The 80,886-nt window shown below is 71.1% G+C and carries 78 protein-coding genes and 1 riboswitch; of the genes, 31 read left to right on the forward strand and 47 right to left on the reverse strand.

Annotated elements, in window-relative coordinates; all coding sequences use genetic code 11:
• On the reverse strand, positions 1-357 hold a 357-nt coding region (locus AB0J64_RS34240; protein WP_364036339.1), incomplete at its 3' end, for an endo-1,4-beta-xylanase.
• A 689-nt stretch (positions 358-1,046) separates the two neighbouring features.
• The gene (locus tag AB0J64_RS34245) at positions 1,047-1,169 is read right to left on the reverse strand and encodes a hypothetical protein (RefSeq protein ID WP_364036342.1); all 123 of its coding nucleotides are present in this window, start codon (positions 1,167-1,169) and stop codon (positions 1,047-1,049) included.
• 254 nt (positions 1,170-1,423) lie between these two features.
• On the opposite strand from AB0J64_RS34245, the gene AB0J64_RS34250 reads away from it, so the two are divergent.
• The gene (locus tag AB0J64_RS34250) at positions 1,424-2,146 is read left to right on the forward strand and encodes a VIT1/CCC1 transporter family protein (protein ID WP_364036345.1); all 723 of its coding nucleotides are present in this window, start codon (positions 1,424-1,426) and stop codon (positions 2,144-2,146) included.
• A gap of 58 nt (positions 2,147-2,204) precedes the next feature.
• Here the strand turns inward: AB0J64_RS34250 and AB0J64_RS34255 are convergent, their stop codons facing one another.
• The 6 genes from AB0J64_RS34255 to AB0J64_RS34280 all read right to left on the reverse strand — a co-directional run bounded on the left by AB0J64_RS34255 (position 2,205) and on the right by AB0J64_RS34280 (position 8,600).
• Entirely contained in the window at positions 2,205-2,840 is a 636-nt protein-coding gene (locus AB0J64_RS34255) for a LysE family translocator (RefSeq protein ID WP_364036348.1), read from the reverse strand.
• Positions 2,837-3,373, reverse strand: a complete 537-nt coding sequence (locus AB0J64_RS34260) for a hypothetical protein (RefSeq protein WP_364036351.1) — start codon at positions 3,371-3,373, stop codon at positions 2,837-2,839. The genes AB0J64_RS34255 and AB0J64_RS34260 overlap by 4 nt, the downstream gene beginning before the upstream one ends.
• 1 nt (position 3,374) lies before the next feature.
• Positions 3,375-3,731: a spore germination protein GerW family protein gene (locus AB0J64_RS34265; RefSeq protein WP_344984190.1), complete on the reverse strand. Its 357-nt coding sequence runs from the start codon at positions 3,729-3,731 to the stop codon at positions 3,375-3,377.
• Positions 3,732-3,768: 37 nt separating this feature from the next.
• Positions 3,769-5,160: a glucose-6-phosphate dehydrogenase gene (zwf, locus tag AB0J64_RS34270; RefSeq protein ID WP_364036354.1), complete on the reverse strand. Its 1,392-nt coding sequence runs from the start codon at positions 5,158-5,160 to the stop codon at positions 3,769-3,771.
• Between the two features lies 1 nt (position 5,161).
• Positions 5,162-6,793, reverse strand: coding sequence for a glucose-6-phosphate isomerase (gene pgi, locus AB0J64_RS34275; protein WP_364036357.1), 1,632 nt, complete (start codon positions 6,791-6,793; stop codon positions 5,162-5,164).
• A gap of 100 nt (positions 6,794-6,893) precedes the next feature.
• Complete coding sequence (locus AB0J64_RS34280; protein WP_364036360.1) at positions 6,894-8,600, reverse strand: IlvD/Edd family dehydratase; 1,707 nt, start codon at positions 8,598-8,600, stop codon at positions 6,894-6,896.
• Positions 8,601-8,662: 62 nt separating this feature from the next.
• On the opposite strand from AB0J64_RS34280, the gene AB0J64_RS34285 reads away from it, so the two are divergent.
• Together AB0J64_RS34285 and AB0J64_RS34290 are read left to right on the forward strand one after the other, a co-directional pair.
• The gene (locus tag AB0J64_RS34285) at positions 8,663-10,966 is read left to right on the forward strand and encodes a phosphoketolase family protein (protein WP_364036363.1); all 2,304 of its coding nucleotides are present in this window, start codon (positions 8,663-8,665) and stop codon (positions 10,964-10,966) included.
• Positions 10,942-12,120: an acetate kinase gene (locus tag AB0J64_RS34290; protein ID WP_364036366.1), complete on the forward strand. Its 1,179-nt coding sequence runs from the start codon at positions 10,942-10,944 to the stop codon at positions 12,118-12,120. The genes AB0J64_RS34285 and AB0J64_RS34290 overlap by 25 nt, the downstream gene beginning before the upstream one ends.
• Positions 12,121-12,212: 92 nt before the next feature.
• Here the strand turns inward: AB0J64_RS34290 and AB0J64_RS34295 are convergent, their stop codons facing one another.
• The 4 genes from AB0J64_RS34295 to AB0J64_RS34310 form a co-directional block, all read right to left on the reverse strand.
• The gene (locus AB0J64_RS34295; RefSeq protein ID WP_364036369.1) at positions 12,213-13,244 is read right to left on the reverse strand and encodes a PAS domain S-box protein; all 1,032 of its coding nucleotides are present in this window, start codon (positions 13,242-13,244) and stop codon (positions 12,213-12,215) included.
• 90 nt (positions 13,245-13,334) lie between these two features.
• A complete protein-coding gene (locus AB0J64_RS34300; RefSeq protein WP_364036372.1) occupies positions 13,335-13,754 on the reverse strand; it encodes an ATP-binding protein in 420 nt (139 codons plus the stop codon).
• 93 nt (positions 13,755-13,847) lie between these two features.
• Positions 13,848-14,492, reverse strand: coding sequence for a response regulator transcription factor (locus AB0J64_RS34305; protein WP_364036375.1), 645 nt, complete (start codon positions 14,490-14,492; stop codon positions 13,848-13,850).
• Positions 14,493-14,646: 154 nt separating this feature from the next.
• Positions 14,647-15,213 (reverse strand): hypothetical protein, encoded by a 567-nt coding sequence (locus AB0J64_RS34310; RefSeq protein ID WP_364036378.1) that lies wholly within the window; start codon positions 15,211-15,213, stop codon positions 14,647-14,649.
• Here AB0J64_RS34310 and AB0J64_RS34315 point away from each other — a divergent pair.
• The 4 genes from AB0J64_RS34315 to AB0J64_RS34330 all read left to right on the forward strand — a co-directional run bounded on the left by AB0J64_RS34315 (position 15,185) and on the right by AB0J64_RS34330 (position 18,081).
• A complete protein-coding gene (locus tag AB0J64_RS34315; protein ID WP_364036381.1) occupies positions 15,185-15,463 on the forward strand; it encodes a hypothetical protein in 279 nt (92 codons plus the stop codon). The two genes, AB0J64_RS34310 and AB0J64_RS34315, sit on opposite strands and share 29 nt — an antisense overlap.
• 389 nt (positions 15,464-15,852) lie before the next feature.
• A complete protein-coding gene (locus AB0J64_RS34320; RefSeq protein ID WP_364036384.1) occupies positions 15,853-16,404 on the forward strand; it encodes a hypothetical protein in 552 nt (183 codons plus the stop codon).
• A 110-nt stretch (positions 16,405-16,514) separates the two neighbouring features.
• Complete coding sequence (locus AB0J64_RS34325; protein WP_364036387.1) at positions 16,515-17,102, forward strand: copper resistance protein CopC; 588 nt, start codon at positions 16,515-16,517, stop codon at positions 17,100-17,102.
• Positions 17,092-18,081, forward strand: coding sequence for a hypothetical protein (locus tag AB0J64_RS34330; RefSeq protein ID WP_364036390.1), 990 nt, complete (start codon positions 17,092-17,094; stop codon positions 18,079-18,081). Before AB0J64_RS34325 ends, AB0J64_RS34330 begins: the two co-directional genes overlap by 11 nt.
• A 12-nt stretch (positions 18,082-18,093) precedes the next feature.
• On the opposite strand, the gene AB0J64_RS34335 is transcribed toward AB0J64_RS34330, so the two are convergent.
• The 9 genes from AB0J64_RS34335 to AB0J64_RS34375 all read right to left on the reverse strand — a co-directional run bounded on the left by AB0J64_RS34335 (position 18,094) and on the right by AB0J64_RS34375 (position 27,126).
• Complete coding sequence (locus AB0J64_RS34335; RefSeq protein ID WP_364036393.1) at positions 18,094-18,687, reverse strand: pentapeptide repeat-containing protein; 594 nt, start codon at positions 18,685-18,687, stop codon at positions 18,094-18,096.
• A gap of 17 nt (positions 18,688-18,704) precedes the next feature.
• The gene (locus AB0J64_RS34340) at positions 18,705-19,865 is read right to left on the reverse strand and encodes a cation:proton antiporter (RefSeq protein ID WP_364036396.1); all 1,161 of its coding nucleotides are present in this window, start codon (positions 19,863-19,865) and stop codon (positions 18,705-18,707) included.
• Between the two features lie 8 nt (positions 19,866-19,873).
• On the reverse strand, positions 19,874-20,356 hold the full coding sequence (locus AB0J64_RS34345; RefSeq protein ID WP_364036399.1) for a cation:proton antiporter regulatory subunit: 483 nt from the start codon (positions 20,354-20,356) through the stop codon (positions 19,874-19,876).
• A 55-nt stretch (positions 20,357-20,411) separates the two neighbouring features.
• Positions 20,412-21,482 carry an acyl-CoA desaturase gene (locus tag AB0J64_RS34350; RefSeq protein ID WP_364036402.1) on the reverse strand — a complete coding sequence of 357 codons (1,071 nt, stop codon included), beginning with the start codon at positions 21,480-21,482 and terminating at the stop codon, positions 20,412-20,414.
• A 136-nt stretch (positions 21,483-21,618) separates the two neighbouring features.
• Positions 21,619-22,767 carry an FAD-dependent oxidoreductase gene (locus AB0J64_RS34355; protein WP_364036405.1) on the reverse strand — a complete coding sequence of 383 codons (1,149 nt, stop codon included), beginning with the start codon at positions 22,765-22,767 and terminating at the stop codon, positions 21,619-21,621.
• Positions 22,768-22,793: 26 nt separating this feature from the next.
• The gene (locus AB0J64_RS34360) at positions 22,794-24,374 is read right to left on the reverse strand and encodes an MFS transporter (protein WP_364036408.1); all 1,581 of its coding nucleotides are present in this window, start codon (positions 24,372-24,374) and stop codon (positions 22,794-22,796) included.
• Positions 24,375-24,493: 119 nt separating this feature from the next.
• Positions 24,494-25,894, reverse strand: coding sequence for an FAD-binding oxidoreductase (locus tag AB0J64_RS34365; protein WP_364036411.1), 1,401 nt, complete (start codon positions 25,892-25,894; stop codon positions 24,494-24,496).
• Between the two features lie 17 nt (positions 25,895-25,911).
• Positions 25,912-26,160, reverse strand: a complete 249-nt coding sequence (locus AB0J64_RS34370) for a hypothetical protein (RefSeq protein WP_364036414.1) — start codon at positions 26,158-26,160, stop codon at positions 25,912-25,914.
• 69 nt (positions 26,161-26,229) lie between these two features.
• On the reverse strand, positions 26,230-27,126 hold the full coding sequence (locus AB0J64_RS34375; protein WP_364036417.1) for a hypothetical protein: 897 nt from the start codon (positions 27,124-27,126) through the stop codon (positions 26,230-26,232).
• 252 nt (positions 27,127-27,378) lie between these two features.
• Here AB0J64_RS34375 and AB0J64_RS34380 point away from each other — a divergent pair, with 252 nt between their 5' ends.
• Positions 27,379-29,067 (forward strand): exo-alpha-sialidase, encoded by a 1,689-nt coding sequence (locus AB0J64_RS34380; RefSeq protein WP_364036557.1) that lies wholly within the window; start codon positions 27,379-27,381, stop codon positions 29,065-29,067.
• Here AB0J64_RS34380 and AB0J64_RS34385 read toward each other — a convergent pair.
• On the reverse strand, positions 29,058-29,657 hold the full coding sequence (locus AB0J64_RS34385) for a DUF4142 domain-containing protein (protein ID WP_364036420.1): 600 nt from the start codon (positions 29,655-29,657) through the stop codon (positions 29,058-29,060). The genes AB0J64_RS34380 and AB0J64_RS34385 overlap by 10 nt on opposite strands.
• 239 nt (positions 29,658-29,896) lie before the next feature.
• Between AB0J64_RS34385 and AB0J64_RS34390 the strand changes: the two genes are divergently transcribed.
• Entirely contained in the window at positions 29,897-30,184 is a 288-nt protein-coding gene (locus AB0J64_RS34390) for an iron-sulfur cluster biosynthesis family protein (protein WP_364036422.1), read from the forward strand.
• Positions 30,185-30,229: 45 nt separating this feature from the next.
• Here AB0J64_RS34390 and AB0J64_RS34395 read toward each other — a convergent pair whose 3' ends face one another.
• Positions 30,230-31,210, reverse strand: coding sequence for an acetylxylan esterase (locus AB0J64_RS34395; RefSeq protein WP_364036425.1), 981 nt, complete (start codon positions 31,208-31,210; stop codon positions 30,230-30,232).
• A gap of 113 nt (positions 31,211-31,323) precedes the next feature.
• Between AB0J64_RS34395 and AB0J64_RS34400 the strand changes: the two genes are divergently transcribed.
• Both AB0J64_RS34400 and AB0J64_RS34405 read left to right on the forward strand, forming a co-directional pair.
• The gene (locus AB0J64_RS34400; protein WP_364036428.1) at positions 31,324-31,596 is read left to right on the forward strand and encodes a hypothetical protein; all 273 of its coding nucleotides are present in this window, start codon (positions 31,324-31,326) and stop codon (positions 31,594-31,596) included.
• Between the two features lie 25 nt (positions 31,597-31,621).
• On the forward strand, positions 31,622-32,845 hold the full coding sequence (locus tag AB0J64_RS34405; protein ID WP_364036431.1) for an alpha/beta hydrolase: 1,224 nt from the start codon (positions 31,622-31,624) through the stop codon (positions 32,843-32,845).
• A gap of 13 nt (positions 32,846-32,858) precedes the next feature.
• Here AB0J64_RS34405 and AB0J64_RS34410 read toward each other — a convergent pair whose 3' ends face one another.
• Positions 32,859-36,863 (reverse strand): hypothetical protein, encoded by a 4,005-nt coding sequence (locus tag AB0J64_RS34410; protein WP_364036434.1) that lies wholly within the window; start codon positions 36,861-36,863, stop codon positions 32,859-32,861.
• Positions 36,864-37,033: 170 nt separating this feature from the next.
• On the opposite strand from AB0J64_RS34410, the gene AB0J64_RS34415 reads away from it, so the two are divergent.
• Together AB0J64_RS34415 and AB0J64_RS34420 are read left to right on the forward strand one after the other, a co-directional pair.
• Positions 37,034-37,990, forward strand: a complete 957-nt coding sequence (locus AB0J64_RS34415; RefSeq protein WP_364036437.1) for a MerR family transcriptional regulator — start codon at positions 37,034-37,036, stop codon at positions 37,988-37,990.
• 52 nt (positions 37,991-38,042) lie between these two features.
• A complete protein-coding gene (locus AB0J64_RS34420; protein ID WP_364036440.1) occupies positions 38,043-38,582 on the forward strand; it encodes a type II toxin-antitoxin system prevent-host-death family antitoxin in 540 nt (179 codons plus the stop codon).
• Here the strand turns inward: AB0J64_RS34420 and AB0J64_RS34425 are convergent.
• Positions 38,564-38,752, reverse strand: a complete 189-nt coding sequence (locus AB0J64_RS34425) for a DUF1918 domain-containing protein (protein WP_364036443.1) — start codon at positions 38,750-38,752, stop codon at positions 38,564-38,566. The genes AB0J64_RS34420 and AB0J64_RS34425 overlap by 19 nt on opposite strands.
• Positions 38,753-38,863: 111 nt before the next feature.
• On the opposite strand from AB0J64_RS34425, the gene AB0J64_RS34430 reads away from it, so the two are divergent.
• On the forward strand, positions 38,864-39,877 hold the full coding sequence (locus tag AB0J64_RS34430; RefSeq protein WP_364036446.1) for an alcohol dehydrogenase catalytic domain-containing protein: 1,014 nt from the start codon (positions 38,864-38,866) through the stop codon (positions 39,875-39,877).
• Between the two features lie 73 nt (positions 39,878-39,950).
• Here AB0J64_RS34430 and AB0J64_RS34435 read toward each other — a convergent pair whose 3' ends face one another.
• A complete protein-coding gene (locus tag AB0J64_RS34435; RefSeq protein ID WP_364036449.1) occupies positions 39,951-40,784 on the reverse strand; it encodes an aldo/keto reductase in 834 nt (277 codons plus the stop codon).
• Between the two features lie 10 nt (positions 40,785-40,794).
• The gene (locus AB0J64_RS34440) at positions 40,795-41,619 is read right to left on the reverse strand and encodes a MurR/RpiR family transcriptional regulator (protein ID WP_364036452.1); all 825 of its coding nucleotides are present in this window, start codon (positions 41,617-41,619) and stop codon (positions 40,795-40,797) included.
• Positions 41,620-41,702: 83 nt separating this feature from the next.
• Here AB0J64_RS34440 and AB0J64_RS34445 point away from each other — a divergent pair, with 83 nt between their 5' ends.
• From AB0J64_RS34445 to AB0J64_RS34460, 4 genes are all read left to right on the forward strand, one after another.
• Positions 41,703-42,239, forward strand: a complete 537-nt coding sequence (locus AB0J64_RS34445) for a GNAT family N-acetyltransferase (RefSeq protein ID WP_364036455.1) — start codon at positions 41,703-41,705, stop codon at positions 42,237-42,239.
• A 60-nt stretch (positions 42,240-42,299) separates the two neighbouring features.
• Positions 42,300-43,061, forward strand: coding sequence for an SDR family oxidoreductase (locus AB0J64_RS34450; RefSeq protein ID WP_344984228.1), 762 nt, complete (start codon positions 42,300-42,302; stop codon positions 43,059-43,061).
• Between the two features lie 122 nt (positions 43,062-43,183).
• On the forward strand, positions 43,184-45,778 hold the full coding sequence (locus AB0J64_RS34455; protein ID WP_364036458.1) for a LamG-like jellyroll fold domain-containing protein: 2,595 nt from the start codon (positions 43,184-43,186) through the stop codon (positions 45,776-45,778).
• 278 nt (positions 45,779-46,056) lie between these two features.
• Positions 46,057-46,539, forward strand: coding sequence for a hypothetical protein (locus tag AB0J64_RS34460; protein ID WP_364036461.1), 483 nt, complete (start codon positions 46,057-46,059; stop codon positions 46,537-46,539).
• An 806-nt stretch (positions 46,540-47,345) separates the two neighbouring features.
• On the opposite strand, the gene AB0J64_RS34465 is transcribed toward AB0J64_RS34460, so the two are convergent.
• The 8 genes from AB0J64_RS34465 to AB0J64_RS34500 are packed head-to-tail and all read right to left on the reverse strand — an operon-like array spanning position 47,346 to position 56,132.
• Entirely contained in the window at positions 47,346-48,806 is a 1,461-nt protein-coding gene (locus tag AB0J64_RS34465) for an aldehyde dehydrogenase family protein (protein ID WP_364036464.1), read from the reverse strand.
• On the reverse strand, positions 48,803-50,002 hold the full coding sequence (locus AB0J64_RS34470; protein WP_364036560.1) for a P1 family peptidase: 1,200 nt from the start codon (positions 50,000-50,002) through the stop codon (positions 48,803-48,805). Before AB0J64_RS34470 ends, AB0J64_RS34465 begins: the two co-directional genes overlap by 4 nt.
• A 29-nt stretch (positions 50,003-50,031) precedes the next feature.
• Positions 50,032-51,204, reverse strand: a complete 1,173-nt coding sequence (locus AB0J64_RS34475; RefSeq protein ID WP_364036467.1) for a M20 family metallopeptidase — start codon at positions 51,202-51,204, stop codon at positions 50,032-50,034.
• Positions 51,201-52,001 (reverse strand): ATP-binding cassette domain-containing protein, encoded by an 801-nt coding sequence (locus tag AB0J64_RS34480; RefSeq protein WP_364036470.1) that lies wholly within the window; start codon positions 51,999-52,001, stop codon positions 51,201-51,203. Before AB0J64_RS34480 ends, AB0J64_RS34475 begins: the two co-directional genes overlap by 4 nt.
• Entirely contained in the window at positions 51,970-52,884 is a 915-nt protein-coding gene (locus tag AB0J64_RS34485; RefSeq protein ID WP_364036473.1) for an ABC transporter ATP-binding protein, read from the reverse strand. Before AB0J64_RS34485 ends, AB0J64_RS34480 begins: the two co-directional genes overlap by 32 nt.
• Complete coding sequence (locus AB0J64_RS34490; RefSeq protein WP_364036476.1) at positions 52,871-53,692, reverse strand: ABC transporter permease; 822 nt, start codon at positions 53,690-53,692, stop codon at positions 52,871-52,873. The genes AB0J64_RS34485 and AB0J64_RS34490 overlap by 14 nt, the downstream gene beginning before the upstream one ends.
• 8 nt (positions 53,693-53,700) lie before the next feature.
• Entirely contained in the window at positions 53,701-54,639 is a 939-nt protein-coding gene (locus AB0J64_RS34495) for an ABC transporter permease (RefSeq protein WP_364036479.1), read from the reverse strand.
• Positions 54,636-56,132, reverse strand: a complete 1,497-nt coding sequence (locus AB0J64_RS34500) for an ABC transporter substrate-binding protein (RefSeq protein WP_364036482.1) — start codon at positions 56,130-56,132, stop codon at positions 54,636-54,638. Before AB0J64_RS34500 ends, AB0J64_RS34495 begins: the two co-directional genes overlap by 4 nt.
• Before the next feature lie 88 nt (positions 56,133-56,220).
• On the opposite strand from AB0J64_RS34500, the gene AB0J64_RS34505 reads away from it, so the two are divergent.
• The 6 genes from AB0J64_RS34505 to AB0J64_RS34530 all read left to right on the forward strand — a co-directional run bounded on the left by AB0J64_RS34505 (position 56,221) and on the right by AB0J64_RS34530 (position 61,925).
• Positions 56,221-56,973 (forward strand): FadR/GntR family transcriptional regulator, encoded by a 753-nt coding sequence (locus AB0J64_RS34505; RefSeq protein ID WP_364036485.1) that lies wholly within the window; start codon positions 56,221-56,223, stop codon positions 56,971-56,973.
• A gap of 63 nt (positions 56,974-57,036) precedes the next feature.
• On the forward strand, positions 57,037-58,002 hold the full coding sequence (locus AB0J64_RS34510; protein WP_364036488.1) for an adenylate/guanylate cyclase domain-containing protein: 966 nt from the start codon (positions 57,037-57,039) through the stop codon (positions 58,000-58,002).
• A gap of 87 nt (positions 58,003-58,089) precedes the next feature.
• Entirely contained in the window at positions 58,090-58,572 is a 483-nt protein-coding gene (locus AB0J64_RS34515) for a SigE family RNA polymerase sigma factor (protein WP_364036491.1), read from the forward strand.
• On the forward strand, positions 58,569-59,591 hold the full coding sequence (locus AB0J64_RS34520) for a hypothetical protein (protein WP_364036493.1): 1,023 nt from the start codon (positions 58,569-58,571) through the stop codon (positions 59,589-59,591). Before AB0J64_RS34515 ends, AB0J64_RS34520 begins: the two co-directional genes overlap by 4 nt.
• Positions 59,592-59,596: 5 nt before the next feature.
• Complete coding sequence (locus AB0J64_RS34525) at positions 59,597-60,352, forward strand: aminotransferase class IV (RefSeq protein ID WP_364036496.1); 756 nt, start codon at positions 59,597-59,599, stop codon at positions 60,350-60,352.
• Positions 60,353-60,407: 55 nt separating this feature from the next.
• Positions 60,408-61,925: an acyl-CoA synthetase gene (locus AB0J64_RS34530; protein WP_364036499.1), complete on the forward strand. Its 1,518-nt coding sequence runs from the start codon at positions 60,408-60,410 to the stop codon at positions 61,923-61,925.
• Between the two features lie 18 nt (positions 61,926-61,943).
• Here AB0J64_RS34530 and AB0J64_RS34535 read toward each other — a convergent pair whose 3' ends face one another.
• The 3 genes from AB0J64_RS34535 to AB0J64_RS34545 form a co-directional block, all read right to left on the reverse strand.
• Entirely contained in the window at positions 61,944-62,807 is an 864-nt protein-coding gene (locus AB0J64_RS34535; RefSeq protein ID WP_364036502.1) for an NUDIX domain-containing protein, read from the reverse strand.
• Between the two features lie 23 nt (positions 62,808-62,830).
• Complete coding sequence (locus AB0J64_RS34540) at positions 62,831-63,460, reverse strand: GNAT family protein (RefSeq protein WP_364036505.1); 630 nt, start codon at positions 63,458-63,460, stop codon at positions 62,831-62,833.
• A 7-nt stretch (positions 63,461-63,467) separates the two neighbouring features.
• Positions 63,468-63,567, reverse strand: a riboswitch (SAM riboswitch).
• 53 nt (positions 63,568-63,620) lie between these two features.
• Complete coding sequence (locus tag AB0J64_RS34545) at positions 63,621-64,550, reverse strand: LysR substrate-binding domain-containing protein (protein WP_364036508.1); 930 nt, start codon at positions 64,548-64,550, stop codon at positions 63,621-63,623.
• 54 nt (positions 64,551-64,604) lie between these two features.
• On the opposite strand from AB0J64_RS34545, the gene AB0J64_RS34550 reads away from it, so the two are divergent.
• Complete coding sequence (locus AB0J64_RS34550) at positions 64,605-65,843, forward strand: MFS transporter (protein ID WP_364036511.1); 1,239 nt, start codon at positions 64,605-64,607, stop codon at positions 65,841-65,843.
• A gap of 19 nt (positions 65,844-65,862) precedes the next feature.
• Here AB0J64_RS34550 and AB0J64_RS34555 read toward each other — a convergent pair whose 3' ends face one another.
• Positions 65,863-66,849: a MerR family transcriptional regulator gene (locus tag AB0J64_RS34555; RefSeq protein ID WP_364036514.1), complete on the reverse strand. Its 987-nt coding sequence runs from the start codon at positions 66,847-66,849 to the stop codon at positions 65,863-65,865.
• Positions 66,850-66,912: 63 nt separating this feature from the next.
• On the opposite strand from AB0J64_RS34555, the gene AB0J64_RS34560 reads away from it, so the two are divergent.
• The gene (locus AB0J64_RS34560; protein ID WP_364036517.1) at positions 66,913-67,683 is read left to right on the forward strand and encodes a maleylpyruvate isomerase family mycothiol-dependent enzyme; all 771 of its coding nucleotides are present in this window, start codon (positions 66,913-66,915) and stop codon (positions 67,681-67,683) included.
• Positions 67,684-67,825: 142 nt separating this feature from the next.
• Positions 67,826-68,524, forward strand: a complete 699-nt coding sequence (locus AB0J64_RS34565) for a sulfotransferase family protein (RefSeq protein ID WP_364036563.1) — start codon at positions 67,826-67,828, stop codon at positions 68,522-68,524.
• 22 nt (positions 68,525-68,546) lie between these two features.
• On the opposite strand, the gene AB0J64_RS34570 is transcribed toward AB0J64_RS34565, so the two are convergent.
• Genes AB0J64_RS34570 through AB0J64_RS34585 form a run of 4 tightly spaced genes read right to left on the reverse strand, consistent with a single transcriptional unit; the run spans position 68,547 to position 72,194 of the window.
• A complete protein-coding gene (locus AB0J64_RS34570) occupies positions 68,547-69,191 on the reverse strand; it encodes a response regulator transcription factor (RefSeq protein ID WP_364036520.1) in 645 nt (214 codons plus the stop codon).
• On the reverse strand, positions 69,182-70,459 hold the full coding sequence (locus AB0J64_RS34575; protein ID WP_364036523.1) for a histidine kinase: 1,278 nt from the start codon (positions 70,457-70,459) through the stop codon (positions 69,182-69,184). The genes AB0J64_RS34570 and AB0J64_RS34575 overlap by 10 nt, the downstream gene beginning before the upstream one ends.
• Positions 70,460-70,500: 41 nt before the next feature.
• Positions 70,501-71,292 (reverse strand): ABC transporter permease, encoded by a 792-nt coding sequence (locus tag AB0J64_RS34580; protein ID WP_364036526.1) that lies wholly within the window; start codon positions 71,290-71,292, stop codon positions 70,501-70,503.
• Positions 71,289-72,194 (reverse strand): ATP-binding cassette domain-containing protein, encoded by a 906-nt coding sequence (locus AB0J64_RS34585; RefSeq protein ID WP_364036529.1) that lies wholly within the window; start codon positions 72,192-72,194, stop codon positions 71,289-71,291. Before AB0J64_RS34585 ends, AB0J64_RS34580 begins: the two co-directional genes overlap by 4 nt.
• Before the next feature lie 109 nt (positions 72,195-72,303).
• On the opposite strand from AB0J64_RS34585, the gene AB0J64_RS34590 reads away from it, so the two are divergent.
• Positions 72,304-73,380: a DUF5685 family protein gene (locus AB0J64_RS34590; protein WP_364036532.1), complete on the forward strand. Its 1,077-nt coding sequence runs from the start codon at positions 72,304-72,306 to the stop codon at positions 73,378-73,380.
• Positions 73,381-73,756: 376 nt separating this feature from the next.
• On the opposite strand, the gene AB0J64_RS34595 is transcribed toward AB0J64_RS34590, so the two are convergent.
• The 4 genes from AB0J64_RS34595 to AB0J64_RS34610 form a co-directional block, all read right to left on the reverse strand.
• Positions 73,757-74,065, reverse strand: a complete 309-nt coding sequence (locus tag AB0J64_RS34595) for a YbaB/EbfC family nucleoid-associated protein (protein ID WP_364036535.1) — start codon at positions 74,063-74,065, stop codon at positions 73,757-73,759.
• A 21-nt stretch (positions 74,066-74,086) separates the two neighbouring features.
• A complete protein-coding gene (locus tag AB0J64_RS34600) occupies positions 74,087-74,965 on the reverse strand; it encodes a hypothetical protein (RefSeq protein ID WP_364036538.1) in 879 nt (292 codons plus the stop codon).
• A complete protein-coding gene (locus AB0J64_RS34605; RefSeq protein ID WP_364036541.1) occupies positions 74,965-75,675 on the reverse strand; it encodes a hypothetical protein in 711 nt (236 codons plus the stop codon). Before AB0J64_RS34605 ends, AB0J64_RS34600 begins: the two co-directional genes overlap by 1 nt.
• Positions 75,676-75,758: 83 nt before the next feature.
• Positions 75,759-78,596, reverse strand: a complete 2,838-nt coding sequence (locus tag AB0J64_RS34610; protein ID WP_364036544.1) for a response regulator — start codon at positions 78,594-78,596, stop codon at positions 75,759-75,761.
• A gap of 163 nt (positions 78,597-78,759) precedes the next feature.
• Between AB0J64_RS34610 and AB0J64_RS34615 the strand changes: the two genes are divergently transcribed.
• From AB0J64_RS34615 to AB0J64_RS34625, 3 genes are all read left to right on the forward strand, one after another.
• Positions 78,760-79,446: a response regulator gene (locus AB0J64_RS34615; protein WP_364036547.1), complete on the forward strand. Its 687-nt coding sequence runs from the start codon at positions 78,760-78,762 to the stop codon at positions 79,444-79,446.
• Positions 79,443-80,270 (forward strand): glutamate ABC transporter substrate-binding protein, encoded by an 828-nt coding sequence (locus AB0J64_RS34620; RefSeq protein ID WP_364036551.1) that lies wholly within the window; start codon positions 79,443-79,445, stop codon positions 80,268-80,270. The genes AB0J64_RS34615 and AB0J64_RS34620 overlap by 4 nt, the downstream gene beginning before the upstream one ends.
• A gap of 81 nt (positions 80,271-80,351) precedes the next feature.
• Positions 80,352-80,886, forward strand: a 535-nt coding sequence (locus tag AB0J64_RS34625) for an amino acid ABC transporter ATP-binding protein (protein ID WP_364036554.1), incomplete at its 3' end; no start/stop codon positions are given.

Raw genomic sequence — 80,886 nt, forward strand, 5'->3', positions numbered from 1 at the left:
GATGTGGTCGATCATCGCCTGGCGCAGGCTGCTGCCGGACAGGGACTGCATCCAGCCGGGCTGCTGGGAGTGCCAGGCCAGCGTGTGCCCGCGCACCTGCTTGCCGTTCTGCACGGCCCAGTTGTAGATGCGGTCGGCGTTGCCGAAGCTGAACTGGCCCCGGTTCGGCTCGGTGGCGTCGATCTTCATCTCGTTCTCGGCCGTCACCATGTTGAACTCGCGGCTCGCGATCGTGGTGTACTGCGAGTCGCCGAGCCGGCCCGCGCTGATGGCGGCGCCGAAGTACCGCCCGCTCTGCGCGGCCGCCGCACCGAGCGTACTCGCCGCCGCACCAGCCGGCGTGGTCGGTACGGTCACCGCGGTGACCACGCCGAGAACGCCGATGGCAGCGGCGATCAGAACCCGCGGACTCCTGAGAGGCCGCGACGGAATTATGGCTTTGGGGCCCATGGCTGAGTGCTCCAGACTGAATCGCGGAAAAGCGGACACACGGGGGTCACCCCACGCAATCGACGCCGCGTCCCGTGATCAGGGAACACACACCACCAGGGCATCGCGAACGGCGGTCCTCACCGCGCACCACCACATGGCAGGAGGAAGCCGCCTCTGGGACCAGAGTTTGGAAACCGGGCCGAAAGTTGTCAAGTTCTAAAGAAAGTTTCAGAGCGACGCTCCCGCCGTCACGGGCGGCGATCCCTGATAACGCCTGATGAGCCGCACGCCCGTTCGCCGCCCCTCCGTGGGCGCGAGCTGCCGTCCTTGACCTCGCCTCTACGTCTCGTATTGGCTTGACCTGCCACCACAGCCATCCGACAGAGAAGGAACCGCGACAGGCAAGAAGGCGTGTGAGCGCTAACAGCCGACCTGGGGCGACCACCCGGCGGCCATGGTGCGGGGCGGTCCGGCGGGCAGACACCACGTCCCTGGAGCCGCCCTCTCGGGAGGGTCACCGATGAGGAGGTTCACGACGGCAAAGACGAACGTAGCCGGCCAAGACACCGGATGAGCAGGTCGAGGCCTTCGAGCCCGCTTTTGGGCGCCGGCCCCTACACCTTCGCCTGACTGGACGCGCTGCCCCAGAAGGTGCACGAGGGCGGCCGCATGTTGACCGGCGCCACCACCAGATCGGACTTCGCCGCCTTGGCCGCCGCGGCGAGAATGGTCCGCAAGTGGGCGGCACAGCTGATGCAGGCTTGTGGGCATAGGGCTCACCACGAAACTCCCGTCGATCAACTCGATGCGCGACCAGCCAACCTTCCACCGGCAGAGCGCTCGTGTCTTCGCCACTTTCCATGCGTGGAGCCTCGCATGCCGCAGCCACGAACGAGGGCTTTTCGCAGCTCAGGGAAGCCTGGCCTTCGTTGCGGATCTTGGTGATGTGTGCCTACATTTCCGATGAAATATCGGAAAGTGGAGGCATTTCATGACGATTGAGCTGACTCGGCCGTATTCGCCGGAGAAGCATCACAGACACCGGGACGTCACCGGCGGGTGGTTGCGGCCCGCGGTGTTCGGGGCGATGGACGGGCTGGTGTCCAATCTCGCGTTGATCGCCGGAGTCGTGGGTGCCGCAGGGGCGGGGCGAGGGGCCGTGCTGGCCGGGTGCGCGGGGCTGATCGCGGGTGCTTGTTCCATGGCGGCCGGTGAGTACACCTCCGTCAAGTCGCAGACTGAGCTGATGCGGGCCGAGATCGCCGTCGAGCGGCGGGAGCTGGCCCGCAACCCCGAGGGTGAGCAGGCGGAACTGGCGGCGCTGTACCGGGCGCGGGGGCTCGACGACGACCTCGCCCGGCGGGTGGCCGCGGGGCTGTCGGTCGATCCCGAGCAGGCGTTGCGGGTGCACGTGCGGGAGGAGCTGGGTGTGGACCCCGACGACCTGCCCTCGCCGTACGTGGCCGCCGTCTCGTCGTTCTGCGCGTTCGCGACCGGGGCGCTGGTGCCGCTGGTGCCGTTCCTGTTCGGGGCGTCCGGGCTGGTGCTCGCCGTGGTGGTGAGCGTGCTGGCGCTGTTCGGGTTCGGGGCTGCGGTGGCGCTGATGACCGCGCGGCCGTGGTGGCTGGGCGGGCTGCGCCAGCTTGCGCTGGGCGCGGCAGCCGCCGCCGTGACGTTCGGGCTCGGGCACCTGCTGGGCGTCGCCGTCTCATGACGCCCCATGGCCTGTGGGCACCTGCCGGGCCGTCACCGTCTCATGACGCCCCGTGCGTTCATGGGCCGGTGGCGGCGGCCAGCTTGACGCCGAGGGCGATGAGGGCGGCGCCGGTCAGGCCGTCCACTGCCCGGCGTACGGCGGGCCGGGCGAAGACCTTGCGCAGCGTGCCCACCACGTTCGCCACCACCAGGAACCACGCGACCGTCCCCGCCAGCGCGATCACCGACAGCACGAGGGTCTCCCCCACCGTGGCCCTCGTGCTGGTGAACTGCGGCACCAGCGCCACGAAGAACAGCGCCGCCTTCGGGTTGAGCACGTTCGTGAACAGGCCCTCCGCGAACGCCGCCCACACGCTGCGCCGCCCAGGAACGGGCAGGTCCAGCTTGAGCCCGCCGCCCGAGCGCAGGGCGGAGCGCAGCGCCCTGGCCCCCAGGTACAGCAGGTAGGCGGCCCCGACCACCTTCACCACGGTGAACGCCATCGCCGAGAGGGCCAGCAGGGCCGCGATGCCGGTGGCCGCGGCCACCACCCACACGAACACGCCCACGGCGATGCCCGCGGCCGCCGCCATGCCGTGCAAGCGCCCGGAGACGGCGGAGCGGCGTACGACGACCGCGAAGTCGGGACCGGGCGACATCGCCCCGAGTAACACGATTGCGCCGAAACCCGCGATCTGCACCAGAGAGGTCATGCCGCCCACCTTACGAGCACCCGGCCCTCCGGGATCAGGGTGGACCGCTCCCATGTCCAGGTCGGCACGGTGATCATCTCGGCAGGGCGATCGAGGTGGACGGGCGTGTCGAGGAGCGCGGAGCGCGGGGTGAGCGGCAGGCCGCCCTCGGGGATGACGACGGTCTCGAGCGGCGTGCGCAGGGTCGGGCCGTCCGGCTCGTCGAGCTCGCTGCGTACCCAGGTGTCGTCCCCGTCGAAGGCCGTGAACGCCAGCGCGCCGCCGGGGGCCGAACCGGAGTGGCGCAGCGTCCCGGCGGGCAGCCAGCCGTGATGCCCGGCCCGGTAGGTGATGCCGGAGACGCACAGCTCGCCCTCCAGCAGCACGAACTCCTCCCCCGCCAGGTAGTGCCCGTGTTCGGCGCGGGCCCAGCCCGGCGGGAAGCGCACGAGCGAGGCCGAGCCGTCCAGCGGGGCCTGCCGCACCGGAAGGTTGGAGCCGGGCATCAGGAAGTCGCGGAAGGCCAACTCCGCGTCGAGCAGGTCGATCAGCACGTCACCGCCTGCGCCGCCACTTCTTGAAGATGGAGCGGATGGTCAGCGCCACCACGACGAGCACGATCTGCCCGCCGATCACGATGCGGTTGACGTCGACGGCGGGCCGCCACTGGACGTCGCCGTCCTTGATCAGGAACACACCCGCGGGCGTGGCGCTGAGGCCGAAGCCGCCGCCGCTGCCGCTGCCGCTCTCGTCGCCCTTCTCGTCCTTGCCCTGTCCCTGCCCTCCGCCACCGCCGTGGAGGACCCTGGCGACCGGGATGACGATGAGGTCGCCCTGCTGGATCGGCTCGCCGAAGACGCGTCTGACGGTCGCGGTGTCCTGCGCCTGCTCGACCACCTTCATGATGTCCATTCCCCCATCGTTACCACGGATCGCCCGTCTGGCCACCTCAGTCGAACGTGGTGGAGATCTCGTGCCAGCCGCCAGGCGCGATCTTCTCGGCCGGCTCGGGCCCCCAGGACCCCTTCTCGTACGGCAGCGGCGCATCCGGCAGGTCGAGCACCCGCTGGACGATCCGCCACGACTCGTCCACCAGGTCGAACCTGGCGAAACGCCGCGGGTCGCCGCTGATGGCGTCGGTCAGGACGCGCTCGTAGGCTGCCTCCATCGGCCCGAGCACCTTGGTGAAGTCGACGCTGACCGGCACCGGCCTGGTGTGCTGCTTGCCCGGCTCCTTGGCCAGCAGGTCGAAGGTGACCCCGGCGTCCGGCTGGAGCCGGAACCTGATGAGGTTGGGGGTGACGGACGCGTCGCCGCCGCGGAACATCGTCACCGGCGGCCTGCGCAGCTCGGCGACGATCTCCAGGTCGGTGGTCGGCAGCGCCTTGCCCGAGCGGAAGCACCACGGCACGCCGGCCCAGCGCCAGTTGTCGACGTAGGCGCGCAGGGCGACGAACGTCTCGGTCGTGGAGCCGGGGCGCACGCCGTCGGTGTCGAGGTAGCCCGCGTACTGGCCGCGTACGACGTCGGACGGGTCGATGGCCTGGACGGCGCGGAGCACCCGCCACTTCTCGTCGAGCTGGGCGCGGGCGTCGGTGGACGGCGGCGGGTCCATGGCGAGGATGGCGAGCAACTGGAGCAGGTGGTTCTGGACCACGTCGCGGATGGTGCCGTTGGCGTCGTAGAAGGCGCCGCGGTCGCGCACGTCGAAGTCCTCGGCCATGGTGATCTGGACGCTGCGGACGTGGTTGCGGTTCCAGATGGGCTCGAGCAGGGTGTTGGCGAACCTGAAGACCATGAGGTCCTCGACCGGCTCCTTGCCCAGGAAGTGGTCGACGCGCCGCAGGTGGTCCTCGTCGAAGTGCTTCAGCAGCTCGTCGTTGAGCGCGCGGGCGGAGTCGAGGTCGTGGCCGAACGGCTTCTCCACGACGAGCCGGGCGTTCTGGTTGAGCCCCACCCCGGCCAGCCCCTCGGCGACCGCGGCGAACAGCGCCGGCGGGACGGCGAGGTAGTGGACGAGGAAGCCCTTGCCCCCCACCTCCTCGCGCAGCCTGGCGAACGTCTCGGGGTCGCGGTAGTCGCCCGTGACCAGCCGCAGGTTGCCGGCCAGCTTGTCGAAGGCCGCGTCGTGCACGCCGCCGACGGCCTCGCGGGCGTGCTCGCGCAGCCCGTCGAGGTCGAGGTCGGTCTTGGCCACGGCGATGATGGGCAGGTCGAGGCGGCTGTCGGCGGTGAGGCGGTAGAGGGCGGGCAGGATCATCTTGCGCGCGAGGTCGCCGGTGACGCCGAACAGCACCAGCGCCCCTGCCCGCTCCGTGCCATGCGCGCGCGTGTGCCCCATGTCAGACGCGCCTTCCGCGCAGCTCGCGGTATTTCCGGACGAGCCGCTCGGTGGAGGCGTCGGGGAACGTGGTGGGCGCCTCCTCGGAGGTGAGCACGGGCGCCAGGTCGAGCGCCATCTTCTTGCCCAGCTCGACGCCCCACTGGTCGAAGGAGTCGACCCCCCAGATGGTGCCCTCCACGAACACGATGTGCTCGTAGAGCGCGACGAGCTGGCCGAGCGTCGCGGGGGTCAGCTTGGGCGCGAGGATCGTGGAGGTGGGCCGGTTTCCCGGCATCACCTTGTGCGGCACGATGTCGGGCGGGGTGCCTTCGCCGGCGATCTCCTCGGCCGTCTTGCCGAACGCCAGCGCCGAGGTCTGGGCGAGGAGGTTGGCGGTGAGCTGGTCGTGCATGCCCTCGCGGTCCTCGAACGGCTCGGCGAAGCCGATGAAGTCGGCAGGAACGAGCCGGGTGCCCTGGTGGAGGAGCTGGTAGAAGGCGTGCTGCCCGTTGGTGCCCGGCTCGCCCCAGAAGATCTCGCCGGTGGCGGCCGTCACGGGGCTGCCGTCGGCGCGCACGGACTTGCCGTTGGACTCCATGGTGAGCTGCTGCAGGTAGGCGGGGAAGCGGTGCAGCCGCTGGCTGTACGGGAGCACGGCGCGGGTCTCGGCGCCGAAGAAGTCGGTGTACCAGATGCCGAGCATGGCCATCAGCACCGGCATGTTGGCCTCGAACGGCGCGGTGCGGAAGTGCTCGTCGATGGTGTGGAAGCCGGCCAGCATCTCGCGGAAGCGCTCGGGCCCGATCGCGATCATCAGGGACAGGCCGATGGCGCCGTCGTAGGAGTAGCGGCCGCCGACCCAGTCCCAGAAGCCGAACATGTTGTCGGTGTCGATGCCGAACTCGGCGACCTTCGCGGCGTTGGTGGAGACGGCCACGAAGTGCTTGGAGACGGCGTCCTCGCCCAGGGCCTCGACCAGCCAGCGGCGGGCGACCCTGGCGTTGGTGAGCGTCTCGAGCGTGGTGAACGTCTTGGAGCTGACCACGAACAGCGTGGTCGCCGGGTCGAGGCCGGCGAGGTTACCGGTGATGTCCGCGGGGTCGATGTTGGAGACGAACCGGGCCGCGATGCCGGCGTCGGCGTAGTCGCGCAGCGCCTCGTAGGCCATGGCGGGGCCCAGGTCGGAGCCGCCGATGCCGATGTTGACGACGGTCTCGATCGGCTTGCCCGTGGCGCCCTTCCACTCCTTGGACCTGACCCGGTCGGAGAACGCGCTCATCTTGTCGAGCACGGCGTGCACGTCGGCGATCACGTCCTGCCCGTCGACGACCAGCTCGGCGTCGCGGGGCATGCGCAGCGCGGTGTGGAGGACGGCGCGGTCCTCGCTGACGTTGATGTGCTCGCCGCCGAACATGGCGGAGATCCTGTCGCGCAGCCCCGCCCGCTCGGCCAGGGCCACCAGCAGGTCGATCGTCTCGCCGGTCGCGCGGTGCTTGGCGTAGTCGAGGTAGAGGTCGCCGGCGGTCACGGTCATGCGCTCGGCCCGGCCCGGGTCCTCGGCGAACAGCTCGCGCAGATGTCTGCCCGCCAGCTCCTCGTGGTGCTTGCCGAGAGCCCCCCACTCCTGGCTCTGGGTGATGTCGCCGTTCACGCTTCCTCCTCGTGTCGCCAAAACCGGATCATCATTGTCCCTGCCAACCCGTACCCAACGAGGTTGATTCCTCGCACGGCGGAGGGGAGTCTTTAAACGCTCAGTGGGATTCGCGGCCCACGTGGTCGCCGCTGGAGCCGACGAGGAAGTCGAGGTCGGCGCCGCGGTCGGCCTGGGTGACGTGCTCGACGTAGAGGCGCTCCCACCCGCGTACGGGCCTGGCGTGCCCCTGCATGACGGGCTCCCTGGCGGCCAGCTCGGCGTCGGGGATGTCCACGTCGAGCCGCCTGGCGGCCACGTCGAGCACGATGGGGTCGCCGGTGCGCACCTTCGCCAGCGGGCCGCCGGCCGCCGCCTCGGGCGCGGTGTGCAGGACGACCGTGCCGTAGGCGGTGCCGCTCATGCGGGCGTCGCTGATGCGCACCATGTCGCGCACGCCCTTCTCCAGCAGCTTGGCGGGCAGCGGGAGGTTGCCGACCTCGGGCATGCCGGGGTAGCCCTTGGGGCCGCAGCCGCGCAGCACGAGCACCGAGGTCTCGTCGATGTCCAGGTCGGGCGAGTCCAGCCGGGCGTACACGTCCTCGATGCTGTCGAAGACGACGGCCCGGCCGCGGTGCCGCAGCAGCTCGGGCGAGGCGGCGGCGGGCTTGATCACCGCCCCGCCGGGGGCGAGGTTGCCGCGCAGGACGGCGATGCCGGCGTCGGGCAGCAGCGGGGTCGCGCGGCGCCTGATGACGCTCTCGTCCCAGATCTCCGCGCCCGCGAGGTGCTCGACGAGGGGCCGCCCGGTGACGGTGATCGCCTCCGGGTCGAGCAGGTCCTCGACCTCCTTCAGCACGGCCGCGAGGCCGCCCGCCCTGAACAGGTCGTCCATCAGGTGCCGCCCGGCCGGCTGGAGGTCCACGAGCAGCGGCACCCCTGAGCCCGTGCGGTCGAAGTCGTCGAGGGCGAGGTCCACGCCGAGGCGGCCGGCGACGGCCAGCAGGTGGACGACGGCGTTGGTAGAGCCGCCGACGGCGGCCAGGGTCACGATGGCGTTGAGGAACGAGCCCCTGGTCATCACCTGGCTCGGCCTGCGGTCCTCCTTGACCAGGTCCACGGCGAGGCGGCCGGTCTCGTGGGAGCGCTCGAGCAGGCGGCTGTCGGGCGCGGGGGTGCCGGCGGTGCCGGGCAGCGTCATGCCGAGCGCCTCGGCCATGCAGGCCATGGTGGAGGCGGTGCCCATCGTGTTGCAGTGGCCGCGGCTGCGGATCATGGACGACTCGGACTCCAGGAACGCCTCGCGGGAGAGCGTGCCCGCGCGTACCTCCTCACTCAGGCGCCACACGTCGGTGCCGCAGCCGAGCGGCGCGCCCCGGAAGTGGCCGGTCAGCATGGGGCCGCCGGGCATCACGACGGCGGGCAGGTCGACCGAGGAGGCCGCCATGAGCAGCGACGGGATGGTCTTGTCGCAGCCGCCGAGCAGCACCACGCCGTCGATGGGGTTGGCGCGCAGCATCTCCTCGGTGGCCATGGCGGCCAGGTTGCGCCAGAGCATGGCCGTCGGGCGCACGTTGGTCTCACCGAGCGAGACGACCGGCAGGTTGAGCGGGACGCCGCCGGCCTCCCAGACGCCGTGCGCGACGCTCTCGGCCACCTCGTTCAGGTGGGAGTTGCACGGGGTGAGGTCGGAGGCGGTGTTGGCGATGGCGATGTGCGGCTTGCCGCCCTCGAACGCCTCACGGGGCAGGCCGCGCCGCATCCATGCCCGATGGATGTAGGAGTTGCGGTCGTTACCCGAATACCAGAGCGAACTCCTCAGAGCCATATCCGTCACCCTATCGGGCTCACTGGTGATTCAGCACGTCCTGTGGAGGAAGCTCCAGAGGCATGGACCATATCGACGCGTACTGGCGGGCGGCGAACTACCTGTCCGTCGGACAGATCTATCTGCTGGACAATCCGCTGCTCAGCGAGCCGCTGCGGCCCGAGCACGTCAAGCCGCGCCTGCTCGGCCACTGGGGCACGACGCCCGGGCTGAACTTCTGCTTCGCCCACCTCAACCGCGTGATCATGGAGCGGGACCAGGACATGATCTACATCGCCGGTCCCGGGCACGGCGGGCCCGCCGCGGTGGCGCACTCGTGGCTGGAGGGCTCGTACTCGGAGCGCTATCCGGACATCTCGCAGGACGTGGAGGGCATGCGCCGGCTGTTCCGCCAGTTCTCCTTCCCCGGCGGGATCCCGAGCCACGTCGCCCCCGAGACGCCCGGCTCGATCCACGAGGGCGGGGAGCTGGGTTATTCGCTCGCGCACGCGTACGGAGCCGCGTTCGACAACCCGGACCTGGTCGTGGCGTGCGTCATCGGCGACGGCGAGGCCGAGACGGGCCCGCTCGCGGCGAGCTGGCACTCCAACAAGTTCCTCGACCGCGACCGCGACGGCATCGTGCTGCCCATACTCCACCTGAACGGCTACAAGATCGCCAACCCGACCGTGCTCGCCCGCGTCCCCGAGGCGGAGCTGCTCAAGCTCATGGAGGGGTACGGCTACCGCCCTCACGTGGTGGGCCCCGACCACGGGGAGATGGCCCGGGCGCTGGACACCGCGTTCGACCAGATGGCCGCCTACAAGCGGGGTGCAGCCGACCGGCTGCCGATGATCGTGCTTCGCACGCCGAAGGGGTGGACGGGGCCGCGGGAGGTGGACGGCAAGCAGGTCGAGGGCACGTGGCGGGCGCACCAGGTGCCGCTGTCCAAGGTCCGCGAGAACCCGGCCCACCTGGCCATGCTCGAGGAGTGGATGCGCTCGTACCGGCCGGAGGAGCTGTTCGACTCCGGCGGCAGGCCCGTGCAGGGGATCCTGGACACCGTGCCGCGCGGCCCGCGCAGGATGAGCGCGAACCCGCACGCCAACGGCGGCGAGCTGCTCGCGCCGCTGCGGCTGCCCGACTTCCGCAGGCTGGCGGTCGAGGTCAAGTCGCCCGCCACGCAGTCGAGCGAGCCGACGCGGGTGCTGGGCGGCTTCCTGCGCGACGTGATCGCCGCGAACCCCCGGACGTTCCGGCTGATGGGCCCCGACGAGACCGAGTCGAACCGGCTGTCGGAGGTGTTCGAGGTCACGGACCGGGCGTGGAACGCCGAGGTCCTGCCGACGGACGAGAACCTGGCCCCCGGCGGGCGCGTGATGGAGGTGCTGAGCGAGCACCTGTGCCAGGGCTGGCTGGAAGGCTATCTGCTGACCGGCCGCCACGGGCTGTTCAACTGCTATGAGGCGTTCATCCACATCATCGATGCCATGTTCAACCAGCACGCCAAATGGCTGGAGTCGTCGCAGAAGATCCCGTGGCGGCGGCCGGTGGCGTCGCTGACGTACCTGCTGTCGTCGCACGTGTGGCGGCAGGACCACAACGGGTTCAGCCATCAGGACCCGGGCTTCCTCGACGTGGTGCTGAACAAGAAGGCGTCGGTGGTGCGGGTCTACCTGCCGCCGGACGCGAACACGCTGCTGTCGGTCGCCGACCACTGCCTGCGCTCGCTCGACTACGTCAACGTGATCGTGGCGGGCAAGCAGCCGGTGCTGGACCTGTTCACGATGGAGGAGGCCGTCGCGCACAACACGCGCGGCCTGGGCATCCTGCCGTGGGCCTCCACCGACGACGGGGCCGCGCCGGACGTGGTGCTGGCCTGCGCGGGCGATGTGCCCACGCTGGAGACGCTGGCCGCCGCCGCGATCCTGCGCGAGCACGTCCCCGACCTGAGGGTACGGGTCATCAACGTCGTGGACCTCATGCGGCTCCAGCCGCCGTCGGAGCATCCGCACGGCATGTCGGACGCCGAGTTCGACACCCTCTTCACCCTCGACAAACCGGTCATCTTCGACTTCCATGGCTATCCCTCGCTCATCCACCAGCTCACCTACCGCCGCCACAACCACGCCAACATCCACGTGCGCGGCTACAAGGAGGAGGGGACCACGACGACGCCCTTCGACATGGCCATGCTCAACGACATCGACCGCTACCACCTGGTCATGGACGTCATCGACCGCGTGCCGGGGCTCGGCTCCACCCAGGCGCATCTGCGCCAGCGCATGAGCGACGCCCGGCTGCGGGCCCGCGCCCACACGCGCGACCACGGCGAGGACACCCCCGAGATCAGGTCGTGGACGTGGCCGGACGCATCCTCGTACTGAACACGGGCTCGTCGTCCATCAAGTACGAGCTCGTGGACGTGCGCACCCGCGAACGCCCGGCCAGGGGGCTGGTCGAGCGCATCGGCGAGGAGCGGGGGCGGCTCACGCACCACGCCGGGGACAAGCCGCCGTACGTGCGCGAGGGCCACTTCCCTGGGCACGGCGAGGGCCTGGACGCGGTCATGGAGGCATTCGGGGCGGCGGGGCCGGAGCTGGACCCCGTCGCGGTCGGGCACCGCGTCGTGCACGGCGGGGCCAGGTTCACCGAGGCGGTGCTCATCGACGACGAGGTGATCGGGGCCATCGAGGAGCTGGCGCCGCTCGCTCCCCTGCACAACCCGGTCAACCTCACCGGCGTCCGGGTGGCGCGCACGGCCTTTCCCGGGGTGCCGCAGGTGGCGGTGTTCGACACCGCGTTCCAGCTCACGCTGCCGGCCGAGGCGTACACGTACGCGGTGCCGCGGGACTGGCGCGAGCGGCTCGGCGTGCGGCGCTTCGGCTTCCACGGCACCTCCTGCGCGTACGTCTCCCGCCGCGCCGCCGCCTTCCTCGGCCGCGACCCGGCAGGGCTGAACCTGATCGTGCTGCACCTGGGCAACGGCGCCAGCGCCACCGCGATCTCCGGCGGGCGCAGCGTCGACACCTCGATGGGCATGACGCCCCTGGAGGGGCTGGTCATGGGCACGCGTTCGGGCGACGTGGACCCCGCGCTCGGGGGCTACCTGGCGCGGGTGGACGGGATGGACGCGCGGCGGGCGGAGAGCGCGCTCGACCGCCACGGCGGCCTGCTGGCCCTTGCCGGGACGGGTGACATGCGTGAGGTGCGCGCCCGCGACGACGCCGAGGCCCGGCTGGCCCTCGCGGTCTACACGCGCCGCATCCGCAAGTACGTCGGGGCGTACTACGCGCTGCTCGGGCGGGTGGACGCGATCGTGTTCACCGGCGGGATCGGCGAGCACGACGCCGCCACGCGCGCCGAGTCCCTGAGCGGCCTCGAACGCCTCGGCATCGCCGTGGACCCGGCGCTCAACCTGGCCGCGTCGTCCGGCGAGCGGGCGGTGTCGCCGCCGGACGCGGAGGTGGCCGTGCTGGTCATCCCCACGGACGAGGAGTGGGAGATCGCCCGCCAGACCCTCGCCCTGCTCGGGTCATGACGTGCCGCCTCCGTGGTGGCGGGCGGTCCCGGTCATGACAGGGCGGCCCCAGTCATGACAGGGCGGCCCCAGTCGTGACAGGGCGGCCCCCGTCAGGCCGGGGCGGTCCCGGTCAGGCCGAGCTCGCCCGGTCCTGAGGTTGCCCGTGAGACGGCGGGCACCCAGAACTCCACGGTCGTGCCCTCGCCGGGCGTGCCGCGGATGTCCCACCACCCGCCCGCCGTCTCCGCCCGTTCGCGCATCTCCATCAGCCCGAAGTGCCCGTCCCGGCTCTCCCGGTTCGCGAGCCCGGTCCCGTCGTCGCGCACGCGCACGTGGATGCCGCCGTCGAGCGAGGCCAGCCGCACGCTGACGGTGTTCGCCCCGGCGTGCTTGCGCACGTTCGTCAGTGCCTCCTGGCAGATGCGGAACAGGGTGATCGCGGCCTCAGGGGGCGGTTCGCCGTCCAGGTCGAGCACCAGCTCGTACGCCATGCCCGCCATCTCCCGCTCCAGGTACGCGGCCAGCCCCTCCGCCAGGCCGTCGCCCGGCGGCCGTAAGCGGAAGGCCAGGTCGCGCAGGCGATCCACGGCGGACTCGACGGCGTCGTCCAGCGGGGCGATGGCGGCGGCGTACTCCGCGGGCAGCCGCTCCCCCAGGGCCCGCAGCCGCATCCCGACCGCCACCATGGACTGGATGGTGTCGTCGTGCACGTCGGAGGCGATGCGGCGACGCTCCCGCTCCTGGGCCTGGACGAGATGGGTGAGCAGCAGGCCGCGCTCGTCCAGCGCCCTGGCCATGCTGCGCCGCTCGGTCAGGTCGCGCGTCACCTTGCCGAACCCGCGCAGGTCGCCGCGCTCGTCGAACAGGGCGGTGATGACCACGCTCGCCCAGAACCGCGTGCCGTCCTTGCGTACCCGCCACCCCTCCTCCTCCCACCGGCCGTCGGCGGCGGCCGCCTCCAGCTCCATGGGAGGCTTGCCGGCCGCGACGTCCTCGGGCGGGTAGAACACGGAGAAGTGGGTGCCGATGATCTCCTCGGCGGTGTACCCCTTGATGCGCTGAGCTCCGGAGTTCCAGCTCACGATCCTGCCGCGCGGGTCCAGCATGAAAATGGCGTAATCGCGGATGCTCTGCACGAGCAATCTCAAATCTTCTTGCGGGAGGTCATCCACGGCCATACTGCAGCTTTTCATGACACAGCGTAAGGACCCAAACTCAGGTCCCTCATATGCTCAGAATTCCAGCCGACTGCCCTGAATCGGAGCAAGGCGGGGCTCCAGCTCGCACCACACCACTTTGCCGCCGTCGCGGGGCGAGATCCCCCAGCCGGTGGAGAGCAGACCGACGACGTGCAGCCCCCAGCCGTCCGCCGGACCGGGCTCGCGCGGCTCGGGCAGCCGCTCGCCGTCGTCGCCCACCTCGATGCGCACCCGCGACGCGTCGCCCGTCATCCGGAGGGACGGCGGGCCGTCGCCGTGCACGAGCGCGTTCGTCACGAGCTCGGACACCACCAGCAGGACATCCTCGCGATGGCCCTGGTAGCCGAACTCGGCCAGGGCCTGTCGGGCGATCCGGCGCGCCGCCGTGATGCTGCCCATCTCCTTCGGCAGGGGCGTGTCCACCTGGTACGACCCCACCTCCTCGCTGCCCACCCCTCTACTCTCGGGGAACGCGGCACTCGATCACGAGACGCAAGCGCTCCATAACGCCTGATGCACCTGGGGACGGGACATGGTGCAGATGCATCAGTCGAGCAGCCCGTCCCTGCGGGCGATCGCCACCGCTTCCAGCTTGGAGCCGGCCCCGAGCTTCTCCAGGACGTGCTGTACGTGGTTGCGTGCCGTGTTGCGGGCCACGCCGAGGCGTTCGCTGATCTCGGCCGTGCCGGCGCCCTCGGCCAGGAGCAGCAGCGTCTCCCGCTCGCGAGCCGTCAACGCGGATCCCAGCAGTCCCGCCCGCCCGGTCAGCCGGTCGAGCATCCCCGGCAGCAGCCCGGGCGCGAGCACCACCCCGCCGGACGCCACCTCCCGTACGGCAGACTCCAGCTCTCCCAGCCGGGACGACTTCACCATCAGCCCGGCGCCCCCGGCCGACACCACCCTGGCCGCCACGGAGGCGGTCGCCTCGCCGGTCAGCACCAGCACCCGCGCTTTGGGCGCCGCAGCGGAGAGTCGTTCGATGGCCGTGATCCCGTCGCCGTCGGGCAGGCGGCGGTCGAGCACGACGACGTCGGGCTGGAACCTCCGGGTCTCAGCCACGGCTCCGGCGATGGTCCCGGTCTGGGCCACCACCTCGAAGTCGGGCGCCTTGCCTAACGCCAGCCCGATCGCCTCGGCGACCATGGCATGGTCCTCGACGAGAATCACCCGGATCGTGGGGGGAGTCGCCATCCTTCGTCGTGCCTCTGTCCGTGGGGGTCCTGCTCCCGCTCGGGCCGCCTCGGGAACGGCCTGCGCCACGAGAAGTCTGCCACGATCCACCGCCCGCCCGCACGACCCCCATGGCGCACCTGCTCGTGGCGCGGCGTCCTCCTGGCCCGGCCGTCTACTTCCTGGATATCGGGTGCCCCTTGAACATCGGGTGCTTGGTCTCCCAGTATCGCCAGCCCTCCACCCGGGCCGGCACGTTGGCGATTCCGCTGGCGACCTTGAACTCGCGGCACGTCCCGATCTGCGACCACGCCGACCAGCCGATGCGGTAACCGAAGACCCGATACCACATATTGCCGTACATTCCCTTGGTGATCTCCCGCGTATATTCGTGGCCGGTGAAGACCATGTGCCGCTCTTCGAGGTGCGGGAGTCCCATCAGGCGGAATTGGCGTACCAGGTCCTTCGTGGTGAACTTCTCGGTGACCGACCATTGCCTCTCTTGCTCGGTCTCCAGGAACGCGCGGATTTCGTGCTCCCTCGTCACCGTCACCGTCATCGTGCCTCCGGGGCCGTCGATGAAGCGGGTGCGGGGCAGGAAGAAGTTCCGCGGCGAGAGGCGGTGGACCTTGAAGAACAGATGCGGGTCGCACCTGCCGCGGCCGAGGACGTCGTGGGGGAAGAGACGGGCGTCGGTCGCGGTGGTCGTGGCCGTGGCCGTCTCGGTGGCCGTCTCCGTCACCGTCGGAGTCGGGGTCGGGGTCGGAGTCGGGGTCGGAGTCGGGGTCGGAGTCGGGGTCGGGGTCGGGGTCGGTGTCGGGGTCGGTGTCGGAGTGGGGCTCGGGGTCGGCGTCGGGGTCCGGTTCGGCCTCGGGGTCGGGGTCGCGACACCGATGCGGATGTCGATGCCGCCGTCCGCGTCCGCCGCCGGGGTCGAGGTCGCGAGCAGAGCCATCGAAAGGGAGCCGCATATCGCCCTCTTCATCGCGTGACGTGCCGTAAGCCGGGCAGGCGTGGCTGTGGCTTTTGTCCGGAGATTGGGCGTGAACATGTACCGTTCCTTTCGGAATGTGTCGCAAATTGACCCGCGAGCCGGAATGCGGCCCATAAAGCCGCCGAGCGGCCCGAACAAGATCGGTACGATGTTTGCAGTTGCCATCGGCCATGCCGCCGCGCCACGCCGGAGGCGAATTCCCCGTGCCTGGAAAGAGCCGGTGAAGAAGTGTCATCATCGGGTCGCGTCTTTGACAAAGAGGCGCCATGGCCACCCGGCGCCGCGACGGCCGGCCGCCTGGCGCGCGACGCCCTTCGGACCTCGGCGGAGTTCGGCCGCGCGTGAAATCTGAGACTTCCTCGCTGATTTTCGAGGAGAATATCGGTTGTGTCCTCCGCGTCGTCAGTGCTGCGTCTTGCGCGGGCCGTCGTTTTCGCGACGGTCTGCGGTGCCGTGTCGGCGGGCGGGCACGCGCTGGCGGGCGGCGGGGCCGTGCCGTTCGAGGTCTACCTGGCCGGGGTGCTGGCGGCGCTCGGGCTGGCGTACCTGATCGACGGGCGCGAGCGCGGGCCGGCGGCCGTGCTGGCCGCGACCGTCGGCACGCAGACGCTGCTGCACCAGCTCTTCGAGCGGCTCGCGCCGGCCACGGGGGCGGGCGCGGCACACGGGCATCCCGCGCCGGGCATGGCCCTGGTGCACCTCACGGTGGCGGCGCTGACGGCGTGGTGGCTGCACCGCGGCGAGCGCGCGCTGTGGCTCATGATCCGCCTCTACGCCGGGCCACCGCCGCTCATCCGGCTGCTGACCGCCGCCCCGGCCGAGCCCCCCACCCCCTCGTGGCGGCCGGTCACCTCCGATCTCCCCGTGTACGCCGGCAGGACCGTCTCCGGCGCGATCCACAGGCGAGGCCCGCCCTGCGGGCCAGGGCACGTGGGCTGACGTCCATGCCCCTCGGCTCGCCCCCATGTGGGCGTACCCTTGCCCATGTCCGGACGGCGCCCGCCGGCCAACAGCGCGCGCGGCCCGGAAGATCGTTCTGGAGACCCATCATGGCATTCCTGCCACGTCATATCCTCGGGGCGGCACTCGCGGGTGCCCTCGCCCTCATGTTCACCGCCTCTCCGGCGCTCGCCCACGACTCGCTCAAGAGCAGCTCGCCCGCCAAGGGCGCGCAGGTCGACTCGGTCAAGGAGATCGAGCTCGAATACAGCGCCGGCGTCAAGTTCCCGTTCGTCGTGCTGCACGACGCCGCCGGCAAGGCGGTCCCGCTCGGCGAGCCGCGGCTCGCCGGTCCCAAGGTGCTCACCGACGTGTCCCAGCCGCTCGCCCCGGGCGCGTACGTCATCGCCTGGCGGGTCGTTTCGACCGACGGGCATCCCATTGAGGGCGAAATCCCCTTCAGCGTGAAAGGATCAGCTTCTTCATCGGCCTCGTCCTCGCCCACCGGCGGGCAACCGACGACGAACCCGCCGCCCCAGGCCGCAGCGAGTGCTGCGGCCGGTGAGCAGTCCGCGGCGTCGGCGGGCATTCCCGGATGGATCTGGGGCGGGCTGGCGGTGCTTGTCGTGCTGGGTGCGTTCGTCCTGATCCGGACCGCGCGCCGCGGCCCAGATCGGGAGGAAGTGGATGCTGATTGAGGAAGCCAGACAGATCGCTCGGCAGTGGGTGCAGGAAGAGGGCGCCGCGCTGCCGGGCTTCGACGGTGCGTTCCTGACCGGGTCGGCCCTGTGGGCCGGCCCTGCCGAGGAGCTGGCCCCGACCTCCGACGTGGACGTCATCGTGGTCACGAGCCGGCCCGCCCACCTCGGGAAGTTCGCCTACAAGGGGATCCTGCTCGAGGTCTCCTCCGTTCCCGCGCTCGGCTCCGCCCACGACGTGCTGAGCGACTACCACCTGGCCGGCAGCTTCCACCTCCCGTGCGTGCTGGCCGACCCGTCGGGACGGCTGAGCGAGCTCCAGCGGGTGGTCTCGCGCGACTTCGCCCAGCGGCCGTGGATCCTGGCCCGCTGCACCAACGCCATGGACCGGGTGCGCGGGTTCATCAACGGCATCGACGAGCGCGCGTCCCTGCCCGACCAGGTCAACTCGTGGCTGTTCGGCACCGGGGTGACCACGCATGTGCTGCTGGTGGCGGCCCTGCGCAACCCCACGATCCGCCGCCGGTACGTCGACGTCCGCGACCTGCTCGCCGAGCACGGGCGGCTGCACTTCCACGAGAGCCTGCTCGGCCTGCTCGGCTGCGCCGACCTCAGCGCGGAGCGGGTCGGGCGGCATCTGACCGCGCTGGAGAAGGTGTTCGACGCGACGGCCACCCTGCGGGCGCCCTCGTACCGGTTCGACTCCGACATCTCCCCGGCGGCGCGGCCCGTCGCCATCGACGGCACCCGTGACCTGATCCGGCGCGGGCTGCATCGGGAGGCGGTCTTCTGGCTGGTGGCCACCTACTCGCGCTGCCTGTCGAAGCGGTCGGCGGCCGGCGGGTCCGGCTACGAGGACGGCTTCCGCGAGCTGCTGGCCGACCTGGGGGCCGAGACGCGCAAGGACCGCCGCCGCCGGGGAGACCTCGTCCTGGCGGCGCTGCCGGGAGTGTGGCAGACCGCGATGGCCCTGTGCTGACGTGGAGGGGCGTCAGTCCCGTACGTCCAGCCCCAGGGCCGTGGCCACGACCGTCGCCTGGAACGGGTCGATGATCGCGCCCTTGAGCGTGACGGTGTGCGGGTCGAGCGTGCTCAGGTCGCTGCCGCGCAGGTCGCACCGCGTCAGGTCGGCGCCGCGCAGGGAGACCCCGGACAGATCGGCCCGGCGCAGCTCGGCGCGCTCCAGCCGGGCTCCCGCCAGGTCGGCCTCCCGCAGCCGGGTGCCGCGGAAGACGCTCCCCCGCAGATCGGCGTCGATCAGGCTGACGTAGGACCAGTCGCCGCCCTCGACCTTGAGCAGCCCGTACGTGCAGCCGTCGAACACGCTGCCCGTCAGCTTGCACCCGTCGAACGTGGCGTCGAAGAAGGAGCACCGCGTGAACGTGCAGTTGAGGAAGCGGGCGTCGTCGTGCGCCGACACGTTGAAGCGCACGTTGCTGAAGTGGCACTCCTCGAAGGAGGAGCCGTGGTCGATGAGCTCGGTCATGTCCACGTCCTGGAACAGCACCCGGCGGTAGCTCTCGCCGGAGATCTCGAGGCTGTCCCAGTCGGTGGACCAGATCGTCTTCTCAGTGGGCAGGGCCATGCGAACAAACTAGCGGATCAGGCCCGTTTGGCGATGGCGGTGATCAGGGGTTGCACCAGCTTGGCCGCCAGCGGGCCGAAGGCCGCCAGGATGAGGACGTACGCCGCCGCCAGCGCTCCGAGGTCGGGGTGCGCGCCCGCGCCCACCGCGAGGCCCGCGATCACGATGTTGAACTCTCCGCGCGGGATGAGCGCGATGCCCGCCCGGGCCTGGCCGGCCTTGCCGATGCCCGCCCTCCTGGCCGCGTACGCGCCGGTCAGCAGCTTGGTGACCATGCTGATCAGGGCGAGCAGCGCGGCCAGCCCCGCCACCGGCAGGATCTTCGCGGGGTCGGTCTGGAAGCCGAAGAACACGAAGAACACCGCCGCGAACAGGTCGCGCAGGGGCGCGAGCAGCGCGTGCGCGTCCTCGGCGAGCTGGCCGGACAGCGCGATCCCGACCAGGAACGCGCCCACCGCCGCCGACACCTGCAGCTGCTGGGCGAGCCCGGCCACGAGCAGGGCCAGCCCGACCACCTTGAGCAGCAGCACCTCGGAGTTCGGGCTGGACACGAACGCCTCGATGAACCGCCCGAACTTCAGGGCCACGACCAGCACCACGCTCACGGTCAGCAGCGCGATACCCACTGAGACGGCCCCGCTGACCAGGCTCAGCCCGGCCAGCATGGTCGTCAGGACCGGCAGGTAGACGGCCATCGTCAGATCTTCGAACACCAGCAGCGACAGCACCGTCGGCGTCTCACGGTTACCGAGCCACCCGAGGTCGGACAGGACCTTGGCGGTGATCCCGGAGGAGGTGGCGTAGGTGACGCCCGCCATGGCCACGGCCGCCACCGGACCCCAGCCGAGCAGTAACGCGCAGACAGCGCCCGGGGCGGCGTTGAGCACCAGGTCGACGATGCCCGCGCGGGCGTTGCCCGTCAGGCTGGTCACCAGCTCGTCGGCGTTGTACTCCAGACCGAGCGTCAGCAGCAGCAGGACGACGCCCAGCTCCGCGCCGACGGAGATGAACTCCTGGCTGGTCGCCAGCGGCACCAGCCCGCCGGTCCCGAAGGCCAGGCCGGCGATCAGATAGAGCGGGATGGGAGAGATGCCGACGCGCAGCGCGAGCGCTCCCAGAACTCCCAGGCCAAGCAGTACAGCACCGAACTCGAGAAAGAGAACCGCGGTTTCGTGCACCCGCGGCTCTACCCGTCCGCCAGGATGCCGGCCACCTCGGCGGTGCTGTCCTCGCTGCCGACGACGACCACGACGTCGGCCGCTCTGAGCACGAACTCGGGTCCGGGGCTGGCGAACACCTGCCCCGCGCGCACGATCGCGACGATGGAGGCGCTGGTACGGGTCCGCACGCGCGCGTCGCCCATGGGGCGCCCGGCGTAGGGCGAGCCGTCGGGGATGGGCAGCTGCACGCTGACCAGGCCCTCGACCTCCCGGTGCAGCTGGTTGAGCCGCTGCACGATGCGGGGGGCGCCGAGCAGCTCGGCCAGGGCGTCGGCCTCCTCGTCGTTGAGCTTGACCACGTGGCACACGGCGTCGGGATCGTCCTGGTCGTAGATCACCAGGTCCCGGCGGCCGGTGCGGTGGGACACGACACCGACCCGCTGGCCTTTACGGGTGGTGAAATCGTGACGTAGCCCGATTCCCGGCAGCGCTGTTTGCTCGACCTCCACCTATCCCACCCGTCTAGATCTGCCTAATTCCTCGTAAACCCTATCCAACTTGTACTCATGGCCTCACGCCGTGAGGCGGCTCGGTCGCCGGCGAGCGGTCGCGGAGCGGACGGCCCACCTCGTGCAGGTGGCGCATGGCCTGCGCCCAGGACTCGACCAGGCCGCACTCGACGTAGTCGACGCCGATCGACTCGCAGTACTCGCGGACGATGGGCTGCGCCTTGCGCAGGTTCGCCGTGGGCATGCTGGGGAACAGGTGGTGCTCGATCTGGTAGTTGAGGCCGCCCAGCGCTGTGTTGACCAGGCGCCCGCCGCGCACGTTCCTGGAGGTCAGCACCTGGCGGCGGAGGAAGTCCAGCTCGTCCTCCGCGGTGAGCACGGGCATGCCCTTGTGGTTGGGCGCGAACGTGCAGCCCAGGTAGACGCCGTAGCACGCCTGGTGCACGACCAGGAACACCAGCGCCTTGCCGGGGGACAGCACCAGGAACACCGCGCCCAGGTACGCCAGCACGTGCGCGGTCAGCAGCAGCCCCTCGACCTTCCTGCTCTTGAGCGACGGGCGGCGCAGCGCGCGGAAGCTCGACACCTTGAGGTTGATCCCTTCAAGGGTGAGCAGCGGGAAGAACAGGAACGCCTGCCGGGGCCCGATGAACCGGGCGATTCCCTGCGCCGCCTCGGCCTGCCGCTCCGACCAGACCAGGAAGTCGGGCGTGACGTCGGGGTCGTGCTCCTCGTGGTTGGGGTTGGCGTGGTGGCGCGTGTGCTTGTCCATCCACCAGCCGTAGCTGAGCCCGATGGCCAGGTTGCCCACCAGCAGCCCGGCCATCCTGGAGGTGCGCCGCGACCGGGAGATCTGCCCGTGCGCCAGATCATGGGCGAGCAGCGTGACCTGGGCGAACGCCACGGCGAGCAGCACCGCCACGAGCACTTGCCACCAGGAGTCGCCGACTGCGGTGAACAGCGCCCAGCTACCGGCGAAAAGACCCCCGACAAGGCTCATCCTGGCCGTGTAGTAGCCTGGCCGCTTGTCGAGCAGCCCCACCTCGGCTATGCGGCGCGACAGCTTGGCGAAGTCACTGCCCCGCTCACCCGGTGCCCGGCCACGGGGAGTTTCGACCACAGTCACAGTTTGGCTCCGATGCTGGTGAGTTCGAACGCGAATACCCATCAGCATCGCTTGCGGCGGAGTCTATGCGAACTCCCGCAGTCACCCATTCCTGTGGTAGGGCTGGCCCTACCACAGGAATGCCCCCGCCGCCGGCTCAGATCGGCTGCAGGGCGGGGGTTTCCACCGGTCCCGGTGCCGGCAGGGCTGCCTCACCGAAGACGTGCAGGTCCCGGCTGAAGGCCGCGAGATAGGCGTCCCGGTCGGGGAAGGTGGCGACCAGGGCGTCGCCGTAGTCGATGAGCTGCGCGTGGGCGTGTTTGCGGGGCTCGTAGTGGGCGGACAGCAGCCGGTCGAGCAGTTCCGCGTCACCGCCGGCGGCGCAGATGACGTCGGCCAGGATCTCCGCGTCGTGGAGGGTGTAGCTCATGCCCATCCCGGTCATGGGGTGGCAGGCGAACGCGGCCGAGCCCAGCAGCGCCGCGTTGCCCTTGTGGTACGCCCCCAGCCGCAGCGTGGAGACCTTGATCCGCTGCCAGGTCGCGGGCAGGAGCGAGTCGAAGGCGTCCGAGCTTTCGGTGACGAACTTCTTCAGCTCGTCGGTCAGCGCGGGGATGCCGTCCTGGAAGATCGCCTCTTCGTCCTCCGGGGGGAGGCCGACGAACACCCTGGCCTGGTCCCTGTTGAGCGGATAGAGGTAGGCGAACCAGCCTTCCGAGCTGAAGTACAGCCGGTTGAGCCGGGCGATGCTGGCGGTCAGCGGCACGGTGGCCACCCGCATCAGCAGCCGCTCGTACGGCATCGTGCGCGGCTCGATGTCGAGCGCCTGGCGTACGGCGGATCTGGTGCCGTCGGCGCCGATCACGACGCCGGGCCGCAGCCGCCGCCCGTTCGACAGCGCCAGCTCCTCGACGCGGCCCTCGTCCATCGTGATGTCGTCGATGCTGGCGTCGAACCAGAAGTCGACGCCCTCCATGGCGCAGCACGTGTAGATGAGTTCGACGAGCTCCCGGTAGGGACGGATGAGGAAACCGTCCGGGTAGTGGCACTCCTGGATGGGGTCGCCGTCGTGGTAGTAGCGGACGACGTCGCGCCTGAGGCCATGGCGTCCGGCGAGGTCGGCCAGCCCGTGCCGGGCGAGCACCTGCAGTCCTGGGGGCTTGAGGAAGTCGGCGCCCGCGCTGGGGACGGAGGGTCCCTGCTCGATGACGACGACGCGCTGGCCGCGGCGGCTCAGCATGAGGGCGAGGAAGCAGCCGCCGAGACCGGCGCCGACTATGGCTACGTCGCACGATGTGGTTGCCATGACGAGAGCCCTTTCGAATGGTTGAACTAGTTCGTGTGCCCGCGGGTGGAGGCGAGCGGGCCCGGCTCGGCCGCCCGCTGCCGCGGAACACTCTCCGCAGCGGTGTCCATGGGGGGTGTGCGGGTCTCGACAGGCAGCAGCGCGTCGGCCTCCGCCGCCACGGTGGCGAGGGTCATGCGCAACTCCAGCAGCAGCCGGCGCGGCACTTTGATCATGACGTCGCCAGGGTCGGTCCGCAGCCGGGTGATCTTGGTGAGGGCCAGCGCGCCGATCAGCACCGAGATGCCGACGCACATGGCGAGCGCGCCCGCCAGTCCGGCGAAGGGGCCGGTCATGAACGGGTGGTCGATGACGACCGACACGACGGCGACGCCCACGGCACCGCCGACCATGCGTGCCATGGTGGCCGCGCCGACGGCGGAGGCGTACTGGTGGGGGCGGGCCGCCAGGGTGGTGGCGACGGAGGTGCCGGGCGCGAGCGCGCCGACGCCCATGCCGACCACGACGCTGGCGATCAGGCCCCACACGGTGGGCCCGGCCTGGGTCAGCACGAGCACGCAGGCGCCGCCGCAGAGCAGCGAGCCGGCGTAGATCAGGCCGTACGCGCCGACGCGCTTGACGAGGCGTCCGGCCAGGAAGCTCGTCACGACGACGGCCACCGAGGTGGGCGTCAGCCACATGGCCACTTCCAGCATGGGGTAGCCCAGGTGGAGCAGGTACAGCGGCTGCACGGTCAGCAGCCCGTACGACAGGGCGCCGAACCCCCAGGTCGCCAGCCAGCCCCAGACGAACCTGGGACGCCGCCACAGGGCCAGGTCGATCGCCGGCAGGCGGTGGTGCTTGGCCTGCGCGAGCGCGCCGCCCAGCAGGGCCAGCGCGGCCAGCGCCAGCCACAGCACGTCCATGCCCCAGGCCATGGCCTTGGAGATGGCCAGCACGATGACCGCGATGCCCGCGGCGAGCAGCCACGCGCCCAGCATGTCCGGCAGGCCCTTGGCCCCGGCGCGCTTACCCGGCGGAAGCCCGACGCAGGCGATCAGGAGCGCGACGCCGATCACGACGTCGGGGATGAACAGCGATCGCCAGCCGACGGTGGCGGCCAGCCAGCCGCCGCCCGCCTGCATGAGCAGGCAGCCCAGCCCGGAGGCCGAGCTCCACAGCGCGATCGCGCCGCGCCGCTGCGACTCCGGCAGCTCACCGAGCAGCAGCCCGAGGCTGGCCGGGATCATCGCCGCGGCGCCGGCGCCCTGGACGGCCCGCGCCGCCAGGACGTACGACCAGGAGTCCACCAGGACGGTGGCGATCCCGCCCAGCACGAACACCACGAGGCCGACGACCAGCACCCGTCGCCGGCCGGCCAGGTCCGCCCAGCGGCCCGCGGTGGCGAGCAGCGCCGCGATCGGGATGAACGCCGCGCTGGTCAGCCAGACCAGGTCGCCCAGCGGCATGCCGGCGCCGGCGGGTGTGTACCGCAGCACTCCGACTGCCAGGGTGGTGGCCGTGGTGTCGGCCATCACCGTCAACATGACACCCGCGCCGACCAGCCGCAGCATCACGGCGTGACGGCGGTCAACGGTGCTCGTCCCCCGCGCTGGTGACGGACGCACGTGGTCACCTCCAAGCTATGTAGGGTCTCCGCCGACCGGCACTCTCCGGCTGTGCGACCGGCGGAGCTATGACAGGTCTTTCAGGCCCAGTAATCAGGCCCAGTAATCAGGCCCAGTAGTCAGGCGCCGTAACGGCCGGGAGAGAGCAGGCCGTCCGGGTCGAGAGCGGTCTTGAGCCGGTGCAGCATGCCGAGGCCGGCGGTGCTGGTCTCCGACCACACGTCGGCCGCGGCGTGGTCGATGTCGGAGCGGTAGATGGCGCATCCGTTGCCGCGCAGCAGGCAGTTGCCGTCGTTGCGGAGCTGGTGGGCGCGGTAGGGGGCGTCCGGCGCGTTCCGGTCGAAGAAGATCTGGATGACGCCGTTGGCCATGTGCTTGCTGACGAGGTTCCACTCGACCATGAGGGCGGTGCTGTGCGCGTCCACGGCCGTCTGGAGGGCGGCCATGAGGTGGTCGGTCCTTCGCGCGTGCATGGGCATGAGCGGCAGCAGCGCCAGGAAGCCCATGTCGCCGTCGTCGATCTGGTCGCAGGAGGTGACGCCGAGCGCGTTGCGCACGCCCTGGCAGGTGGGGATGCCCTGCGCCATGAGCGCCCTCGGGTAGAGCGGGTCGTCGGCGGCCACCTCGGCCGCGTCCACCACGCGCAGCGCCTCGGCGCCCTCGACCTCGATGAGCGCCTTGCGGAGCAGTTCCTCGGCCAGCTCCACGGTGGCGTCGCTCCCCATGAGCGGCCCCATGATGGTGAACAGGCTCGGGTCGACCCCCTTGGGCAGCGTCCAGTCGCCACCGGCGGGCGTGAGCGACAGCTCGCGCACGCGCATGAGCCCGTCGGCGGGGTTGCCGCGGCGCAGGAAGCCGGTCATCGCGCCGACCGCCGTCCCGACCTGGTCGCGCGGGAAGCGGCCGTGCACGAAGGCGATGGTCTGCGGGCGCGGCACCAGGGCGACGGCCATGGCGGTGACGATGCCCAGGTTGTGCTGGACGAACGCGGGCGTCAGGTCGGGCCCGGCGACCCGGCCGTGGTAGCGCCCGGCCGGGTCGAGCCCGCCGGTGGTGACCACGCTGCCGTCGGCGAGCACGGCCTCGATCCCGGCCGTGTCGTGGACACGCGAGCGGATGCAGCCGTCGCCGCGGTCGAGCGCGTTGCCGACGACGGAGGTGTCGGCGCAGGAGGCGGTGACGTTCAGCATCCATGGGGTGTCACGCAGCACCTCGGCGAGCTGCGCCTGGGTGACTCCCGGCTCGATGACCGCGTAGCCGGCCTCGAGGTCCAGGCTGCGGATGCGGTTCATGCCGCTCAGATTGACGACCACGTTGTCGTCGGTGACCGGCATGGCCGAGCCCATGCCCCAGTTCCTGCCGGTGCTGATCGGGTAGAGGCGGCGCCCGGACGCCGTGGCCTGCCGTACGAGCGCGCGTACCTCGTCGAGGTTGCGCGGCGTGTCGATGCCCGCGACGGCCCGCGGGTGGTGCCCCCCGACGTCGTGCGACCTCAGCTCCAGTCGCTCTAATTCCTGCATGACTCTCCTCTTTCGGCTCACGCGGTGTGCTGGAGCAGGTCGTCGATGGAACCGATGGCCTGGTTGGACATCTCCCTGATGCCGAGCAGCCGCTGCTCGACGAACACGTCGGGCTCATCAGTGGCGTCGGGCATGTCGAGGGTTCCGCGCGGCGCCGCCTGCACGGGGACCTCGTGCAGGCCGTAGGGGTGCCGTCGGGCTCTGGCTGTGTCGGTGTCTCGGGTGTCACGCCTGGTTCTTGCGGGCAGGTGCGGGGGGGTTCGCATGGCGGGGGCTCTCCTACCGGACTCGGACGGGGTTTTCCGGGCGACCGCTCGCCGTTGAGCGGATCTGGTTCAGCGCGCGCCCTCCGTGTGGTCGAGGTGCTCGACCAGTGGAGTGACGGCCGCGGGGGTGGCCCGCGGCACGCCGTGGTTGATGACGCTCGCGGCGATGCGGCGCTCCGCCAGCCCCATGTGGGGACGGCCGGCGGGGCCACCGGAGCTCGGCCGGGCGCCGGCCGAGCCACGGATCATGGAGCTGGCATGCACCCATCGGCGGGACTCTGCCAGCACGTCCCGCTGCGCGCGGGACAGGTCTGAGTGCCGGGCGTACTGCTCGCACACGGCCCCCGCCAGCACCCGTGCCATGACGAGGTGCTCCTCGCAGGCGGCCGCGACCTTCGACTCCAGGCCGATGACCTGGGCGAGGAGCAGCTGCAGGTGGGGCAGGCCCGAGCTGCGCTCGAACCCGTCGAGCTCGGCCAGCCGCTCGGGCCAGCGCAGCCGCCGCTCGATCGAGGCGCGCACGGCCGCCACGACCTGCATGGCGGGCTGGTCCGGGGACTGGCCGTCGAGCTGCACGGCCCGCTGCGCGGTCGCTTCGAAGTCGGTCAGCCTGCGCAGCCCGCTCTGGAGCAGGCGTACGCGGTTGTGCAGGCAGGCGGCGCTCCATCCGAGGACCAGCAGGCGGTCCGCGTCGGCCTCGCAGTGCCAGCCGACCAGGGCCACCTCGCGGGCCATGCGGTGGTGGAGCACCCAGGACTCCTGCGCGCCCACCGGCACCGGGGTGTCGATCCATACCTGCAGGCCGCCCGGTGGCACCTCATCGACGCCGACGTCCATGCCGTCGGGCGCGACCCGGGCGCAGATCCGCTGGACCACCCGCTGCTGGGCGGCTGTCTCCGGCGCCAGGGGCACCGGGCCCGGCAGCACTCGCTCTGGGGCCACTCTCGCCCTCGGCTCGATGCTCATCTGGGGCCACCTCCTGACCCGCGGCCTTCGGCGGGTCTACGTAAATTGACACTTAATAGTGCCGTCCCGATAGTCGTCACAGGGCGGTTTTCTGTCAACTGGTACTTAACCAAGACGGCATGGGTCCCCGGGCGGCCGCGGGCAGGGCCTGGTGGACCAGCGACTTCCCGCCGATGAATACCGAGTTACGGAGCGTCGATCATCTAGAGTCCCGTTAGCGCCTCAAGACGGGGGAGGAACGGGACCGTGCCAATGGCAAGATCCATGGTCGTGGCCCTGTCGGTGGCCGCGACGACGCCCACGTGGCCGGGCGTGGCGCGGACCGAGGCCGGTTACTGCCGGCTACCGGATCACTCCGCCACGAGTGGGGCTAACCCGATAGATACTGCTTCGTCACTCGGCTGGATTCACCCCCTCCCGCCGCCCGGCGACAGGGAGCCGACGGAGTCCGAACGGCTCGACTTCGCGGGCTTCCCCAACGTGTCGGCACTCGACGTCGTGGGGCGCGACGGCACTCCCCGCCAGAAGGTGATCACGACCTTCACCACGAACGTGGACGAGGTCGTCACCCTCACCAACGCGGCGGCGCTCTCCGACGACGGCGGCCTGACGTTCGGCCCCGCGAGCCGGACGCCGCTGCGCGAGGCGCCCGTCGAGCTGCTCGACGGCCGCTCCTTCGCCACCGAGTACTACCTGCGGCGGACCGGCCCGCACACGGCCCGGCTGGGCGTGCTCACCTCCAGGTCGCCGGACGACCAGGAGAGCTGGGTGCGCTCGGAGTCGACGCTGTTCACGCCCGGCGACCTGCTGCCCGGCGGGGCCGCGCACGGGGTGCCGATCCAGCTCGCCGACGGCACGATCCTGATCACGGTGTACGCCCGGTACCGCGACACGGGGACGTACCAGGCCGAGCTGTACGCCAGCCGGGACGGCGCGCGCACCTTCGAGCGGCGCGGTGTGATCGCGGGACCTTCTGACGGGTTCGTCTACAACGAGGCGGCCGTCGAGCAGACGATGGACGGCAGCCTGCTGGCGGTGCTGCGCCGCGACGGCGGCCCGTACTCCACGCTGCACCAGAGCCGCTCCACCGACGGCGGCCGCACCTGGTCGCCGGCCGCCGAGCTGCGCTTCAGCGGTCAGGACTGCGTGGTGCGCGGCGTGGCCCCGCGGCTGCTGCTCACCCCCGGCGGCGTCCTGGTGCTGAGCGCCGGGCGCCCGGACAACTGGCTGGCCGTCTCCCCCGACGGGCTCGGCGACGAATGGCTCTGGCCGCAGGTGACGTACCACAACCGCGACGGGATCTGGGACAAGCACGGCTCGTCCGGCTACACCGGGATCGCGGCACTGGGCCCGCACAAGCTGATCCAGGTGTTCGACAACTGCAAGCTGCCCGGGGCACGGCCCGACGGGCCGCTGAACGAGACGGCCTGCCCGGCGCACGGGCGGTTCGAGAACGGCGGCTGGTACGCGATCAAGCGCAGGCTGTTCACGATCGCGGGGCCCGCCACGGGCCTGCTGGACCTGGCCGCCATGCGCCGGCGCGGAGCGCTCGGCGTCGAGACCACCATGCGCTGGACCGGCCGCCCGAGATCGCGTCCCAGCGCGGCCTTCGACGGCGGCACCGGCTACTGGTCGAGCGCCGTCGCCCCCGGCCGTGGCCGGTACGTGCTGCACCTGGACCGGGAGTACCAGCTCACCCGCATCGGCCTCAGCCTGCGTCCTGGGCATGCGGCCGGCGCCCGCGTGTACGTCTCCAGGGACGGCCGCTCATGGGGCCGCCCGGTCGTCACGATCAGCGACAGGACGGACTACGCGCTCCGGTACTCGGAGATCGCCGCGACCGGCCGCCACGTCAAGATCGTCACCGACCCGACCTCCGGCTGCGAGCCGGAGATCGGCCGGACGTGCAGCATGCTCAACGAGGTCGAGCTCTACTCGTGACCGGTGGGCGTCATCGGCGACACGGGCGTCTCCGTGCCGGGGGACGGTGACGGCGCCGGGCTGCCGCCCTCGGCCTGCCGCAGCGCGGCCAGGTGCTTGTCCAGCGTCGGCATCGCGGACCTGGCCAGCGCCAGCACCGCCGGCGACGACCCGTGGGCGATCTCCACCTGGGTGGCGGAGATCGCCTGCGTGTGCGCGTTGGTCATGATGGCGAGGAACTCCTGGTCGAAGCCCTGGCGCGGGGCCTCCTGCAGCCGCACTATGTCGGCACGCTGCTCGGCGGTCGGGGACTCGGGCAGCTTGATGCCCAGCTGCGTGGCCGCCTTGGTGACCTTGGTGTCGAACTCGGTGTGGTCCCTGACGATCAGCTTGCCGACCGCCCTGATCTGCTTCGTGCCGCCCTTGGTCACGCCGAGCTGCCCCATCTGCATCTCGGCCAGGTTGCCCTCGTGGATTCCCCGCATCCAGGCCCTGTCCTGCTCGGACGGCTGCGAGTCGGTACGCGGCGCCAGGCCCGCGGTGTCCGTCGGCGCGCCGGCGCACCCTCCGAGGGCGGCGACGGCCACGGCTGCCAGCAACAGAGTGCGCATGAGCTTTTCCTATGACATAGCGATACGTTCTCCTCACAGAGAGTAATCGCCACCCTGGCGCGGCCTCGGCATTCCGGGTATCCGGGCGCGTCACCGGCAGGCCCGCGTCGTCGCGCCGGCCTCATTGTCCACACGGCTCGCGAGGAATTCTTGGTAAAGAAGAGGTCAAGAAGGGTTGGGTGCGGGATCGGAGGGAAGGGCAGGCAATTCCTGAACGTCGACTCAGAGGAGGAGCCGTAGTGCTCACCCTTACAGCCAACGCAGCCCAGGCGATCCGCGACCTGGCCGCGGCCACGCCCGAGCCTTCCCAGAGCGGGATTCGCATCTCGTCTCAGGGGGAGGGCGCGAGCGCGCTCACCCTGACGCTGGCCACCTCGCCGGAGCCGGCGGACGAGGTGGTCGAGACCGAGGGGGCGCGGGTCTACCTCGACCCGGTCGCCGCCAGCGTGCTGGACGACAAGTCTCTTGACGCCGGAGCCGATGACCAGGGGAGCGTGTCGTTCCTGGTCAAGGAGCAGTCGGCTTGAGCCGGGCGCCCGCCGTGCCGGCGCGCGGCACGGCGGGCGTACCCGTCAGTCCTCGCCGAGCAGCTTGTGCAGGTAGCGCAGCTGCTCCTCGGACTGGTACCCGCCGCCGCCCTCGTGACCGTTCCACGGCCACACGGTGATCTCCTTCGGGCCCTGCCAGTGGTTGTACGCGGCGAACACCGTGGACGGCGGGCAGATGTCGTCCATCAGGGCCACGGAGTAGAGCGCGGGCACCTGGCCGCGCGCGGCGAAGTTGACGCCGTCGAAGTACGACAGCGTGCGGAACACCTGGTCGGCGCTGTCCCTCCGGGTGGACAGGAACCGGACCAGCTCCTGGTACGGGTCCCTCCCGGTGATCTCGACGGCCCGGCGGAAGTGGGTCAGGAACGGCACGTCGATGAGCGCCGCCTTGACCGACGGGTGCAGCGCGGCCGTCGCCTGGGCGATGCCGCCGCCCTGGCTGCCGCCCGAGACGACGACGCGGCTCGCGTCGACCGACGGGTGCTCGAGCGCGGCGTCCACCGCCCTGACGGCGTCGGTGAAGACCCGCCGGTAGTAGTAGTCGTCCGGGTCGAGGACGCCCCGGGTCATCATGCCCGGCGCCTGCGGCGTTGCGCCGCCGTGCGGGTCGCCCGTGGTGCCGGGGGCGCCGGGGTTCACGCCGCCGTGGCCGCGCGTCTCCATCACGAACACCGCGTACCCCGCGGCCGGCCAGAACAGGTGGTCCTTGGGGAACCCGCGCCCGCCGCTGTAGCCGATGTAGTGCATCACGCACGGCACCGGGCCCTCCACGCCACGCGGCACCAGGAACCACCCGTTGATCCGGTGCCCGCCCCAGCCCGCGTAGGAGACGTCGAACACGTCCACGGAGGCGAAGGGCAGGTCATGCGGGACGTACTCCGCGTCCAGGTCGAACTCCCTGGCCTCGCTCAAGGTGCGTGACCAGAACGCGTCGAAGTCGGCGGGCTCGTCGCGATCGGGCAGGTAGCCGCGGAGTTGCTCAAGCGGCATGTCGAACAGTGGCACGGAATCTCCAGCCTGTAGAGGGATGCTGATACTTCACCACATCACGCCCGGAAAGCGCTATCCCAAGCGATGGGGCCGGCGCTGAAAGCGTCAGTGCGGGGTAAAGAGATCAGGTGAGCATCTACGTCATCGAGGTCCCCGACTCCCACCTCCGTCCCGGCCTGTGGTTCGAGCTCCCCGCGGACACCGACGATTTCCTGGTGCAGTTCGGCGCCGACGCCGAGTCCCGCGCCCAGTTGCTGCGCGACGACACGGGCCGGCCGGTGCTCAGGATGGGCGGTTACATGACGGCCACCGGCGCGGTCGTCGACGAGGCCGTGTGGACCGTGAGCGAGACCGTTCGCGACGGCGACCGCGTCCGCCTGCGGATTGGCCACGCACTTTAGGAGCCGAGTCCACTAACGTCCCTCTATGAGGTATTTCGCCAGGCTGGCCGGGCGGGCGGTCGCGGGTGCCGTAGTGCTGGCGCTCTCGCCGGTCCTGGGGCTGGCCGCGCTGGCGGGGATGGCGATGGTGGGCGCGGAGCCGACGGCGTTCGCGGTGACGGGGCTGGCGGTGTTCGCATCCGTCTTCTTCCTGGGGCTGCTGCTGTGCGTGCCGCGGCCGAGGGCGGCGTGGGGGCGGTGGCTGCGGGCCGCGCTGATCCTCGGCGTGGAGGCGGCGGTGGTCTGGCACGTGAGCGTGGCCACGCTGCGGCCGCCCGCGGCCCCCGCTCCCCTGGCGCCGGTGGCCGGGCAGCGGGAGTGGCGGCTGCCGACCGGCTCGGAGCTGGCGTACGTACGGCTCGCGCCGAAGCGCGTCACCCGGCCGGACCCCGTGGTGTTCCTGCACGGCGGGCCCGGGGTGGCGGACCTGGCGGCGTCCGCGGCGTTCCTCCGGAAGCTGACGGCGGACGGCTACCAGGTGTACGTCTACGACCAGCTCGGCGCCGGGCGCTCGGCACGGCTGCCGGACCCGCGCGGGTACGGCCTGACCCGCGACGTCGCCGACCTCGAGGCCATCCGCCAGGCCGTGGGCGCCAGTCGCCTGAACCTGATCGCCCAGGACTACGGCACCCGGCTCGCGGCCGCCTACCTGACCGCCCACCCGGATCACGTGGCCAAGGCGGTCCTCGCCTCGCCCGTGTGGGAGGACCAGGGGCGGCAGCCGGGCGGCACGGTCGAGCAGGCGGCGGTGTTCGGCCGGAACGGCACGCCCGACCCGCGCCTGCTCGCCGTCTCCACGCTGCTGCGGGTGGAGCCCCTGGCTGCGCACGCGTTCGCGGGCGACCGGGAGCTGGACGGCTACCTCGACCTCGTCCGCCGGGGCGCCGCGCATCCGTGCCCCGCCGCCGCGACGACCGGCTCCGGAGGGTACGTCGGCCTGACCGCGCCGTCCGCGCCCGGCGCGCCGCGGCCGAGCCTGACCGAGGTGACGGCGCCCGTGCTGATCGTCAAGGCGGCCTGCGACGAGCAGAGCTGGGCCTCGGCCACGGAGTACCGGCGGGCGCTGCCCTCGGCGACGTTCGCCTACCTCGGCGGCGGCACGTACCGGAGCGAGGCGTACCTCGGGCTCCTGCGCGCGTTCCTGGCCGGCCGCCAGGTGCGCGCGTACGAGGGCGATGCCGCGCCCCCGGACTACCGCGGCCCCCGCTGACCGGCGGGAACGGTCAGCGGGACTCGGGGCCGCGGTCGGGGCAGGCGCCGGCCTTGGTGCCCGCGACCTTCCACTCCGACCCGGGGAACGGGCTCATGAAGTGGGTCAGCAGGTCCACCGCGTAGTCCGGCACCTGGCCCCCGGGATCCAGCAGCGACACCATCTGGGGCCCGTCCGCGCCGCGCAGCGTGATGGAGTTGGCGCTTCCCCCGGCGGCGAAGCCGGGCTTGGCGTCCACCGTGACGCACGCCAGGCTGACCCCCGCCGCCTTGATCTCCTGCTTGGCCCCGATCCGCCGCATCCGCTGGTCGTAGCGGCGCAGCGCGAGCGTGCCGGTGGGCGCCAGCCGTACCGAGTCGTGGAAGACGTCGTTGCCGACGTCCCTGCTCAGCCGGACGTCCAGGGACACCTCGGGCCGCAGGTCCACGCCCTTGGCGGCGATCTTCGCCTGGCCGTAGTTCCCCTCGAAGCCGGGCGCGACGTACCCCAGGCCGGGGGGCGCCTTCAGGCCGAACGGGACCTTGCCGGGCCTGATGCGGAGCCACGACACCCGCTGCAGGTCCAGCGACAGGTCCTTGACCGAGCTCGGCCCGAGCCCGAACGTGCCTCCGACGTTGTAGGTGAGGAAGCCCGTCGTGTACGGGACCTCCTTGTTCACGGCGATCCGCTGCGGCGCGACCGCGTCGACCCGGAGCCCCGCGTGCAGCGTGATGCGGCCCGTGGGAGCGGGACGCGAGACCAGGTCGAGCGACTGGTCGGGGTTGAGCCGGATCGTGGTGTCGGCGGCCAGGTCCTTCACCGAGAACGACACGTCCCCGAGCCGCCCCTGCGGGTCCACCAGGCTGCCCTCGACGCCGAGGTGGCCGTCGAGGGTGCTGACGTTCGACTTGTACGTGAGCGCCGGCACGCTCAGCCCGGCGGCCGAGGCGTCGGCGTCCACCCCGAACACGGCGGGCACGTCCGAGAACCGCAGCTCCCCGGTGCCCTTGCCGGCCAGGGTGACCTGGGCCTCGAGACGCTTGACGGCCGCGGAGTTGTTGACGCGGATGCGGGTCTTGGCGCCGTACGTGCCCTGGACGGACACCGACGCGGGCACGGGGTCGATCGCCACGTGGCCGCGCAGGTCCCCCGCCTCGGCCCGCACGTCGAGCGAGCCGAGCGTGGCGGGCGGCTCGATGCGGTACGCGGCCTGCACGACGTTGCCCTGGGTCACGCTGAACGGCCCCACCGACATGCTGGTGATCGTGGCGGGCAGCCCGGTCAGGGTGGCCCTGGCCTTGACCGGCACGGGCGACAGGACACTGCTGGCCAGGTAGACGCCGAGGCTCTTGCGCCGCGGGCTGAAACCGGAGAACGCGAACGTCCTGCCCGTCATGTCCACCGTCACCTGGTCGGGCAGCCCGGTCACGTCCAGGTAGCCCTGCAGGCCGAAGCAGCCGCGATCCGGCGTGCAGAACGGGCCCTGCGCGCAGCCCGGGGATCCGGCCGCGCAGCCGCCGTCCACCAGGGACACCCCGCCGGGCACGGCGGGGGCGGCACGCATGCGGTCGAGCGCCGCCGCCTTGCCGAGCCAGGCGCGGGCGCGCACGTCCAGCCGGGAGCCGGCGTACGTGAGCTTGCCGCCGTCGGAGGTGACGGCCAGCCGGCCGGGCACGGGCCCGAGCGTGCCGATCAGGCCGTAGCGCGTGTCGCCCTGCGTGACGTCGGTGTCCACGGCGAGCGTCTGCTTGGCCGAGCGGAAGTCGGCGGTGAAGCCCTGTGCCGCCGGACTGAATGCGACCTCTTTGAGCCCCTTCACCAGCACGCTGGCGTCGAGGTCGCCGGTGGCCTGGCTGTGGTGCGCGGAAAGGTGCGGCCCCGTGGGCGACGTGGCGCCGTCGTGGTTGGTGAAGGCCAGCTCCGCCGATCCGACCGGTCCTGACAGGCCGCGGAAGCGGTACGAGGCCGCCTCCCACGAGGCGTCGAAGCGGGCCGGCACGCCGGTCACCTCGGCGGCGGCTCTGACGTACCGGTCGCCGAGCTTGGCCCTGGCCAGGGCGGAGACCTTGCCGACCGGGTGGTCCGCGGTCCAGGTGAGCGTCCTGGCTTTCGTGTCGGCGACCAGCTCGACGTTCCCGCGCACGCCTTGGACGGCCGCCTCCAGGTCCTCCCCGGACGGGGACGTCACGTACGCCTTGCTCGCGTAGAACCGGACCTCATCGATCTTGGAGGACGTCGCCACCTTCACGGTCGAGCGCTCGCCCAGCTCCCAGGACGCCTTGACGTCGTCGTGCACTCCCATGACGGTGCCGTCGATCGTCGGGCCCGACTTCCGGTCGGCGTAGGCGGCGCGGAGCTTCCTGATCACGCCGCTGGCCTGGTAGACGGCCTTCCTGCGGGCGGGGTCGAGGGTGACGTCCACGGTGGAGGGCGTGTTGGAGATCTCCAGCCGGGCCAGCCGGGTGCCGTCGATGCTGGCCGCGCCCAGGAACGACCGCCCGCTGGAGCCCACCTCCAGGCGGGCGTGCGGCACGTCCCCGTACGTGATGTCGAACCCGGACAGCTTCGACAGCAGCCCGGACACCCCCAGCGCGGAACCCTTCTTGATCATGGTGACGTGGCCGCCGCGCGGGCTGGAGATGGCGCCCTCGTTGCGCTGCAGCACCACGGCGAACCTGCCGATGGGCGAGCTGGTCGTGTGCGTGACGCGGTGCTCGGCCAGGTCGTTGACCAGGCGCACCTTGGCCGGCAGGTGGCTCAGCTCGGCCTTCACCACGGTCTTGTCCGCGGCGCGGTCGTAGTAGAGCAGCGTGCCGGCCCCGGCCCGGCCCTTGCGGGAGTCGACGGTCAGGGTCTGCTTGCCGTCCGCGGTGCCGTACTCGGCGGTCAGGGACGGCGGCACCCTCGTGAGCTCGGCGCTCAGCACTCTGGCGAGCTTGCCGTCGCGGTAGGTGTAGCTGTGCACCTGGGCGCGGCCGATCGAGGACGGGCCGGTGAAGCGGATCCGGCCGCCCGTCAGCCGCACCTCGGCGCGGGAGGGCATCCGGTCGAGCACCGCCTCGGTGAACTGGCGGCCGGTCACCGCCAGCGCCTCCAGCTTGGCGGGGCCGGAGGCGTCGACGTCCAGGGACGGCGGGTCGAGCGCGGCGGTCACGGCGAGCTTCTCGGTGGCGGGCGTCTGCCGCAGGCTCAGCGCGCTGCGACCGGTCAGCCCCGCGATCATCGTCGCGGACCTGCCCGGCTCGGTGCGCTTGAGGCTGGCCTTGACCTGCTTGCCCTCCAGGTCCACGGTGAAGTTGCCCCAGTCGAAGGCCGACAGCGACGAGCCGCGCCGCAGGCCGTCGAACCCGACCGACACCTTGCCGTCGTACTCCGCCCAGACCTGCGCCTTGAGGCTGCTGCGCGACAGCCGCTTGACGGCGAAGCCCAGCCCGACGGACCCCTCGGTCGGGTCCGCGGTGGGCAGCAGGTCGGCCGCCAGGTCGGGCCTGCCGTCGCCGGTGACGTCGGCGGCCACCGGCGTGGCGACGGGCTGCGAGATCGTGCAGGAGACCGGCACCGTCTCGCTCTCGACGCAGAGCCGGTACGTCAGCCCCGGCAGGGCCTTGCCCAGCCCGTCGAACGCCTTGAGCACGGACGCGAGCGGCTTGATCAGCGTCAGCGTCTCCGCGTGCGAGGTGTCGGGCAGCACGTTGCGCACGGCGGGCGCCTGCCTGCCGAGGCCCCGCTTCTCCTGGATGGAGGCGGCCTCGTCGGTGATCTCGTCGATCAGTTGCGGCCCGGCGGGCGTGGTGACCTCGGGCTCTGTCGGCCCCACCCGCCCGTCCCCCGCGGGCCGGAGCGCCAGCGAGGGCCTCGTGGGAACGCTGACCGCGGCTGCCGGCGGCTCCTGCACGGCGGGCACGGGCTGGATCCCCATCAGGGGTTGAGGCTGGGTCTGAGCTTGGGCGCTCGGTGGCGCGGCCACCAGGATCGTGGCGGTTGCGGTGGACCCTGCGATGAACACGGAAGCGAGCACGCGCAGGAGGGCGTGCGGCATGAAACGTTCTCCCCCGGACCGGTGTAATTCATCCCATCAGAAACATAGGTCACGATGCGACCACATTCCCTCACTGGTAGTCAAACCTGCCTCGACATGGGGCCCCAATTTTCAGGACTTATGCGGATGCGGTGGACTCTCCACTTAGGGGAGGCATGAAGGTGGGGGACATGGCGCACTACTCGATCGGCGAGCTGGCCCGGCGTACCGGGCTGACCGTCAAGACCATCCGGTTCTACTCTGATCAGGGGATCGTGCCGCCTGCCGACCGCAGCCCCGCCGGCTACCGCCGCTACGACGCCGACGCCGTCGCACACCTGGAGCTCGTACGGACACTGCGCGACCTCGGGCTGGACCTGCCCACGATCCGGCGGGTCGTGGACCGGGAGGCCTCGCTCCCCGAGGTCGCCGCGGCGCACGCCGAGGCGCTGGCCGTGCAGATCCGCACGCTCCGCCTGCGGCGCGCGGTGCTCGCGGCGGTGGCCAGGCGCGGCTCCAGCCCCGAGGAAATGGATCTCATGCACAGACTGGCCCGACTCTCCGAGGACGAACGCCGCCGCCTCGTCACCGACTTCCTGGACGCCGCCTTCGACGGCCTGGACTCCGTCCCGGGGTTCGCCGGGATCATGCGTTCGATGACGCCCGAGCTGCCCGACGACCCGTCGCCGGAGCAGCTGGAGGCATGGGTGGAGCTGGCGGAGCTGACGCAGGATCCTGGCTTCCGCGCCGGCATCCGCCACACGGCCGAACACCACGCCGCCGACCACCACACCACCGAACATGACGCCACCGGGCACCACGCGACCCCGCCACGGCCTGACGCCGCCGCGCTGGCCCGCGAACACGCCCGTCCCGCCCTGGCGGCGGGCGTCGACCCGGGCTCACCCGAGGCCGATCCGGTGGTGGCGGCGGTCGCGACCCGGTACGCGCGCGACCGCGGCCTGCCCGACTCCCCCGAGCTCCGGCGACGGCTGCTGGCCCGGCTGGAGAGCGCGAACGACCCGCGCAGGGAGCGCTACCTCGAGCTGCTGGCGGTGGTCAACGGCTGGCCCGCCCCCGAGAGCCTGTCCCCCGCCCTCGACTGGTTCACCGCGGCCCTGCACACCCGGCTCCCGAGCGCGTGCTGACGACTCGTAAGGCGGCTTGCGGAATTTTCGTAAGACGCCTTACGATCTCCGGATGATCGCCCCCGAACGCCCCCCGTACGAGGAGCTGGAGTCCCGCTACGGCGCCCCGCTGGGTGTCGAGGACGCCCGCGCTCAATGGGGCACCCTCGTGCGCGGCGCCACGAGCGGCCACACCACCCTCATCACCCGCGAGCGCTGGGAGTGGGCCGCGCTGGTCCCGCTGTCGGAGGTGTCGGGGATGCTGAGCGGCCTGCCCGTGGTGTCGCTGTCGACGGCCCGCGGCAAGCTCGGAGAGCTCGTACGGCAGGTCGCCCAGCCGTACGACGAGACGCCCGTGCTGCTGTCACGCCACCGCACCCCGGTCGCCGCCCTCGTCGCCGCCCGCCGCCTGCTCGAAAAGCCGGCTCCGCGACGCCGGGCGGACCCCGACGAGCTCCTGCGCGCCGGCCACACGATCACCCTGGCCCTCGATCCATGGGACCGGATCATCGCCACCGCCCGCGACGGGGACGGCAACGAGATCGCCACGGGCTCGGCCGGCAGCGCTGCCGGGGCGCTCAGGTCGCTCGATTTTCAGGCCCCGGCCGGTTGAACCACCGCGTCGGGTCCCGGGTAGACGAGCTCCTCGTGCCCGTCGTCGAACCGGACGAAGAACGGCGGCGCCCCGTTCTCGCCCCGGACCTCGATGATCTGGCCCTTCCTGTCTCCCTGGCCGACGATGTGACCGTGGACGATCAGGGTGTCCCCGACGCTCGCGTGCATGATGGGTTCCTCTCGGTTGGACTGCGGCAACGTTGAGGTTCCTTCCCACCTTGCACCAGGGAGGCCGCCCGGGAAAGACATGCCTTCCCCATGTGCCCTAGCGTTGCCGCCATGCGTGCCTTCGTCATCACAGGTCCGGGACGTGCGGAGGTCCAGGAGGTGGAGCCGCCCGCACCGCTCGAGGGCGAGGTGGTGGTCGAGGTAGAGCGGGCCGGGGTGTGCGGCACGGACATGGAGTTCTACTCGGGCGCGATGACCTACCTGCACACGGGGGAGGCGCGTTATCCCGTACGGATCGGCCACGAATGGGCGGGGACCGTGCGCGAGGCCGGCGACGGGGTGGATCCCGCCTGGCTGGGCCGCCGCGTCACCGGTGACACGATGCTGGGGTGCCGGCGGTGCGCGCGCTGCGGCTCGGGCCGGCAGCATCTGTGCGCCGACCGGTACGAGATCGGCATCCGCCGCGGCCGTCCCGGCGCGCTGGCCGAACGCCTCCCGGTGCCGGCCTGGGCGCTCCAGCCCCTGCCCGACACGGTGGATCCCACGCTGGGGGCGCTGGTGGAGCCGGGCGGGAACGCGCTGCGGGCCGTACGCGCCGCCGCCCTGGAGCCCGGCGAACGCCTGCTGGTCATCGGCCCTGGCACCATCGGGCTGCTGGCGGCCCTGATCGCGGCGGCGCAGGGCGCGGAGGTCCACCTCCTGGGCCTCACGGAGCACTCGCTGGACTTCGCCCGTTCGCTGGGCTTCCCCCGCACCTGGACGGCCCCTCCCCCGGGGCCGTTCGACGCGGTCATCGACGCCTCGAACGGCGCTGCCTCGCCCGCGCTCGCCGTGGAGCTCGTCGAGCCGGGGCGGCACGTGGTCCTCATCGGGCTGTCGGCGGAGCCCAGCCTGATCGACACGCGGCGGCTCGTGCTGAAGGACGTCACGGCCGTCGGGGTCCTCAGCGCGTCCGGAGGCCTCGTGGGGGCCACCGAGCTGTACGCGTCCGGCCGGATCGATCCCCGGCCCCTGGTCGCGGCCACCGTTCCGCTGGACGAGGCGGCCATGGTCCTGGCCGGGCGACGGCGCCCGGAATGGGGGTCTGCCCCGAAGATCCACATCGATCCCCGTCTCCGCCGGTAACCTCGGCCGGTGTGAAGACGGTCCTCTTCGACGCTATGGGCGTCCTGTACAGGTACGGGAACGTCCGTCCGCGCTACGGCCGGTCCAGGGCGGCCAGGTCGTCCGGGGTGAGCTCGATGGCGGCCGCGTCCAGGTTCTCCTCCAGGTGGGCGAGCGAGCCCGTGCCCGGCGTGGGCAGGACGACCGGCGAATGGTGCAGCAACCACGCCAGCGCCACCTGACCGGCGGTGGCCCCGTGCCGCCGCGCCACCTCCGGCAGGTCGGCCCGGGCCAGCGCCCCGTTGCCCAAGGGGAACCACGGCAGGAACGCCAGCCCCCGCTCCTCGCACGCCCGCAGCACCGGCGCCGACTCGCGATCCAGCAGGTTGAAGCGGTTCTGCACCGAGGCGATCTCCGTGATCTCCAGCGCCCGCTCCAGCTCCTCCAGGGTGACCGTGTCGAGCCCGATGTGCCGGATCTTGCCCTCCTGACGCAGCTCGGCCAGCGTGCCGAGCTGGTCGGCCAGCGGCACGTCGGGGTCGATCCGGTGGAGCTGGTAGAGGTCGATGCTCTCGGTCTTGAGCCGGCGCAGGCTGGCCTCGCACATGGCCCGCAGCCGCTCGGGCCGCCCGGCGACGTGCCAGACGTTGGGCCCGGTACGCACGACGCCGCCCTTGGTCGCCACCACCAGGTCGTCCGGGTACGGGTGCAGCGCCCGCGCCACCAGCTCCTCGGCGATGTCCGGCCCGTAGTTGTCGGCCGTGTCGATGAGCGTGACCCCGCGCTCCACGGCGCGGCGCAGCACGGCGACGGCCTGGTCGGGCTCGAGGCGCGGCCCCCAGTAGCCGGGCCCGGTGAGCATGCCGGTGCCGTACCCGAGCCGCTGGACCCGCAGCTCGCCCGCGATGGTGAAACTCTGACTGGTCAATGCCGGCCTTTCAGTAGCTGTGGCTCGCCGTGACTTCGGCGGAGGCCGAGACCGCCCGTTCGGCCGCGCCGCCGCGCAGCGCGAGCACGATCATGGACAGGGTGTCGACGATGGTGAGGTGGGCGAGGCGGCTGGCGACCGCCTCCATCCCGAAGACGAGGTCCTGCCCGCCGCCGACGAGCACCCACGTGCTCTCCTCGGTCAGCGGCGAGCTGGCGTAGCTGGTGACGGCCACGACCCGCGCACCGGCGGCGCGGGCCCGGCGGGCGGTCTCGACGGTGGAGCGGGTGGCGCCGCTGTGGCTGATCGCCAGGCAGACGGCGTGGTCCGGCAGCAGCTCGGCGGCCAGGTGCGCGGTGAGCGGGTCGGGCGGCAGGTCCACGGGCAGGCCGAGGGCCCGTAGCCGGTAGGCGGCGTCGGTGGCGGTCGCCCCGGACAGGCCGGTGGCGGCGAGCAGCACCCGGGAGGCCCCGCTGAGCGCTTCGGCCGCCGCCTTCAGATCGGCGCGTGACAGCGTGGCGCTCAGTCCGCCGAGCGCCTCCCGCGCCGCCCGGACGGTCGCGGCCAGCGGGTCGAGGTCGTCCTGGGGTTCGGCGCCTGGGGGCGCCTCGCGGGCGGCGGCGATCTTGAGCTCCTGGTAACCGCCGAACCCCAGCCGCCGGCACGAGCGCACCACGGTGGACGCCGACGTGCCCGCGAGCTTGGCCACGTCGTTCACGCTCAGGTGGACGAGCCGGACGCCCTGGTCGAGCACCACCTGCGCGACCCGCGCCTCCGCGTCGTGCAGCCCGGAGAGCCTGGCCCGCACGGTGGCGGCCAAGGAATTCTGTTCCACGCCGAGAGGGTATCAGAGAATGAAATTCCGTACCGTCGGAAAACCTGTCGAGCCGCCGCCCCCGAATGTCTAGCGTTTCGTGGGTGGACATCTTCCTGGAGACCGAGCGGCTGATCCTGCGCCGCTTCACCGAGTCGGACGCCGACGACCTCTTCGCGCTCGACAACGACCCCGAGGTCATGGAGTTCATCAACGGCGGCAGGCCCACGCCGCGCGAGGAGATCGTCGAGGAGACGCTGCCCTGGTTCATGACGCACGACTTCTTCGCCGTCGTCGAGAAGCCGTCGGGAGCCTTCCTCGGCTGGTTCCATTTGCGGCCGCGCAGGGGAGAGCCGGACGACGAGCCGGAGCTGGGCTACCGGCTGCACAGGTCCGGCTGGGGCAAGGGGTATGCGACCGAGGGCTCGCTCGCGCTGATCGACAAGGCGTTCCGCGAGCGGGGCGCGCGCCGCGTGTACGCCCAGACGATGGCCGTGAACCTGCGGTCCCGGCGGGTCATGGAGAAGTGCGGGCTGACGCACACCCGCACCTTCCACCCGGAGTGGGACGACCCGCTGCCCGGCGCCGAGGAGGGCGAGGTGGAGTACGAGCTGACGCGCGCCGACTGGGAGGCGCGCTGACTGGGAGGCGCGCTGGCCCAACCTGGTGCACTGGTCGGACCAGTTCGCTAGGGTGCCTTCATGGGATATGACGCACTGTTCCGCCTGGACGGGCGGAAGGCCGTGGTGATCGGGGCCGGCAGCGGGATCGGCAGGGAGGCGGCGCTGGCGCTGGCCGCCCACGGGGCCTCGGTGGTGTGCGCCGACCGCGACCTGCCCTCGGCGGAGGCGACCGCGGCCGCGTGCGGCGGGGCCGCCCGCCTCCTCGACGTGCTGGACGCCGCGGAGGTACGCAGGGCGGCCGAGGAGGAGCCCGCCGACGTGCTGGTGTTCACGGCCGCCACGAACGTCCGCAAGCGGCTGCTCGACTACTCCGGCGAGGAGTTCGACCGGGTGGTGGGCCTCAACCTGCGGGCCTCCTTCGACGTGGTGCGGGCGTTCGGGGCGGGCATGGTCGAGCGGGGGCGCGGGTCGATCATCGGGTTCGCGTCGATCCGCGCGTCCGTGACCGAGCCCGGGCAGAGCGTCTACTCGGCCACCAAGGCGGGCCTCGTGCAGCTGCTGCGCACGGCCGCCGCCGAGTTCGGCCCGCACGGGGTGCGGGTCAACGCCATCGCGCCGGGTGTCGTGGAGACGCCGCTGACCAGGCAGATCAAGGACAACCCCGGCTGGTACGACGCGTACGCCGCCAAGAGCGCGCTCGGCCGGTGGGCGACGGCGGAGGAGATGGCCGGGGCGGTGGTCTACCTGGCGGGTGACGCGGCGAGCTTCGTGACCGGCTCCGTGCTGTACGTGGACGGCGGCTGGACGGCCGTGGACGGCCGCTTCGACCCACCCAACTGATTCGCCACCAGTCCCAAACGCTTCGGCTCGGCAACTGCCTGACGAACCGTTCCTCGCGCCACACCATACGTGCAAGCAAGAACGGCCTCGGAGGGCAACAGCCCGCCGCCGACCACGGCCTGGTGGTGCAGTCCCCGTCCGAGGGCAGCACGACCAACTGGCGCTACCTCACCGCCTCCGAAGACACCGACTTCGGCCAGCCGCCCACGCTGGCCCTCACCACCAGCGGCCCGGCCTCGCAACCGACCGTGTCCGCCCCGGCCATCACACCGGCGCAGACGGTGAACGGCGTCACCGTGACCAGCTCGCTCACCCCGCAACTGGCCGCGACCGTCGCCGACACCGCTCAGGGCAGCCTCACCGGTCAGTTCGAGGTTGAGCACGACCCGGCCGCGACCGGGCAGGGCACTGGCCAGATCTGGACCGGAGCCTCGCAGGCGGTCGCATCCGGCGGCCAAGCCACGGTTAGCGTCCCCGCAGGCAAGTTGACCGACGGGTGGAAGATCCGCTGGCGCGCTCGCGCGGCCAACGCTGCCGCTTCCACCACCTCAGCATGGTCAGATTGGCAGTTGGCTACCGTCAAGGTGCCTGGGCCGGTCTCCGACCCCACCGTGGGCGCGCTCCAGGTTGCCCCGTCTACGATTGTGAACGGCCAGGCCGTCACCTCCTCCCTCACTCCTACCCTGCTGGCACAGGTGAGTGATCCAGCAGGCGGCAGTCTGCGCGCGGAGTACGCGATTGAGCACGACCCAGGCGCGACCGGACAGGGCACCGGCCAAATATGGACGGGTGCCGTGGACAACGTGGTGTCTGGCGCCCAGGCCAGCCTGGCTGTTCCGGAAGGAACGCTTACCGACGGGTGGAAGGTGCGATGGCGAGCTCGCGCGGTCGCTGGAGAATTTTCCTCGGCGTGGTCGGACTGGCAGACGCTCACCATCGATGTAGCGTCGTCGACCCGGGAGCCGCTCGCTCAAACCAGCGAGCCGGTGATCTACACGGACGACAGCTTCACCGTCACCGCATGGCTGCGGTGGAGTGACAAGGACGGCAACTACACGGTCGTGGAACAGCGGGGGGCCAACCAGGCGCCGTTCCATCTGGGAAATTCCGCTGACCATGGTCTGGAGTTCACCTTCACCAGTGCTGATGCAACAGATGCGACAGTCGAAGGTGTGCGCTCGGACGTAGAACCACCAGTGAACGAGTGGTTCCATCTGGCTGGAGTCTACGACAAGGCGGCAAAAAAGGTCTCCCTGTACCTGAACGGCCAGCTCGTCAAGAGCGAGACGATCAGCTTTGCAAGCTGGAACGCTGAAAGAAGTACAACGCTCGGCACGAGCATGTTGGGAGATCTCGACGACGTCTGGATCTATAGTCGAGCGCTGGCAGACAACGAGATTGCCGTCAGCGCGGGTATCGCCAGCGCACCGGAGTCGTCTACGGCAACGAAGACGCCGAAGAACGCGGCCACTAATGCTGCGTCCCCTGCTGTCAGCTTTTCGTATGACCGGATCAACAGCGTCGAGGACTGCCGCAAGTCACACCTGAGCGACTATCGGGCGCCAGCGAATGGGAAACCTGCACAAAACGAGACAGGCTTCACAAAGAACCATTTTGCATGGTGCGTTTGGGATACCAACGGTCTCGCCATCCGTGACATCAGAACCGGTAATCCAATCCACGCAGCTTCGTTCGACGTGGTCATCATTGGGCGAACCTTCCAGGCCAGCCGCACAATAGAATATGATCTCTACGTTCTCGACGCAGATGATACTGAGATTGGGAGTGCGTTCAACGGCAAGAATTTCACCATCAGCATGGTTGCAACTGGGAGCCCGAGTAACGCCGCATGCAAACAGGTGGTGGGGGGCGAATACCAGCAGGTATATTCGGGAACCGAAGAATACTGGGATGACAGGAAGGTGTCCTTTAAGTTCGAGTCTCCGACTCCAGCCGCAGGCGGCTGGACGTCGGCTACCGCTGAAGAAATCGCCACCTGCAACTTCACCTGGCGGGTTGATGCGCCTACTGTTCCTGACATCAAGTTCAATAACGACTGGCCGAAGTGGGTGGTCAGATGCGATTCCGCTTCGTACATAAACTGGTGGAAGCAAGGCTGCATCTTCAAGAATGTGGTACCTTCCATCGTGCTGAAGAAGTCTGACTTCCCTTGGGCCTTCGAGCACATCAACAACGCATACCAGAACCCCACGGGAACGATTCCGATGCCAGGGGGGCCGAGATACACCTGGCCATCATTCATTTCAGGCCCGGCGCCCTACAAGGATTTTCCGGGACTCAGCAAGTTCACGCCTGTGCATCGTCTCAGGGATGACGATAGAGCCAGGCGAAACAGGGACCGGTCGGTCTCCATATGCGCCCGATACGAGGCGCAAAAGCTGGGCATTAAATGGCGGAGTAGCGACCCCGTCCCTTGGGACTCAAACGTCAGGCAGTGCGACGAATTTCCCTTCGCAAGCACGTACGAGGGCTCATGGGTCTACTGGCAGAAAACACCTCCTAAGGATCCAGGAATAATGTATCCGAAAAATAAGGTGAACGTGAGCGTCTCACTCATTCCAGCTCTGGAGAACAATCAGTGGGGAGGTTTCCAAGACGGCGGACTGGGCCGCTACTATGCGTACGATCGCATTCTTGACAAGGATGCGTTCTATGTTCGCCTGAAAGACGCCCTAGGCAATCCCGTCAACCAATAGAGCTACCGCCCCCGGCCTCGAATCTCATGTGATAATTTCATGCCCTTCTAGGCCGGACGGCGGGTATCAAATGACTATCCGCGATCCCTTGAGGCCGAACCGGGATGCGATTAAAGCAGCCCTGTGCGGCAGGAAGCGCGGGAACCGACGGGCTTGAGCGGGACACAAGGATCCAGCTCAAGCCCGTCGGCCAATATCTGTGATATAGTCCCACCACTCCTCAAGATCATTCAAGGCTCAAGATCCTCGCATCTTGCCCTCTCCATCCAGGAGCGCAAATGTCGAATCTAATCAAGCGTATCGACGGCAGCGTTACGGTCGAAACTCGCAATTTTATGATTATGGACGATGACGGCGCAACCAATCGCCCTGACGACGCGATTTCCATGGATGAACTTGTCGTGCAGCTCAATACCTCCGATGAGTGGTTCGCCACCACCGCAAATCTTGCTTTGATTGAGAGTGGCGATACGTGGCATGTGGCGGACGTTGCCCTGGAATGGTGGGACGACGAACCGCCGGCAGACAACGAGGCATGGACGAAGAGTCATACGGCAACAATGTATTCCAGCTCCGGGAAGCTGAGGCTTGTTCAAACGCTGGGCAGTCAATCTCGGCGAGCTCTGGATTTGAAGGAGAAAGCTATTACGTGGTCTGTTCGCGCAAGCGTCCGGCCAGGCCCAGGCAGGCGCAAAGTATCAGGGAAGCCGCCGAGGGGGATCGAGTCCTATCGGTTCCAGTTTTGGCGTTCGGTCACGTGAGCCCCGGTGTCCCGTCGCCGTCCGGGACCCACCCTCATGCCGCACGCCCGGACGGCGGGCGGGCAGAGGGCCGAAGTGCGGCGGCGTGCCGCGCCGTCGCTTGATGCCTTACAAGAACAGTTCGGCAGTGTAGGGAACATGGCCCGAGGGGGCCGTGGTCGAGTAGATCGAGGTTCAGGTCACGGTGATCGGAACAGAACGAAATTCACCTTAATTGCACGGTCATCAGCCGGTGGCCTGCATCGAGGTTTACCAGGCTCCCAGTGCCTTCACGTCTCACGCTAGTAGAATCATGGGCCTGGTCTGAAGTGTGATGGACTCCTCGACGCCCCGGAGCCAAAGTTTATGCCCTCGCAGTCGGGCTGTTCTCGCTCGATGGAAAGCCAGTCGAGAGTACGCAACCGTCCCGGTGACGCAAGCTCGGTGTTGTCCACGTAGAGGGTGATGTACGCCTCGCCTGCCGTGGGATCGAGAGAGAAGAGGACCCGATGTTGAGCCTCCGGAAAGGCGGAAGGAGTGAAGGCCGACCAGCCAATGAACATCCTCGTACTGGCTCTGGGGCTCGTCCTCGAAGAGCCAGGTCAGCTCGGCAAGCTCCGGGATCTCCATGCTGCGACTATACGCGACATGCTCTCGGCTATGAGCTGCGCGCTTGCGGCGCTCAGTCCTCTTATCTGGATGCCATGATTGTGGGCCCATTGTGGGCCGTAATCGACACTGATGATCTCGGTCTAGCGTTTCCCAGGCCACATGCAGTATGAGGGCACCATCTGCAATCCTCTCCGGAGCCGGTGCGGAGAGCTCGATCACGAGGGCCGGATGATCGCCATTCTGGTCACGGTCAGCTCCTCGATGGCGAACCGCGGCCCCTCCCGTCCGATGCCGGAGTCCTTCACCCCGCCGTACGGCATGTTGTCCGCCCGGAACCCCGGCACCTCGTTGACCACCACTCCCCCGGCCTCGATCCGCTCGATGGCGGCGAAGGCCGTGGCCAGCGACCGGGTGAAGACCGCCGCGTGCAGGCCGTATCTGGACCGGTTCACGGCGGCGAAGGCGGCGTCGATGTCGGGCACCGAGCGCACGACCACCACGGGCCCGAAGATCTCCTCGTCCCAGACGGCGGCCCCGTCGCCGACGCCGGCGAGCACGGTCGGGGCGATGGCCCGGCCCTCGCGGTGCCCGCCCGTGACCGCCTCGCCGCCGGACCCGGCGATCCACTCCAGCACGCGGTCGGTGGCGGCCTGGTCGATGAGCGGGGCGACGCGGGTCTCGGGGAGGCGGGGGTCGCCGACCGCGACGTTCTTGACGCGCTCGGCCAGCAGGGACACGAACCGCTCGCGTACGGGCTCCTCGACCAGCACCCGCTGGACGGAGATGCACGCCTGGCCGGAGGCGTAGTAGCCGCCGCGCACGACGGCGTCGGCGGCGGCCTCCAGGTCGGCGTCGGCCGCCACGACGAGCGCCGCGTTGGACCCCAGCTCGAGCAGGACCTTCGTGGGGGCGGCGTTGCGGGCGATGGCGTGCCCGGCGGCGGCCGAGCCGGTGAACGAGACCGCGCCGATCCGCCGGTCCTCCACCAGCGCCCGGCCGACCTCGACGTCCCCGGTGACGAGCTGCACGGCCTGCGGGGGGAGCGCGTTCGCCGAGCGGATGAGGTGCGCCAGCCAGAGCGTGGCCAGCGGGGTCGCGGGCGCGGGCTTGACGATCACGGGGCAGCCCGCGGCCACCGCCGGAGCGATCTTGTGGGCGGCGAGGAGCAGCGGGTAGTTGAAGCCGGTGATCCCGACGACCACGCCGATCGGCCGGCGCGTCCAGAACCCGATCAGCCCCTCGCCCGAGGGCAGCAGGTCGAGCGGCACGGTCTCGCCGTGCAGCCTGGCGACCTCCTCGGCGGCCGTGGCGAGGGTGACCAGCGTCCTGGCGACCTCGACCTTGCAGTCGACCAGCGGCTTGCCGGTCTCGAGCACCAGCAGCCGCTCGAACTCCTCGCGGTTGGCCTCGACGGCGTCGTGGGCCTGCATGAGGGCGGCGCGGCGGGCGTGCGACGGCAGCGCCGCCATGGCGGGCGCCACGGCGAGCGCCTCCTCCACGGCCTGCTCGGCGAGGGCTTTGGTGCCTCTTGGGGCCTTGGCCACCAAGGACCCGTCGTAGGGGAAGGTGATGTCGTCTGTTTCCGCCGTTGCCACCCATCCGTCGCCGATGGGCAGGCCGGACGGCCATGCGGTGTCGATGGGCAGGCCGGACGGCGCTGCGGTATGGATGGTCATGACTGCTTCCGTTGGGCGCTGGGGAACACGTCGAGGTACGCGGGCGCGTCCTCGCGGCCGGTGGCGGCGAGGACGGCGTGCGCGATGGCACGGCTGAACACGTCGGCTCCGGCGGCCAGGATCTCCTGGAGCGCGTCGTGGTCGGGCTCGGGGCGGGCGCAGGTCGCCAGGGCGAAGATCGTGTCGCCGTCGGTCATGGTGTGCGCCGGTCTGATCGCCCTGGCCAGGCCGTCGTGGGCCACCGCGGCGAGCTTGCCGCACTGCGCCTTGGTGAGGGTGCGGTCGGTGGCCACCACGCCGATGGTGGTGTTGAACGACGGGACGTTCTCGGGCTGCCAGGCTTCGATCTCCTCCTGGAGCGGGGGCCGGAGGTAGTCGAACTCGCCCGGGAGGCCGTACCTGGCGCCCGCGACGGTGCCGTCACGGGGGTCGAGGACCGAGCCCACGGGGTTGGCCACGACCAGGGCGGCGACGGTGGTGCCGTCCGCGAGCACGACGCTCGCCGTCCCCACGCCGCCGGCCAGGCCGCCGGCCTGTGCCCCGGTGCCCGCGCCGATCGACCCGCTGGCCGTACCCGGCGCGACCGCCCCGCCGTTCGACGCACCGCTCAGCGGCAGGCCGCCGCCGCGGGCGTTCCCCTTCCTCTTCCTCCTCCCCAGAGGGACCCCCGCCGCCAGCGGCGGGAGAGCCGCAACGTCACCGTCCGGGGCGGCGGACTCGGGGAAGGAGAGAGTGAATGGCGCACCGCCATCAGGGGCCAGGGCGCCGTCAGGGGCGACGGCGGCGTCGTAGGCGGCCGTGCCGAACGTCGCGTCCGGGACGGCGCGGAACGTGCCACCGCGCCCCAGGTCGAAGATGACCGCCGCCGGGACGATGGGCACCACGCCCCCGGCCACCGGGTACCCGATGCCCGCGTCCGCCAGCCGGTCCATCACCCCGCAGGCCGCCGACAGCCCGTACGCGCTCCCGCCGCTCAGCACCACGGCGTGGACCCGCGAGACCAGGTTGCGCGGGTCCAGGAGCTCAGTCTCGCGCGTCCCGGGGGCGGCGCCGCGCACGTCGACCCCCGCCACGGCCCCCGAGGGAGGGGCCAGGACGACAGTGGTGCCCGTGAGGTGGCCACCGCCCACCCGCTGCGCGTGGCCGACCCGGAGACCGGACACGTCGACCAGCGAGTTGGAAGGGCCCGGACGCATCACGCCCGGACGCATAACGCCCGGACGCATCAGAGGTCACCGTTCAGGAACCGCCGGGCCGCCTCGGCGAAGACACGGGTGCACTGGACGATCTCGGCCACCTCCACGAACTCGTCCGCCTGGTGCGCGATCCACTTCCCTCCGGGCCCGTACACCACCGAGGGGATGCCGCCCCAGTGCGTCAGCACGGTCCCGTCCGTGGACCCGGGCACCCCGCCGTAGACCGGCTCCTCCCCGGTGACGGCGCGGTGGGCGGCGGCCAGCGCGGCCACGACCGGGTCGGACACGGGCACGTCCACCGGCGGCCGGTCCACCAGCACCGACACCTCGGCCGCGACCCCGTCGTACGAGGCCAGCGAGGCCACCCGGTCGGCGATCAGCTTGTGCTCGACCCCGGGGATCGTCCGCACGTCCACGAACACCGACGCGAGCGCCGGGATCACGTTCACCTGCTCCTCGGACCCGGCCTGGAGCACGGTCGGCGTGACGTACACCTCGCCGAGGTGCTCGTGCGCCGGGTGGCGGCCCTGCAGCTCCTCCTGCAACGACCCCAGCCCCACCAGCAGCGAGCCCACCGCGGGAAGGGGGTTGCGGCCGTGCTGCGGCATGGCGCCGTGCGCCATCTTGCCGGTGAAGTCGACCCGCAGCCGCAGCGCTCCCTTGGCCACCGCGCAGATCTCGCCCGCCTCGGGCTCGGCCACGATCGCGCCGTCCACGTCGGCGGTGAGCCCTTCGGAGACGAAGTGGTGCGCGCCGATCATGAGGCCTTCCTCGTCGGCCAGCGCGCAGACCTTGATCCGTCCGGGGAACGGTCCAGCCAGCTGCAGCGCCCGGGTGGCGTACAGGGTGGCGGCCAGGCCGGACTTCATGTCGGCGCTGCCCCGCCCCCACAGCTTCCCGTCGCGGATCTCCCCGCCGAACGGGTCCACGGTCCAGGTGGACAGGTCGCCCTCGGTCACCACGTCCGTGTGGCCCTCGAACATCAGCGTCGGCCCGTCACCGCCGCCAGCCTCGACCACGGCCACCACGTTCGGCCGATCCGGCTCGACCTCGTACACGGTGGGCCGCCAGCCCCATTCGCGCATCCTGGCCGCCACCAGGTCGGCGGCGGCCCGCTCGCGCCGCCCCGGGTCGTTGGTGCTGGGGATCCGCACCAGCGCCTGGGTGAACTCCACCACTCCGTCGGCATCGACGTCGATCAAAACAATCCCTCCAGAGTCGGTACGGCCTGCAGCAACGTACGCGTGTAGGGGTGGGCGGGCGCGGCCCAGACCTCGTCCACCGGCCCGCTCTCCACGATCTCCCCGCGGCTCATCACCGCGACCGTCTCGCACACGTGCCGCACCACGGACAGGTCGTGCGAGACGAACACGAGGGTCAGCCCCAGCTCGTCCACGAGGTCGGCCAGCAGGTTGAGTATCTGCCCGCGCACGGACACGTCCAGGGCGCTCACCGGCTCGTCGGCGACCAGCACCTTGGGGCGGGGCGCGAGCGCGCGGGCGATGGCGATGCGCTGCCGCTGACCGCCGGAGAACTGGTGCGGGTACCGGTCGGCGGCCGACGCGGGCAGCCCGACCTCCTCCAGCAGTTCGCTCACGCGGCCGCCGACCGGCAGGCCGAGGGCGACGAGCGGCTCGGCCACGAGGTCACGGACGCGCATGCGGGGGTCCAGCGAGCTCATCGGGTCCTGGAAGACGATCTGCAGGTTCTCCCGCAGGAAGCGCAGCCGCCGCTCCGGCCTGCCGACGATCTCCTCGCCGTCGAACCGGATGGATCCGCCGGTCGGCTGGTCGAGCCCGCAGAGCAGGCGCAGCAGCGTCGACTTGCCCGAGCCGGACTCGCCCACGATGCCGTACCGCTCGCCCCGGCCCACCGTGAGCGAGACGTCCTTGAGCGCCTGCACGGCGGCGCCCGGCCTGGTGAGCGAGGCGCGCGGCCGGTGGTAGACGCGGCTCAGGTTCCGGGCCTCAATCAGCGGGGTGCCAGCATGCGAAGGCATGGCCGTCTCCTGTCAGCGCCGGTACGGTCTCGCACGTGGGGGTGGCCTGCGGGCAGCGGTTCCGGAAGACGCAGCCGCCGGGGAAGCGCCCGGCCGCCGGGACGCTGCCCTTGATGGTGGGCAGCCGGGTGCCGCGCGGGGTGAGCTTGGAGGCGGCCAGCAGGCCCTCGGTGTAGCGGTGGCGGGGCCTGGTGAAGACCTCGCGGATGGGGCCGCTCTCGACGACGCGTCCCCCGTACATGACCAGGACCCGCTCGCAGACGGAGGCCACGACGGCGAGGTCGTGGGTGATGAACAGCAGCGCGGGCGCGACCTCGGCGATCAGCTCCAGCATCTGCTTCTGCACGGTGACGTCGAGCGCCGTGGTGGGCTCGTCGCAGATGAGCAGGCCGGGCTCGTTGGCCAGGGCGATGGCGAGCATGACGCGCTGCCGCTGGCCGCCGGAGAGCTGGTGCGGGTACGCGCGGGCGATCTGCTCGGGATCGGGCAGGCGTACGCGTTCCAGCAGCTCGGCTGCCTTCTGCCGGGCCTGCGGGCGGGGTGTGCCGTGCAGGGTCATGACCTCGGCGACCTGGGCGCCGATGCGCATGAGCGGGTTCAGCGCGGTCATCGGCTCCTGGAAGACCATGGAGACGTCCCGGCCGCGCAGCCGCTTCAACCGGCTCTCCGGCACGCCGACCAGGTCGTTCCCGCCCATCGTGGCCTTGCCCGCGGCGGTGACGCCCTCGGGGAGCAGGCCCATGAGGGAGAGCGCGGTCAGCGACTTGCCGGAGCCGGACTCGCCGATAAGCCCGACGCGCTCGCCGGGCGCGATGTCGAACGACACCTCGTGCACCAATTCGAGGGAATCGGCCCGTACGGTCAGCCCCTCAACTTTCAGCACGGATCCTCCTGAGCTTCGGGTCGAGGAAGTCGCGCAAGCCGTCTCCCAGGAGGTTGAAGCCGAGCACGGCCAGCGCGATCGCCAGGCCCGGCCAGAGCGCCAGGCGCGGCGTCGAGAACAGCAGCTCCTGCGACTCCTGCAGCATCCGCCCCCACGACGGGGTGGGCGGGCGGGTGCCGAAGCCGAGGAACGACAGCGCCGCCTCGGCCAGGATCGCGATCGCGAACGACACCGACGCCTGCACGATGAGCACGGAGCCGATGTTCGGCAGCACGTGCCGGACGGCGATGGCCGTGCGGCGGCGCCCGGCGGCCCTGGCGGCGAGGATGTAGTCGGTCACCATGACCTGGAGCGTGGCGGCGCGCGCCACCCGGGCGAACGCGGGCACGGTGGCCACGCCGATGGCGATCATCGCGGTGAGCGTGCCCGCCCCGTAGACCGCGCCGAGCATGACGGCCAGCAGCAGCGCGGGGAAGGCGAACACCAGGTCGTTGACCCGCATGATCAGCTCGGAGAGCCAACCGCGCGGCGTCATCCCGGCGACCACGCCGAGCGGCGTGCCGATCACGGCGGCGATGCCGACGGCCACGATGCCGACGTACAGGGTCGTCCTGGCGCCGACCATGAGCTGGCTGAAGGTGTCGCGGCCGAACTTGTCGGCCCCCAGGAGGTAGCCGCCGCCCGGTCGCTGGAGCTTGCGCGCGGCGTCCACGAGCGTCGGGTCGTGCGGCGTCCAGAAGAACGACACGACCGCCGCCAGCACCACGAGCCCGACCAGCAGGCCGCCGACCACCAGCCCGGCGTTCACGCGGCCTCTCATCGCAGCCTCGGATCGAGCAGGTGGTACGCCACGTCCACCACGAAATTGATCAGCAGCACGGCCGCCACCAGCACCATCACCACGCCTTGGACGAGCAGCAGGTCACGCCCGGCGACGCCGTTGAGCAGCAGGTCGCCGAGCCCGGGGATGACGAAGACCCGCTCGACCACGACCGCGCCGATCAGCAGCGTGGCCAGCTGCAGGCCGAGCACGGTGACGACGGGGATCGAGGCGTTGCGCAGGCCGTGCCGCCACAGGGCGCCGGTGCGGCCCCGGCCCTTGGCGCGGGCCGTGCGCAGGTAGTCCTCGCGCATCACGTCGAGCACGGCGCTGCGCACGTACCGGGTGAGCACCGCGCCCTGCACGAGCCCGAGCGACAGCCACGGCAGCAGCAGGCTGCGCAGCCACTCCCCCGGGTTCTCGGCGATCGGCACGTAGCCGCCGGACGGCAGCGCCTGGGCCTGCACCGCGAACACGAACACCAGCAGGATGCCCGCCAGGAAGGCCGGGATCGCGATGCCGACCTGGCTGACCGCGCTGATGGCCGCCCCCAGGGGGTTGCGGTGGTGCACGGCCGCGAACGTCCCGAGGGGCACCGCGATGGCCAGCGCCACCACCATGCCGCCGAGCACCAGCACGGCCGTGACGCCGAGCCGGTCGGTGATCTGCGGGCCGATGGGCGAGCTGGTCACGTACGAGGTGCCGAAGTCGCCGTGGAGGAGCCCGCCGAACCAGTCGAGGAACTGCGCGACCGGCGCCCGGTCGGTGCCGAACTGCTGGCGCAGCGCCGCCACCGCCTCAGGGGTGGCGTTCACGCCGAGCGCGATCTCGGCCGGGTCGCCGGGCAGCAGGGCCATGAACGCGAACACCACCACGCCGGCCACGGCGGTGCTCGCGACGAGCACCGCCAGGCGTTTGATCAGGTAAAGCGTCACTGCTGCTTGGCGAGTGCGGTGAAGTCGAAGGACTCGGCGATGGCGTTCTTCGGCAGCCCGGTGACGCCCTTCTTCGCCACGATCAGATTCGGGAAGAGGAAGAGCCAGTCGGCCGCCGCGTCGTCGGACAGCAGCTTGGCGGCCTTCTTCAGGTCGTCGGTCTGCTGCTGCTCGGTGCCCTCGTCGGCGGAGGCGAGCAGCTTGCCGAACTCGGGGTTGTCGTAGCGGAAGTAGTACGACTTATCGGCGAATATGCCCATGTCGCGGGGTTCGACGTGGTTGATGATGGACAGGTCGTAGTCGCCCTGCTTGAACACCACGTCCAGCCAGCGGGCCGGGAACTCCAGGGGCTCGATCTCGGCGTTGATGCCCACCTGCGCGAGCTGCGACTTGACGACCTGGGCGCTGGCCACCGCGTACGGCAGGTTGGGGATGCGCATCTTGACGCTGAGCGTCTTGCCGCCGAGCAGCTGCTTGGCCTTGGCCGGGTCGTACGGGTAGTCGCCGGTGCGGTCCTCGTACCAGGGGTCGGTGGGCGGCACCATCGAGCCGATCAGCTGGCCGCGCCCGGCCCAGGCGGTGTCCAGGAGCGCCTTGTGGTCGATCGCGTAGCGGACGGCCTGCCTGGCCTTCTTGTCGTTGAACGGCGGGCGGCTGTTGTTCATCGACAGCACGACCTCGCCGTTCGTGGTGCCCTCGACCGTCTGGAAGCGGTTGGGGTCGGCGAACTGCTGCAGCGACTCGGGCGCCTGCACGGCCGAGATGACGTCGATGCCGCCGGTCAGCAGCGCGTTGTTCATCGCCGTGGCGTCCTTGAAGTACTTCAGCGTGATGGACGTCAGCGACGGCTTCGTGCCCCAGTAGGAGGGGTTCGCGTTCAGCTGGATGGAGTCGCCGCGCCGCCACGAGCCGAGCGTGTACGGGCCGGTGCCGACGGGCTTGTTGGCCAGGTCGGAGACCCCGGTCCGGCTGAACATGGCGCCGAGCCTGGTGGCCATCGAGTAGAGGAAGCCGTTGCTCGGCTTCTTGAGCTGGACGACGGCGGTGGAGTCGTCCTTCTTCTCCACCTTGTCGACGACGTCGAGCTGCGACTTGATCTTGAGCTTCCAGTCCGTCTTCACCCGGTCGAGCGAGAACGCCACGTCGTCGGCCGTGAACGGCGCGCCGCTGCTGAACTTGACGTCCTTGCGCAGCGTGAACGTGTAGGTCTTCCGGTCGGGCGAGACCTCCCACTTCTCGGCGAGCAGCGGCACGATCTTGCCGTCCTGGTCGAGCTTGACCAGGCCCTCGTATACGTTGACCAGCAGCGCCTGCGGGATGGCGGCGCCCTCGGTCGAGGTGAAGTCGAGGTTCGCGGGCTCTGCGACGAATCCCACGGACAGGCTCTGGTTCTTGGGGGTGCTGGAACTGCCGCCGCCGCTGGAGGTGCCGCCACAGGCGGCCGTGGCCAGCAGGAGACCGCCGGCGGCGATCCAGATCCCGATTCGCCTCATGTCTTACAGCCTCCTGGCTAGTGCACTGGTCGGACCAGTAGGCTACGCACATTGCCAGTCGACGGCGGCTCGGGTCAAGGGGGCTTACATGGGTGGTCCACGCTTCGAGCCGGTGCGTACCGTACGCGCCTATGAGCGGGTGGTCGAGCAGGTCGAAGAGGCCATCGAGAGCGGCGCGCTCTCACCGGGCGAGCGGCTGCCGAGTGAGCGGGAGCTCATGGTGCAGTTCTCCGTCAGCCGGTCCACCGTGCGCGAGGCGCTGCGCGTGCTCCAGGCGCGCGGCCTGGTGCGCTCGCGGCCCGGCGACCCGAACGGGGCGGAGGTGCTGCCGTTCTCTCCTGCCGCGCTGCACAAGTCGATGACCACGCTGGCCAGGGTGGCGGAGCTGTCGCTGGCCGAGCTGGTGCAGTTCAGGATGGTGCTCGACTCCTCGGCCGTCCTGCTGGCCGCGCGGCTGCGCACCGACGCCGAGCTCGCCGAGATGGCCGCGGCCGTCTCGGCGATGCGCGACGCCGTGGAGGCGGGCCGGGACGCGTTCGGGGAGGCCGACGTGGTCTTCCATGACGTGGTGGCGCGGGCGAGCGGCAACAAGCTCATCCAGATCTGCACGGACGTGGTGCGCTCGATCGTGCTGAAGCTGATCTCGGAGAAGCTCGCCGACGCCGACGACCGGGAGGCGCTGATGCGGCAGAGCATCCGGCACCACGAGGAGGTGCTGGCCGCAGTGCGGGCGGGCGACGGCCCGCTGGCCGCCCAGCTGTCCAGGAAGGCGATGTACGACTATTACGCGGGCTACGTCCAGGCCGACGAACGCTCCGCCCTCCGTGCCCTGCTGGACTGACCCCTCTCCTCCCCAAGGACCTCCCCCGCCGACCCTGTCCGGGGACGGTGTTATGTTGCCTGCGTGGCGCGCGTGGATGGGGACGGGCTGATAGAGGCCTTCCTGCGCGAGCCGCGCCGCTACACCAGCCACCAGGTCGCCGACATGGCGGGGGTGCCGGTCTACCGCGCGCGGCGTTACTGGCGTGCCCTGGGGTTCGCGAACGTGGCCGACGACGCCGTCGAGTTCACCGCGTCCGACGTCGAGGCCCTCAAGACCATGCTCGACCTGGTCCGCTCCGGCATCTACGACGAGGAGCACATGCTGCTGGTGGCCCGCTCCATCGGCAGCGCGACCGCCAGGCTGGCCGAGTCGCAGGCCGAGATGGGCGTCGAGACACTCGACCAGACGGGCGTCCCGCTGGCCGAGCGCCCGCGGGCCTGGCGGCGCCGGGCCGAGCGGGTGGTGCCCGAGCTCGCGCGGCTGCTCGTCTACGCCTGGCAGCGCCAGCTCGCCGCCGCCGCGGGGCGCATCGCCGAGCAGGACATGAGCGCGGTACGCCTGGCCGTCGGCTTCGCCGACCTGGTCGCGTTCACCCGGCTGAGCAGGCAGATCACGGGGACCGAGCTGGCCAGGCTGATCGACAGGTTCGAGGGGCGCTCGGCCGACATCGTGACCTCGACCGGCGGGCGGGTGATCAAGACGCTGGGCGACTCCGTGCTGTTCGTGGCCGACCGGGCGCACGTGGCGGCGGAGATCGCGCTGCGGCTGGTGGAGACGCACGCGCGGGTCAAGGACATGCCCGAGCTGCGGGTGGGGCTGGCGTCCGGGCCGGTGATCTGGCGCATGGGGGACGTGTTCGGCACCACGGTGAACCTGGCCAGCAGGCTGACGGCCCTGTCACTGCCGGGGACGATCCTGGCGGACCCCCAGTTCGCGGAGGAACTCGAAGGAGACCGGGCCTTCCGGTTGCGGGAGGTCAACCGGCTGTCGGTGCGCGGGCTGGGCGAGCTGGCCCCCTTCACGGTGACCCGCGCCGGCTCCATCTGACCCCGAGGTTCGTCGGGCCGCGGGCAACCTCGTGTCGCGGACGATGCGTCACTACCGTCGACAGGCTCTGAAAGAAGGCAGGCCAAATTGGCGGATAGGGCGATATTTCAGGACTTCGTGGTGGCCAGGTCGGACCGGCTGTTACGCACCGCGTACCTGCTGACCCACGACTGGGCGACGGCGGAGGACCTGCTGCAGGAGTCGCTGGCCAAGGCGTGGTTCGCCTGGCCGGGCATCGACGAGCCCGAGGCGTACGTGCGCAGGGTCCTGGTGACCACGTACACGTCCTGGTGGCGCCGCAGGTGGCGGAGCAGGGAGCTGCTCAGCGGCGACCTGCCGGACGAGCCCGCGCGCGACGACGCGGGCCGGCGCGAGGAGCTGTGGGAGGCGGTCGGCCGGCTGCCCGCCAAGCAGCGCGCGGTGATCGTGCTGCGCTTCTACGAGGACCTGCCCGTGGCGGAGGTGGCCAGGCTGCTGGGCTGCCAGGAGGGCACGGTCAAGAGCCAGACCGCGAAGGCGCTGGCCAAGCTGCGAGTGGACGAGTCGATCGTGAAGGAGCTGCACCGATGACCGTGCAAGACCTGCGTGACGTCCTGCGGGAGCGGGCCGAGGCCCCGTCTCCGGCGAACCCGCACCGGCACGACGAGATCCGCTCCCGCATCCGCAGGACCAGCCTGCGCAGGCGCGTGACGGCGGGCGCCGTGGCCGTGGCGACGGTCGCGGCCGGCCTCTACCTCATCCCGGGTACGGCCGCCGCGCCGGACCGCGACACGAACGCGACGGCGGCGGCCCAGCCCCCCGGGCTGCCGGAGTCGTTCACCTCCGCCGACGGCACCCAGTACCGCCGTCTGGCCACCGCCATGCTCAAGGCGGAGGGCGTGCGGAAGGTGTCGTTGAAGGTACCGCTCTCCGGTAAGCCCCTCGACGTGGCCGGGCTGTGCAACGGCGAGTTCAGCGATTCCACACCGCGCGTCACCGTGAACGGCGTGCGCACCGCCAGCGGCCCGGACTTCGGGGGGTGCTCGAAGAGGACGCAGCTGCGGCCGCTGGCCGTGCCGGAGAACGCGACGGAGGTCACGGTCACGTTCGACATGACCAGTTCCGGGTCCGGGGGCTGCCCGCGCAAGATCAAGAACTGCGAGCCGCGCAAGCACAAAGACACCGACTGGAGGGTGGCCGTCTACGAATGGACGCCGCCCGCCCAGCCGGTCGAGCCGCCGCCCGTCAATGAGTTCCCCACCCGGGCGGCCGGCATGGAGCTGGCAGGCTCCTCGACGGGCGTGTGGCCCCAGGACACCTCCTTCACGCTCACGCTCACGCTCAGGACCAAGAGCGGGAAGATCGGCATCGACCAGCTCTGCACGGGCGACCTGGCCTCCCGGATGTGGTTCCAGTTCCGGATCGACGGGAAGCTGTCCCCCGCCACGTCGAACTGCGGCGTCTGGCAGGAGGGCAAGTCGTATCCCATGTCCATGGCCGAGATCACGGTGCCCAAGGGCAAGCGGGTGACGATCAGCGGGAAAATGGGCCTCTGGGGCGAGTACACCAACCGCCCGGTTCGCTGGTCGGTCGGAGTGTTCGTAAAGTAGCTCGCGTGACGGGACGCGCTGCCATCGAGGGCAGGCTGGTGGACGCCGACGCGCACTTCATGCTCCACGCGCGCTACGGCCACTTCACCGCCATGCAGGTCAGGGATCGCCGGGTGCGGGGGCTCGAGCTGCACTTCGAACGGCTGGAGGCGGCCAGCGCGGAGCTGTTCGGCGTCCCGCTCGACCGGGCCGCCGTGCTCGGCTCCGTCAGGGCCGTGCTCGGCGACGACGTACGGGACGCGAGTGTGCGCGTGTACGTCGTCGAGACCGACCGGCCGCACGTGATCGCGACCGCCGCCCCGCCTCACGAGGCGCCCAGCGGCCCGCAGAGCGTGAAGCCGGTCCCCTACCAGCGCTATCTGCCGCACATCAAGCAGGCGTCGGGCATGCTGCAGGCCCACGTCGGGCGGCTGGTCGCGCGTGAGGGCTTCGACGAGGCGCTGCTCACCACCGAGGACGGCCTGATCAGCGAGGGCTCGATCACCAACCTGGGCGCGTTCGCCGGCGGCCGCCTGATCTGGCCGGACGCGCCGATGCTGCACGGCATCACGATGCGGCTGCTGGAGCGGATGGACGTCCCGCAGGAGCGGCGGCCGGTCAAGGTCGCCGACCTGCCGGGATTCGACCAGGTCTTCCTCTGCAACTCCTGGGGTGTGTGGCCGGTCGGCCGGGTGGACGACGTGCCGCTGCCCCAGGACGACGCGCTGATGGGCCGGCTGCACGACCACTATGACCGCATTGCGGGAGATCCTCTGGATTGAGCTGTTTGCGGGGTACGATCGCCGAAATCGTTCTGCGATCAAAGGAAAACCCCGCATGACGACTCGCCGGCACGCCCTCGGTGATCTCCTCCGTCGTTCCGCCGCCCGCTACCCGGCCAAGACCGCCATCGTGTACGGCGGCCTGCGCCAGAGCTACGCCGACCTCGACCTCGCGGTGAACCGCACGGCCAACGCGCTGGCCGCACGCGGCGTCGCCAAGGGCGACCGGTTCGCCGTCCTCAGCCACAACAACCACGCGTTCGTGGTGGCGTACTTCGCGCTGGCGCGGCTGGGCGCGATCTCCGTGCCGATCAACTTCATGCTCGGCTCGGCGGAGGTCGCGTACATCCTGGAGCATTCCGGAGCGACCGGGATGCTGGTGGAGGAGGCGCTCGTCCCGGTGGCCGAGGGGGCCGTGGGCCCCGAGGTCGGGGTGCGCGGCGTGATCGGGTCGGCGGACGGCTGGGAGCCGTTCGAGGAGTGGATGTCCTACGGCGACGCGTCGGAGCCGCAGGTGGAGATCGCCGACGACGACCCGATCCAGCTCATGTACACCAGCGGCACCGAGTCACGCCCCAAGGGCGCCACGCTGTCGAGCCGCAGCCTGATCGGCCAGTACGTCACGTGCGTCGTGGACGGCGAGATGAGCCACCACGACGTCGAGGTGCACGCCCTGCCCCTCTATCACTGCGCCCAGCTGCACTGCTTCCTGACGCCCGGCATCTACCTCGGCGCCACCAACCTCATCCTGCCCGGCGCGAGCCCCGCGGCGATCCTGGCCACGATCGAGGGCGAGCGGGCCACCAAGCTCTTCTGCCCGCCCACCGTCTGGATCAGCCTGCTGCGCCACCCCGACTTCGACCGCCGCGACCTGTCGTCCCTGCGCAAGGGCTACTACGGCGCCTCGATCATGCCCGTGGAGGTGCTGAAGGAGATCGCCACCCGCCTGCCGGACGTCCGCCTGTTCAACTTCTACGGCCAGACCGAGATGGCCCCGGTCGCCACGATCCTCGGCCCGGAGGAGCAGCTCACCCGGCTCGGCTCGGCCGGCAGGCCCGCGCTGAACGTCGAGACCCGGATCGTCGACGACCAGGACAGGCCCGTGGCGCCCGGCGTGGTCGGCGAGATCGTCCACCGCAGCCCGCACGCCATGCTCGGCTACTGGAACGACCCGGACAAGACCGCGGAGGCGTTCAGGGGCGGCTGGTTCCACAGCGGCGACCTGGGCGTCATGGACGCCGACGGCTACCTGTCCGTGGTGGACAGGAAGAAGGACATGATCAAGTCGGGCGGCGAGAACGTGGCGAGCCGCGAGGTGGAGGAGGCCCTCTACGAGCATCCGGCGGTGGCGGAGGCGGCGGTGTTCGGGGTGCCGGACGACAGGTGGATCGAGGCGGTGACGGCGGCGGTGGTCCTGCGCGAGGGGGCGGGGGTGAGCGAGGACGAGCTGATCGCGTTCCTGCGTGAGCGGCTGGCGGCCTTCAAGACGCCCAAGCGGGTGGTGTTCGTGGACGCGCTGCCCAAGAACGCCTCGGGCAAGGTGCTCAAGCGGGAGCTGCGCGACGCGTTCTAGAGTGCCTTCCCTATCGGATCATGAACGATCTGGAGACCATTCGTACAGGGCGAAGGGGGCTCCATCCAGGACGTTCGCGATGGCGGCTGCCGGATAGCCGATCATCTCGCCGCGAGGCAGGGCGTCCACGGGCCACCACGCGAGTTCGGAGCACTTGTCCGGTTCGGCGTTGTAGGGGTCACCGGTCCACTTGCGGGTGGCGAAGAAGAGGCCGACGCGTTCCGGGGCGCGGTGCATGACGTGGGCGAACGTGAGGTCGGCCGGGTCGATCACCACGCCCAGCTCCTCCCCGGCCTCGCGCACTGCCGCCTCGGTCACCGACTCTCCCGCCTCGAGGTGACCGGAGGGCAGGTGCCACAGACCGTCCCCGTAGCCGGTGCCTTTGCGCCTGGCGAGCAGCACATGAGTCCTGCTGTGAGTCTCACCGTGGACACTGTCGCGGGACTCGTCGTGGATGTCGCGGAGGAGGAGCACGTGCACGTCGACGATGGCCCGGAAGCGCTCTGGCGGTGTTGCGCGGCCGGAGTCGCTCTCCACTGCTGACGGGCCTGAAGGTGGCCGGCGGTCGAGGGCCTGGGTCCACTTGACCGCGACGGCGGCCACCTGGATCAGCTCGGCTCGCAACCGTTCGGGGTCCGTCTCCGCGAACGCCTCCATCACCTCCTCCGCCAGGATGTGCCTCCACGTGAGCACCCCGCCCGCGGCCGCCGCCTCCGTCTCGTGCCTGGCCCGGTCGGACTCGGCCACCGTCCCCTCGTCCCCGGTCCCGTCCGGCAGGATCTGCATGCCCCACCTCGCGTCCTGAGCCGCCCGTTCGGCCGTCACGTCCGCGAGCACCCTCGCCAACGACCCCGGCACCCCCGCGTCGCCATCATGTGTCATGGTCACCAGCTTTCCGAAGCTTTTCAGAGGGCCGATGCACGGGAGCTCGCGGCGGTGACGCGGGCTTGCAGCACCGGTTCGACGGCAGGCCATTCGGTGGCGACCACGGCGAACATGGCCGAGTCACGGACCTTGCCCTCCTCGCCGCGCGCCCACGACATGGACCAGGCGCGCAGCACGCCCTCGAAGGGGATGCCGAGTCGCTCCAGGGCCCGGCGGCAGCGGTGGTTGCGGGCGTCGGTCTTCAGGTCGACGCGGGCAACGCCGAGCACGTCGAACGCATACGACAGCAGCAACAGCTTCGCCTCGGCGTTGATCCCGGTGCCCTGCGCCGAGGCGGCCAGCCAGGTGAAGCCGATCTCGATCGCCCGCAGGCCGGGCCGGCCCGGCCACCTGCGTGGATCCCACAGCCCGGTGCATCCCACCGCCTTGCCGTCGGTGAGCCGAACCTGTGCGAACGGGGTCAGCCCGTCGCGGGCGAGTTGGGCCGCCAGGTAGTCCGGTATCTCGTGAGCGCGAGGCACCAACGTGAAATCGTAGGACGACCGATCCTCCTCGACCGCCTCCGCGAGATCCGGCGCGTGTCGCATCGCCAGCGGCTCCAACCGCACCAGATCACCGGCAAGGACAGGAACATCAAGGCGTACGCTCATCAGCTCTCCCTCATCGTTCCTGGCATTGGCACCTTTCCCGCGGAGCCCCGCCGGGGAGGTTGCCGGACCGTCACAGGGCCAGGTCCCTCGGATCCTCTTGATGAATCAACGAGTCAGGATCATGCCTGAACAGGCGGGGCACCGTCAATCCGCCGGAGGGTTACGCGGGGCGGAAGCCGGGGCCGAGGTCGGTGGTTCCCGCGCGTGCGTGATCCCTGAAGGCACGCACGGCCGGCGTCAGCCGCGCCTCCTTCGACCAGCTCACCCCGATCGTCCTGAACACCGGCGGAGACAGCGGTATCTCCACCACCCCCGAGGCGGACTCCGAGCGAGGAAGGATCGCCACGCCGAGGCCCGCCGCCACGAGCCCCCGTACGGTCTCCGACTCCTGTCCCTCGAACGCGATCCTCGGCTCGAACCCCGCCGCCGCGCACAAGTCATCGGTGATCTGGCGCAGCCCGTACCCGTGCTCCAACGTCACCAGCTCCTCCCCTACCAGTTCGGCCGCCCGTACCCGCGCCCGGTGAGCGAAGCGGTGGGACGGCGGTACGGACAGCACCAGCTCCTGGTCGGCGAGCGGGGTGCCGGCCAGCTCGGGGTCGTCCAGGGGCATGGGGGCGGCGAACACCAGGTCGATCGCGCCCTCGCGGAGCGCTTCGAGCATGTCCTGGCGCGAGCCCTGGACCAGGCTGAAGCGGACGCCCGGGTGGCGCTCGCGGAAGCCGCGGATGAGGGACGGCACGAGCGCGCGGCCCAGGAGGTGGAGGAAGCCCAGGACGACGCGGCCGGTGGCCGGGTCGATCTCCTCACGGACCTCGCGGGCGGCGGCGGCCATCGTGGTCAGCGCGCGGGTGGAGGCGGCGGCCAGGGTGCGGCCCGCCCTGGTGAGGCGGATGCCGCGGCCCGAGGGGATCACGAGCGGGGCGCCGATCAGGTCCGCCAGGGCGGCGAGGCGGCGGCTGGCCGTGGGCTGGGGGATGCCGAGGAGTTCGGCGGCGCGCGTCACGTGTCCCGTCTCGCCCACGGCGGCCAGGATGGCCAGGGCAGGGGCCAGGCGCGCGGCCAGCTCATCATCCGATTCATCCGTCACGGTATGAATTATCGCCTATTCGCGTATTAGACGTATTTATTAGCCTGGCTTAGCGTGGCAAACGTGGTGGTCATCGACGCTCCTCCGGTTCCCGACACGCGGCGGGTCAGTGCCGCTGTGGCTGCGGCCGGCGTGTCGTCCTTCGCGCTCCTGTACGCGCCGCAGCCCGTGCTCCCGCAGCTCGCCGCGGCGTTCAGGCTGGATCCGGGCAGCGCCTCGCTGGCCATCGGAGTGGCGACGGGGTCGCTGGCCGTGGCGGTCCTCCCGTTGGCCTGGCTGGCCGGGCTGGTGGGGCGGCGGCGGGTGATCCTCTGGTCCGTGGTGCTCTCCGCCGCGATCGGGCTGCTGCTGCCGCTGGCGCCGTCCTTCCCGGTGCTGCTGGTGATGCGGGCGGTTCAGGGCGTGGCGATCGCGGGGTTCGCCGGGGTCGCGGCGGCGTACCTGGCCGACGTGGTCGGTACGGTGCGCCTCGCCGGCGCGGTGGGAGCGATGATCGCGGGCAACTCGGTCGGCGGGATGCTGGGGCGGCTCGGCGCGGGGTTCGCCGCCGGGCCGATGGGGTGGCACGGCGCGTTGCTGACGGTGGCGGGAGTGTCCGGCCTGTGCGCCCTGTACGCGGCACGGACGCTTCCCCAGGCCGGCGACCCCATGGCTGAGCACACTGCTGAAGGCGTGGCTGGTCAGAAGGACGCGGGAAAGCGGCTGGGAGCCGGGCTGGTCGCGCCCTTCGCCGTGGGCGCGCTGGCCATGGGGGCGTTCGTCGCGCTCTACAACGCCGCCGGGTTCCGCCTGACCGCCCCTCCCCTCTCCCTCACCCCCGCGGCCGCCTCCCTCGTCTTCCTCTCCTACGCCATGGGCACCGCCTCCTCGGCCGCCGCCGGACGCGTGGCGGGCCGTCTCGGTCGTTCCAAGGCGCTGGTCGCGGCGCTGCTCGTGACGGTGGCAGGCTCGGTGCTCACCCTCTCCACGTCGCTCCCCCTCCTGGCGGCCGGCTTCGCCGTGCTGACCGCCGGGTTCTTCGCCGCGCACGCCATCGCGAACGCCTGGGTCACCGCCGAGGCCGCCCCGCACGCCCGCGGCCGCGCCGCCGGCGTCTACACCCTCTGCTACTACCTGGGCAGCGGCGCGGGCGGCACGGTGGGCAGCATCGTGTACGGGCACGCGGGCTGGACCTGGCTCATCGCGCTGACGTCGGTCTGGCTGCTGCTGGCGATCGTCGCCGTGCTCGTCCGCCGCCGCTCATCCACCCGGATGAGCGCTCCTGACCCGGTGACGGAGACGTGCCACCGATGAGCAGAGGAGCCTGGCGAGGTCAGCGGTCGGTACGGAGCCAGCGTTCGAGCGAGTCGGTCAGCCACAGATGCGTCGAGCCCAGCGTGGCCGCCGCACCGCTGACCTCTCCCACGAGCCGCCAGTACCGCCGCATCCGCTGATCCCGGTCGGGCGCCACGTTCGCCAGCAGTTCACGCCGGAACTCCGGGGTGTCGCCCCTCCCCCGCACCGAGGCGTGCGCCGCCACGAACCGATCGAGCTCCGGGCCCGACCGGGGCGGCTCACCCGCCCGCACCATGGGCTCGACCATGCCGCACGCCTCGGCGATCCCGTACATCAGCTCGTTCTCGTCGGCGATCAGCTCGACGTTGACCCGCCCCCTGGCCAGCAGGCCGCGCAGCAGGGACCGGTCGGCGACCAGGGTGACCAGCTCGGCGTACGCGACCACCTGCGACGGCGTCGGATCGACGGGCGGCTGGGGCACGGCCATGGCGACGAACCCGGTGAACATCTCCTCCGCGACCGGCGCCACCATCGTGCGCCGCCAGAAGTCGATCAGCGCGTCGCGGGCCGCGCATCCGTCCTCCACGGCGGCCAGCAGGTCCAGCCGGGCGCCCCGCTCGGCAGGGCTCGCCTCCTCGACCGCCCGCAGCAAGGCACGCCGCCAGGCCAGGTCCGCGAGCCGTACGTCGAGCGCCGCCCGCTCGGCCGCGACGGCCTCGGCCATGGAGCGCTCGCCGTTGAGCACGGCGGTGATGGCAGGCAGGCCGAGCCCGAGCCCGCGCAGCCGCCTGACCAGGCCGAGCCGCTCCACGGCCGCCCGGCCGAACCTGCGGTGCCCGCCCACGCTGCGCACCGACTCGATGATGCCCTCGTCGCAGTAGAAGCGGATGGTCCGCACCGGTACGCCGGTCAGCGCCGCCAGATCCCCGATCCCGAGCGTCTCGTCGTGCAGCGTCTTCGGCCGAGCTCCGCTCGGCACCCTGAGACGGATGTCCTCGCTTCGCTGCGGATCCGTCTCAGGCACTTGAACCTCCACTGGACTGGAGTTTCTACGGTACCGGCGTACGAGATCGAGAGGAGATTCGTCATGGCGACACTGGACACCGCGCGGCTGGCCGAGGGGCTGCGCGAGCAGACCGCGGGATTCGCCCGCGCGGCCGCCGGAGTGGACCCGGACACGCAGGTGCCGACCTGTCCGGAATGGCCGTTGCGCACGCTCGTGGGGCACATCGGGCAGGCCCATCGGTACGCGACCGAGGTGCTGCGCAAGGGCGAGCCGCAGCCCGTGCCGGACCCGTGGCAGGCCGCTCCCGGCGCTCCGGACAAATGGGCGGAGTGGCTGCGCGACGGCGCCGATGAGCTGATCGGCGCCGTCCAGGAGGTCGGCGCGGACACCGAGGTCTGGACGTTCCTGGGGCCGCGGCCGGCGGCGTTCTGGCTGCGCAGGATGCTGAACGACACCGCCGTCCACCATTACGACGCGGCGGTCACGACGGGCGGCGGGTTCGAGATCGCCGACGATCTCGCGGCCAATGTGATCGTCGAGGGTCTGGAGATGCTGGCGTCCCCCGGCGCGGAGGCGCTCAAGCCGGAGCTGGTCCAGCTGCGCGGCAACGGTGAGCGGCTCGGACTGCGGCCCCATCGGGCGGACGGGCCGGCGGACGGGTGGGTGATCGTCAGGACGCCCGAGGGGATGCGGTGGGAGGAGGGGCCGGTGGAGGGCGACGTGGTCCTGTCGGGGGCCGTCGCGTACGTCATGCTGGTGTGCAACCGCCGACTCGCCCTGGACAACGACCGGGTGACGGTAACCGGCGACCGCGCGCTGCTGGAGCACTGGCTGGCCCACATGGCGATCTAGCTGCGCGGTCGCGGCCGGCCGGGCCCAGGGTCTCACCGGGAGTCGCCCCATGACGACGGGAGCGGCGATTGCGGGGACCGCCGTCGCGGGTCAGCATCGGAGATGCCAGCCAAACACCCCATGGAGGCAGACAGTGTTAACGGTGATCGGCGCGGGATTCCCGCGTACCGGAACCACTTCGATGAAAGCGGCACTGGAACGACTCGGGTTCGGTCCGTGCCACCACATGTTCGACATCCTCACCAACCCCGACCGCGTCGAGCGGTGGCTGCCCCTGGCCACCGGCGGGCCGGTGGACTGGGAGGAGGTCTTCGACGGCTTCCGCTCCACGCAGGACTGGCCCGCGTCCTTCTTCTGGCGGGAGCAGGCGAAGGCGTACCCGGAGGCGAAGGTCATCCTGACCGTACGAGACCCGCACGCCTGGTACGTGAGCATGCAGGCGCTCGTCGCCAACGGCCCGATGCGGCACCTCCCGGAGGACATGCCGGAGGCGGCGGCGGCCGTGTTCGGTGGGATGGAGCGGCTGAATCCGGTGATGAGCCTGATCAGCCGGTCCGTGTTCGGTCAGGAAGGCGGCCTCAGGGGGGGACTGCCCGACGAAGAGGTGGCGGTGGCGGCGTTCGAGCGGCACGTGGCCACCGTCAAGGAGAGCCTGCCCGCTGAGCGGCTGCTGGTGTTCGACGTGCGCGAAGGGTGGGAGCCGCTCTGCCGGTTCCTGGGTGTGGACGTCCCTGACGGGGAGCCGTTCCCGCACCTGAACGACGCGAAGGCGATCCGCCAGACGATGGAACGGCTGGTCAGCGAGGGCACCATCGAGTCGCCGTTCACCCGGCGGGAGTGAGAGTCCCGCACCGCGCGGCCGCTCAGGTGTCCAGGTAGCGGAGGATCGCCAGGACGCGGCGGCTGTAGTCAGGGTCGCGGGGCAGGTCGAGCTTCTCCATGATGGCGTTGACGTGCTTCTCGACCGTGCTGAGGGAGACGTGGAGGCGGTCGGCGATGGCCGCGTTCACGAAGCCCTGGGCGAGGTGGCGCAGCACCTCGCCCTCGCGCGGGCTCAGGCTGCTCAGTGGATCGGCGTGGGTGGTGCGGGCCAGGAGTTGCCGCACCACCTCGGGATCGAACGCGGTGCCGCCCGCGCGTACGCGTTCGAGCGAGTCGAGGAAGTCGGCCACCTCCGAGACCCGGTCCTTGAGCAGGTAGCCGAGGCCGCGCGTGGAGCCGGCCAGGAGCCTGGCCGCGTAGTGCTGCTCGACGTACTGGGACAGGACGAGCACGCCCACTCCGGGATGGCGTTCGCGGATCTCCAGGGCCGCCCGGAGGCCGTCGTCCTTGTGGCCGGGCGGCATGCGTACGTCGATCACGGCCACCTCGGGGCGGTGGCGCTCGACGGCGGCGAGCAGCGCGGGAGCGTCGCCGACGGCCTCGACGACCTCGTGGCCCGCGTCGTCGAGCAGGCGGGTGAGCCCTTCGCGCAGCAGCACGGAGTCGTCGGCCAGGATCACCCGCACGAGCCCGCCTCCGCCCCGAAGGTGTCGGTCCGCGGCTCCGCCGTGCCGGAGGCCGCCCGGGAGGCCGCCGCAGCCACTCCGGGCACCGCCGCAGAAGCCGCCCTGGACGTCGCCTCGGGGGAGCCGCCGGGCTGGATCTTCGGGAGCGTGGCGGTGATCTTGGTGGGGCCGCCCCGCGGACTGTGCACGGTGAACTCCCCGTCGAGCGCCAGGACGCGCCGGGCCAGCCCCGACAACCCGCCGCCCGAGGGGTCGGCCCCGCCCTCGCCGTCGTCTGAGACCGCCACGCCCACCACCCGCTCGTCCTCCGTCAGCACGACCAGGATGTCACGCGCCCCTGCGTGCTTGATCGCGTTGGTGATCGCCTCGCGGGCGACGAAGTAGAGCGCGGTCTCGACCTCGGACACGGGCCGCTCGGCCAGCCCGTAGTGCACGGTCACCGGCACGCTCGACCGCTCCGCGACGCCCGCGAGCGCGGCGCGCAGCCCCAGCTCGTCGAGCGCGGTCGGGTAGATGCGCCAGGCCACGCTGCGCAGTTCGTCGAGGAGCCGGCGCGACTCGGTGTACGCCTGGGTGATCAGCCCGGCGGTCAGCTCCGCGTCGGAGTTGTGCCGGGCGCGGCCGAGCAGCATGGCGAGCGCGACACCGCGCTGCTGCACGCCGTCGTGGAGGTCGCGTTCGATCCTGCGCCGCTCGTCGTCGACGGCTTTGACGATGCCGGAACGGGTGGCGGTCAGCTCGGCGATCCGCCTGCGCATCAGCTCGTGGCTGCCGGGGCCGAGGAAGCGGTCGGCCAGCCGCCGTTCGAGCGAGCCGACGGCCAGGGCCATGAGGGCGACCAGGGCGAGGAGCACGGCGCCGCCGGTCAGGCCGAGCACCCCGCTGGTGGTGACGATCTTCACGCCGGGCAGGTTCACGGGCACCGGCTCCATCCGGCCCCACGCGAGGTCCCACAGCCCGCCGAACAGCAGCAGCCCGCCGACGAACAGCCCCGCCGCGCACCCGTACCCGCTCAGGACGCCGAGTGCGGCGCGCGCGATGAGGAAGCCGTAGCCGCCGTCCTGGCGCGTCGCCTCGTTCCCGAGCCACCTCGACAGTCTGGCCCGCTCGGCCGCCATCAGCTTCCTGCGCGCGGCCTCGACGACCGGGCGGGCGGCGGGGAGCAGCCGGCCGATCCACGCCACACACAGGAAGGCCAGCTCGACGAGGCCGAGAGCCATCCCCATCGCGACTCCGGCCAGCACCCGGGCGACCCTGCTACCTGACACGGGCGTGAAGTCTAGGCGGCCTGCTCGATGCGCGCGCCGCACTACGCGTCGCGGCGGCGCAGGACCGCGTAGCCGGCCGCCACGGCCGCCATCGTCCAGGCCAGCAGCCAGGCCAGGCCCTCCCCCGCCGAGTACGGGATCGGCCCGCCGGTCAGGTTCTCCGTGCTCCTCATGAAGGCGAGCCCGGCGAACATCGGCATCCGCATGGAGGCGTCCAGCGCCACCTGGCTCCCGGTCGTCAGCAGCATCAGCGGCAGGCCCATGAGCAGCATGAACACCACGGTCAGCGTGCCCGCCGCACTGCGCATCGCGGCGCCGACGCCGATCGTCATCACCGACACCAGCGCGAAGAACACCCCCACTCCGAGCAGGTCGGTGACGACCTCGCCGATCGGCAGCACGACGAGCCCGCCGAACAGGTCGCCGGAGAGCGCGATGTGGACGGCCGCCGTCGCCACGGCTCCCGACAGCACTCCCGCCACCATCATCACCGGCGCCACCACCAGCGCCTTCGCCGCGAGCACCACCCCTCGGACGGGCGTGGCCTGCAGCGTCACCCGGACGGTCCCGGACGAGTACTCCGAGGTGATCGCCAGCATCGCCGCCGCGACCAGCGCGAACTGGACGAACGAGGTCGCCGACACCACCGGCTCGCTCGCCGTCACCCGCACCCCGGTCCGGCCTTCACGCAGGGCGTCGGTGGCGGCCGCGCCGCCCAGCATGAGCGCCGTCAGCACCATGAGCGCCGCCGCGCAGGCCAGGCACCACCACGTGGACCTGACCGACCACAGCTTCGCCCACTCGGCCCCGATCGCCTGCCACAACGTCCTCATGATCCCGCCCCGTACTCGACGCTTCCCGCCGTCAGCTCCTGATAGGCCTGTTCGAGCGAGGCCTCCCTGGTCCGCAGCTCGTGCAGCCGGATGCCGGCCTCGTGCGCCAGATCGCCGACCGTTTCGAGGGCGGCGCCGGTGGCCTCGAGCTCGTTCTCGCCGTACCGCTGCACTGCGATCCCGGCGGCGCGCAGCCGTACCGCGAGATCTCCGGCGTGCGGGGTGCGGACGAGCACGGACGTCAGGGAGCTGCCCGCGATGACCTCGGAGAGGGACGCGTCCGCGATGAGACGGCCCTTGCCGATCACGACGAGGTGGTCGGCGGTGAGCTGCATCTCGGTCATGAGGTGGCTGGAGACGAACACCGTCCTGCCCTCTCCGGCCAGCGACCGCATGAGCCCGCGCACCCAGCGCACCCCGTCCGGGTCCAGGCCGTTGACCGGCTCGTCGAACATCAGCACCTCGGGGTCCCCCAGCAGCGCCGCCGCGATCCCGAGCCGCTGGCTCATGCCGAGCGACAGCGCCCCCGCCCGCTTGCGCGCGGCCCCCGCCATGCCGACCGTCTCCAGCACCTCGCTCACGCGCCGCCGGGGGATGCCGTTGCTCCGGGCCAGCGCCGCCAGGTGCGCGCGGACGCTGCGGCCCGGATGGAGCGCGCGGGCGTCGAGGAGCGCGCCGACCGTGCGCAGCGGGTTCCTGATCCGGTGGTACGGCACGCCCCGGATCAGCGCGGTGCCGGAGGTGGGGCGGTCGAGGCCGAGTATCAGGCGCATCGTCGTCGACTTGCCCGCTCCGTTCGGGCCGAGGAACCCGGTCACCGTGCCCGGCCTCAGCTCCAGCGACAGGTCGTCCACCGCGAGGCGGTCGCCGTACCGCTTGCTCAAACCTTTCAGACTGATCACACCGGCTCACGCTAGGTGGCGGCCGGCCTGGTCGGTATGGGGGCGGGCCGCCGACTTCAATGGCGGGAAACCGTAAGAGGGACGGGCAGGGACCCGTACGATTTCGACCGTGTTCGGCATTATTCGTCCCTGCGGTGAGCACGGGTGCCCGTCGTTGCGTGCGGCGTGGCGAGCCCATTTGTGCGGTCTGTGCCTGACGTTGCGTGACGGACAGGGGCACGCGGCGCGGCTGGCCACCAACTACGACACGCTGATCATCTCGGTGCTCACCGAGGCCCAGCTCCCGTCGGCCGCACCCCGCCGGATGGCCGGGCCGTGCGCGCTGCGCGGGTTCCGCGGCGCCGAGGTGGTGGACGCGCGGGCGTCCGGGGCGCGGCTGGCGGCGGCGGTCTCGCTGGTGCTGGGTGCGGGCAAGCTCCGCGACCACGTGGCCGACGGCGACGCCGCCTTCGGCACGGCTCCGGTCCGGCGGCTCCTGGCGGCGCGATGGGAGGCGGCCGGGGCGCGGCTCGGGGCCGAGGTCGGGTTCTCCACGGCCGTGCTGACGGCGACCGTGGACCGGCAGCTCGACCTGGAACGCGGCGTCACGTCCCGTGTGGGCGTGCTGGAGCTGACCGCGCCCACGGAGGAGGCGGTGGCGGCGGCGTTCGCGCACACGGCGGTCCTCGCCGGGCGGCCGGGCAACGCCGCCGCGCTGGCCGAGGCGGGCAGGTTCTTCGGCCGGATCGCGCATCTGCTGGACGCCGTGGAGGACCGGGCCGCGGACGCCGAGCGGGGCGCGTTCAACCCGCTCACGGCGACGGGCACCACGGAGCGGGAGGTGCGGCGGCTGTGCGACGACGCCGCGCAGGGCCTCGCCCTGGCCCTGCGGGAGGTGGACCTGGAGGAGCGCCACCTGGTGGACGCGCTCCTCGGCACCGAGGTGCGCCGGGCGGTGGAGCGGGCGTTCCGGGGGCCGCACGTACGTCCCGGCCGGGCCGGCATGCCGGCGGCCGCCGTCGCGACGCTGGTGACCTGCGGCCTGTGGCGGCCCAGGGGGTGGAGCAGCGAAGACGGCCGCCATCGCGGCGACAAGCCCTGCTTCCTCCGCGATCTGGACTGCTGCGACTGCCCTGACTGCTCCGGCTGCTGCGACTGTTGTGACTGCTGCGATTCCTGTGACTGCTGCGACTGCTCGTGCAGCTGACCCCGAATGCTAAAGTCGGACGGCGCGGATCGCCGCATCCCGGGTGAGCGCCGCGCCTCTTCCAGGGCGCCGCTCCTGAGCAGCACCTCGGCACGGGTGCGGGAGACGAGCGACTGCAGGGCGTTGGCGCTGCGGGCGGGCGGGTGCTCGTCCCAGATGGCGGCGGTGAGCGCGTCGAACGGCACGACGCGCCCCGGCTCCAGCGCCAGCCTGGCCACCAGCGCGCACAGCCTGGAGCCGGAGATCTCGACCGGCCTGTCCTCGTCGTCACGCACCTCGAACGGGCCCAGCAGCATCACACGCACGGCTCCAAGCTTCCCATCCACCGCATACCGCGCCGACCGAGCGCCCGCCCGACGGGGTCAGATGGGGCAGGTCAGGTGTCGAACATGGTCCTGGCCAGGTCGTACGACTGGCCGGTCACGTCCTCCTCCGCCAGCCGGAACGCCTCGACGATGGCGTCCGCCAGCGCCTGCGATCCCAGGCGCAGCGCGCGGGGGTCGATGTGCAGCGCGGCCAGCGAGCCGGTGTGCCTGAGCTCGACGACGACCTGGCCGCCGGCGCTCTGCCCGCGCCCCCTGGTCTCCTCCAGCCGGCGGCTCACCTCCTCGAAGCGAGCCGTCTGCGCTGCCATCTCGGCCAGAGCGCGATCGATTTCCGGGTCACCGGTATGAGGTGTCGTCATGGCTGTTCCTTACTCACTCGATCAGCGCTTGAAGATGAACGCCCTGGGCGCGTGCGCCAGCGCCGAGCGGAGCGCGCCCTGTTCCGTCAGCGAGCCACTCGTGACGAGGGGGTAGATGGTGGCGGCCGACAGGGTGCGGCGGAAGAACTTGCCCGCCGGGCCCGAGCCGAGCAACGTGTCGGTGACCTTCGTGGCGGGGAAGAACTTGCGCACGTCGCTCAGCGACTTGATGCCGCCGTTGTAGGCCATCTCGGCGACGAAGTGCTTGCCCGCGTACTCCCAGAGGTTGCCCATCGGCTGCCCGGTGGCCGCGGAGCTGCCCGCGTGCACGCCGGTCTTGAGCGCGGTCCACACGACGGAGTCCGCGAGCGCGTCGAGCCCCTCCCGGACGAGGTAGTTGCCGACGCGGCGCTTGCCCATCCGCATCTCCAGGATCATCTTGGTGATCTTCTGGAAGAGCGTGCGCTCCAGCTTGGCCCTGGCCACCAGCCAGTTGAACGCCCTCTCGGCCGCGATCCTGGCCGCCGGATAGATGAAACCGAACATCATCGTGAAGGCCATGGCGGCGAGCAGCGTGCCGATCCGCTTGAGCTGTTCGCGGTGCTCCTCCACGGCGTCGGCGTACTCCTCGCAGCCCGCCGCCAGGTCCAGCAGCTCCTCCTGGAGCGCGGCGTAGCGGGGGGCGAGCTCCATCGGCCACACGTCCGCGAAACGGTCCACGGAGCGGCTGTCGTTCGCCTTGCGCGCCTCGGCGACACCGAGGTCGGTGTTGTGGGCGATCTTCCCGATGGACGCGGCGAATTCACGCAGGGCCTTGGCCCGCGCCCGGAGGTTGCTCACGTCGGCCACGGGCACGTGTACGTCGGCGAACCAGGCCAGTGCCTGGAAGGGGTCGAACATCAGGCGCCTTCCTTGAGCGGCGGTGCCTGCGGGATCGGCGCCTCACCGACGTCGGGGATGCTGGGCAGCGAGTTGACGATCTCCGTCTCCAGCCAGGTCCAGAGCTTCTCCAGGTCACGGAAGTTCCCCGCGGAGCTGAAGTTCCTGTCGGCGATGCGCTTCATGGCGTCGGTGAGCGAGTCGTAGCCGTCGCTGTACCACTCGGCGAACGCGCGCCCGTCGTCGTCCCCGCCGACCAGGTCGGAGGTGGCGGCCAGCGAGGTGGACCCGCGGTGGAGCGCTACAACGTCGTCGCCGGTGTCGTCGAAGAGCCTGGCCAGGCCACGGATCGACGCCCAGTCGATCTGGACCTGGCCGCCGGGGGTGCCCGGGGTGGGCGTGGGTTGCGGCTCCGGGGACGGGCTGGGGTACGGGTACGGGTACGGCGAAGGGGAGACGGACCACGTGGGCGAGGGAGAGCCGGACCACGTGGGCGAAGGGGTGCCCGGCCACGTGGGCGAAGGGGTGCCCGACGGGGTCGGGCTGGGGGCCGGAGGGCTCGTCGGCGTCGGAGTGCCGGTGGGGCTGGAGGACTCCGTAGGCGTGGGAGTGGGGCCGCTCGTCGCCGTCGGGCTCGGAGAAGCCGTCGGCGTCGGAGTGCCCGTCGGGCTCGCGGTGGCCGTGGGGCCTGGGGTGGCCGTAGGGCTGGGCTCACCGGATGAATCAGCCATCAACCCTCCAATCACAACAAACGATCATGATCTTCAACAATGAGACAGTAACGCGGACAAATTTCCCGGAGGTTAATGTAGTGCTACGGGACGTTCATCCACGAGGGCGTGGCTTTGAGAAGTTCGCCCAGTTCATCGAGCGGCTCCCGCTCGACGGCCCCCGTACGCGCCAGATCCTCGACACGCTGGCAGAGCTCGGCCTCCCGTACGGCCCCGACGGTCGCGCAGCTCCCCTTGAGCCGGTGCGCGAGCGCGGCCACCTCCGCCGTGTCGCCGTTCTGGGCCGCCTGGAGCAGTCCCTCGAACGTCCGCGTGGCGGTGGCGAGATACGCCTCCGCCACGTCCGTGAGCGCCTCCGGCGACAGGCCCGCCAGCTCGGGCGGAAGCCCGGCGTACGCCGCCCACTCCGGGATCCTGGCCAGCACCCGCGCCCAGTCCACGGGCTTGGCCAGGTGGTCGTCCATCCCGGCCTCCAGGCAGCGGATCCGGTCGTCCGGCATCGCCGCCGCGGTCATCGCGATGATCGGGGTGTGCGTCTCCTCGCGCTGCCTGATCTCCTCGGTGGCGGCCAGGCCGTCGAGCACGGGCAGCTGGCAGTCCATGAAGACCAGGTCGTAGTCGCCGCCCAGCACGGCGCGCACGGCCTGCTCGCCGTCGTCCACCACCTCGACCTCGTGCCCGGCCTGCCGCAGCATGAGCATCGCCACCTGGCGGCTGACCTCGTCGTCCTCCGCGACCAGGATCCGGGCGCCGCCCTGCGCCGCGATCTCCGCCCGTTCGCGGGGCTCCCCGGGGCACTCGGCGGTGCCCAGGGCGTTCTCCACGGCGGCGAGCAGGCGGCGGCGGCTGAGCGGCCGGGTGATCGACTGCACGGCCCGCTCCCCCGCGGCGCCCGGCCAGGCGAAGCCCGAGCGTCCGGGCGTGACGACCACGATGACGCTGGTGGCCTGGAACATCGGGTCGGTGAGGACCACGTGCGCGATCGACTCGGCATCGGCGCCGAGGTCGAGGGCCACGACCGCCAGCTCGTACGGCCGCCCCTCCGCGACGGCGGCACGCAGCAGCGCGAGGGTGGCCTCCCCGTCCCTGCTCTCCTCCACCTCGAGCCCCGCGCCCGCCAGCGAGTGCACGGCGAGCGCGCGGTCCTCCGGCCGCGGGTCGGCGACGAGCACGCGCCGCCCCTGCAGGGCCTCCACCGACGGCTCGGAGGACGACCGGCCGGGCCAGGTCAGGACGTCCATCGGCAGCCGCACCCAGAAGCGGCTGCCGACGCCCTCCACGCTGTCCAGCCCGATCTCCCCGCCCATGAGCTCGGTGAGCTGCCGGCCGATGGCCAGCCCCAGGCCGCTCCCGCCGGTCCTGCGCGTGATCGGCGAGTCGACCTGGCGGAAGACGCCGAACACCTTCTCCCGGTCGTCGGGACCGACCCCGATCCCGGTGTCGGCGACCGAGAACCTGAGCACCGCGCGCGGGTCGCCCGGCGCGCCCTCGTCGAGCGCGACGTGCAGGTCGACGCCGCCCTGAACGGTGAACTTCAGCGCGTTGCCCACCAGGTTCGTGAGGATCTGGCGCAGCCGCGCCGGATCCCCCGACACCTGCCGCGGCACGTCGTCGTCGAGCCGCAGCGTGAGCCAGAGCCCCTGCTCGTACGCGTGCGGCGCGAACGGCGCCACCACCTCGTCGCAGAGCCTGGGCAGGTCGAACGGCACCTCGTCCACCTGGAGGTGGCCCGCCTCGATCCTGGACAGGTCGAGGAAGTCGTCGAGCAGGCGCAGCACGTTCTGTGCCGACTCCTCGGCGGTGGTGGCGTAGTGGCGCTGCTCGTCGTCCAGCCGGGTGCCCATGAGCAGGGAGTTCATGCCCAGCACGCCGTTGATCGGAGTCCGGATCTCGTGGCTGATCTTGGCCAGGAACTCGGACTTCGCGCTGGAGGCGCTGACCGCCTCGTCCCTGGCGGCGGCCAGTTCGGAGGCGTACCTGGCCAGCGTGACCTGCGCCCTGCGACGGCCGCGCGTCGTGTGGATCTGCAGGCCCAGCCCGATGAGGATGAGCAGCGCCAGCAGCGCCGCGACGGTCATCACGTTCGCCCTGAGCTGCTGCGCCGAGGCCAGCGCCTCGGCGGCGGACACCTCGGCGGTGACCGTCCAGCCGATGCCGGGTATCGGCTCCGAGGCCGACAGCACGGTGCCGTCGATGCCGTGGAACTCGCCGTTCCAGGTGCGCCCGGCGAGCGCGGCGTCCACGCGCGGGTCCTCGCGCAGGGACGTGAGCGCGAGCAGCTTCCTGTCGGGGTCGGCGACGAGCACGCCGGCCCGGTCGGTGATCAGCAGCCGGATGTCCTGTGCCTCGGCGGCCTCCTTGGCGAAGTCCTGGATGGCGTCGAGGCTGTAGACGACGGCGAGGATGCCGAGCATGCGCTTGCCGTCGGCGCTGAGGATCGGCGCGGCCACCGCGACGGCCCTGGACACCCCGACCATCGTGGGCGTGTACGCCTGCGACACGTTGGCCGCCCGCCGGTCGCGCACCGCGCGGTACCAGTCGGTGGCGCTGATGTCCTGGGGCAGCACGGTCTTGGGCTCGGCGCCCAGCATGCGGCCTTCGGACGAGACGAGGATCAGCCCGCTGACGCCGTCGCGCATCTGCTTGAGCTCGCCGAGGTGGTCGCGCATGGCGCCGACGGTGGCGTGCGCCACGGTGTCACGCACGCTCTGCCGCTGCGCGAACGCGGTGACGAGCTGTTCGAGCGAGCCCATCTGCTGCTCCACCACGACCCGGCTCACCGAGGCGGTCGTCCTGACCCGGTCGGTGACCTCGTCGCTGACAGCCCGCTCCGACAGTGAGATGCTGGAGGAGGTCAGCAGCGCCAGGGGCAGCAGGCCGAGCACCACCCACAGGGCTGTCACCGCGAGCAGCCATCTCACCGGCGTCCGTCCTTCCCCCTGTCCGCTCGGGTACAGGGTAGGAGGGAAACGGGACGAGCGGCGGGTCTCCGTGAGCAGAAGGCGCAAAACTCGATCTTTTGTAACAAAACCCGCTTAAGCTCACTCTGATTTGTAATAACTGGACCTGGACGAGGAGCTGGCGATGCCTGAGGCCCGGGACATCACCGTTCTCATCGTGGACGACGACCCGGTCGTCACCGCGGCGCTGCACGCGCAGGTGAACAGGGTACTCGGGTTCAGGGTGGTGGGGATCGCGCACACCGGGCAGGCGGCGCTCGCCGCCGCGGGCCGCTTCGCGCCCCGGCTCGTGCTGCTCGACCTGCACCTGCCGGACATGCCGGGGCTCGAGGTGGCGCACCGGCTGCGCCGGCCCGAGCAGCCACCCGCCGACGTCATCGTCATCTCAGGACGCAAGGAGTCGGCCACGGTACGCGCGGCCATCCAGCGCGGCGCCCTGTACTACCTGGTCAAGCCGACCAGGGCGGGCACGCTCGAGCAGACGTTGCTGCGCTACGCGGCCACGACCGAGCAGCTCGAGGCGGGCGATCGCTTCGTCGAGCAGCAGGAGATCGACCGCATCTTCCGCTCGCTCCACCTCGACCAGGGCCCCCGGCCCAAGAGCATCTCGGCGGCGACCGAGCAGCTGGTGCTCGACGCGCTGTCCGCCGTCGAGGAGGACGCCTCGGCGCACGAGCTGGCCGCGATGATCGGCGTCAGCCGCGCCACCGCCCGCCGCTACCTGGAGCATCTCGCCGAACGCGGGCTGCTCGAGGCGCGGCCCAAGTACGGGCCGACCGGACGCCCCCAGCACCGGTACCGCGTCCGGTGAGCACGCTCAGGGTGCTGCTCGCCGCACTGCTCTGCCTCCTGCCCACGGGCTGCGGCGCGGACAACCCCTTCCCCGAGGGCTCCACGATGTGGCGCATCAGGGAGCGCGGGACGCTCACGGTGGGCATCAAGTTCGACCAGCCGATGTTCGGCTACAAGGACCCGGCCAGCGGGCGGATCACCGGCTTCGACGCGGAGGTGGCCCGGCTCATCGCGAAGGACCTCACCGGCAGCGAGCGCAACATCCGGTTCGTGGAGACGGTGTCGCGCGAGCGGGAGAACTTCATCGCCCAGGGCGTGGTGGACGTCGTCATCGCCACGTACTCGATCACGCCGGCCCGCGCCCAGCTGGTCAGCTTCACGGACCCGTACTACTACGCCGGGCAGGACCTGCTGGTCAGGATCGCCGACACCACCATCGAGGACGTGTCGGACCTGGAGGGCAAGAGCGTGTGCACGGCGAAGGGCTCCACCTCCAGCGACCGGCTGCGCGCCCTGGCGCCCGGCGCCAACCTGGAGATCGTGGACGCCTACAGCGTGTGCGTGCCGGCGCTCGTGGCCGGGCGGGTGGACGCGATCAGCACCGACGACACGATCCTGCTCGGCCTGCTGGACCAGCATCCGGACGTGTTCCGGCTGACGCGCAAGCCGTTCGGGCGCGAGCCGTACGGAATGGGCGTGCGCAAACAGGACACCGTCTTCCGCGACTACCTCAACGGGCTGATCGGCCGCTGGCTGCGCGACGGGGAGTGGGACCGCGCCTTCAAGGACACCATCGGGGTCTCCGGCGCGACGCCTGATCAATCTCGCCCGGCCAATCGCTGAGCAGAAAGCGCATAAGCCTTTCGGTGACACATGCGGCTCCTACGGTTACGCCAACGCTGACCGAGACAAGGAGCGTGACGCATGACTCACGCGGACCTGATCGTGCTGGACCAGGTCAACAAGCGCTTCGGCGACCACCACGTGCTCAGGGACGTCAACCTGACCGTCAAGCAGGGCGAGGTCGTGGTGATCATCGGCCCGTCCGGGGCGGGCAAGTCGACCCTGTGCCGGGCGATCAACCGGCTGGAGACCATCGACTCCGGCACGATCAGCCTGGACGGGACGCCGCTGCCCGCTGAAGGGCGGGCGCTCGCCAAGCTCCGCGCCGAGGTGGGCATGGTCTTCCAGTCGTTCAACCTCTTCGCGCACAAGACCGTCCTGGACAACGTCGTCCTCGGGCAGGTCCACGTGCTGAAGCGGCCGAAGGCGGAGGCCGAGCGCAAGGCCCAGGAGCTGCTCGACCGGGTCGGCATCGGCGGTCAGGCGGCCAAGTTCCCCGCCCAGCTCTCCGGCGGGCAGCAGCAGCGGGTGGCCATCGCCCGCGCGCTGGCCATGGACCCGAAGGCGATCCTCTTCGACGAGCCCACCTCGGCGCTCGACCCGGAGATGGTCAACG

This window comes from Nonomuraea sp. NPDC049695, assembly GCF_040674955.1.
GTDB classification, from domain to species: domain Bacteria; phylum Actinomycetota; class Actinomycetes; order Streptosporangiales; family Streptosporangiaceae; genus Nonomuraea; species Nonomuraea helvata.

Excerpts from the sequence above, each read along its gene's own strand:
- AB0J64_RS34250 (WP_364036345.1), top strand. The coding sequence starts at position 1,424 with ATGACGATTGAGCTGACTCGGCCGTATTCGCCGGAGAAGCATCACAGA.
- AB0J64_RS34255 (WP_364036348.1), bottom strand. The coding sequence starts at position 2,840 with ATGACCTCTCTGGTGCAGATCGCGGGTTTCGGCGCAATCGTGTTACTC.
- AB0J64_RS34265 (WP_344984190.1), bottom strand. The coding sequence starts at position 3,731 with ATGGACATCATGAAGGTGGTCGAGCAGGCGCAGGACACCGCGACCGTC.
- zwf (WP_364036354.1), bottom strand. The coding sequence starts at position 5,160 with ATGGGGCACACGCGCGCGCATGGCACGGAGCGGGCAGGGGCGCTGGTG.
- AB0J64_RS34280 (WP_364036360.1), bottom strand. The coding sequence starts at position 8,600 with ATGGCTCTGAGGAGTTCGCTCTGGTATTCGGGTAACGACCGCAACTCC.
- AB0J64_RS34285 (WP_364036363.1), top strand. The coding sequence starts at position 8,663 with ATGGACCATATCGACGCGTACTGGCGGGCGGCGAACTACCTGTCCGTC.
- AB0J64_RS34305 (WP_364036375.1), bottom strand. The coding sequence starts at position 14,492 with ATGGCGACTCCCCCCACGATCCGGGTGATTCTCGTCGAGGACCATGCC.
- AB0J64_RS34325 (WP_364036387.1), top strand. The coding sequence starts at position 16,515 with ATGGCATTCCTGCCACGTCATATCCTCGGGGCGGCACTCGCGGGTGCC.
- AB0J64_RS34330 (WP_364036390.1), top strand. The coding sequence starts at position 17,092 with ATGCTGATTGAGGAAGCCAGACAGATCGCTCGGCAGTGGGTGCAGGAA.
- AB0J64_RS34335 (WP_364036393.1), bottom strand. The coding sequence starts at position 18,687 with ATGGCCCTGCCCACTGAGAAGACGATCTGGTCCACCGACTGGGACAGC.
- AB0J64_RS34355 (WP_364036405.1), bottom strand. The coding sequence starts at position 22,767 with ATGGCAACCACATCGTGCGACGTAGCCATAGTCGGCGCCGGTCTCGGC.
- AB0J64_RS34365 (WP_364036411.1), bottom strand. The coding sequence starts at position 25,894 with ATGCAGGAATTAGAGCGACTGGAGCTGAGGTCGCACGACGTCGGGGGG.
- AB0J64_RS34370 (WP_364036414.1), bottom strand. The coding sequence starts at position 26,160 with ATGCGAACCCCCCCGCACCTGCCCGCAAGAACCAGGCGTGACACCCGA.
- AB0J64_RS34375 (WP_364036417.1), bottom strand. The coding sequence starts at position 27,126 with ATGAGCATCGAGCCGAGGGCGAGAGTGGCCCCAGAGCGAGTGCTGCCG.
- AB0J64_RS34380 (WP_364036557.1), top strand. The coding sequence starts at position 27,379 with ATGGCAAGATCCATGGTCGTGGCCCTGTCGGTGGCCGCGACGACGCCC.
- AB0J64_RS34385 (WP_364036420.1), bottom strand. The coding sequence starts at position 29,657 with ATGCGCACTCTGTTGCTGGCAGCCGTGGCCGTCGCCGCCCTCGGAGGG.
- AB0J64_RS34405 (WP_364036431.1), top strand. The coding sequence starts at position 31,622 with ATGAGGTATTTCGCCAGGCTGGCCGGGCGGGCGGTCGCGGGTGCCGTA.
- AB0J64_RS34410 (WP_364036434.1), bottom strand. The coding sequence starts at position 36,863 with ATGCCGCACGCCCTCCTGCGCGTGCTCGCTTCCGTGTTCATCGCAGGG.
- AB0J64_RS34415 (WP_364036437.1), top strand. The coding sequence starts at position 37,034 with ATGGCGCACTACTCGATCGGCGAGCTGGCCCGGCGTACCGGGCTGACC.
- AB0J64_RS34420 (WP_364036440.1), top strand. The coding sequence starts at position 38,043 with ATGATCGCCCCCGAACGCCCCCCGTACGAGGAGCTGGAGTCCCGCTAC.
- AB0J64_RS34425 (WP_364036443.1), bottom strand. The coding sequence starts at position 38,752 with ATGCACGCGAGCGTCGGGGACACCCTGATCGTCCACGGTCACATCGTC.
- AB0J64_RS34430 (WP_364036446.1), top strand. The coding sequence starts at position 38,864 with ATGCGTGCCTTCGTCATCACAGGTCCGGGACGTGCGGAGGTCCAGGAG.
- AB0J64_RS34450 (WP_344984228.1), top strand. The coding sequence starts at position 42,300 with ATGGGATATGACGCACTGTTCCGCCTGGACGGGCGGAAGGCCGTGGTG.
- AB0J64_RS34460 (WP_364036461.1), top strand. The coding sequence starts at position 46,057 with ATGTCGAATCTAATCAAGCGTATCGACGGCAGCGTTACGGTCGAAACT.
- AB0J64_RS34465 (WP_364036464.1), bottom strand. The coding sequence starts at position 48,806 with ATGACCATCCATACCGCAGCGCCGTCCGGCCTGCCCATCGACACCGCA.
- AB0J64_RS34470 (WP_364036560.1), bottom strand. The coding sequence starts at position 50,002 with ATGCGTCCGGGCCCTTCCAACTCGCTGGTCGACGTGTCCGGTCTCCGG.
- AB0J64_RS34480 (WP_364036470.1), bottom strand. The coding sequence starts at position 52,001 with ATGCCTTCGCATGCTGGCACCCCGCTGATTGAGGCCCGGAACCTGAGC.
- AB0J64_RS34500 (WP_364036482.1), bottom strand. The coding sequence starts at position 56,132 with ATGAGGCGAATCGGGATCTGGATCGCCGCCGGCGGTCTCCTGCTGGCC.
- AB0J64_RS34505 (WP_364036485.1), top strand. The coding sequence starts at position 56,221 with ATGGGTGGTCCACGCTTCGAGCCGGTGCGTACCGTACGCGCCTATGAG.
- AB0J64_RS34520 (WP_364036493.1), top strand. The coding sequence starts at position 58,569 with ATGACCGTGCAAGACCTGCGTGACGTCCTGCGGGAGCGGGCCGAGGCC.
- AB0J64_RS34530 (WP_364036499.1), top strand. The coding sequence starts at position 60,408 with ATGACGACTCGCCGGCACGCCCTCGGTGATCTCCTCCGTCGTTCCGCC.
- AB0J64_RS34535 (WP_364036502.1), bottom strand. The coding sequence starts at position 62,807 with ATGACACATGATGGCGACGCGGGGGTGCCGGGGTCGTTGGCGAGGGTG.
- AB0J64_RS34540 (WP_364036505.1), bottom strand. The coding sequence starts at position 63,460 with ATGAGCGTACGCCTTGATGTTCCTGTCCTTGCCGGTGATCTGGTGCGG.
- AB0J64_RS34560 (WP_364036517.1), top strand. The coding sequence starts at position 66,913 with ATGGCGACACTGGACACCGCGCGGCTGGCCGAGGGGCTGCGCGAGCAG.
- AB0J64_RS34580 (WP_364036526.1), bottom strand. The coding sequence starts at position 71,292 with ATGAGGACGTTGTGGCAGGCGATCGGGGCCGAGTGGGCGAAGCTGTGG.
- AB0J64_RS34595 (WP_364036535.1), bottom strand. The coding sequence starts at position 74,065 with ATGACGACACCTCATACCGGTGACCCGGAAATCGATCGCGCTCTGGCC.
- AB0J64_RS34600 (WP_364036538.1), bottom strand. The coding sequence starts at position 74,965 with ATGTTCGACCCCTTCCAGGCACTGGCCTGGTTCGCCGACGTACACGTG.
- AB0J64_RS34605 (WP_364036541.1), bottom strand. The coding sequence starts at position 75,675 with ATGGCTGATTCATCCGGTGAGCCCAGCCCTACGGCCACCCCAGGCCCC.
- AB0J64_RS34615 (WP_364036547.1), top strand. The coding sequence starts at position 78,760 with ATGCCTGAGGCCCGGGACATCACCGTTCTCATCGTGGACGACGACCCG.